The organism is Nonomuraea sp. GTA35 (assembly GCF_041950525.1).
Taxonomy (GTDB): domain Bacteria; phylum Actinomycetota; class Actinomycetes; order Streptosporangiales; family Streptosporangiaceae; genus Nonomuraea.
The window spans coordinates 499,711-612,236 of the sequence record NZ_JBGNUV010000006.1; the positions used below are offsets into that span (position 1 = coordinate 499,711).

The window sequence follows — 112,526 nt, forward strand, 5'->3', positions numbered from 1 at the left end:
CCCAGGCTCACCCGGCCGCGCACCTCGACGGTGAGCCGGTCGCCCTCGCCGGCGACGACCGTGCCGCTGAAGGTCAGGCGGTCACCGGCGTACGCGGGGACGCCCAGCTTGACGTCGATGCTCCTGATGACGGCCCTGGGGCCCGCCCAGTCGGTGACGTAGCGCTCGACCAGGCCCATGGTGGTCAGGATGTTCAGGAAGATGTCCGAGGAGCCCTGGGCGCGGGCGAGTGCCGTGTCGTGGTGCACCGGCGTGTAGTCCATGGTGGCCAGGGCCGTGGAGACGACCATGGTGGGCGTGAGGTCGATCGACAGCTCCGGCAGCGCGACCCCGATCATGGCTGCTCCGGCGCCCACATGGGCAGGACGAGCCGGTCGTCCATCCGGCGGTACGTCACGCGCAGCGGCATGCCTATCCTCACTTCCTCGACGGGGCAGTCCACGACGTTGCCCACGACCCGCACCCCTTCCGGCAGCTCCACCACCCCCACCACGAACGGCGTCCGCCTGCCGGGCACGGGCGGATGGTGGTGCACGACGTAGCTGAACAGGGTGCCCGTGCCGCTCGCGAGCCGGTACGCGCGTTCGGCCGAGCGGCAGCGGGGGCACAGCGGGCCGGGCGGGTGGCGCAGCTCGCCGCAGTCGGCGCAGGACTGGATGCGCAGCTCGCCCCGGTTCACGCCCTCCCAGAAGAACGCGGTGTCCTGGTTGACGGCGGGCTGGAGCGGGTACGGCTCGGCGGCGGCCTTCGCCGCCGGTGGACGAAATTTCAGGACCCGGAACATCATGTCGGCGACCGGCTCGTCGTCCTCGGTGTACCAGGTGATGTTCCAGGTGGCGAAGTAGCCGACGCCGAGCGCCGTCCGCTTCGGGCCCGCCAGGCCGGAGAACCTGGTCGCGGGCGTGAGACGCTCGCCGACGCGGACGTAACGGCGGTAGGTCTGCTCGCAGTTGGTCGCCACCACGCCCGTGTAGCCGCTGTCGTTGAGCGCGCTCATCATGTCGTCCACCGGCGAGCGTTCCTTCGGCCCTCTGGACAGGCCGGGCATGGTCCACACCTGGGCCATCGCGGGCGGGGCCAGGCCCTGCTCCAGGTAGCGCGGGTTCTCGTCGCCCATGGCGGCCAGCCAGTGCCTGATCATGGGGACGTTCACCGGGTCGGCGGCCGGGGCGCCGCGCACCTCGCCCAGCGCCGCCTGCTTGCCCGCGAGCTCGTGCAGCTCCTCGTCCGTCATCACCCTGCGGTCGGTGCTCTCCGTGCGCTCGGTGCCGTCGGTGCGCTCGGTGCCGGCGGTGCTTTCCGTACGGTCGGTTCGGTCGGTGCTGTCGGTGCTGTCGGTGCGGTCGGTCATCGGGGCGGCCTCGGCAGGCTCAGGCCGAGCATGGCGATCAGCTCGCGCTGCACCTCGTTCACCCCGCCGCCGAACGTCAGCACCACCGCCCCCTTCACCCCGTGGTCGAGGCGTTCGAGCAGCTCGGCCGTCTCCGGGTCCGACGGGTCGCCGTACCTGGCCAGGATGTCCCCGACGATCCTGCCGATCTCCTGCATGCGCTCGGAGCCGTAGATCTTGGTGGCCGACGCGTCGGGGGCGCCCAGCCAGCCGAGGTCCATGTTCGCCGCCACCTGCCAGTTGAGCAGCTCGTTCGTGCGGAAGGCGGCCCACACCCGCGCCAGCGCCCGCCGCACGTCGGGCTCGGCGTCCAGGCCGGTGCGGCGGGCCCAGGCGCGGAAGCGGTCGTAGGTCTGGCCGAGGTTGCCCGCGGGGCCGAGCGTGACGCGCTCGTGGTTGAGCTGGTTGACGATCAGGCCCCAGCCCCGGTCCACCTCGCCGACCACCATGTCCACCGGTACGCGCACGTCGGAGTAGTAGGTGGCGTTGGTGTGGTGGCGGCCGTCCATGGTGACGATCGGGGTCCACGAGAAGCCGGGGTCGTCCGTGGAGGCGATCATCATGGTGATGCCCTTGTGCTTCTTGGCCGTGGGGTTGGTGCGGGCGGCCAGCCAGATGTACTGGGCGTAGTGGGCGCCGCTGGTGAAGATCTTCTGGCCGTTGACGACGTAGTGGTCGCCGTCGAGCACCGCCGTCGTCCGCAGCGAGGCCAGGTCGGTGCCCGCCTCCGGCTCGCTGTAGCCGATCGCGAAGTGGCACTCGCCGGCCAGGATGCGCGGCAGGAAGTGCTCCTTCTGCTTCTCCGTCCCGTACTGCATGAGCGTCGGCCCCACGGTCTGCACCGTGATGATGGGGTACGGCACCCCGGCGCGGGCGATCTCGTTGGCGAAGATCTGCTGTTCCAGAGGGCCGTAGCCGCTGCCGCCGTACTCCTTGGGCCAGCCGAGGCCCAGCTTGCCGTCCCGGCCGAGCCGGCGGCAGTGCTCCATGTACGCGCCGCCGAACGGGTCCTCGGCGATCTTGGCGCGATCCTCGGCGGTGAGGCAGCCCTGGAAGTACTCGCGCAGCTCGTCGCGGAGCCTGCGCTGCTCGGGGGTGAGGTCGATGAGCATCAGACGAGCGCTCCGATCAGGTCGAGCTGGGCGTCGGCCCCGCCGAGCAGCTGGGACAGGTGCCTGGCCTGGGCGAAGTAGCGGTGCAGCGGGTAGGTGACGTCGAGGCCGAGGCCGCCGTGCAGGTGCTGGCAGGTGTAGAGGGCCTTGGACGCCTCGCTGACGTGGTACGCGGCCAGCGCCAGGTCCTCCTCGGCCGGCAGCCCCTCGCCCAGCCGCCAGACGGCCGACCACATGGCCACGTCCAGCGCCCTGGCGGCGATGTAGACGTCGGCGATCTGCATCGTCACGGCCTGGAACTCGGCCAGCGCCCGCCCGAACTGCTTGCGCTGCCTGATGTAGGCGGTCGTCAGCTCCAGCGCGCCGGCCAGCACCCCGCTCGCCTGCGCGGTGACGGCCGCCATGAAGATCCGCCGCGCGTCCGCGACGGCCTCCTGGCCCGCCACCCGCTCCGCCGGGGTGCCGTCGAGCACGAGCGTGGCGGAGGGCTCACCGGTGGAGGTGAACTCGGCCGCCGTCGCGGGCTCCGTCACCAGGAACAGCCCCTCGCCGGCGGTGACCAGCACCTCGGCTGCGGGGTAGGGCACCGACACCTTCCGCCCCGTCAACGCCCACCCGCCTTCCGACGCCGACGCCGACGCCGACGCCGACGTGGCGGTGGCGGTGGCGGTGGCGGTTGCGGTGGCGGTGGTCGTGGGCGGGTCGGCGAGGGCGCGGGCGGGCTCGCGGAGCGCGAGGGTGAGGCGGCCGGTGCGGCGGCGTAGCCGGTCCGGGCCGCCGTGGCGGGCCAGGAGCAGCGTGGCGGCCAGGGTCGGCAGGGCGGGCACCATGGCCGCCCGGGCACCGACCTCGCGCAGCACCACGGCCATCTCCACCGGTCCGAGCCCGGCCCCGCCCGCCTCCTCCGGCACGCACACGTCCATCAGCCCGGCCTGCCGCAGCCGATCCTCGTCCCCTTCCCTGGCGAGGACCTCGGCGGCCAGCTTCTTCAGATCCTGCTGGGTTTCGTCCAGGTTGAAATCCACTACGTCTCCAAGAGGTGTTGCCTGCCGTGCCGTACGAACTCCTCCTCGATCCCCTTCACGTCCGCCTCCGTGAGCAGCCGCAGCCCGTCGGGGCCGCGCATCCAGACCGGGTCGGTGGTGCGCCAGGCGTCCCTGGCGAGGTGCCGCTTGATGACCTTGTGCGAGGCCGTCTGGGGTAACTCCCGGCACAGCCGGACGAAGCGGGGCAGGGACTTGGCGCCCAGGTCGCGGCGCGAGGCCAGGAACGCGGCGAACGCCACCGGATCGAACACCGCCGGACCAGACGCCGCCGGATCCAACACCGCCGGACCGGATGCCGCCGGATCGGGCGCGCCCGAGGCGGAGGCTCCCGGGTCCGGGGTGCCTGCCAGCACGAGCGCCGCCATGACCTGGTCGCCGGCCGCCGGGTCGGGCACCGGATACACCGCCGCCTCCACCACCCCGCCGAACTCCCGCAGCGCCGCCTCGATGGGCGCGACCGCCAGGTTCTCGCCGTCCACGCGCAGCCGCTCGGTGCCCCGGCCGGCGAAGAACACGTAGCCGTCGGCGTCCTGGTAGGCCAGGTCGCCGGACCAGAACGCGCCGTCCCTGATCCGCTCGGCGTCGGCGTCCGGGTCGTTGTAGTACCCCTCGAACAAGCCGAGCCCGGCCGTGTTGACCAGCTCGCCGATGGCCTCGTCCGGGTTGAGCAGGCGGCCGTCCTCGATCCGCGCGGGCGGGCAGGGCCGGGTGGTGAACGGGTTGAGTATCCGCACGCCCTCGGGCAGGCGGCCGAGGCAGCCCGGCGGCCCGGCGGGGTCGGGGATGAGCGAGATGGCGGTCTCGGTGGAGCCGAAGGCGTCGATGACCCGGCATCCGAACCGCTCCCCGAACCTCCTGACGGCCACCGCGCTGCCCTCGTTCCCGAACGCGATCCTGAGCGGGTTGGCGGCGTCGTCCGGCTGTTCCGGGGTGGCCAGGACGTAGGAGAGCGCCTTGCCGACGTAGTGGAGGTACGTACAGCCGTATCGTCTGATGTCGGGCAGCAGGCCCGAGGCCGAGAAGCGCCGCCGCAGCACCAGCGCCGCCCCTGACGCGACGGCAGGGGCGTAGGCGGCCATCAGCGCGCCGGAGTGGAACAGCGGCATCGAGCAGTAGACGGCGTCCTCGGGGGTGAGCAGCGCCGCCAGGCTCGCCCCGGGCAGGGCCAGCTTGCGCTGCGTGATCCGCACGGCCCGAGGGCGCCCGGACGTGCCGGAGGTGAAGATCAGCATCACGAGGTCGCCCGGAGCCGGGACGACATCCTCGAGTGCGGCATCCTCGGGTGCGGCATCCTCGGACGCGGCGGTTTCCGGCGCGGCGGCCTCGGGCGCGGTGCTGTTCGCCTCCGCGGCGAGCGGGAGCGCCGTCACGCCCAGCGCCTCCGACACCGCCCGCCCGATCCCGCCGCAGGACTCGTCCGTCAGGACCAGGTCCACGTCGGTGGCGCGGGCGTCGCGGATCAGCTCGTCCACCGACCGCGTCGGGTTCAGCGCCACGACCACGTGCCCGGCCAGCGCCGCGCCGCCGATCAGGACGACCAGCTCGGGAACGTTCTCGCTGAGCACCCCGACGTGCGTCCCGGTCCCTCGCGCGGACAGCCTCGCCCCGGCGGCCAGGCAGGCCGCGACGTGCTCACGCCACGACCACACCCTTCCCTCGTGCACCAGCCCCGGCCGGTCGTCCTCGGCCCGGGCGAGCAGCAGGGAGGCGAGCGTGTCCGCGATCATCGCTCCTCCAGCAAGCGCTAGGTAAGCCAAATCGCAAACTAGAACAGATTCTAATAGCTGTCCAGCATCCACCTCCGAGGACAAACCCCGATATCCGTGTAACGCCGGAGACATGGGCCGATACGGCTCGTTTGTGACTCGCGAGTAACAAGCCGCGTAATCGAGAAATCAGATAACGTGTTCTTATGCGTACCACGCAGCCCGCAATCACCGCGCCCCCGAGCGAGACCGAGGGACCCTTGGAAAGCCACCCCGCGCCGGGCGGGCACAGCGTCCGTACGCGCAGCCAGCACCAACGCCGCAAGCGCATCGTCCAGGCCGCCGCCGCGCTGGCCTCGCGGGGCGGCGTGGAGGCCATGCAGATGCGCACGGTGGCCGAGCGCGCGGGCGTGGCGCTTGGCACGCTCTATCGCTACTTCCCCTCCAAGATGGACCTCGTCGTGGCCGTCGTCGGCGAGGAGATCGACCTGCTGGAGAGCAGCATCGAACGCCGCCCGCCGGGGGCCGCCACCCCGTCCAGCCGCGCGGTCGACGTGCTCATGCGGGCCACGCGGGGGCTCATGCGCGAGCCGGAGCTGGCCGACGCGCTGATCCGGTCGCTGATCCTGGCGGAGGTGCAGACCCCGTTCGGCGACCGCATGACAGGGCTGCTGCTGCGCGTCTCGGCCGACGGGCTGACGCTGGAGGAGGCCAGCGAGGAGCAGCTCGACCTCGCGGGGTCGCTGTCCAGCGTGTGGGTGCAGGAGCTGCTGGAGATGCTGCGCGGCCGCCGTACCTATGACCAGATCCAGCGCCGCATCGAGGCCGCCGCCGCCCGCCTCCTCGCCGACATCTGAGCCCCGCGGCCTTCCAGGAACACGGCCGCCGGACCCGTCAGAGGCGGGCCACCGTCACGGCGCGCGCAGGAGGCCGGCGGCGTGGCCGAGCATCAGCCCTGACGCTCCACGAAGGCGGCGACACCCTCGTAGTGACCCTGTGACGCCGGGCCCGCCGGCTCGTACTCAAGGAGCAGCAGGCCGTTCGGCGTCGCCTCGTGGTGGACCAGGCGCAGGCCGGACGTGGCGCCCTGGCCGGCCAGGAGGCGCCGGCCGGTCCGCAGCACGGTGGGGGCGACCACGAGGCGGAGGGTGTCGATCAGTCCCGCCGCCAGGAGCGCGTCAGCGAGGCGGGCGCTGCCGTGGATCTGCAGCTCCCGTCCCGGCCGGGCCTTGAGTGCGGCGACCGACCGGGCCGGGTCGCCGTCGAACACGGTCGTGGGGTGCCAGGCGCCCCCGGCGAGAGTGTTCGACACGACGTACTTCGGCAGGGAGTTCATCCGCGCGGCGTACGGGTCGGCCGGGTCGGTGATCTTCGGCCAGTCGCGCGCGAACGCCTCGTAGGTGCGCCGTCCGAACAGCAGGCCGTCGGCGCGGTCGAGCCACTCGGAGGTTCGCTGGACGAACGTCTCGTCGAGGTGCGGCACGAGCCAGCCGCCTCGGGTGAAACCGCCGGTGGTGTCCTCGTCCGGCGAGCCGGGGCCCTGGCTGACGCCGTCGAGCGTGACGAACTCGGTGAGCGTGATCTTCATGCGGTGGCCGTGCCCTCGGCGAGGGCGGCGAGCTGGGCGGTGACGGTGCCCCAGCCGTCGGCGAAGCCGAGCTTCTCGTGCAGGGCGCGGGATTCCGGGTCGCCGTGCCGGACGAGGATCCGGTAGCCGGTGCCGTCGGGGTGGTCGTCCAGCGTGATGGTGGCGGTCATGGTGACCGGGGAGGGGGTCGCCGGGCGCCAGGTGCTGGTGATCGCGTTGGTGAAGACGAGGCGTTCGAGCTCGTCCACGGCGAGGAAGCACGCGTCCAGGTGCGGGGCGAACGCGGCGCCGCCGTCGCTCAGCCGGGTCACGAACGCCCCTCCCGGCCGCAGGTCCAGGCGGTCCACCCGGCAGCGGAACGGAGCCGGGACCCACCACTGTTCGAGTCTGGACGGGTCGGTCCAGGCGCGCCACACGGTCGCGCGCGGGGCGCGGATGATCCGTTCCAGAACGAGGTCGAGATCTGGATTCACTGGCTGCTCTCCTCCGGGCCTGTGACGAACTGTTCGAGGCGGTCGGTGCGCTCCTCCCAGATCCGGCGCTGCTCGGCGAGCCAGTCGTCGACGAGGGCGAGGCGCTCGCGGTTGAGCACGCAGGTGCGTACCCGGCCGGACTTGACCGTGCGGATGAGACCGTTCGACTCGAGCGTCCGCACGTGCTTCACGAACGAGGGGAGCGTCATCGGGAACTCGCGGGCGAGGTCGCCGACGCTAGCGGGCCCGTGGCCGAGGCGCCGGACCACGGCGCGCCGGGTCGGGTCGGCGAGGGCGACGAACACGCCGTCCAGGTGCGCCGAATACTGTGCCATGTGGCTAAGTATCAGGAGAGGCGACAGTAAGCGCAAGGGCTAAGTTTCGAGCCGGCTTGTCCAAGGATTCGGTTTTCTGTCGGTGGCGGGAGCTATACAGGGTGGTATGACCGACAAGCCGACGAACGAGGACTTCCTCCGGCTGGCTGATCCGATGCGGCGCGAACTGCTGGCGCACTGCTACCGCATGATGGGCTCCGTGCACGATGCCGAGGACCTCGTGCAGGAGACGTATCTACGCGCATGGCGCGGCTACGAGAACTTCGAGGGGCGCTCCTCGCTGCGCACCTGGCTCTACCGCATAGCCACCACCACCTGCCTGACCGCGCTCGACAACCGCTCCAGGCGCCCGCTGCCGACCGGGCTCGGCGCGCCGAGCCTCGACGCGAGCGCGCCCCTGGTGCAGGACGGCGAGGTGCCGTGGCTGGAGCCGGTGCCCGACACCCTGGCGGGCGTGGCCGGCGACGACCCGGCCTCGATCGTGACCTCTCGCGAGAGCATCCGGCTCGCGCTGATCGCCGCGCTGCAGCACCTGCCGCCCCGGCAGCGGGCCGTGCTGATCCTGCGCGACGTGCTCAAGTGGAAGGCCGCCGAGGTGGCCGAGGCCGTCGGCACCTCCACGGCGGCGGTCAACAGCATCCTGCAGCGCGCCAGGGCCCAGCTCAACGAGGTGTCGCCGACCCTCGACGACCCGGTGGAGCCGCTGACGCAGGAGCAGCAGGCCCTGCTCGACCGGTACGTGGCGGCGTTCGAGAACTATGACGTCGCAGGCCTGGTGGACCTGTTCACCAAGGACGCGGTGTGGGAGATGCCGCCGTTCGTGGGCTGGTACCAGGGGCCGGAGAACATCGCCGAGCTCGTCGCGACGCGGTGCCCGGCGGAGCGGCCCGGAGATCTCAAGCTGGTGCCCGTCGGGGCCAACGGCCAGCCGGCCTTCGCCGTCTACCACCGCCGTGACGACGGCGTCCACGAGCAGTTCGCGATCATGGTGCTGACGTTCTCCGGCGAGCGGGTCGGCCATGTCGGCATGTTCTTCGAGGAGTCGCTGTTCGAGACGTTCGGCATGCCGGCGAAGTGGGAGGGTTCCGAAACAAAGTAGAACGCGTTACAGTCGCGCCAGAGCGTCGTTCTGGAGGCGGCCATGGGCACACCGGTAATAGTCGAGGCCGTTCGCACGCCCATCGGCAAGCGGGCGGGATGGTTGTCGGAGCTCAAACCGCAACAGGTTCTGGCCGCGGCGCTGAACGGGCTCGTCGAGCGCTCCGGCGTCGATCCCGGCGCCGTGGAGCAGGTCTTCGCGGGGTGCGTGACCCAGGCCGGCGAGCAGGGCGGTCACGTCGGCCGTCACTCGTGGCTGTATGCCGGGCTGCCGTACCAGACGGGGGTCACCACCGTGGACGCCCAGTGCGGCTCCTCCCAGCAGGCGGTGCACCTGGCGGCGGCGATGATCGGCGCGGGCGTGATCGAGGTCGGCGTCGGGTGCGGGGTCGAGGTGATGAGCCGGGCGCCGCTGGGCAGCAACGTGCGCCCCGCCCAGCCCAGGCCGGACGACTGGAGCATCGACCTGCCCGACCAGTTCACCGCCGTCGAGCGGATCGCGCGGCGGCGCGGGCTCACGCGCGAGCGGCTCGACTGGTTCGGGGCGCGGTCGCAGCAACGGGCCGGCAAGGCGTGGGCCGACGGGCGGTTCGAGCGGGAGATCGTGCCCATCGGCGACGTCCGCAGGGACCAGGGCCTGCGCGAGACCACCGAGGCGGGGCTGGCCGCGCTGAGGCCGGTGGTCGAGGGCGGGCTGCACACGGCCGGCACCTCGTCGCAGATCTCCGACGGAGCGGCGGCCGTGCTGGTGATGAGCGAGCAGGCGGCGCGGCGGCACGGGCTGCGGCCCAGGGCCAGGATCCTGGCGCAGGCGCTGGTCGGGGCGGAGCCGTACTACCACCTGGACGGGCCCGTGGAGGCCACGGCGCGCGTGCTGGCGGCGGCCGGCATGACAATCGGCGACATCGACAGGTTCGAGGTGAACGAGGCGTTCGCCTCGGTCGTGCTGTCCTGGGCGAGCGTGCACGAGCCCGACCTCGACCGGGTGAACGTCAACGGCGGCGCCATCGCGCTCGGCCACCCCGTGGGCGCCACGGGCGCGCGCCTGATCACCACGGCGCTGCACGAGCTGGAGCGGTCGGACTCGGCGACCGCGCTGGTCACGATGTGCGCGGGCGGCGCGCTGGCCACGGCCACCATTCTGGAACGCCTCGGCTGATCAGGTATCTGATCGCCGCCTTCGGCGCTCAGGGCACGTACGCACTCATCTCTCGGGGGGCACATGAAGTCCAGGCGCAGGCCGTACGCGGAGCAGCGGCCGCAGGACCTCGGCGGCGGGGTGTGGAGCGTGCCGGTGCCGATCCCGGGCAATCCGCTCGGCTACACGCTCGTCTACGCCATCGAGTCACCCCGCGGCCCAGTACTGGTCGACGCCGGATGGAACCATCCCGACGCCTGGGAGGCGCTCAGCGGCGGCCTGGCCGCGGCCGGGCTGGACGTGAGCGCGGTGAGCGGGGTGGTCGTCACCCATTTCCACCCCGACCACGCCGGGCTGGCCGGGCAGGTCAGGGAGGCGTCCGGCGCCTGGATCGCCATGCACGAGAGCGACGCGGCGCTGGTCAGGCTCATGATCGAGTACGCCGACAGCAAGCACGAGGCGTTCCAGACCGACATGCTCAGGCGGGCGGGGGCCGACCCCGGCGAGGCCAGGCAGGTCGCGGGCGAGCGCCCGGCCCCGCCCGCGCTGCCCGACCGGGAGCTGCGCGACGGCGACCTGGTGGACCTGCCGGGCCGCAAGCTGCGCGCGGTGCACACCCCCGGTCACACGCCGGGGCACATCTGCCTGCACCTGGAGGACGCCGACCGGCTGTTCACCGGCGACCACGTCCTCCCCGACATCACCCCGCACGTCGGGATTTATCCCTATGATCGGGACGATGTCGATCCCCTGGGCGACTTCCTGGAGTCCCTGGATCGCGTGAGCGATCTCGGGCCGCTCGACGCTCTTCCCGCGCATGAGTGGATATTTCCTGATGTGGCCGCACGCGCCGCTCAGATCCGCCACCATCACGAGGAGAAACTCGAACGGCTGCGCGCCCTCCTGGTCCAGCGGCCGCAACCGCTGACCATCTGGGAGGTCGCCGCGATGATGACGTGGAACAGGCCGTGGGAGGAGCTGCCACCTCCGCTGAGGGGCATGGCGGCCGGCGAGGCCGCGGCCCACCTGCGGACCCTGGAGGCCAGGGGCCGGGTACGCCGCCTCCCAGGTGTCGATGCCGTGCGCTTCCACGCTCTAGACTCCTAGACATCCGATGTCTAGGGAGAAAAGCGTGGCGGTCACCGATGCGGCCATCGACAAGATCAAGCAGATGATCCTCTCCGGCGAGCTGGCGCCGGGCGACCGGCTGCCGAAGGAGGCCGACCTCGCCGAACGGCTCGGCCTGTCACGCAACTCGTTGCGCGAGGCCGTGCGCGCGCTGTCGCTGATCAACGTACTGGACGTGCGGCAGGGCGACGGCACGTACGTCACCAGCCTGGAGCCGCGGCTGCTGCTCGACACCATGTCGTTCGTGCTGGACCTGCACCGGGACGACACGGTGCTGCAGTTCTTCGAGGTGCGCCGGATCCTGGAGCCGGCCGCCACGGCGATGGCCACGAAGCAGATGACCGACGCCGACATCGCCGAGCTGCGGGTGATCCTGGAGTCGCTGCCCGAGCGGCCCACGGTGGAGGAGCTGGTGGCCAACGACCTGCAGTTCCACCTGCGGATCGCGCAGGGGTCGGGAAACAGCGTGCTGTGCTCGTTCATCGAGAGCCTGTCGGGGCCGACCACCAGGGCGCGGATCTGGCGCGGCCTCACGCAGGAGGGGGCGATGGACAAGACGCGGGAGCAGCACACCGCGATCTACGAGGCCATCGCCGCGCGCCAGGCCGACGTCGCCCGTTCCTGGGCGACCGTGCACGTGGCGGGCGTGGAGTCGTGGCTGCGCCGGGCGCTGGAGCTCGACTGAGCATCATGCCTGGTCAAGGGCGGCGGCAGGCCGTGAGCACACATCGGAGGACTGGCGGCGAGACCTTCTCCGACATGGTCCACGGCTACATGCACGTCACCAGGCACGCCGTGGACCTGCCGGCCCGGCGCATGGCCTCGTCGGCGGGCGAGCCCAGGGAGGTGCGGGTGCCGTACCGGCTGGTGATCAGGGAGAGCACGAGCGGGTAGTACCGGTGCTGTGTCCGACAAACTCTCGAAATACCGGAGCAAACGCGACCCGAAACGTACCCCAGAGCCCGTCCCCGACGCCCCCTCCCCGTCCCCCGAAGGAAACGCCTTCGTCATCCAGGAGCACCACGCCCGCTCCCTGCACTGGGACCTGCGCCTGGAACGCGACGGCGTGCTCGTCTCCTGGGCCGTCCCCAAGGGCCTGCCCGCCGACCCGGGCACCAACCACCTGGCCGTGCACACCGAGGACCACCCGATGGAGTACCTCACCTTCCACGGCGAGATCCCCAGGGGCGAGTACGGCGGCGGCACCATGACCATCTGGGACACCGGCACCTACGAGACGGAGAAGTGGTCGGAGCGCGAGGTCAAGTTCGTGCTGAACGGCGAGCGGGCCTCCGGCCGGTTCGTGCTGTTCCGGACGCGGGGCAAGAACTGGATGATCCACCGCATGGGCTCCGCGGTCCGCGACCCGTTCCCGTCCGTCTCCCCCATGCTCCCGACCGAGCGCGCCAAGCTCCCGAAGGACGTCGCGGCGTACGCCTTCGAGTTCGCCTGGGGCGGGCGGCGGCTCCTGGTGCCCATCGACGGCGGCCGCACGGACGCCGCCCGCGAGCACCCGTGGCTGCGCGGGCTGGCGGAGTCGTTCGGCAGCCGTACGGCGGTGCTGGACGGGGAGGTGGCCACGCTCGGCGGCGCGGAGATCCTCCTCTTCTACGACCTGCTGTACGACGACGGGCGGTCGTTGCTGGACGAGCCCTACACGGCGCGGCGGGCCGCCCTGGAAGCGCTGGAGCTGACCGGAGCCCGCTGGCAGACCGCGCCGTCCTGGCCCGGCGAGGCGGGCGCGGTGCGGCAGGCGGCACGCGAGCAGGGGTTGCCCGGGGTGGTCGCCAAGCGGCTGGACTCGCCGTACGAGCCGGGGCCGTCGAAGTCGTGGTTGTTCATCGGGTCCTGACCAGCAGCCCCTCCCCCTCCAGGTCCGCCCACAGTTCCTCGGGCACCGGCCGCGACCACAGCTCGGCGTTCCGCCGGACCTCCTCGGGCGTGCGGGCGCCCAGCACGATCGTGGCGATCGCCGGGTGGCGCAGCGGGAACGCCATGGCGGCGTGCGGCAGGGTGACGTCGTGGCGCTCGCAGACCCGCGCGATCCTCGTGGCACGGTCGAGCAGCTCCGGCGGGGCCGGCGCGTAGTTGTAGGTGCCCGACGGCTCGTGGGTGGCCAGGATGCCGCTGTTGAACACCCCGGCCGCCAGCACCTGGACGCCCCGCTCGGCGCACGCGTCCAGCAGGGGCAGGCCCGACTGGTCGAGGAGCGTGTAGCGGCCGGCGAGCATGACGACGTCGATGTCGGTCTCCTGGACGAAGCGCAGCGGCGCCTCCCACTGGTTCATGCCGACGCCGATCGCCCGGACCCGGCCCTCGGCGCGCAGCTCCGCCAGCGCCGGAGCCGCCTCGGTGATCGCCTGGTCCACGTGGTCGTCCGGGTCGTGGATGAGGGCGATGTCCACGGCCGGGAGCCCCAGGCGTACCAGGGAGTCGTCCAGGGACGCGCGGACGCCGGCCGGCGAGAAGTCCCACACCCTCTCCAGGTCGCCGGCGACGTCGAAGACGTCGTCGTCGCGGCCGTCGCCGGACGCCTTGGGCCGCAGCAGGCGGCCCACCTTGGTGGACAGCAGGTAGCCCGACCGGCCGGCGAGCGCGGCGCCCAGGCGGCGCTCCGACAGGCCGAGGCCGTAGTGGGGCGCGGTGTCGTACAGGCGTACCCCGCTCTCCCAGGCCGCGTCCACCGTGGCGCGGGCCTGCTCCTCGGCGACCTCGTCGTAGAGGTTGCCGATGGGGGCGCCGCCGAAGCCGTGACGGGGCAGGTCGATGGCCATCAGTCCTGTGCCTTTCCGCCCGCGATCCGACTGATCATGAGGGCGATGAGGATGATCGAGCCGTAGATGACCGGCTGCCAGAAGCCGGAGACGCCGATGAGGGTCAGGATGTTCTGGACGAGGCCGATCACCAGCACGCCGGTGAGCGCGCCGAGGATCGTGCCCTTGCCGCCGTCCATGCTGACGCCGCCGATGACGGCCGCGGCGAACACCATGAAGATCCAGCCGACGCCCTGGTTGTTGCCGATCGCCCCGAGACGCCCGGTCTCCAGGATGCCGGCCAGTGCCGCGAGCGTTCCGCCCAGGATGAAGACGCCGTACAGGACCCGGTCCACCCGGATGCCGGCGGCGCGGGCCGCGTCGATGTTGCCGCCGATCGCGTACAGCGCGCGGCCGAGCCTGAGGTAGCCGAGGCCGAAGATGCCGGCGGCGAACAGCAGGCCGGCGATCCAGATGGCGGCCGGGAGGCCGAGCCACATGGCGCTGCCCAGGTAGAGGATCGATTCGGGGAGCTGGAACAGCGTCTTGCCCTCGGTCGGGCCCTGCAGGAACCCGTGCACGATGATCAGCATGGCCAGCGTGACGATGAACGCCGAGAGCTGGAACCTGATGATCAGGAAGCCGTTGAACGCCCCGATCGCCGCCCCGATGAGCAGCGCCAGCGGGATCACCAGCGCCCCGGGCAGCCCGATGCCGAACCCGCCCGCCGCCACCGGGACCACCAGCATCACCGCGATGGCCGGCGCGGTGCCGACCGTGGACTCCAGCGAGAGGTCGAACTTGCCGGCGATCAGGATCATCGCCTCGGCCAGCACGAGCAGCGAGATCGCCGCCTGCTGCTGGAGCACGTTCGTCAGGTTGCCCGCCGTCAGGAAGGTCGGGTCCAGGAACGCGCCCACGACCAGCAGGAGCACGATCACCGGCACGAGCGTCAGGTCGCGGAACCTGGCCAGCTTCAGCCGGGGGGCCGGCGCAGTCAAAGTCGTCACTCTTCCATGCCTTCCATCACGGCCACGAGCTCGTGGTCGGTCCAGCCACGTGGCACGTCCTTCACCACCCTGCCGTGGAACATCACCAGCACCCTGTCGCAGATCCGCAGGTCGTCCAGTTCGTCGGAGACCACCACGGCGCCCGCCCCGCGCTCGACCGCGTCCTCGACGGCGCCGAGCAGGGCCTGCTTGGCCTTGACGTCCACGCCGGCGGTCGGGTTGATCACCACCAGCACGGTCGGGTCGTCCACGAGCGCCCGGGCGAACACGACCTTCTGCGCGTTCCCTCCGGACAGGTCGCCGACCGGCTGGTCGGGGCCTTCGGTCTTGATGTCCAGCGCGCCGATCATCTGCTCGGCCCTGGCGCGGCGCCTGGCCGGGGAGACCAGGCCGTAGCGGCCCAGCTTGCGGGCGATCGGGAACGTGGCGTTCTCCCCCACCGAGAGCAGCGGGACGAAGCCCTCGTGGTGGCGGTCCTCGGGCACGAACCCGAGCCCGGCCTTCATGGCGGCCGGCACGTCGCCGGGCCTGACCCGGGTGCCGTTCACCGTGACCGTGCCGGTGTCGGGCCGGCGCAGCCCGACCAGGGTCTCGGCGAGGCCGACCTTGCCGCTGCTCGCGGAGCCGGCCAGGCCGACGACCTCGCCCTCCTTGACGGAGAGGTCGATGTCCGAGTAGCGCCCCGCCAGGCTGAGGCTCTCGCCCTGCAGCACCACCCGCTCGCCGGGCGTGTGCTCGCGCGCCTCGTAGGCCGCCGTGGCCTCCCCCGTCATCGCGGCCACCAGCTCGTCGTGCGGCAGGTCGGCGACCGGCCTGGTGGTGACGTGCCGGGCGTCGCGGAAGACGGTGACGCTCTGGCAGATCTCGTAGACCTCGTCGAGGTGGTGCGAGATGTACATCATCGTGACGCCCTGCTCGCGCAGCGACCGCATGCGCGTGAACAGCCGCTCGATGGCCGGGCCGTCCAGCCGCGCCGTCGGCTCGTCCAGGATGATGAACCTGGCGCCGAACGACAGCGCGCGGGCGATCTCCACGAGCTGGCGCTGCTCCACGCTCAGGTCGCCGGCCAGCGCCTGCGCGTCCACGTCCACCTCGTAGGTGTCCAGCAGCTCGCGCGCCCTGGCCCGCAGCCTTCTCCAGTTGATCCTCGCGTGCCCGTCGGACTGCCGGTTGAGGAACAGGTTCTCGGCGACTGTGAGCGCCGGGATGATCGTGGACTTCTGGTAGACGCAGGCCACGCGCTGCCGCCAGGCGTCACGGTCGGCCAGGGCGGGCGCGGCCTGCCCCGAGAACCGCACCTCGCCCTCGTCCGGCCGCTGCAGCCCGGTCAGGATCGACACGAGCGTGGACTTGCCCGCGCCGTTCCTGCCGACCAGCGCGTGCGTCTCGCCCTCGGCGATCGCGATCTCCGCGCCGTTGAGCGCGGTCGTCGGGCCGAAGCGCTTGACCACGTTCCGGGCTTCAACGTGAAGGTTCATCTACTTGACCTGGTTGCCCCAGAGGGCCTTGTCGTCCACGTTCTCCTTCGTCACCAGCGGCGCGGGGAGCTGGTCCTCCAGGCCGTTCGGGAGCTGGATGATCGTGCTGTCGTGGTCCGTCGGGCCCGGCTTGAACGTCTTGCCCTCCGCCGCGGCCTTGGCGTAGAAGAGGGCGTACTTGGCGTACAGGTCGGCTGGCTGCGACACCGTCGCGTCGATCTCGCCCTTGCGGATGGCCTCGAACTCCTGCGGGATCCCGTCATTGGAGATCACGAAGACGTGCTTGGGGTCCTCCGGCGCGACGAGCAGGCCCTTCTGCTTGAGCACCTGCAGCGTCGGCGCCAGATGCACGCCACCCGCATGCATGTAGATGCCCTTGATATCCGGGTTCTGCTCCAGGCGGGTCTGCAGCATGGACGCCGCCTTGCTGCCCTCCCACTCCGTCGGCTCGCTGAACACGGTGATGCCGGGGAACTTCGCCTTCATGCACTCCAGGAACGCCTCCGACCTGTCACGGCCGTTGATCGAGCTGAGCGCGCCCTGGAGCTGCACCACCTTGCCCTTGCCGCCGAGCTTCTCGCCGAGGAACTCGCACGCCTTGGTGCCGTACGCGCGGTTGTCGGCGCGGACGACCATGTAGACCTTGCCCTTGTCCGGACGGGTGTCCACGGTGACGACCGGGATCTTCTTGTTCTCCAGCTGCTGGAGCGTGTTGGCGATGGCGCCGGTGTCCTGCGGGGCCATGACGATGACCTTGGCGCCTTGGCCGGTCAGCGCCTGCACGTTGTTGACCAGCTTGGCCACGTCGTTCTGCGAGTTCGTGGCGGGCATGAGGTCCACCTTGAGCTCGCCGGCCATCTGCGGGACGTACTTGATGTAGGAGTTCCAGAAGTCGGAGTCGGCCCGCGGGTGGTCGATGCCGACCTTCCCGCCGCCGCTTCCTCCTCCTGCCGTGGTACCCGAGCCACACGCGGTCACGACCGCCAAGAGGGCCGCTGCCGCGACCGCCCGTCCGAACTTCATTGGGGGGTTACCTTCCTTGAGTAGCTTGGCCCTAGTTGGCGGGCCGGAGCCGCAGCCCCTGCATGCCGCCGTCCACCGCGAGCGCGGTGCCGGTGGTCGAGGCGGACTCGGGGCTCGCGAGGTACGCGATCGCCGCGGCCACCTCCTCCGCCGTGACCAGGCGGCCCATCGGCTGCCTGGCGTTGAGCGCCGCCCGCTCCGCCTCCGGGTCGTCGGCCGCGTCCAGCAGCCTGCCCACCCACGGCGTGTCGGCGGTGCCCGGATTGACGCAGTTGACCCGGATGCCCTCGCGGATGTGGTCCGCCGCCATCGCCAGCGTCAGCGACAGCACCGCGCCCTTGGTGGCGCTGTAGAGCGCCCGCTGCGGCAGCCCCGCGGTGGCGGCGATCGAGCACGTGTTCACGATCGCGGCGTGCCCGGACCTCCTCAGGTACGGCAGCGCCGCCCGCGCCACCCGGACCATGCCGAGCACGTTGACGTCGAACACCTTGTGCCACTCGCTGTCCGGGTTGTCCTCGATGGTGCCCTGTGCTCCGATGCCCGCGTTGTTCACGAGCACGTCGATGCCGCCCATCCGCTCGGCCGCCTCGGCCACCGCCGCCCGTACCTGCGCGTCGTCCGTCACGTCGGCCTTGATGCCGATGAACGGCTCACCGGGCGGGTTCAGGTCGAGGCAGGCGACCGTCATGCCGCGCCCGGCCAGCGCCTGCGCCGCCGCCAGCCCGATGCCGGAACCGCCGCCGGTCACGACCGCCTTCAGACTCACGCCGCTCTCCTTCGTGCCCTGTCCCCCGCTCATGGTGTGCCGCCGTCCCGCCAGACCTCGCCGCCGGGGAACGTGTGGGCGGCGATCGACTCGGCGTGCATCTCCGCGCTGAACCCCGGCCTGGACGGCGCCACGTACCGGCCGTCGCGGATCACCACCGGGTCCACGAAGTGCTCGTGCAGGTGGTCGACGTACTCGATCACGCGGCCCTCCATCGTCCCGGTGACCGCCACGTAGTCGAACATCGACAGGTGCTGCACCAGCTCGCACAGCCCGACCCCGCCCGCGTGCGGGCACACCGGCACCCCGAACTTGGCCGCCAGCAGCAGGATCGCCAGGTTCTCGTTGACGCCGCCGACGCGGGCGGAGTCGATCTGCACGTACGAGATGGCCTCGGCCTGCAGGAGCTGCTTGAACACGATGCGGTTCTGGACGTGCTCGCCCGTGGCCACCCGGATGGGGGCGATGCCCCTGGCGATGGCGGCGTGCCCGAGCACGTCGTCAGGGCTGGTCGGCTCCTCCACCCAGTGCGGCCTGAACTCGCGCAGCGCGTTGACCCACTCGATGCCCGAGCCGACGTCCCAGCGCTGGTTGGCGTCGATCGCGATGGGGAAGTCCGGCCCGCACACCTCGCGCGCCACCCTGAACCGCCGCCGGTCGTCCTCCAGATCCGCGCCGACCTTGAGTTTGATCTGCCCGAACCCCTGCTCCAGCGCCTCCTTGCAGAGCCGCCGCAACTTCTCGTCGTCGTACCCGAGCCAGCCGGGGGACGTGGTGTAGGCCGGGTACCCCTCCTGGATCAGCCGCTCGATCCGCTCGGCCTTGCCCGCCTCGTTCCCCTTCAGGATCTCGAGGGCCTCGTCCTTCGTCAGCGCGTCGCTCAGATACCGGAAGTCGATCAGCTCGACGATCTCCTCCGGCGACATCTCGGCCAGCAACCGCCACAGCGGCCTGCCCGCCCGCTTCGCCTTGAGGTCCCACAGGGCGTTGACCACGGCGGAGATCGCCATGTGCATGACGCCCTTCTCCGGGCCCAGCCAGCGCAGCTGCGAGTCGCCCACCATGTCGCGGTAGAGCGCGCCGAGGTTCTCGACGTCCTTGCCGATCACGTACGGCTCCAGGGCGCTGATGGCCGTGGTCTGGACGTCGTTGCCGCGGCCGATCGTGAACGCGAACCCGTGACCCTCGTAGCCGTCGTCGGTCTTGAGGACCACGTAGGCGGCGGAGTAGTCGGGGTCGGGGTTCATCGCGTCGGAGCCGTCGAGCTGGCGGGAGGTCGGGAACCGCACGTCGTGCGTCTCCATCTCCACGATCCTGTACGCCCCCGTCCCCTCACCCTTACCGGGACCCGCGCCCCCGCCCGCGCTGGGAGCCGCACCCGCACCCGGACCCGCACCGTCGCCGGGTCCCGTGCCCTCGTGAACCCCCGCGACGTGCTTGGGAGAGTCCGTCGCTCCGGTCATGCCTGCCCCACCGTCTGGCGCTGCCGCCCGAGCCCCTCGATCTCCAGCTCCATCACGTCGCCGGCCCGCAGGTACGGCTGCCCGGGCATCCCCATCGCCACGCCGGCCGGCGTACCGGTGTTGATCACATCACCGGGCTCCAGCACCATGAACTGGCTCAGATACCGCACGACCTCGGCCACATCGAAGATCATGTTCTTGGTGTCGCCGTCCTGCCGCAGCTCCCCGTTCACCCAGAGCCGCATCGCCAGGTTCTGCGGGTCGCCCACCTCGTCGGCCGTCACCAGCCACGGGCCCAGCGGGTTGAAGGTCTCACACGACTTCCCCTTGTCCCACTGTCCACCCCGCTCCAGCTGGAACTCCCGCTCGGAGACATCGTTGGAGATCGCGTACCCGGCGATCACACCGAGCGCCTCCTCCCGGCTGCCGAGGTAACGGGCCTGCTGTCCGATGACGACGGCCAGCTCCACCTCCCAGTCGGTCTTCACGCTGCCCCGCGGCACGAGCACTTCGTCGTACGGGCCGACCATGGTGTTGCTCGCCTTCATGAACACCACAGGCTCGGCCGGCACCGCGGCACCGGACTCGGCGGCGTGATCGCTGTAGTTCAGACCGATGCAGACGATCTTCCCGGGCCGCGCGATCGGCGCTCCGATCCGCACCCCTTCGGCCTCGACAACGGGCAGATCCCCACGCTCCAGCGCCTCGCGGACACGCGCCACTCCCCCGGAAGCGAGGAAAGCCCCGTCGATCTCGGGCTCTCCGATGTCGCGCAGGTTACCGGCGTCATCCATGACCACCGGCCGTTCCTGGCCGACGGGTCCAACTCGCAGCAGCTTCACACCGCACCCTTCTCGTCGATACATCGGATGTCTCGTTTCAAGATGCTCGTGCTGGTGAACGGAGTGTGTCAAGTGCCACATGACGGATACATCCGATCCGTAACCACGAAACACCCCCATAACGCTCCCCTCCCACCTGTGAACCCACTTAACCACCCGACCACCCCCCGTCCACACAGCCGAAATCCCGTCCCCCCATACATCGGACGACAAAACCCTCCTCCCGAGCACACACCGGGACAGGGCACGAAAGTCCACGCGACGCACAACGAGACAACTCGGCGCGAGACGACGCGAGCTTCGCTCCATCCACCCACGACGCGCCGCACGGGCGGCAATCACTCCTCGGCCAGACGCCCAGCCGCCCGCAACGGCCCGCCGGGGTGGACGCGACCCGCACGGACGGCAAGAACGTCCCAAGCAACGACTCGCTACGTGGACGAGGAACACCTGGCAGGGCATGGCGAGTGACACAAAGAGCCGGCGACATGCGATACGACAAGAAAGGAGCAGGTCAGAGGCGGTTTGCGGCAGGACGTATCAGGAAGGATCCATGCCCGTCCTTGACGACCGTACAGCTCCGTAATAGAACACGTTTCAGATAGCTCTAACCAAGCGCTTGATCAAGAGGTGACCCGCGTGCACATCGACCTTGTCGACAGGGACATTTACGCGAACGCCGGCCCACCCCACGACCAGCTCGCCTGGCTACGCGCGAACTCCCCCGTCCACTGGCACGAGGGCGAGCCCGGCTTCTGGGCCGTGACGCGCTACGAGGACGTCGTGCACGTGTCGCGGCACTCCGACCTCTTCTCCTCCCACCGTAAACTCGCCCTCTTCGAGGACCTCCCCGAGGACCAGATCGCGCTCCAGCGCCTCATGATGCTCAACCAGGACCCCCCGGAGCACACGAGGCGGCGTTCCTTGGTCAACCGCGGCTTCACCCCGCGCACGATCGGAGCACTCGAACAGCACATCCGCGACATCTGCGACGACCTCCTCGACAAGCTGACCGGCGAGATCGACTTCGTCACCGAAGTCGCCGCGCCCCTGCCTCTCTACGTGATCTGCGAGCTGCTCGGAGCCCCGGCAACCGACCGCGACAAGCTGTTCAACTGGTCCAACCGCATGATCGGCTCCCAGGACCCCGACTACGCCGCCAGCCCCGAGGAGGGCTCGGGTGCGGCCATGGAGGTCTACGCCTACGCCAACCAGCTCGCCGCCCAGCGCAGGGCCAACCCCAGGAACGACATCGTCACCAAGCTCCTCCAGTCGGACGAGCACGGCGAGACCCTCGGCGAGGACGAGTTCGACCTCTTCGTCCTCCTTCTCGTGGTCGCAGGCAACGAGACCACCCGCAACGCGGCCTCCGGCGGCATGCTCGCGCTCTTCGACCATCCCGACCAGTGGGACCGTCTGGTCGCCGACCCGGCACTGGCGAGGACGGCAGCGGACGAGATCGTCCGCTGGGTCTCCCCCGTCAACCTCTTCCGGCGCACCTCGACCACCGACCAGGTGCTGGGCGGGCAGGAGATCAAGGAGAACGACAAGGTCGTGGTCTTCTACTCCTCCGCCAACCGCGACACCTCCGTCTTCCCCGACGCCGAGATCTTCGACATCGCCCGCGACCCGAACCCCCACATCGGCTTCGGCGGCGGCGGAGCACACTTCTGCCTGGGCAACCACCTGGCCAAGCTGGAGCTCCGCGTCCTCTTCGAGCAACTGGCCCGCCGCCACCCCCGCCTGCGCCAGACGGGCGAGGTCCGGCGCCTGCGCTCCAACTTCATCAACGGCATCAAGGAACTGCCCGTGACCATCGGCTGACCCGACCGCTTCCACGCTCCGGTCTCCGCCGCGGGCCCCTCCCTCCTTCCGCTGTCTCCCCTCTCTTCCGCTCCCCGCTTTTCGTCTCCCCCTCCTTCCTGCGGCGGAACGCGGGTGGGTGCGTCGTGGGTGGCGGGGGTGAGGGCGGGGGTAACCGGTAGCGGCGGGCGCGGCGGGCTGCTCGGATGCGGCTCAAGATGCGGATCGTGCCTTGCGGGCCCGGGCGCCAGCCGCGTTCGATCAAGGCGTTGGCCACGTGGTGGAGGAGGTCGGCGATCTGGCCGGGGATGACGTCTCGGCGGACGGCGATCACGCGCCAGCCACGCCGGCGCAACTCCTCGCGGCGGTCCGCGTCGTGCTGCTGGTCGGCGGGTGAGGTGTGGTGCTCCTGGCCGTCGTACTCCACCGCGACCTTGAACTCCTCCCAGCCCAGGTCGAGGTAGGCGGATCGGTCTTCGCCCAGCTCCACCCTGATCTGGGTGGTGGGCCTGGGCAGGCCGCCGTCGACCAGGATGACCCTCAGCCAGCTCTCTCGGGGAGAGGCTGCGCCGCGGTCGGCGAGGCTGAGGGTTTCGCGGAGGCTCCACGTGTTCAGGGGTCGGTACCACAGGGCTTCCAGGTCCACGCCTCTGCGGGCGAACTGGTCGAGGACGGCCACGGCTTCCATACGCGGCAGCCAGCGGGCGCAGTCGAGCGCCGTGCGGGCCATGGTGGTGAGATGGATGCCTCTGTGCTCCGTGATGTCCTCGTCAGGCAGAGGCATCACATAGGTGACGCAGCCGGGGATCGCGAGGTGGCTGTGAGCGGCCAGCTCCACCGGCCAGACCTCCTCCGGCGCGGAGAGGGTTTCGATGCCCCAGATGTGTGCTGCTGTCTGACGGCAGACGGTGGTCTGCGGGGCTGCCCGGGTCACGCGGCGGGCGCGTTCCGCCAGGGAGGGCGAGGACGAGGATGAGGACGATGTTGCCGGTGACGGCGCGGGCGGGATGGATTTGCCCGGCGGCGGAGGTGGGAGCAGCGGTGAGTTCATGGGCGCAGGATGCCGCGGCCGGGCCGAGCGGGGATGAGCAGAACGGGGTTCTGTGGACAGGGGACGGTTGTCCAGGGTGTGGCGGGCGAGGACGCCGAATGCCTACGCCATGATGACCGGCTTCCAGTCCGGCACCTCCAGGTAGCGTCGCAGCTCGGCGAGCCCCGACAGGAAGCCGCCCCACGCCGCGTACGGAGGGTGCGCCTGGTCGAAGCCGCTCTGCACCAGCGTCAGCCGCGTCTTCCCGCCGGACCCCTCCAGCTCCCACGTTCCGACCCCGCCGTCGCCCCAGTCCACGGAGAACTTGCGGTCGGGCACGACCTCCAGCACCTTGGAGGGGTCCGGGTTGTTGTCGAAGCCGCCCATGGCCAGGCGCCCGCCCTCGTACGGCTCGATCTCGATCGTGTAGCCGAACCACCGCGACACCGCCTCCGAGTCGGTGATCGCATGGAACACCTTCGACGCCGGCGCGTCGACCGAGACCTCGACCCGCATGTCCGTCGAGGTGTAGTCCTGCATGGGCGTCAGCGCGCGCCCCTCCAGGTGCTCGGCCAGGTTGGTCAGCACCTGGCACCAGTACGTCTGCAGCACGCCCCGGATGCTCTTGCCCGTGATGACGTCCTGGAAGTCGAAGTGCGTCTGCGACAGGGTCAGGGTCGTCCGGTCGTCACCGTCGGCCTCGATCGACAGCTCGGTGGTCGTCTCCTCGCCGTCGAGCAGCCACGCGAAGCGCACCGTGCGCTCGTCCGCGTGCAGCAGCCGCTGGTGCGGCGCGTCGCCCTCCGGCGTCGTACGCCCCCAGAACGCGAACCGTTCCGGCAGCTCCACCTCGACGTGCTCGGCCAGCCAGACGCGCAGGTCGGCCGGATCGGTCAGCGCGCGGCTCACCCGCTCGACCGGCGCCGGGATGCCGGCGCGGACAATCATGGGCTCAGTCATGGTCTTGTTCTCCTCTGGGCTCTTGAGCGGTCTGCGGATAGCAGGCGAGGGCCAGCTTGAAGGCGTCGCCCTCCGCCCCGCCGTAGCGGGTGAACAGGTTCTGCAGCAGGCCCTGCAACTCGGTCAGGAACTCCTGGCGGTGCTCCGGACGCACGCGGATCTCTCCGGAGAGACCGATCGACGGAAGCTCGGAGGCGGTCCGGTCGAGCGCCGCTATGTCGGCCTGGACCTCCTCCATGAGATCGAGCAGGTAGCCGAGGCTGAGCTGGTCGCGGACCTTGCGCAGCCCGAGGCGGCCCACGAGCCGGGGCGACAGCCAGTACGAGCGCGCTCCGGCCTGGTAGATGCCCTCGTGGACGCCGCGCACCTTCCGTTCGGACACCTGGTCGACCAGCCCCGCTTCGACCAGCCTCTTGACGTGGTAGTAGACCCGCTGCGGCGTCTGGCCGAGGCGTTCGGCGACCTCCGAGCAGGTGCGCGGCTCGGCGAGTTGCCGCAGCACCTCCACGCGCTGCGGCTTGAGCAGGGCTTCGGCTTGCTCGATCTGTTCGAGATACAGGACGTCTCTCATGGCAAAATCAATTTTTTACGTAAAAATTCGTTTTGTCAATGGTCCGGACATGAGGCGGGGTTGAAGACGCGAGCGTGCACGGCGTACGGCGCGCACGGACGCAGGCTTGGCGACCAAGGCGCAGGGGCCCACGGGGACAAGCGCACCGGGGCAGAGGGAAGAACCCAGCAGGCAGTCAGCGGGCCGGAGTCAGCGGGCGGCGATCAGGGCCAGGAACTGTCGTCGTGCGGGTCGCCGCCGTCCGTGAGCAGCCGCAGATCCGCCTCGACCATCATCGCCACCAGCTCGTCGAACGACACCCGAGGCTCCCACCCCAACTGCACCCGCGCCTTCTTCGGGTCCGCGCACAGCAGATCCACCTCCGCCGGCCGATGCAGCGTCTGGTCGGTGACGACGTACTGCTCCCACTCCAGCCCCGCCGCGCTGAAGGCCGCCTCCACCAGCTCCCTGACCGACTTCATCCGCCCGGTCCCGATCACGTAGTCCTCGGGCCTGCCGGCCTGCAGCATCAGGTGCATGGCCTTGACGTAGTCGCCGGCGTACCCCCAGTCGCGCCGCGCCTCCAGGTTCCCCAGCCGCAGCTCCGTCGCCAGCCCCAGCTTGATCCGGGCCACCCCGAGCGACACCTTCCTGGTGACGAACTCGGCGCCGCGCCGCGGCGACTCGTGGTTGAACAGGATCCCCGACACGGCGAACATGCCGTACGACTCGCGGTAGTTCTGCGTCAGGAAGTGCCCGTACGCCTTGGCCACCCCGTACGGCGACCGCGGGTGGAAGGCGGTGCGCTCGTTCTGCGGGGTCTCGCTGACCTGGCCGAACATCTCGGAGGACGAAGCCTGATAAAAGCGGATCTGCCCGCTCGAACCAGGAGAAACGCCCCGCGACACGCCCGAGCACACCCGGATCGCCTCCAGCATGCGCAGCACGCCCATCCCGGTCACCTCGGCCGTGAGCTCGGCCTGCTCCCACGACATCGGCACGAACGAGATCGCTCCCAGGTTGTACACCTCGTCCGGCTGAACCCGCTCCACGGCCGAGATCAACGACCCCTGGTCCAGCAGGTCCCCCCGCACCACCCGGACGTCGGCCAGCAGCTTCCGCATCTGCGACACGCGCGGGTTCGCCTGCCCGCGGGCCAGCCCCCAGACCTCGTACCCCTGCTCGAGCAGATGCTCCGCCAGATAGGAACCGTCCTGGCCGGTGATACCGGTGATCAGAGCGCGCCTGGCCAAGGGGTCCTCCAACTATCGCCTGCCCTGTCCCTTTGAGACGGGAATGTACAGCTAAGCACCTCGCAAGGACATCAGGCCACATAGAACACGTTCCACCGAACCACGCTCGGTTACGGCAATGTCGCAGTTCGCACGCCCTGCAACGGCCATTGTGAACAATTCCACCCGACCTACCGAATGGTAGCCTTCTCGGACTAAGGTCATCTTTCACGGTACACGCCCGACTCCGGGCCCTACCGGCGGAGAAAGGGGTGTCCGTGCGGGAGCGAAGGCTGCGGATCGCGCTTCTGTCCTACCGCAGCAAGCCCACCTGTGGCGGTCAGGGGGTCTACCTCCGCCACGTGAGCCGGGAGCTGGTCGCGCTCGGGCACCACGTCGAGGTGTTCTCCGGCCAGCCCTACCCCGAGCTGGACGAGGGCGTCATCCTCCGGAAGGTGCCCAGTCTCGACCTCTACCGCGACGAGGACCCCTTCAGAACGCCCAAGCTGCACGAGTACCGCGACTGGATCGACTGGCTGGAAGTCGGCACCATGTGGACCGCCGGGTTCCCCGAGCCGCTGACGTTCACGCTGCGGGCCTACCGCGAGCTGAAGAAGCGCGTCGGCGACTTCGACGTCGTGCAGGACAACCAGACCCTCGGATACGGCCTGCTCGGCATCCAGAAGCTGTTCCCCGTGGTCGGCACCATCCACCACCCGATCAGCGTGGACCGCCGCATCGAGCTGGAGGCCGCCCAGGGCGCCAAGAAGCTCACCATGCGCCGCTGGTACGGCTTCGTGAAGATGCAGTCGCGCGTCGCGCCGAAGCTCAGCCCGATCCTGACCGTCAGCGAGTCGTCGCTGGCCGACATCCACCGCGACTTCAACGTCCCCCAGGCCAACATGCGCCTGATCCCGCTCGGCGTGGACACCCGCTACTTCCACCCGCGCCCGGACAAGCCCAGGCGCAGGGGCTCGATCGTGGCCGTGGCCAGCGCCGACTCCCCCATGAAGGGCGTCGCCACGCTGCTGCGCGCGGTGGCGAAGCTGGCCACCGAGCGCGACGTGAACCTCACCGTCGTCAGCAAGCCCACCCCCGGCGGCCCGACGGAGCAGCTCGTGCAGGAGCTGTCGCTGCAGGACCGGGTGCGGTTCGTGCACGGCATCTCCGACGACGAACTGGGCGAGCTGATCGCCACCTCGGAGATCTCCGTCGTCCCCTCCCTGTACGAGGGCTTCTCGCTGCCCGCCGTCGAGCACATGGCCTGCGCCACGCCGCTGGTCGCCAGCCGTACGGGCGCGCTGCCCGAGGTCGTCGGCGACGCGGCCGTGCAGGTGCCGCCGGGCGACTCCGAGGAGCTGGCCGCGGTGCTGCGCCGCCTGCACGACTCGCCGGAGGAGCGCGAGCGGGTGGGCAAGGCCGGATACGACCGCGTCATGGAGCGCTACACCTGGCACGTCGTGGCCAAGCGGACCGTCGAGGCGTACCACGAGGCCATCGAGAACCACAAGAGGAGAGGCTGACCAGTGCTGACCGTGGACTTCGCCCGCCTGCCCGTGGGTCCGGGCGTGCGCGTGCTCGACCTGGGCTGCGGCGGCGGCAGGCACGCCTTCGAGGTGCTGCGCCGCGGGGCGGACGTGATCGCGTTCGACATGGACCAGTCCGAGCTGGACGGCGTGGCGAGCATGTTCGTCGCGATGGACAAGGCGGGCGAGGTGCCCGACGGCGCCACCGGCGAGACCGTCCAGGGCACCGCGCTGGACATGCCGTTCGAGGACGGCAGCTTCGACCGGGTCATCGCGGCCGAGGTGCTGGAGCACATCCCGGACGACATGGCGGCCATGCGCGAGATCTTCCGCGTGCTCAAGCCGGGCGGCACGGCGGCCGTGACCGTGCCGAGCTTCCTGCCCGAGCGGATCTGCTGGGCGCTGGACGAGGACTACCACACCGCTCCTGGCGGCCACGTGCGCATCTACACGCTCGCCGAGCTGTCGGCCAAGCTGAAGGCCACCGGCTTCGAGATCGGCCCCCACCACCACGCGCACGGCCTGCACGCGCCGTACTGGTGGATCAAGTGCGCGGTCGGCGTCAACAACGACGAGCACCCGCTCGCCAAGGCGTACCACGAGCTGCTGGTCTGGGACATCATGAAGCGCCCTGCCGCCACCAGGATCGCCGAGTCCCTGCTCAACCCGATCATCGGCAAGAGCGTGGTCCTCTACGTCAGGAAGCCATGATCTCCCGCGAGGAGGTCGTACGGACGGCCGAGAGCATCGCGGCGATCCAGCAGGACGACGGCGGCGTGCCCTGGCCCGAGGGCCACGTGGACGCGTGGAACCACGTCGAGTGCCTGATGGCGATGTCCGCGGCGGGCCTGGCCGAGCCGGTGCGCCGCGGCTACGCCTGGCTGGCCCGCCACCAGCGCGCCGACGGCTCCTGGCCGATGAAGCTGGTCGACGGCGTGCCGACGGAGCCGGGCGGCGAGACCAACCACGCCGCCTACGTCGCCGTCGGCGTCTGGCACCACCACCTCGTCACCGGCGACCGGCGCGTCACCGAGGAGAGCTGGCCGATGGTCAAGGCCGCGCTCGACTACGTGGCGGGGCTGCAGACCGAGCGCGGCGAGATCGTCTGGGAGCGCGACGCGCGGGGCCAGGCCGCGACGTACGCGCTGCTCACCGGCTGCTCCTCCATCCACCAGGGGCTGCGCTGCGGCGTGCTGCTCGCCGACCACCTGGGCGATCCGCAGCCGCACTGGGAGCTGGCCGCCGACCGGCTGGCCCACGTGCTGTCGGCGCACCCCGAGTCGTTCGCGGACAAGAGCCGCTTCTCCATGGACTGGTACTACCCGGTGCTGGGCGGCGCGGTGCGCGGACAGCAGGCGTTCGAGCTGCTGGAGCGCGAGTGGTCGACGTTCGTGGTGCCGGGGCTGGGCATCCGGTGCGTGTCGGACCAGCCGTGGGTGACGGGGGCCGAGACGTGCGAGCTGGTGCTGGCGCTCGACGCGCTGGGTGACCGGGAGCGGGCGCTGGCGCTCTTCGCCGACATGCAGCACCTGCGGCACGAGGACGGCTCGTACTGGACCGGCTGGCAGTTCGCCAACCGCAAGCACTTCCCGCACGAGCGCTCCGGCTACACCGCCGCCGCCGTCGTGCTGGCAGCCGACGCGCTGCTCGGGCTCTCGCCCGGGAGCGGGCTGTTCCGCGACATCGACGGGACCGCCGTGTTCGACCCGGAGGTCTGCGGCTGCGCCGCGGTGCACACCGAGGGCCCCGAAGCCCACACAACCGCCGAAGGGCGCTGAGGGGGCCGTACAACCGCTTTTGCGGGTTCTTTGCCCGTACGGGCCGGTGCGCCGCCGATGGGTCGCTCAGCGGGCTTACTAGCTTCTGAGTGACGTACGAGGCGTCTTCGGGGGAAGCGTGGGCGACACGGGCACACCATCGTTCTTGGACCAGGCGAGGACCGAGCCGACACTCTCCGCGGCCAGCGGCCTGCGGCGGTTGCTGGCCAAGGATCCGCTGGAGTCCGATCTGAGCCGGCGCAGGTTCCGGCACAGGGGCGGAGCTTCGCGGACGGTCTTCACCAAGTCCGAGCGTTCGTACGTGTTCGGCTACAACGCGGTGATGTCACGAGAAGTCGAGAAGGTCGAGGAGATCCCGCAGGCCCAGCGGCCCTTCGCCTACGAGGGGGCCGCCGCCGCCTGCACGATGCTCGACCTGCTCACCCTGACCCGGGGCCGGCGCCTTCACGAGCTACTGGCCGGCCCCGCCCAGCATCACCGCCACGCCGCCTACCTCGGCGCCGGCCGCGCGTACGCGCTGCTGCGGCTGCGCCCGGTGTGGGGCGCGCGGCGGGCCCACCCGCTGCTGCGGTGGCTGGCCGTGGACGGGTTCGGCTTCCAGTGGAGCCTGTCCAGGGCCGACCGCATGGTGGGCGAGCGCACGATGCCCGACCTGCTCACCAGGGCGCACTGCGCGGTGTTCGACCAGGGGCTGGGGCGGCTGCTCTGGTACCACGAGTGCGGCGCGCCCGACGACGTCTCCGCCAGGATCGGCGGGTACGCGATCCCGCGGCGGGCCGACCTGTGGAGCGGGGTCGGGTTCGCGGCGGCGTACACGGGCGGTGCCGAGGCCGACGAGCTGTGGTGGCTGACCGAGCGGGCCGGGGCGGACGGTTTCCGGGCGTACCTGGCACAGGGGTGCGCCTTCGCGGTGGCGGCGCGGCTGCGCTCGGGAGAACTGCCCGAGCACGCGGCGCAGGCGGCGCCGATCCTGGCGGGCGCCGATCCGGAGGAGGCGGCCTCGTGGACCGACCGGGCGCTGATCGCGCTCGGCCATGAGGCGCACACGCACGAGGACTTCCAGCGCTGGCAGTCGCAGACCCGCGGCTCCTGGACCCGCCGCCACCGCTACTGACGCCCTGGCGGACGGGCAGTGACAGCCTGACGGCCGCCGAGCGCGTCGCGTACCGCAACCTCCTGCGCCATCGCGGGCGACCCGGCGCGCTTGGTCACCATCGCGCCCGACCCCGCCGCGGCTGCCCACGGCGTGCACATGTCACACGGCGTGGCGGGAGACGACGCCGCGGCGGCCGTCGGGTCCGCCGCCGACCCGCTGGCGCCGCACGGTCTCGGCATCGCGGTCGAGCTGGCCGCGCAGGGCCGGTTGCGGGTGCCGGTCGCGGCGGCGTTCCCGCTCACCGAGGCCGCCGCCGCGCACGAGCTCAGCGAGAGCCGCCACGCCCGCGGCAAGATCGTCCTGGTGAACTGATCAGATACCGGGCCCGACGCGCTCCAGGACGCGCATCGACCCCGTGACCGCCACCTCTTCGAACGCGCCGGAGTCCAGCGCCCGCCGGTACACCCGGTACGGCGCCTGCCCCCCGTCGGCCGGGTCGGGGAAGACGTCGTGGAAGACCAGCGCCCCGCCCGCCATCACGTGCGGCGCCCAGCCCTCGTAGTCGCGGGTCACGGGCTCCTCGGAGTGACCGCCGTCGATGAACAGCATGCCCAGCGGCGTGTTCCAGAGCCCGGCGACCCGCTCCGACCTCCCGACGACCGCGATCACCTCCTCCTCCAGGCCCGCGGAGGCGATCGTGGCCCGGAACGTCGGCAGCGAGTCCATCTTCCCGAACCGGGGATCCACCAGGGTCGGGTCGTGGTGCGCCCAGCCCGGCTGGATCTCCTCCGAGCCCCGGTGGTGGTCCACCGTGACGACCACGGACCCGCTCTGCCGGGCCGCCGCGCCGAGGTAGACGGCCGACTTGCCGCAGTAGGTGCCGATCTCGCAGATGGGTCCGAGCTTGCCGTACCGGCAGGCTGTCTCGAACAGGGCCAGCCCCTCGTCGGGCGGCATGAATCCCTTGGCGTGCTTCGCCGCGTAAAGCAGCTCTGACGGCATCGTCATAGGCATGCACCCTAGCCGAACCGAATAACATTCCAAACGGCCCTTGCAGGGCCGATCTGCAACCTGTTCTACTTGGCAGCGTGAATCAGCGCGCTCGCATCGCCATGTCGGACGACGAGGTCACCGCCTTCCTGGAGGGCTCGCGCAAGCTGCAGCTCGCGACCATCAACCCGGACGGCACCCCCCACCTCGTCACCATGTTCTACGGCCTGGACGAGGGCCGGATCTCCTTCTGGACCTACGCCAAGGCGCAGAAGACCCGCAACCTGACCCGCGACCCGCGGGTGAGCTGCCTCGTCGAAGCCGGCGACGACTACGACGAGCTGCGCGGCGTCCTCGTGTACGGCAAGGCCGTGCAGGTGGACGACCGCGACCGGGTCATGGCCATCGGCCTGGCGATCGCCCGCCGGATGACTCCGGGCGTACCCGACGAGCTGCTGCTCCCGTACGTGGAGAAAACCGGCGCCAAGCGGGTTGCGTACGTCGTCGAGCGCACGAAAGTGGTCTCATGGGACCACAGGAGGCTCTGATGAAGGTCAAGGTGGACGAGCTGGTCTGCGAGGCCAACGCCGTGTGCATGGGGCTCGCGCCGGAAGTGTTCGAGGTGGACGACGACGACCAGCTGCACATCCTGCTGCCAGAACCACCCCCCGAGATGCAGGACCGTGTCCGCCACGCGGTCAGGTCCTGCCCGAAAGCCGCTCTGTCCCTCGAGGAATAGCCCGCAGGCAACGAGGAGGAACCCCCATGCGCGCCGCGATCCTGCACGCCGTAGGCAACGACAAGCTCGACATCCGTGACGACGTCACCCTGGCCCCCGTCGGGCCGGCCGACGTGCGCGTCCGGATCAGGGCGACGGGCGTCTGCCACTCCGACCTGTCGGCCATGACCGGCGTGCTGCCCCAGCCCGTGCCGCTCATCCTCGGCCACGAGGGCGCGGGTGAGGTGGTCGAGGTGGGCGAGCACGTCACGTCGGTCAGGCCGGGCGACCACGTCGTGATCAGCTGGCGCCCGGCCTGCCAGGAGTGCGAGCTGTGCGTGGGCGGCCAGCCGTTCCTGTGCATGAAGTACGTCATCGAGTCCTTCAGCAAGGGCAACTTCCGGCTCGGCGACGGCTCGACGGTGTTCGGGATGGCCGGGTGCGGCACCTGGGCCGAGGAGATCGTCGTGCCCTGGCAGGGCGCGATCAAGATCGACGACGACGTGTCGTGGGAGGCGGCGGCCCTGATCGGCTGCGGCATCACGACCGGCGTAGGGGCCGCGCTCAACACCGCGAAGGTACGCCCCGGCTCCACGGTCGCGGTGGTCGGCTGCGGCGGTGTCGGCCTGGCCGTCATCCAGGGCGCGCGGGTCTCCGGCGCCAGGACGATCCTCGCGGTGGACCCGCTGGCGTCCAAGCACGAGCTGGCCAGGAAGGTCGGCGCCACTCACGCGGTGACGCCCGAGCAGGTCCCCGACGCGCTGAACGAGCTCACCGGCGGCGGCGGCTTCGACTACGCCTTCGAGGTGGTCGGCAAGTCCGCCACGATCCAGAGCACCTGGCAGCTCGCCAGGCAGGGCGGCGACGTCATCGTCGTCGGGGCGGGCGCGATGGACGACATGGTCTCGATCTCCGCCTTCAGCCTGCTGTTCGAGGGCAAGAACCTGCTGTCCAGCCTGTACGGCGAGGCCGACGTGCGGCACGACTTCCCCTACTTCGCCAAGCTGCACAAGGCCGGCCTGCTGGACCTGGAGTCGATGATCAGCTCCCGCATCCGCCTGACCGACCTGAACGACGCGGTCGCGGCGCTGAAGGGCGGCGAGGTGCTGCGCCAGATCGTCCTGATGGACTGACGGCGCCGCCGGCGCATCCTCCCCCATGCTTTGGAGGAGGATGCGCCTGCATCCCCCGGCTTACAGGCCGGTCCTTCTACGCCCGCCGTAGTACGCGCGGAGGCCCCCCCGGGAAGGACGACCGCGCCGGGCCCGGGGAGGGACGATCACGGCCATGGAGAAGACCATCCCCCGGGCCGGACACGTGCGAGGTTTCGCGACGCTGGTCACCGGCCTGCTCGCGGGCGCGTTCGGCTACGGCGCGGCCAACGTCGTGCCGACCTTCGATGCCGTGCCCCTGCAGGTGCGCCTGACCTTCCACACGGCGATGATGAGCGTCAACGAGCCCGTCATGCAGACGGGGATGGCGCTGGCGATCCTGAGCACGATCGCCCTGGCGGTCGTCTCCCGCGGCCCGGCCAGAGGGCTGGCCGGCGGCGCCGCCGCGCTGGCGGTGACCACGCTGCTGATCACGGTCCTCGGCAACATCCCGCTGCACGCGCACATCAGGCGGTGGGCCGCCGGCACGCCCGAGGCCGGGTACGCGGACGTCCTCACCCGGTGGGAGACGTTCCACAACCTCCGCACGCTCACGGCCGTGACCGCTTTCGCCCTGGTCACCGCCATCACCGTGGCGGCCGCGCGGCGCCCTTAGCCGGGGCGGGGCGCCGCGCGGCGCGAGTCAGGTCGTGGAGAAGGCGGCGTCGAAGGCCGTCGTCGGCGGGGTGATGGAGTTCAGCTTGCGGATGTAGGCCAGCGCCTCCTTCGCCCCGTCGAGCCGGTCCATCCCGGCGTCCTCCCACTCGATCGAGATGGGGCCTTCGTACCCGATCGAGTTGAGGGCGCGGAAGCAGTCCTCCCACGGCACGTCGCCGCGTCCCGTCGAGACGAAGTCCCAGCCCCTGCGCATGTCGGCCCACGGCAGGTGCGACGACAGGCGGCCCCTGCGGCCGTCGCCGACCCGCATCCGCGTGTCCTTGCAGTCCACGTGATAGATGCGGTCCTTGAAGTCGAGGATGAACCCGACCGGGTCGAGGTCCTGCCACACCATGTGGGACGGGTCCCAGTTCAGCCCGAACGCCGGCCGGTGGCCGATGGCCTCCAGCGTGCGCACGGTGGTGTGGTAGTCGTAGGCGATCTCGCTCGGGTGCACCTCGTGGGCGAAGCGCACGCCCACCTCGTCGAAGACGTCGAGGATGGGGTTCCAGCGGTCGGCGAAGTCCTGGTAGCCGGCGTCGACCATGGACGCCGGCACCGGCGGGAACATCGCCACCGTGTGCCAGATCGACGAGCCCGTGAAGCCGACCACGGTGTCCACGCCGAGCAGCGCCGCGGCGCGGGCGGTGTTCTTCATGTCCTCGGCCGCGGCCTGGCGCACCGACTCGGGGTCGCCGTTGCCCCAGATGCGGGCCGGGAGGATGGCCTTGTGGCGCTCGTCGATGGGGTGGTCGCAGATGGCCTGGCCGACGAGGTGGTTGGAGATCGTCCACACCTTCAGGCCGTGCTTGTCGAGCTGGGCCCGCTTCTGCTCCACGTACGAGGGGTCCGCCACGGCCTGGGCCACGTCGAAGTGGTCGCCCGAGCAGGCGATCTCCAGGCCGTCGTAACCCCATTCGGCCGCCAGCCTGCACACCTCCTCGAACGGCAGATCGGCCCACTGTCCGGTGAACAGCGTGACTGGTCGCATCAGTCCTCCACGTTCGTGTAGCGGCTGCCGTCAGCCGCGCTGCGCTCGACCGCCTCCAGCACCCGCTGCACCCGCAGGCCGTCGGCGAACGACGGCGAGGGGTCGGCGCCGGTGGCGACCGCCTCCAGGAAGTCCTTGATCTCGTGGGTGAAGGTGTGCTCGTAGCCGAGGCCGTGGCCGGGCGGCCACCAGGCGCCGACGTACGGGTGGTCGGGCTCGGTGACCAGGATGCGCTCGAACCCGCCGCCTCCGGCGCTGAACCACAGCTCGTTCATGGCCTCGAAGTCGAAGGCCAGGCTGCCGAGCGAGCCGTTGAGCTCGATGCGCATCGCGTTCTTGCGCCCGTTGGCGAAGCGGGTCGCCTCGAACGAGGCCACCGCGCCGCCCGACATCCGGCCGATGAACAGGGCCGCGTCGTCCACGGTCACCTCGCCCCTGGCGGCGGACCCGGTGGCCCCGAGGCCGGCCGACTCGCTCGCCAGGGGGCGCTCCTTGATGAACGTCTCGGTCAGCGCCGACACGCCCACCACGTTCTGGCCGGTGATGAACTGGGCGGCGTCCACGATGTGCGCGCCGATGTCGCCGAGCGCGCCCGATCCGGCCTTGTCCTTCTGCAGCCGCCAGACCAGCGGGAACTCGGGGTCGACGATCCAGTCCTGCAGGTACTGCGCCCGCACGTGCCTGATCTCGCCGATCCGGCCCTCCTCGACGTACCGGCGGGCGAGCGCGATCGCGGGCACCCGCCGGTAGTTGAAGGCCACCATGCTCTTGCCCTGCGCGGCGGCTGCCGCCGCCACCATGGCCTCGGCCTCGGCGACGGTGTTGGCCAGCGGTTTCTCGCAGATCACGTGCTTGCCGGCCTGCAACGCGGCGATGGCGATCTCCGCGTGGGAGTCACCGGGCGTGCAGATGTCGACGATCTGCACGTCGTCGCGCTTGACCAGCTCTCTCCAGTCCGTCTCGATGTCGGCCCAGCCGAGTTGTGCCGCGGCCGCCTCGGTACGTTCCTTCGACCGGCCCGCGAGCACCGCCATGCGGGGCGCGAGCGGCAGGTCGAAGAACGCCCCGACGCTGCGCCAGGCCTGGGAGTGGACGCGGCCCATGAAGGCGTAGCCGACCATGCCCACGCCGATGGTGGTTCTGTCTGACATGCAACCCCCGATCAGGATCAGGATTCGAAGCCGAGTGCCAGGTACTTCTCGACGTTCTCCTTGGTAATGGTCTCGGACGCGAGCGTGATGGACTGGGGAACCTGGTTCTCCACCAGATCACTCATGCCCTTCCCCTGTGCTATCAGACGCGCCAGCTTGATCGCCGAGGAGGCCATGGTCGGCGAGTAGGTGACCGTGGCCTGCAGCACGGAGCTGCCCGACTGGATCTCGCGCATCGCGTTCAGCGAGCCGGCGCCGCCGACCATGATGAACTCGTTGCGGCTGGCCTCCTTGATCGCGGCCAGCACGCCGACGCCCTGGTCGTCGTCGTGGTTCCAGAGCGCGTCGATCTTCTTGTGCGCCTGCAGCAGCGACGTGGCCACCTCGTTGCCGGTCTCGACGGTGAACTGCGCGTCCTGCTTGGCCGTGACGCTGAACCCGTACGACTTCAGCGCGTCGGCGAAGCCCTTGCTGCGGTCCTGCGTCAGCGGCAGCGTGGCGATGCCCTGGATCTCGACGATCACCGGGTTCGACACGCCCTTGTCCTTGAGCTGCTTGCCGATGTAGTGCCCGGCGGCCACGCCCATGCCGTAGTTGTCGCCGCCGATCCACGAGCGGTAGGCCAGCTTGTCGGGGAAGATCCGGTCGAGGTTGACGACCGGGATGCCGGCCGCGGTGGCCTGCAGCGCGACCTGGTTGAGCTGCTGGCCGTCGTTGGGCAGGATGACCAGCGCGCTCACCTTGGCCGCGATCAGCGACTCGACCGCGGAGATCTGCTGGTTGATGTCGTTGGTCGGCTCGACCGGCTTGAAGTCGATGTCGGTGTACTGCTTCGCGGTGGCCTCGGCGTTCTTGGCGATGGCCGCGATCCAGCCGTGGTCGGCCGCGGGCGCGGAGAAGCCGATCGTCACCTTGGTGCCCGGCTGGTCGTTGCCGCTGGCCGCCGGGGCGGGCGCCGGGGCGGCGCTGGTGGGGCTCGCGGCGGGCTCGTTGCTGGTGCAACCCGCCGCTAACAGCGCAGCTCCGCCGAGTCCGCCGATGAGGAATCCCCGGCGCGCGACGTTGTCACTCATGGTGCTCTCTCCTTCAGATTCCGCCGCTGGAGAAGGACGGCGACGACAATGATCAGGCCCTTGGCGATCAGCTGGTCGCTGGTGTTGAGCCCGTTGAGGATGAACAGGTTGGTGATGAGGGTGAAGATCAGCAGGCCCAGGATCGAGCCCACGATCGTGCCGCGGCCGCCGGTGAGCAGCGTGCCGCCGATGATCACGGCGGCGATGGCGTCGAGCTCGTACAGGTCGCCGTGGGTGGACGAACCCGTGGTGGTGCGGGCCATGATCAGGATGGCCGCGATGCCGCAGCACAGGCCCGACAGCGCGTACAGCAGCATGGTGTGCCTGCGTACGTCGATGCCGGCCAGGCGGGCCGCCTCGGGGTTGCCGCCGACCGCGTACGTGCGCCGCCCGAACGTCGTGCGGTTGAGCACGATCCAGCCGAGCACCACGACCAGCGCGAAGATGTAGACCAGCAGCGGGATGCCGAGCAGCCGCGTGGTCGACAGGTCCACGAGGGCCGTGTTGTCCGCCCCGATGAGCTGCGTCTTGCGGTCCGACATGCGCTGCGCGAGCCCTCGGGCGGCCACCAGCATGGCCAGCGTGGCGATGAACGGCACCAGCCGCCCGTAGGCGATCAGTAAGCCGTTGACCAGCCCCGCTCCGGTGCCGACGAGGATCGCGCAGATCACCATGACGACCGGCCCGTACGACTGCGTGGCCAGGGTCGTGGCCCACACGCTGGCCAGCGCCATGACCGCGCCCACCGACAGGTCGATGCCCCCGCCGATGATCACGAACGTGGCGCCGACCGTGATCACGCCGATCGTGGCGGCCAGCGACAGGATGCTGACCAGGTTGGAGGTGGTCAGGAAGTTCTCGGGGCGGGTGATCAGGCCGACGACGACCAGCAGCGCCAGCGCGCCGAGCAGGCCGAGATGGCGCATCTCGCTGACCCCGCGGATCGACGGCAGAGCCGGCGCCGCCTTCGTCGTGGGCTCGCCCATCAGGCCGCCCTCCCATTCATGATCATGTCCAGTACGCGGTGCTCGTCCAGCTCGGTCGCCTCTCCCTCGTGGATCACGGTCCCTTCACGCAGCACCAGCACGCGATCGGCCAGGCCCAGCACCTCGGGCACCTCGCTGGAAACCAGCAGCACGCCGATGCCCTGCTTGGCCAGGTCGTGGATGACCGCGTACAGCTCGGCCCTGGCTCCCACGTCCACGCCGCGGGTGGGCTCGTCGAGCAGCAGCAGCTTGCGCCCGCCGAGCAGCCAGCGGGCGAGCACGGCCTTCTGCTGGTTGCCGCCCGAGAGGGTCCTGATCGGGCGTTCGGGGTCGGGTGGGCGGATGCTCAGCATCTCCGACAGCCGCCTGGCCTCGCTCCGCTCCCGCTTGCGGTCGATCCAGCCGAACCTGGCGAAGCCCGGCAGGGTGCCCAGCGTGATGTTGGCCGTGACGCTCTGGTCGAGGAGCAGGGCCTGGGCCTTGCGTTCCTCGGGGGCCAGGCCCATGCCGCCCCTGACCGTGCCGACCACGCCGCGGCGTACCGGGCGGCCGTCGAGCAGGACGCGGCCCGTGGCGGGGCGGGCGCCGTACACGGCCTCCAGGATCTCCGAGCGGCCCGAGCCGACGAGCCCGGCCAGGCCGACGATCTCGCCCGCGCGCACGGCGAACGAGACGTCCTTGAACAGGCCCGGCGAGGACAGGCCCTCGACGCGGAGCACCTCATCGCCGAGCTCGCGCCCGCCCCTGGGCGGGAAGACGTACTCGACGTTCCTGCCCGTCATGAGCGAAACGATTTGCGTGGTGGGTGTGTCGCGGGCGGGCAGGCCGACCGCGACCGTGCGGCCGTCCTTCAGCACCGTGACGCGGTCGCCGATCTCGCGGATCTCCTCCAGGCGGTGCGAGATGTAGACCACGGCCACGCCCTGGGCGGTGAGCTCGCGGATGATGCGGAAGAGGTTGGCCACCTCGTCGTGGGCGAGCGCGGCCGACGGCTCGTCCATGATGATCAGGCGGGCCTCGTGGGAGAGCGCGCGGGCCATCGAGACGACCTGCTTGGCCGCCGGGGACAGCCGCCCCACCTCCGCCGCAGGCCGGATCTCCGGGTGCCCCAGGCGCTCCAGCACCTCGCGGGCGGCCCGCCGGCCGGCGGCCCTGTTCACGAAGCCGAGGCGGGCGTGCTCGTGGCCGAGGAAGATGTTCTCGGCCACGCTGAGGCCGTCGACCAGGTCGAGCTCCTGGTAGATGGTGGCGAAGCCGAGCTTGATGGCGTCGATGGGGCTGCCGGGGCGCACCTCGGTCCCGTTGAACGAGATCGTGCCCTCGTCCGGCTGGTGGACTCCGGCCAGTACCTTGATCAAAGTGGATTTGCCGGCGCCGTTCTGGCCGAGCAGGCAGTGCACCTCGCCCGCCCGTACGTCCAGATCGACCCCGTCCAGCGCGCGCACGCCGGGGAACTGCTTGACGATGCCCTTCATGACCAGCATCAGGCGTCCTATCAGGCGTTGACTATGCGGTTGATGTTGTCCGGTGACAGGTAGTGCTCGATGGCGAGGATCCCGGCGCCGAGCGCGGCGGCGTTGATCCCCGTACGGCTCGGCGTGATCGACAGGTGGTGCGTGGCCAGCGGGAGCGACCTGCGGTAGACCGTCTCCCTGATCCCTGCCAGCAGGTGCTCGTGCACCCGCGACAGCGCGCCGCCGATCACGATGACCTCGGGGTTGAAGAAGTTGACCAGGCTGGCCAGCACCTCGCCGATGAGCCGGCCGGCCTCCCTGACCAGGCGCAGCGCCTGGGTGTTGCCCGACTGGACGAGCGCCACCACGTCGGCGCCCGTCTCGGCCGCCAGGCCCAGCTCGGTCAGCCGCCGCGCGATGGCCGCCCCGCCGGCCACGGCCTCCAGGCAGGCGCTGTTGCCGCACCGGCAGCCGGCGTCCTCGTGACCGCTGACCCGGATGTGGCCGATGTCGCCCGCCGAGCCCTGCGCGCCCCTGTGCAGCTTGCCCTCGGCCATGATGCCGCAGCCGATGCCGGTGCCGACCTTGACGAACAGCAGGTGCCTGGTGTCGGCGAAGGCCTCCCGGTGCTCGCCCAGTGCCATCACGTTGACGTCGTTGTCCACCAGGACCTCGACGCCCTCGAAGTAGTCGGGGACGGGGTAGTCGTTCCAGCCGGGCATGATCGGCGGGTTGTTCGGCCGGCCGGTGGCGAACTCCACCGGCCCCGGCACCCCGATCCCGACCGCCCGCAGGGCGCTCCTGGGCCGGCCCACCCGGTCGAGCAGCTGGTCGAGCCGCTGGTCCACGTGGGCGAGCACCTTCTCGGGGCCCTCGCCGATCAGCAGGGCGTCCTCGCACTCGGCCAGCACGTTGCCCGAGATGTCCATGAGCGCGACCCGGCAGTGCGTGGCGCCCAGGTCCACGCCGGCGAAGGCGTGGTCCTCGGTGTGCAGGCGGAGCTGGCGCGGAGGGCGGCCGCCGGTGGACTCGCCGCTCTCGGTCTCCTCGACCAGGCCACGCTCGATCAGCGCGTCCACGCGCTGGGAGATCGTGGACCTGGCCAGGCCGGTCAGCCTCGCCAGATCGGAACGGGTCGTCGCGGAGCCCGCGCTGATCAACGTCAGCACGTCGCCGGCGGAGCCCGGCTGGGGGGTCATGCCGCGACAATAAGATCACCGATGGGGCAAATCAAGAGCGGGGATCGACCAAACTCCCCCAACTTCCGCCGGAGATCGAACAAAGCCCGCTTATCGCCCCATTTGTCCTAGAACGCGAAAGCGCCGGCCCCCCTCTGCCCGGGGACCGGCGCTTCACCTTTCGTCGGTCAGAGCATGGCCTTCATGGAGTCGGCCGCCGTCAGCACGTACGGCTGCTCGGCCATCACCGCCTCCCAGTTGCCCGCGATCGCCTCGGGCGTCAGGTCGTCGGCCTTCCATCCCGGCCCCTCGGCCACGAACACCCGCGCCACCTTGCCGCCCCCGACCGTGAACACCTCGCCGCTGGCCTCGCACGACTCGTGCACGAGGTAGGCCACCAGCGCGCTGACCCGCTCCGGCGTGAACTTGGCCTCGAACTCGGCCGGCAGCAGCGCCTCGGTCATCCGCGTCCACGCGACGGGCGCGATCGCGTTGGCCTTGATGCCGTTGCGGGCACCCTCGATGCCGAGCGTCTTGGTCAGGCCGACCAGGCCCATCTTCGCGGTGGAGTAGTTGGCCTGGCCGAAGTTGCCGAACAGGCCGGCGGGGCTGGAGGTGTTCACGACGCGGCCGTAGCCGGCCGCCTTCATCAGCGGGTACGCGGCCTGGCTGACGAGGTAGGAGCCGCGTACGTGCACGGCCAGCACCGCGTCGAACTCCTCGACCGTCATCTTCCCGAACGACTTGTCGCGCAGGATGCCCGCGTTGTTGACGACGATGTCGACCGTGCCGAACGCGTCCACCGCCGCCTGGACGAGGGCCTTGGCGCCCTCGGGGGTGGCGACGTTGTCGGCGTTGGCCACGGCCTGGCCGCCGTTCTTCGTGATGAGGTCGGCCACCTCGGCCGCGGGACCCGCCGAGGCGCCCGTGCCGTCGAGCGCGCCGCCGAGGTCGTTGACGACGACCTTGGCCCCCCGCTCGGCCAGCAGGAGCGCGTGCGACCTGCCCAGGCCGTGCCCGGCCCCCGTGATGATCGCGACCCTGTCATCGAACCGAAGCATCGAACCTCCCAGGCGAGGAGAACAACATTCTAGTACGGCTACGATAACCGCCCCGCCCGCTCCAGCCCTACCCCTGGGGCCCGAGGTCGAAGACCGCCTTCCCCCGCACGCGCCGGCCGCGCAGCGCGTCGGCCGCCTCGGCGAAGCGCTCCCAGGAGTCCCGCCAGCCGATCTCGGGCACCAGGACGCCCTCGGCCGCGAGCCGGACCAGCTCGGCCAGGTCGCTGGCGGCGCCGAACTCGTTGACGTACGACATGAGCGTCTTGCGCGGCCCGACCGTCGCGTACGGCGGGAAGACGGCCGGCTTGCCCGAGGTCCAGCCGACGGACTGGAGGCTGCCGCCGGGCGCGAGCAGCTCCCACGCCCTGACCAGATGGGGCCCGCCGACCGCCTCCACGACGATGTCCACGGGCTCCTTGACGTCGTCCAGGCCCACGACCACCTCGTGGGCGCCTGCGCCGGCCAGCCCCTCCCCCCGCTCCGGCGCGCCGACCGAGGCGATGACGTGCGCCCCCGCGCGGGCGCCGAATTGCACGGCGTACCGTCCGACGCCGCCCGAGGCGCCGGTCACCAGCACCCGCTTGCCGGGGGCGACCCCGGCGGCCCGCAGCGAGCGAAGGGCGGCCAGCCCGGCGGTGGGCAGCGCCGCCGCCTCGGCCAGCCCGACACCGTCGGGCACCTCGGCCACCGCCGACACGTCGACGGCCACCCGCTCGGCGAAGACGCCCTGCGCGAAGAGCACGACCCGCGTCCCGGCGGCGGGGCCGGAGCCGTCCGCCGCCTCCCGCAGCACGACCCCGGCCGCGTCCAGGCCCAGCGGCGCTCCGACCGGGACGCGCCCGGAGGTGGCGTCGTTGATGTCGGCGTAGTTGAGCGAGGCGTGCAGCACGTCGACCAGCAGTTGCCCGGGGGCGGCGACGGGGTCTGCGAGGTTGCCGAAGCCGATGCCGCCAGGTGCGGACGGGTCGACGATGAGGGCGCGCGTGGACATGTGACCTCTCCTGAGGTGTGGGGCGTTGGAACAGGTAGGACACTAGCAGATAGTTCCGTTGCAGACTATCCATGGCTCGGGTTGGGTTCGGAACCGACAACCCCCGTCATTACGGTTGATCACGTGGCAAACAGCTCAAGCCCGGCATACGCCCCTCTTGACACCTCCCGCCGGGTCCCGGCCCCCGACCTGGCCCGCGGGTTCATGCTGCTGGCCATCGCCTTCGCGCACGCGCCGCTGTTCGCGCTCGCCCTCGACCGCGGAAACCCCGTGGTCAACGGCGCGATCAACGTCTTCCAACATGGCGGTGTTCGCGCCCATCGACATCCTGGCCGCGTACGGGCTCAGCGCCGTGCTGCTCGTCGGCATGCTGCGCGCCAAGGACGCCACCCTGCTGTGGACGGCGGGCGTCTTCCTGGTCCCGGCGACGGCCATGAGCGGCGTCGCCCTGTGGTACCCGCTGGCGAACGACGGCACGCCCTACGGCGCGGACAGCATCTCGGCCGGGGCCGGCGGCTTCTGGGAGCTGCTCGCCGAACGGCTCCAGGTGTGGCCAGCCGCCCTGGTCACCGGGGTCATCATGGTCGTGCCCGGCGTGCTCGCCGGCGTGTGGGCGGCACGGCGGCGGCTGCTGGACGACCCGGCGGGCAGCCGCGCGTTCCTGCGCAGGGCCGCGATCGTCACCCTGACGCTGTCCGTGCTCGGAGCGCTTCCCGCCATCCTGATCCAGCTCGGGGCCTGGGCCGCGCCGCCGGCGGGCGCGCTGTGGGGCGCGGCGCTCGCGCAGCCGCTCACCGGGTACGCGGGCGGGATCGGCATGGCCGCGGTCATCGGCCTGGTCGCGATCCCGGCGGGCCGGCGGCCGAACGCCTTCACGACCGCCGTGCAGGCGCTCGGCCAGCGCTCGATGAGCCTGTATCTGTTCCAGTCCGTGGTGTTCGTGCTGGTCTTCTACCCGTACGGGCTCGCGCTCCAGGACGACCTGGGGCTCACCGGCGCCACGGCGGTGGCCGCGGGCACCTGAGTGGTGTCCCTCGGCCTGGCCGAGCTCATGCGCAGGGCGGGCCACCGGGGGCCCGCCGAGGTCCTGCTGCGCCGCCTGGCCTACCGGTAGGTCAGGGCAGGCGCCACAGCTCGGGCTCGCCCGTCTCCCTGACCAGGCGGCCCTTCGCCTCCAGCCACGCCAGGTGCGCCAGCGTCTCGTTGTTGGCCGAGCGCCGCATGAACGGCGGGATCGTCTCCCACGGCCGCGACCACGTCAGCCGGGTGGCCACGTCCCAGCAGGCGGCGCCGCCGGCCGCGCCCACCACCTGCTCGATCTCGGCCAGGCGGGCGTCGTGGTGCGCCATCACGGTGTCCACCCGCTCGGCCAGCTCCAGGAACCGGTACTCGTGCGCGGGCAGCACCTCCTCCACCTCCAGCTTGCGCACGGCGTCCAGCGAGTCGAGGTAGTCGGCCAGCGGGTTCGGTCCCGACTGGGGGTGCACGGCCACGATGGGCGTGATCTTCGCCAGGACGTGGTCACCGGAGAACAGCACCTTGCGCTCCGGAGAGACGAAGCACAGGTGACCGGGCGAGTGGCCGGGCGTCCAGACGGCCCGCAGGTCCCATCCGGGCAGGTCGAGGTCGTCGCCGTCCTCGACCAGCCGGTCCGGCCTGGCCATGGAGACCATGTGCCTGATCATCATGGAGGCGCCGGCCAGCTCGTCCAGGGTCAGGTCGGGCACGCCGCAGCGGCGCAGCAGCGCCCGCTCGCGCTGGACGAGGGAGTCGATGGCCTCGTCGTCGTAACGCTCGCGGACCAGGCGGGCGTCCGCGGGATGGAGCGCGATCCAGGCGCCGGAGCTCTCCCTGACGCGGCCCGCCAGGCCGTAGTGGTCGGGGTGGATGTGGGTGACCAGCACGCCCTTGACGTCGGTGATCGCGTAGCCGGCCACGCCCAGGCCCGCCACGAGCGCGTCGTAGGCCTCGTCGGTGTTCCACCCGGCGTCGATGATCGCCACGCCGTCGGGCAGTTCCAGGGCGTAGACCAGCACGTACCGGAGAGGGTTGATCGGGATCGGGACCGGGATGGACCACAGGCCGGGACGCACCCGCTCGACGTCGGGGATCGTCCCGCCGACCCACGCCTCCCGCTGTGCCGGGTTGGCCGGGGTCACCACAAATTTAGCCACAGACCCGAATATAGTTCTGCGTCCGAATCATGTTCTACTTGGGGCATGAAGCTGAGCCGCGAGATCTCAGATGATGGCCGCTTCGTCCGGCAGCCGAACCGTTTCACGGATCGGCTCGGCCCTCCCGAGCCCGGCCGCTACCGGGTCTACGCGTCCTACGCCTGCCCGTGGGCACAGCGCGTGCTGATCGTACGCAAGCTCCTGGGCCTGGAGGACCTGCTGGACGTCACGATCGTCGATCCCATCCGCGACGAGAAGGGCTGGCGCGTCCCCGGCGGCGACCCGGAGTACCTGTCCGATCTCTACCACGCCACCGAGCCGGGCTACACGGGCCGCTACACCGTCCCGTGCGTCTGGGACACCAGGGACGAGCGCATCGTCACCAACGACTTCCCGCAGATCACCCTCGATCTGGAGACGTCGTGGGGCACCTCGCCCAACCTCTATCCGGAACGCCTGCGTCCCGACATCGACATCATGAACGACCGCCTCTACCACGGGCTCAACAACGCGGTCTACGAGGCGGGCTTCTCCCGTGACCAGCAGGTCTACGAGGAGGCGGTGGCGCGGGTGTTCACCACCCTCGACTTCCTGGAGGTGCGCCTGGCCGAGTCGGAGTTCCTCTTCGACACGCTCACCGACAGCGACGTTCGCCTCTACACCACTCTGGCCAGGTTCGACTCCGTGTACTACGCGCACTTCAAGTGCTCGGTGCGGCGGCTGACGGACTATCCGGCGCTGTGGGCGTACGCGCGCCGCCTCCACTCGATCCCGGCCTTCCACGAGACCACCGACTTCGACCAGATCAAGCGCCACTACTACGTCACCCAGACCAACATCAACCCGAGCCGGATCGTGCCGGTAGGACCCGAGCTGGACTGGAGCCTGTAGGCGCCGGCATCCGCACGAACAGCAGCGCGGAGGCCAGCATCAGCACGGCTCCGACACTCCAGGCGGCGGCGAGGCCCGCCTGGGCGGCCAGGGAGCCGAGCGTGAGGTTGGCCACGATGCCGCCGGACTGCAGGGACAGCGAGCTCGTCGAGGTGACCGTGGTGCGCTCGGCGGCGGTGACCGCCCGGTGCGTGATCTCCAGGCACAACACGGCCGTCACCGCGCCGCCGACGAAGAGCGTGACGTAGGCGAGCCCGGCGCTCAGCATCCCGGGCAGGCCGTCCACGTCCGCCGTCGCGGCCAGCGCCCCGACGGAGAGCGCGGTCAGCGCCGTGCCCGCGATCGCGCCCCTGGCCGACCCGCCCGCCAGGCGCGCGGCCCCGGGCGCCAGCGCGCTGCCCATCGCGCTGCCCGCGAACCCGAGCGCCGCCACCACGGCGTAGGCCAGGCTGCCCTCCTCCGCCGCGCCGGCCAGCTCGGCCAGCCGGCCGGGCGTGAGCAGCTCGATGCTCATCAGCACCATGCCCGACGCGGCGGCGGCGAGCATGAGCCTGCGCAGCACGGCGCCGCCCAGCGCCAGCCGGACACCGCCGATCACGGTGGCGGGCACCTCGCGCAGCACGCCCCGCAGCGAGCGGCGCTCGTGGGCCGGCTCCGGCAGCGCGAACAGCACCACGACCAGCAGGACCAGCGCCGCCACCGCACCCACCAGGGGCGGCGCGGCCAGCGGGAACATCAGCGAGGCAGGCACCAGGAGCGGCAGGGCGCCACCCGCCAGCACGCCCGCGCACAGCGCCACGGACTCCATCGCGCCGCCCCTGGCCAGGCCGGGCTTGAGGTCGGCCGCCTGCCCCTCGACGCCGTGCAGCGTGTCGACGTACCAGGAGGTGGCGGGGCCGCTGGACAGCGCCCGCGCGACACCCTTGAACACCCCGCTCAGCACGAACATCCAGAACGTGGTGGACACGCTCATCAGCACCAGCCCCGCCACGGTGAACGCGGCCGAGGCCGCCAGCACCACGCGCCGGCCGACGACGTCGGCCAGGCCGCCCGTCGGCAGTTCCAGGCCGACGGTCACGACCGAGTACACGGTCACCACCAGCCCGATCTGGGCCAGGCCGAGGCCCCGCCCGGTCATCAGCAGGACCATGGTCGCCATCATGATCCCGGGTGGCAGCCAGGTCAGGAAGCTGACGAGCATGTAACGCCGTAACGCCGATCGCGCGGTCACGGCTCCTCCCTCCGCTTGCGGGGGAATCCCCCCACCCAGATCCGGACCTGTTCGGCGTCGGACGCGCCCGCGTGGCGCGCCTCCAGCTCGCGCAGCACCTCCTCGGTACGGGCCATGAACTCGGCCAGCGCGGCAGGCGGCAGCTCGGCCAGGTGGTCGCTCATGCCGGCGGTCTCCACCCACTCCGCGGACCATTCGGACTCGTCGAACTCCTGCACGACCTGCCCGAGGATCTCGGCCTGCCACAGCCGCATGACCTTGACCGCCTCGCGCCCCTCGGCCGTGCCGGACAGCTCCCGGCTGTTCCACGAGGTGTAGCGGTGCCGGGCCCGCCAGCGGCGTTCGCGGCCGTCACGCTGCTCGGGGTCCTCCTCGATGAAGCCGTACTTGAACAGCTCGCGCAGGTGGTAGCTGGTCGAGCCGGAGCTCTCGCCGAGCTTGCGCCCCAGCTCGCTCGCGGTGGCCGGGCCGTCGGCACGGAGCAGGCCGAGCATGCGGGCCCGCAGCGGATGCGTGACCGCCTTGAGCACCTGCGGATCACTGATCTTGTACTGCTCCTCCATGCACTCGACGATAAACCGCAAAGATAATTTTGCAAAGTGAATTTTGCGGTTTTCGTCTTCCTTAGACTGTGGGGATGCTCGACGACATCTGGGTGGACGACTCCGTCCTCGCACTGCGCCCCGACTTCGCGGTGCTCATCGTGACCGCGCACGGCCTGCGCAACGGCCCCACCGACGACCGCTCCCGGGCCTGGCTGGAGGCCGCCGCCACGGTGGAGGTGCAGACGGACAAGATCGACGCGTGGAAGGACGCCTACCGCGCGTTCGGCGCCAAGCCGCAGCGGACCCGCCCGTCGGTCGACGCCCTGACGCGGCGCATGCCGCTGCCGGAGATCAACCAGGTCGTGGACGCGTACAACTCGATCAGCGTCAAGCACGCGCTGCCGATCGGCGGCGAGGACCTCGACAAGTACGTGGGCCCGGCCCGCCTGGTGCGCGCGACCGGCGACGAGGCGTCGGAGGAGGCGCTCGGGCAGCCGGAGCCCGGCGAGGTGATCTGGCGCGACGACATCGGTGTCACCTGCAGGAGATGGAACTGGCGCCAGGTGGTGCGGACCCGCCTCACCGAGGAGACCACCAACGCGATCTTCCTCCTGGAGCGCCTGGAGCCCATGTCCCTGGAGGAGCTCAAGCAGGCCGGCGAGGAGCTCTCAGACCTTCTGTCCGAGTTGTCCCCCGAGGTGCGCATCGCAAGCCGGTTGGTGTCCGGAGGGAAATAAACCTCTTGCCGCGGCGTTGATACCAAAGAGTAATAATCGCTACACCACCCGGATTGACGAGGCGGGCGTGACCTCTTTGCGCGGTCCTGAGAGGATCGTTCGAGGCGGCACGGGTCCTTCGGCGCGCGCTGCCAGTCCGGGCGAGTAGCCTTGGACAGGTTCTCTAACATCAACGCCGATCTGCGGAAGAGGGCGATTTCCGCCGTGTCGTCTGAGTCGTCGCGGACAAACCCGCTGGCAAGCTTTGGTCAGAACGAGTGGCTTGTCGACGAGCTGTATCAGAAGTACCTCCAAGATCCCGAGTCTGTCGACAAGGCCTGGTGGAACTTCTTCGCTGACTACAACCCTGATTACGGACCGGGCCGAACCCCGGTCAGGGAGGCGGCGAACGGCACGGTGACCGCGCCCGCCCCTCCCCAGACCCCCAAGGCGCCTCCCAAGGCCCCTGCCAAGACACCGCCGGCGGCTGAGAAGCCGAAGCAGCCGGCCACCCCGGTGCCCAAGGGCGCCGAGGAGGTCAAGCTGCGCGGCGCCGCCGCTCGCACGGCCGCCAACATGGACCTGTCGCTGACGGTCCCGACGGCGACCAGCGTCCGGGCCATCCCGGCCAAGCTGCTCATCGACAACCGCATCGTGATCAACAATCACCTCAAGCGGGGCCGCGGCGGCAAGGTCTCCTTCACGCACCTGATCGGTTTCGCGATCGTCAAGGCGCTGAAGGCCATGCCGGAGATGAACTACTCCTACGCGGAGATCGACGGCAAGCCGACGCTCGTCAAGCCCGAGCACGTCGGCTTCGGCCTGGCGATCGACGTCCAGAAGAGCAACGGCGAGCGCCAGCTCCTCGTGCCCTCGATCAAGGGCGCGGAGGAGATGGACTTCCGGCAGTTCTGGATGGCCTACGAGGAGGTCGTGCGCAAGGCTCGCGCGGGCAAGCTCGGCGTCGACGACTTCTCCGGCACCACGATCTCCCTGACCAACCCCGGCACGATCGGCACCGTGCACTCCGTGCCGCGCCTGATGCCCGGCCAGGGCACGATCATCGGCGTCGGCGCGATGGAGTACCCGGCCGAGTACCAGGGGGCCTCCCCCGACACGCTCTCGCGCCTGGCCGTCTCCAAGGTCATGACGCTGACCAGCACCTACGACCACCGGATCATCCAGGGTGCCCAGTCGGGCGACTTCCTGCGCCAGATCCACCGGCTGCTGCTCGGCGAGGACGGCTTCTACGACGAGATCTTCGAGGCGCTGCGGATCCCGTACGAGCCGGTCCGCTGGATCCAGGACATCTCGGCCACCCACGACGACGACGTGGCCAAGTCCGCGCGCGTGATCGAGCTGATCCACGCCTACCGCGTACGCGGTCACCTGATGGCCGAGACCGACCCGCTGGAGTACAAGCAGCGCAAGCACCCCGACCTCGACATCCAGTCGCACGGCCTGACGCTGTGGGACCTGGAGCGCGAGTTCGCGACCGGCGGCTTCGGCGGCAAGCCGCTGATGAAGCTGCGCGACATCCTGGGCGTGCTGCGCGACTCCTACTGCCGCACGGTCGGCATCGAGTACATGCACATCCAGAACCCCGAGGAGCGGGCCTGGATCCAGGCGCGGGTGGAGAAGCCGCACAAGTCGCCCGAGCGCGACGAGCAGCTCAACATCCTGTCCCGGCTCAACACCGCCGAGGCGTTCGAGACGTTCCTGCAGACCAAGTTCGTCGGGCAGAAGCGCTTCTCGCTGGAGGGCGGCGAGTCCCTGATCCCGCTGCTCGACTCGGTGATCAGCGACGCCGCCGACGAGGACCTCGACGAGGTCGTCATCGGCATGGCCCACCGCGGCCGGCTCAACGTGCTGGCCAACATCGTGGGCAAGTCCTACGCGCAGATCTTCGGCGAGTTCGAGGGCAACATCGACCCGCGCACGGCGCACGGCTCGGGCGACGTGAAGTACCACCTCGGCGCCACCGGCACGTTCACCGCGCCGAGCGGCAAGACGATCACCGCCTCCGTCGTGGCCAACCCCTCCCACCTGGAGGCGGTCGACCCGGTCCTGGAGGGCGTGGTCCGCGCCAAGCAGGACCTCCTGGAGCGCGGCGAGGAGGGCTTCACCGTCCTGCCCGTGCTCGTCCACGGTGACGCGGCCTTCGCCGGCCAGGGCGTCGTGGCCGAGACGCTCAACCTGTCGCAGCTGCGCGGCTACCGCACCGGCGGCACCGTGCACGTGGTGGTCAACAACCAGGTCGGCTTCACGACCTCGCCCGCCTCGTCCCGCTCCTCGGTCTACGCGACCGACGTGGCGCGGATGATCCAGGCGCCGATCTTCCACGTCAACGGCGACGACCCCGAGGCCGTGGTGCGCGTGGGCGAGCTGGCCTACGAGTACCGCCAGGCGTTCCGCAAGGACGTCGTCATCGACCTCATCTGCTACCGCCGCCGCGGCCACAACGAGGGCGACAACCCCGCCTTCACCCAGCCGCTGATGTACGACCTGATCGACGCCAAGCGCTCGACCCGCAAGCTCTACACCGAGGCGCTGATCGGCCGGGGCGACATCACGGTCGAGGAGGCCGAGCAGGCGCTGCGCGACTACCAGGCCAAGCTGGAGCAGGCGTTCACCGAGACCCGCGAGGCGGCCAAGAAGCCGGCCGAGGCGGCCGCGATGCGGGTGCCCCCGACCGAGGTCGTCAAGTGGTCGCACGACGACACGCCGACCGGCATCACCCACGAGACGCTCAAGCGCATCGTCGACACCCAGCTCAACCTCCCCGAGGGCTTCACGCCGCACCCGCGCCTGGCGCCGGTGCTGCAGCGCCGCGGCCAGATGGTCGAGCAGGACGCGATCGACTGGGCGATGGGCGAGACGCTGGCGTTCGGGTCGCTGCTGATGGACGGCCACCCGGTGCGCCTGGTCGGCCAGGACTCCCGGCGCGGCACGTTCACCCAGCGCCACGCCGTCCTGGTGGACCGGATGACCGGCGCCGACCACACGCCGCTCAAGACCTTCAACCAGGGCACCACGAAGTTCTACGTCTACGACTCGCTGCTCAGCGAGTTCGCGGCGCTCGGCTTCGAGTACGGCTACAGCGTCGTACGCCCTGACGCGCTGGTCCTGTGGGAGGCGCAGTTCGGCGACTTCGTCAACGGCGCCCAGACGATCATCGACGAGTTCATCTCGTCGGGCGAGCAGAAGTGGGGTCAGAAGTCCTCGGTCGTGCTGCTGCTGCCGCACGGCTACGAGGGCCAGGGCCCCGACCACTCCTCCGCCCGCATCGAGCGGTTCCTGCAGGTCTGCGCGCTCGACAACATGACGGTCGCGCAGCCCACCACCCCGGCCAACTACTTCCACCTGCTGCGCTGGCAGGTGGAGTCGGAGCGGCACAAGCCGCTGGTGGTCTTCACGCCCAAGTCGCTGCTGCGCCACAAGGCGGCCACGTCGAAGGCGTCCGACTTCACCTCGGGCTCCTTCCAGCCGGTCCTGGGCGACTCGACGGCCGACCCGGCCAAGGTCACCAAGGTGGTGCTCACCTCCGGCAGGCTCTACTACGACCTGGCGGCGCACCGCGACAAGACCGGCCGCGACGACGTCGCGATCGTCCGGCTGGAGCGGCTCTACCCGTTCCCGTCCGAGGAGCTCGCCACCGAGCTGTCCCGGTACGGCGGCCAGGTGGAGCTGATCTGGGCGCAGGACGAGCCGGCCAACATGGGCCCGTGGCCGTACCTCACCCTCAAGCTGGCCGAGGACCCGCAGACCCTGAACGGCCGCGCCATCCGGCGCGTGTCGCGCACGCCGAACAGCTCGCCGGCGACCGGGTCGCACAACTCGCACGACACCGAGCTCGAGGAGATCCTGCACCAGATCTTCGGCTGAGTCACCGGCTTTCGAGCCCCCGGCCCGCCCACCGCGGCGGCCGGGGGCTCACTGCTGCTCAGGCAGGCTAAAGTGCAGGCCGGGTGCCTGCTGGAACTGTGAATGGAGAGCGATGTACTTCACCGATCGGGGGATCGAGGAGCTGGTCGAGCGGCGCGGCGAGGAGGAGGTCAGCCTGTTGTGGCTGGGCGAGCGGCTGCGCGAGTTCGTCGACCTCAACCCCGAGTTCGAGACGCCGATCGAGCGGCTGGCCACGTGGCTGGCGCGCCTCGACGACGACGAGGACGACTGACCGCCGCCGCGGCTTCCTCACGGAAGCCGTAGTCTCGAATAACGCGATACATCTTGAGTTTCCGCGAGACGCGACATATCGTGATTTGTGGAGGATCGGTGTCGCCTGGAGAGAGGCCGGGGAGCATGCAGCAATGGACCATCGACGAGCCGGGACAACTGACGTTCGGTGAGGTCGAGTCGCTGGACGTCCGCATCGTGGCCGGCCGCCTGGACGTGCTGGCCAGCGACGGCCCGCCGACACTGGAGATCGCCGACATCGAGCCGGCCTCACCACTCACCGTGACCTACGACGAGGCCACCGGGTCGCTCACCATCGCCGACCGCGACCTCACCTGGGACGGCGTGCTCGGCTGGCTGCGCCGCGACAGGCACAGGTCGGTGCTGTCCATCGCCGTGCCCAAGACCTGCAAGGTCAGGGCGGGCGTGGTGTCCGCCCCCGCCGTGCTGGCCGGGTTCGAGAGGGTGACGCACGTCAAGAGCGTCTCCGGGGACGTCGTGCTGGACGGGGTCAGCGGCGACGTCGCCGCCAACACCGTCTCGGGCGCCGTCGAGACCCGGGCCATGGACGGCGACCTGTCGTTCATCAGCATCTCGGGCGACCTGACCGTGGCCGACGGCACCCCGCGCCGGCTGAAGGCCAACACCGTCTCGGGCCGCATCACGGCCGATCTCGCGCTGCGGCCGACGGGCCACGTCACGTTCAACAGCGTTTCCGGTGACATCCTGGTCAGGCTGCCTGAGAACGTGGAGGCGGACGTCAGCATCAGGTCCACCTCCGGCAGGCTGGTCAGCACGTTCGAGGAACTGTCCAACACGAGCGGCCCCGGCGCGAAGTCGCTGTCGGGGCGGCTGGGTGGCGGCATGGCCTCGCTGTCGGCCATCACGGTCTCCGGCGAGGTCACGCTGCTCAAGGGGGAGAAGGAATGAGCCCTGTCTTCGGTCACGGCCGGCTCCGGCTGTACCTGCTCAAGCTGCTGGAAGAGAGCCCGCGCCATGGCTACGAGGTCATCCGGCTGCTCCAGGACCGCTTCCTCGGCGTCTATTCGCCCTCTCCCGGCACCATCTACCCGCGCCTGGCCCGCCTGGAGGAGGAGGGCCTGGTGACGCACGAGGTGATCGAGGGCAAGAAGGTGTTCTCCATCACCGACAAGGGGCGCGAGGAGCTGAACGCCCGGCTCGACGAGCTCGACGACCTGGAACAGGAGATCTCGGCCTCCGTCCGCGACATCGCCCGCGAGGTCAAGGAGGACGTGCGCGACACGGTCAAGTCGCTGCGCGACGAGCTGACCCGGATGGCCAAGGACGTCCGCACGGGAGCGGCCGACGACACCAGGCGGCTGCGCGACAAGCAGAAAGAGGATCTCAAGCGGCTGCGTGATCAGCAGAAGCGGCAGTGGATGGAGCATGCCTACCACTGGCAGGACGAGGGCGAGCGGATCAGCAAGGAGTGGCGCAGGATCTGGTCGGAGGTCTGGGCCACGCTCGGCGGCCCCCCGCCCGGCGGCGCCTCGCCCAACCGGGCCGCGCTCGACGCCGAGCTGGGCGAGCTCCTCGCCGACTTCGTCGCCAGGGCCCGCGAGGAGGCCTCGGACGCGCGCCTGACCGCGGAGAAGCTGGAGGAGCTGCGGACGACGCTCGACGAGGCCGCCCGCCGCGTCCACGACATCCTCGACCGGTGACCCCCGGGGAGCGCGTCCCGCCTCCCCGGGGAATCGGGCGCTCTAGGCCGACATGCGTTCCAGCCGGCGGCGGCGCGAGCTCCGCGCGGCCCGCCTGGCGTGATACGCGATCGGCATGTACCGCAGACGCTCGGGCAGCCGCGGCGTCACCATCGCCACCGCATGCCCGAGATGCCGCAACCGCCGCTCCTCCCTGGCGGTCCACCGCAACCCCAGCTTCTCCCGCACGGCAGGCGGCAGGGTGCCGACGGTGACGAAGTAGTTGAACTCGCCCGCCCCCGCCCCCACCGGCGTCCACAACCGCCGCAGCGGAGCGGGCAGCCGGGGCGGCGCCGGCGTGCCGCGCATCACCGTCAGCACGTCGAGCGCGGTGGCATGCGCCTCCAGCCGGCGGCTCACCATCTCGTCGAAGTACCGCCAGAACGCCTCCAGGTCCGCGGGCATCTCCCGCTCGGGCACCTGGAGGATGGCGCCGAGCTGCCGCGACTCCGCGTACAGCCGCCGCTCCTGCGCCGTGGTGAACGGGGTGCCGAAGTACCGGTTGAGCGCGATGAACCGCTCGAACAGCGACAGGTGCACCCATGCCCAGGCCTCGCCGTTCAGCGCGTGGTAGTGCCTGCCCTGCTCGTCCACCCCGCTGATCGGCTTGTGCAGCTCCCTGAGCCGCCGCCCCTCGGCGGGACCGTCCGCACCGCCGTAGACCCACTTCTGCACGGAGGCGAGCGTGCGCTCCAGCCTCCCCCACGGGTCGTGCTTGTACGTGGAATGCTCCGCGACCGCGGCTCCGACGGCCGGGTGCATCGTCTGGAGGACCAGCGCGCTGCCGGCCACGAGCAGGTTGCGGTATTCGCCGGCGGTGTCCCAGTGCATCGAACCTGGGCCGAAGGGCTCAACGTCCATGGTGACTGCCTCCTGGGTGGTACAACCCCATTCCTCTTGTATCACCCAGGAGGGTCAGAAGTAACCCTTCACTTATTCAGCCCGTAAAGACGATCTTTCCGAAGATCTCCCCGGCGTCCATGGCGGCGAACCCGTCCCGCGCCTCGGCCATCGGCAACACCCGATCGACCACGGGCCGCAGCCCGGTCTGCTCCAGGAACACCGCCAGCCGCCCCAGCTGCTCCCGCGTCCCCATCGTCGTGCCGATCACGGACAGCTGCAGGAAGAAGACCCGGTTCAGATCGGCCGGCGGAACCGCGCCGCTGGTGGCGCCGGAGACGACGATGCGACCACCGGGCCTGAGCGACTTGAGCGAATGCTCCCAGGTGGCCTGCCCGACCGTCTCCATGACCGCGTCCACCCGCTCGGGCAGCCGCGCACCGGGCTCGAACACCTGGTCGGCGCCGAGCTCCCTGGCCCGCTCCCGCTTCTCCCCTGAACGGCTGGTGGCCCACACCCGGTACCCGGCGGCCCGGCCGAGCGCGATCAGCGCGGTCGCGACGCCCCCGCCCGCCCCCTGCACGAGCACGGTGGAGCCCGGCTGCAGCCCCGCCTTGTCGAACAACATGCGGTACGCCGTCAGCCAGGCCGTCGGCAGGCAGGCGGCGTGCTCGAAGCTCAGCCCGGCGGGCTTGGGCACCAGGTTGCGGCGCGGCACGGCCACACGCTCGGCGAACGTGCCGTCGTACACCTCGGACAGCAGCGTGCGCTTGGGATCGAGCGTCTCGTCGGCCCCGGTGCCGATCACGGCGTGCACGATGACCTCGTTACCGTCCTCGTCCACGCCGGCGGCGTCGCAGCCGAGCACGATCGGCAGCCGGTCCTGCCTGATGCCCACGCCCTTGAGCGTCCACAGGTCGTGGTGGTTGAGCGCGGCCGCCCGTACGGAGACGGTCGTCCACCCGTCCGGCAGCTTCGGCTCCGGGTGCTCGCCCAGCGTCAGGCCGGCGAGCGGGTTGTCGGGATCGGTCTGTGTGGCGGTTACGGCGAACATGGCCGCACCTTACTTCAGCCCGCTCCCCTGGCCCCGGCCCCCCGCCACGCTCCCAGGCCTCACTACTTCATCGTGACCCGGATGCCGGAGATCGCCTTCGTCCGGAACGGCGCCGGCCCGGTGGCGGCGACCAGCACGTCACCCCGGCACACCATCTCGGCCCGCCGCCCCGGCCTTTCGATCGCCCCAGGCGTCCTGACCTGCTGCTCGCAGTCAGGCGTAGGCACGAGCGCGACCATCTGTCCCGCCCCGCCCCCGAACCACAGCTGCGGCCCGACCGGCTCCCCCTGCACGTGCTCGCCCGGCTCCGCCAGCCGCACCCCGCCCCTGGCGGTCAACACCAGGTACCCGTCCTTGGTCACCCGCCCCTTCAGGCTCTCGGCCACGGTCATCCGCTGCTCGAACGTCAGCCCCTGCCCCCGGTCGTACATCGCCAGCCGCCACGGCCCGAACGCGAACAGCAGCACCTGCCCGTACTGGCCGCTGCCGGCCTGGCGCGGCCAGAGGGTCACGTTGGAGGCGTAGTTCCTGAGCGGCCGGCCACCCCGTGTGATCTCGACCTCGCCACCGTAGGGCGCGACGAACTGCCGGAACGTCCCGTCGATCCAGCCCGCCCGGAACGGCCGCGACCCCATCGCGGCGAGCCCCAGCTCACCCGGATAACGCACCTCGGCCCGCGCACCGTGCGGGAACACCACCTGGATGACCTCGTCGTCGCCCTTTTTCCTGGCCGGCACGTTGAGAATGTTGGGCGCGTTGTCGAGCGTGGTCAGGGACCTGATGGGCCCGGGCGTCCGGCTCGCCGGAGCGGCCTCGGGCTCGGGCTCGGGGTCCCGGCTGGCGAGCAGGCCGACAACGGGGATCAGCAGGAGCGCCAGAACCACCACCAGCCCGATCCACCGGCGACGGCCGCGCTCGCCTGCCTCGATGACGTCGAACTGGTCAGCCACGACGTTCCTAGCCGAGTAGTGCCGGCTTGCGCCCTTACCAACCAGTTCAATTGAGCGGGGACCGCCAGCGCAAGCCCTGGAACCTGGCGAAATCCTTGTCGCAGGTCACGAATTCACAACCGTGCTCGATGGCGAGTGCGGCGAGGTAGGCGTCGGGGATGAGCTTTCTTCGCGCGTTCGTCTCCCTGCACAACCTTGTGAAGATCTCCCAGTGGCGCTCGCCAGGGGCGACGACGATGGCGTGCGGCTGGTTGCGCACCTGGTCGGCGAAGGCGAGGATCTGCTCCATGGAAGGCGGGTTCTCGTGGATGGCCTCGACGCTGAGAACCCTGATGAGACCGTTGACGACGTGGTCGGAGACCGCATAGGCGGCGTCACCGTTGACCATCTCATCGACCAGCTTGTAGCACGCGATGTGATGGGGCGCCTGCGAGCGAAAGGCATTGACCAGGACGTTGATGTCATTGAGCAGCATCGGCCTGCACCTTGGAGAAGGTCTCGATGTCTTCCTGCTCCATGAGGGCGTAGATGAACTCCGGTGTGAGCTCGATGCCCGGCTTGAGCCGCGCGTCGGTGGTGACCAGCTCCACGCGGGGCCGTTCGGCCGCCTCCGTGGATCGGTTGAGCAGTTGTCGCAAGGCGTCCTCCATGACCGAGTTGAGACTGCGTCCGTTCTTCGCCGCGTACGCCTTCGCCTCGTTGAGGAGCACCTCGTCGATGCGCACCGTAGTCCTCCGCATGACTCCAGCGTCCGCGCGTGACATAAAAATGTCAACTCCAGATCGTAGTCATCCGATCACGAACTTTGCTCTTGCTTTGCGTCACCACACGGCCACATTGAGCTTCCCATCGCTGGACACCCGCACCTCCTCCCCCACCAGCTCCCGCCCCTCCGCCTCCCCCAGCAGCCCCCTCTCCGCCACCACCGCATAGGCCCTGCCCCCAGGCACGTCCACGACCAGGAACCCCTTCTCGGCCTCACCGTCACGCCCGTGCGCCACCGTGTACCCCGCCACCACCCCCACCCCTTCGTACGAGCCCACCAGCGGAACCTCCTTGGCGACATGCACCGGCGCGACATCCCCCAGCCGCCCGCCCGGCTCGCTCGACCACACCGCGTACGTGTGTTTCGTCAGATGCATCCCCACCCCGCTCACCAGCCCGTGCCCCGACTGCGCCCGCAGCAGCCCCGCCATCGTCGCCGTCGAGTGCAGCACGTAGTCGCTGGCCGGCCCGCCCGCGTACGGCAGCCCGCCCGTCACGGTGAGCCCGCGCGGGTCCAGCGGGTCCAGCCCGATGGCGTCGCACGCCTGCCGCAGCGCGATCGCGAAGCAGCTGTACAGGTCCAGCGCGTTCATGTCGTCCAGGCCGAGCCCGGCCCGCTCGAAGGCGGCCTCGGCGGCGTGGGCGACGGCGGGAGAGGAGCCGAGCGCGGGCCGCGTCGCCACTTCCCAGGTGTCCTCCGCGTACGCCCATCCCCGCAGGTAGACCCGCCGATCCTGCGGCACCCCCAGCCGGTCGGCCAGCCCCGAGCCGGCCAGGATGACGGCCGCCGCCTGGTCGACCTCCAGCACGGCCACCGTGTCGGTGGTGTAGGGCCAGCCGACGAAGCGGCCGCCGGCGAGCTCGTCGGGGGTGCGGGCGGCCCTGCGCCAGGCGTACGGGTTCGCGGCGGCGACCTCGGTCATCGGCGCCATGATGCGGGCCCGCTCGCGCATCTCCTCCTCGATCGTGAGCCCGGCCGCCGCCCGCCGCGCGGTCTCCATGATCGGATAGGTGTGCACCGGCAGGAACAGCCCGTGCGCGAGCGCCGACGGGTGCGGCGGCCGCTCCCAGCCGTACGGGGGCTTGGGGTCGGCGGGGTGGCTCCACGGCACGTGCTCGCCCGCCTTCCTGTACGCCCTGCGCGTGGCGAGCGCCTCGGCACCGGCCACCAGGGCCGAGTCCAGCTCGCCCGCGGCGATCGCGGCCGCCGCGGCACCGATGAGCAGCTGCGGGGCCGTACCGCCGACCTTGGAGTAGACCTGGTGGCGCGGCGCGGCCCCGAGGCGCTCGGCGAGGCGGCCGACGGGCGAGTCGTAGTGCCAGGAGTCGGTCCAGACGATCTGGATCGAGTCGAGCCGCTCGACGGGCAGCCGCGCGTCGCCGGCGGCCTCGCGCGCCACGGCCTCCCAGAGATCGAGCGGCTCAGGGCCGGGCTGCTCGCGAATCGTGCGCTGGGCGATGCCAATGAGACAGGGGGTGCGAGGGTCCATGACCCCAGCTAACCAGAACATCGCTCGGTTGATAAGGAGTGGCGTTTGATAATGGACGTTACCGATGTGACCAGAGAAATTAAAACCACGTCTCGACCTGCGGAAATGCCAATTCCGAATACATGCGCACTCGCTATTTCTATAACGGAACGGAACCGGCCCATGCTTTTTCGCGTCGTTTACTGGCCGCCGGATCGAGCCGTTCATTAACGTTCCGATCGTTTTCCTGGCCCATCCGGGGCGCAGTACCCCGCTCTGGGCCGCCGAAAGCTGAGAGGAGCTCCATGTATTCCCGAGCAAGGCGCATCGCGATCCCCCTCGCCGGCCTCGTGGCCATCGGGCTGGCGGCGGGAATGGTCAGCGGCGGCGCGGCCAACGCGACGACCGCACCCTCGGACGTCGTCTCCAAGAACTCGGCGACCCCCGCGGAGCAGGCGATCCAGTTCTGGACGCCGGACCGCGTCAAGCTGGCCACCGACCACGACGACGGCCTCGACCTGTCCTCCAAGGGCGTCAAGGGCAGCAACGACGCCCCCGACGGCCCGGCCGGCTCCGTTCCGCCGATCGGCGCCGAGAAGGCGAGGTCCACGAAGAGCAAGCACGTCAACCTGCCGAACACGGTCGGCCGCGTCTTCTTCACGCTGCCCAAGGCCGACCCCCGCAACCCGAAGAACTGGCGCTACTGCTCGGCCAGTTCGGTGCAGGGCAAGTACCGCAACCTCGTGGCGACCTCCGCCCACTGCGTGTACGACACCAAGAAGAACACCTTCTACGACAACTGGATCTTCATCCCGTCGTACTGGGACGGCGACAAGGTCTGGAACGGGAAGGCTCCCTACGGCATCTACGCCGCCAAGACGTTCAACGCGCACGACGACTTCGTCGTGAAGGAGGACTACGACTTCGACTACGCGTTCGTCAACGTCTTCAACGGCATCAAGGTCAACTGGGAGAAGGTCAACGGTCAGTGGAAGTGGACCGTGAAGAACGTCGGCCGCCTCGGCGACAACGTCGGCGGCCAGGGCTTCACCTGGAACCGGAGCACCAAGCTGAACGTGTTCTCGTTCGGCTACCCCGCCGGTGAGCACCCCGACGGCGACAAGCCGTTCACCGGCCGCACGATGAAGTACTGCTACGGCAAGACCAAGGCGATGCCCGAGGCCAAGAAGTACAACCTGCAGGAGCACACCGGCTTCAAGTGCTCCTTCACCGCCGGCGCGAGCGGCGGGCCGTTCATCTACAACTACAAGAGCGCGTCGCGGACCGGCTACCTGGTCGGCGTCAACAGCGTCGCGTGGGACACCGACGGCAACGACCGCTACGACCACATCTCGTCGCCGTACTTCAACACCGACACCTACAAGGTCTACAAGGCCGCCGCCAACCGCTGGACCGGCAACTGGCGCTGATCGACGGCACCCCGGGCCCCGGTTCCCCCTGGGAGCCGGGGCCATCCCTTCGCCGGAATGGGACCACTTGCCGACGTGGCGTACGCCACTTGGAGCGTGCGAATGCGACCGCGAATGGGCGCCAATTACGTACGCGCGGATGGTCGACGAACCGGCCTCCGACCTGCGGAGACATGACCGGCCTAATGATCATTTACACGTATCGGGGGCGTTCGGTTGACGGTGTCCTTATGGTTCACGATGCACTCTTGATCAGGTAACGAATCTCTATCCGAGCTGCAATACCGTCTGTACATCTGGAAAAATCCACCCTTACGACCCCAAGAAAGGCATTTCATGATCCCCCGAGCCAGGCACTTCGTGGCCGCTGCCCTCAGCAGCGCGCTGCTGATCGTGCCTGCCTTCACGGGGATCGCCGCCCACGCCGCGTCCGCCGCTGTGACCGCCGCTGTGACCACCACTGCGGCCACCTCCGTGGCCCCCAGCAAGGTGTACGCCGTCCCGCTGGCCAAGACGCTCGCGGACGTGAAGCGGGTCGCCGACTACTGGAGGCCCGACCGCCTGCAGAAGACCGACCTGTCCACCCCTGCCACGCCCGGCTCCGGCTCCGCCGCCTCGGCGGCCTCGTCGGGCGCCGCCGCGGCCGCCACCGTGAAGCGGACGACCGCCGCGGCCGCCGTCGCGCCGGCGCTGCCGCGCACGGGCACGGCCGCCAACACCATCGGCAAGGTCTTCTTCCGGTTCGGGGACAAGGAGTACTGGTGCTCCGCCGCCGCGGTCGCGGCCAAGAACCGCAGCGTGGTGGCCACCGCCGGGCACTGCGCGTACGACTCGCGCACGGCCAAGCCCGCCGACTACTGGATCTTCGTCCCGAACCCCGAGCCGAACGGCAACGCGCCCGACGGCATCTACGTGGGCGCCTCGATCAGCCTGCACGAGGACTGGTCGGGCAAGGGCGACTACGACTACGACTACGCGTTCGTGACCGTGCACCGCGGCTTCGCCTGGGTCCCCAAGGACGGCGCGTACATCATGCGGGACATCGGCCGGCTCCAGGACAACGTGGGCGGGCTAGGGCTGGAGCTGAACAAGAAGCCCGGCACGTACGCCGTGACCGCGTTCGGCTACCCGGCGGGCCAGCAGCCCGACGGGTCGCACCCGTACGACGGCAAGACGCTGCAGAAGTGCCTGCCCGGCAGCACCCGCTTCACCGTCGCCCCCGGCCGCGACCTGCAGAAGGGCGTCGAGCTGATGCCGTGCGACTTCAGCCCGGGCGCCAGCGGCGGCCCCTGGTTGCTCGCCTACGACGACAACCGCAGGCTCGGCAGCCTGGCCGGCGTCAACAGCCTGACCTGGAACAGGGACGCCAAGGGCCGCTACGACTCGGTGTCGGCTCCGTACTTCGACACCACCACCGGAGAGGTCTACCGACGCGCCGCTGGGCTCACCACGCTCTCAAATGTGACCTAAGTCATAGCAACCACATGATCACGGCGGGTGATCAGCGGCTTCTTTGTCTCGGTACGGTCACGGCGCGCCTTTGGAACGCTGACAGGATCTACCTGCAATTCACACGGACCAAGTCAAACCGATAGGTTCCGGGCTGTCCGTTTGCTGAGTAATGGAGGTGCATGAGGCGCCTCATGTCAGCGCAACCTGGAGTTACCTTGAAGCGAATCCTTCTCCCCGCCGGCGGTGCCATCCTGGCCACCGGTCTGCTGGCCGCCGGCCTGTCCGGTACGGCGCAGGCCGACGGCGACGTCGCCAACGACCCGATGGCCCGCAACAACTCCGCCGCCGTCTCCGTCGCCTCCTTCTGGCTGGCCTCGAACGGCGCCGCGCTCCGGTCCGCGACCCAGTACACGTGGGACTCGAACGAGGTTCGGAAGGTCGTCTCCAAGGGCGGTTACAGCCCTGACGGCAGCCCCGGCACCACGGCGCCGACCGGCGAGTCGAAGTCGACCGGCAGGGCCCAGAACGTCAACCTCCCCAAGACCGTCGGCAAGGTCTTCTTCGTCGACGGCCAGGGCAAGTTCCGCTGGTGCTCGGGCACCTCCATCCAGTCGAACTACCGCAACCTGGTCGCCACGGCCGGCCACTGCGTCTACGACACCGACAGCAACAGCTCCACGATGGACAAGTGGGTCTTCGTCCCCGGCTACTACCAGGGCAAGGCTCCTTGGGGCATCTACGTGGGCAAGCAGGCCTTCACCCACTACGACTTCGACACCTACGAGGACTACGACCGCGACTACGCGTTCGTCACCGTCTACAACGGCATCACCTCGAACGGCGTCAAGCAGGTGGACCGCAAGGACTTCGAGCGCTTCACCGGCCCGAAGCGGGCCTGGGGCGGCCGCTACTACATCCTGCTGTCCAAGGACGCGGGCCGCCTCGGCGACAACGTCGGCGGCCAGGGCTTCGCCTGGAACCAGCCCACCGGCAAGCCCGTGCGCGCCTTCGGCTACCCGGCAGCCCCGCACCCCGACGGCAACAAGCCGTACAGCGGCGTGACGCCGAAGCACTGCTACGGCAACACCACCGCCAAGACGGTCGGGGCCTCCTGGCTCAAGATCGAGGAGCACATCGGCCTCAAGTGCGCCGTGACCCCCGGCTACGACGGCGGTCCGTGGCTGCTGAACTACAGCAACGCCAAGCGTCTCGGCTACGTCAACGGCGTCACCAGCACGTTCGCCGACCAGGACGGCAACGACCGGATCGACTACATCACCTCGCCGTACTTCGACGGTGAGACTGCCTCGGTGTACAACGCGGCCAAGAACGTGTGGTCCGGCAAGATCGTGGGCCCGAACGGCGAGCTGTACAAGTAAGCCCTACCAGGGGAAAGCGAGGGCCTCGGGCATCCGAGGCCCTCGCTTGCTGTTTCCGGGGGTTCGTACGGGGACCACGCACGGCCTTCCGCCGGAGGGCGCTTCGCGCCGGCACAGCTCCAGACAGCGCCTCCCAGAGGCTCCGCCCTCCTTCGATCCCCACCACGCCGCGGCGCCGAGAGCCCCTCAGCCGCTCCCGGCCCGACACACGGCTCGCGTCTCACGCTGGGACGGTCATCGGATGGGGCGTGACCGAAACAAGGCGCCGCACACATCCCCCACCCCGAAGTGACGCACACACAGCCGTCACACCTGTCGGCATGAAGATCTTTCTTTGTTCAACTGACAGACCGTATTTGCCTTGTCACGATGGGCGCATGCGTCGCGATGATCTGACAGACGCCGAATGGGACCGGGTCGCCACCCTCCTGCCCCAGATCGGCGTCCACGGCGGCCGGACGACCGACGACCGCACCGTGATCAACGGCCTCCTCTACCAGGCCCGCACCGGCGTCCGATGGCGCTACCTGCCCGAGCGGTACGGCTGCTGGGTCACCCTCTACAAGCGCCACCGCCGCTGGCTGGCGGACGGCACCTGGCAGCGCCTGACCCTGGCGCTGCACACCGACGACCCAGGCGATCCCGCCGACCCCGGCGACCTCGGCGACCACGTACCGGCCCGCGTGGGCAGGATCGGCCCGGCGGAGCTCGACCTCATCCGCAGCCATCCGCCAGGCTCCCCCCGCACCACCCACCTCCCGTCCCCCCTCAAGGACACAGCGGTGCTCACCAGCATCCAAGCCCTCCTGGGCGAAACGGTCAGACCCAAGGGAGCCTGATCCGACCCCTGCCTCACGGCCCGTCGACGATGCGTCGGCGGGCCGTTCTGATGCGCCGGCAACACCGCCAGAACCCCGGCGAGCACGGCTCTCGGACCCGATTCTGAAGATCTCCTGTGAGAAACGGGGCAATTTAGACGGAGCCGGTTCCCATCTGGTTCCTGTGATCTGAGTCACATTCAACCAACTACAGTCAGTCGCATCCCCCTAACGGCACTTTCGTACCAGCAGCAACAACCCCTCCATACCCTGCGAAAACGTGACTTGACGATCACAACGCGCAAATGTCTCTGACAGGTCACGGAAAGGTCACGCCGCACGGGGGCCATACCGAATCCCCCAAAGCGGGTTTCACCTGCGGAGATCACCACGCTATGTTCCTTGCTATCCCTTTACTGACGCATGGGACGCAAGTTGCGACCCACGACAGAGCAAGGAGCAGTTCCCTTGAAGCGCATCCTCATCCCCGCCGGTGGCGCCCTCCTGGCCACCGGTCTCCTGGCCGCCGGCCTCGCCGGCACCGCCCAGGCCGACGACACCGTCGCCAAGGACGCGATGGCGACGAGCGCGGCCAACGCCAAGGCCATCGCCCAGTTCTGGGCGGAGAACAACGGTGCCGCCCTCAAGGCCGCTACCGAGTCGAACGTCTGGGACAAGGCCGACGTCGCCAAGCTGCAGAGCAAGGGCGGCTACAGCTCGGACACCAAGCCGGGCTCGACCGCGCCGATCGGTCAGGAGAAGAAGGCCTCCACGAAGGTCCAGAACGTCAACATGCCGAAGACCATCGGCAAGGTCTTCTTCGTCAACAGCAAGGGCGAGAAGAAGTGGTGCTCCGCCACTTCGATCCAGTCGCAGTACCGCAACCTGGTCGCCACGGCCGGTCACTGCGTGTACGACACGGCCGCCAACACGGACGTCATGTCCAAGTGGGTCTTCGTCCCCGGTTACTACCAGGGCAAGTCCCCCTGGGGCATCTACGTGGGTAAGCAGGCCTTCACCCACTACGACTTCGACGTCTACGAGGACTACGACCGCGACTACGCGTTCGTGACCGTGTACAACGGCGTTCACGTCTCCGGCAAGACCACCAAGGTCACGCCGAGCGAGTACAAGTCGCACGTGGCCAAGGGCGGCGTCGGCTTCGTCAAGGAAACGCCGATCACGAAGGAAGAGTTCGAGGCCGGCTACGACAAGTACGGCGAGGACGGCCCCTTCAAGTCGAAGGCCGCCGACCCGAAGGTCGAGACGGTTGCGAAGCCTTCCGACGTGACCGCCGGCAACGTCGACGCCTACATCAAGGGCGAGGGCCCCACCAAGGGTGTCCAGCTCGTCGGTGCCGAGGTCTACAAGTCGCAGTACACCGCGGCTCCCACGGGCTTCGACAACGGCGCCAAGTTCGAGCGCCTGAGCACCGAGGTGCCCATCAGCAAGGAGAAGTACGACGAGCTGAAGGCCGCCAAGGGCGACGGCAAGTTCATGGGCGAGGTTCGCGCCCAGCTTGACGCCAACAAGAACGAGATCGCCTGGTTCAAGACGCAGTACTACATCAAGAAGTGGATCAAGTCCACCGCTCAGATCAAGTACTGGGTCGAGGACTACTACGTGGTCGACATCGCCGGCAAGGACGCGGGCCGTCTCGGCGACAACGTCGGTGGCCAGGGCTTCGCCTGGAACCAGCCGACCGGCAAGCCCGTGCGCGTGTTCGGCTACCCGGCCGCTCCTCACCCCGACGGCAACAAGAACTACACCGGCGTGACTCCGAAGTGGTGCTACGGCACCACCACGAAGAAGCTGGTGGGTTCGGCTGCCAAGAAGATCGAGGAGCACGTCGCCCTCAAGTGCGCCATGACCGAGGGTGCCGACGGTGGCCCGTGGCTGTACAAGTACAGCAACAGCAAGCGTCTCGGCTACGTGAACGGTGTCACCAGCACCTTCAACGACCAGGACGGCAACGGCCGCGTGGACTACATCTCGTCGCCGTACTTTGACGGCGAGACGAACACCGTCTACAAGGCCGCCGCGGCCTCGTGGTCCGGCAAGATCGTCTGAAGTAACGGATAGCGACCGGGCTTGAACCGTTCGTGTAACCGTTGCCAGTGAAGGGCCCGGCATCCTGCCGGGCCCTTCCGCTTTTCCGCCGAACGTGAAGGCGTTTGGACGCATGGGACGTCCAGACGGTGCCATCAAGTCGATGTGATCTGTGTCACATCGCCTGATCGACCGGAACCGGGAGGGCGCCTCAGCCCCGCGAGCCCCACTGACAACTTCCTTATGTTGATCTGGGCAAACGGTAAAGAGGCTGGCTTTCCTCAGCTCCTGCGCATCAGCCACTTAAACATCACAGAACGATCACGGCCGCCTTGTCCCATCTTTTCCGACCAAAGCGGCTACCGGATCTCAAGATCGACACTGTATGTTCCTGGCTATCCCTTTACTGACGCATGGGACGCAAGAGGCGTTCCACGACAGCGCAAGGAGTTACCTTGAAGCGCATCCTCCTCCCGGCCGGTGGCGCCATTCTGGCCACTGGTCTGCTGGCCGCCGGCCTCGCCGGCACCGCCCAGGCTGACGACACCGTCGCCAAGGACGACCTGGCCAAGACCGCGGCGCAGGCTGCCGAGGTCATTGACTTCTGGACCAAGTCGGACAACGCGGCGCTGAAGAAGGCCGTGGCGTTCAACCCCGACGCTCTCGAGGTTGAGAAGATCTCCTCCGGTGGCGGCTACAGCGCGGACACCAAGCCGGGCTCCACCGCTCCCATCGGCGAGGAGAAGAAGAGCACCGCCAAGGTTCAGAACGTGAACCTGCCGAAGACCATCGGTAAGGTTTTCTTCGAGTACCGTGACGGCTCGCTCTACTGGTGCTCGGGCACCTCGATCCAGTCGCAGTACCGCAACCTGGTCGCCACGGCCGGTCACTGCGTCTACGACATCGCCGCCAACGACGAGGTCGTTTCCCGCTGGGTCTTCGTGCCGGGCTACTACCAGGGCAAGGCTCCTTGGGGCATCTACGTGGGTAAGCAGGCCTTCACCCACTACGACTTCGACGTCTACGAGGACTTCGACCGCGACTACGCCTTCGTGACCGTCTACGACGGCATCGGCGGCGTCGCCAACAAGTCCACGAAGGTCACCCCGAGCGAGTACGCGGCGCACATCGCCAAGGGCGGCAAGGGGTACGTCAAGGAGACCCCGATCACCGCTGAGGAGTTCGCGGCGGGTTACGAGAAGTACGGCGAGGCTGGTCCGTACAAGTCGGCCGCTGCTGACCCCAAGGTCGAGTCGGTTGCCAAGCCGTCCGACGCTGCGGCGAAGATCGAGGACTACATCTCCAAGGGCGTCAACGGCGTGAAGCTGGTTGGCGTCGAGGTGACGGAGTCGGTCTACAAGAACGCCCCCGCCGGCCTGGACAACGGCAACAAGTTCGAGCGCCTCTCCAAGGAGATCTCGATCTCCCAGGAGGAGTACAAGAAGCTCGTTGCCGAGAAGGGCGACGGCAAGTTCCTCGGCTCCCTCCGCGTCACCAAGGACGCGAACGGCACCGAGACCGCTTGGTTCAAGACGCAGTACTACGTGAAGAAGTGGATCAAGTCCACCTCGCAGATCGAGTACTGGGTCGAGGACTACTACGTCGTCGAGCACGCCGTCAAGAGCGTCGGCCGCCTCGGTGACAACGTCGGTGGCCAGGGCTTCGCCTGGAACCAGCCCACCGGCAAGTACGTCCGCACCTTCGGCTACCCCTTCGGCCCGCACCTGGACGGCAACAAGCCGTTCACCGGTGTCACGCCGAAGTGGTGCTACGGCAAGACGGCCAAGAACGTTCTGCGCATCCCGTCCAAGAAGGTCGAGGAGCAGATGTCGTTCAAGTGCACCGTGACCGCCGGTTACGACGGTGCGCCGTGGCTGTACAAGTACAGCAACAGCAAGCGTCTCGGCTACGTCAACGGTGTCACCAGCCTCATCGCCGACACCGACAGCAACAAGCGCTACGACACGATCACCTCGCCGTACTTCGACGGTGAGACCGCCGCGATCTACAAGGCCGCTTCGGCCTCGTGGTCCGGCAAGCTGATCCCGTAGTTCTCGCTGCTGGACAGAACGACGACCTAGTCATCGTTCACATGCTTCACCCAAAGGGCTCGGCTTCTGCCGGGCCCTTTGGCCTTTCTACGACAAATTTGAGCATTCCCCTTACCAGAGTGACTGGTGGGTCGATAGGGTCTTTACACCCTTTTTGACAACTGTGGAGCCTCCCGTGAAGCGCCTGCTCATCCCCCTCGCCGCCGCCGGCCTGAGCGCCGCCGTACTCGCCTCGCCCGCCAACGCCGCACCGTCCTGGGCATCCGAAGACCTCCTGCCCAAGCCGGCCGACGCGTACGGTGCCGCCTTTTTCTGGCTCGACTCGAACGGAGCCGCCCTGCGGAAGGCCACGCAGTACAACCTGGACGCCAAGGACGTGCCGAAGGTCGTCAGCTCGGGCAGCAAGGGCGTCCCCGACGGCAAGCCCGGCATGACGGGCCCGACCACCACCCCCAAGGCTGGTACGAGCAAGAACGTGAACCTGCCGAAGACCATCGGCAAGGTCTTCTTCCTCGACAAGTCGGGCCACTACCGCTGGTGCTCGGCCACCTCCATCCAGTCGAGGAACCGCAACCTGGTCGCCACCGCCGGCCACTGCGTGTTCGAGAACGGCAAGGACGAGGTCTACCGCAAGTGGATCTTCGTGCCGGGCTACTACCAGGGCAAGGCCCCCTGGGGCGTCTACGTCGGCGCCTACGCCTTCACCGCTTACGACCTCGACACCTACGACGACTACGACGGCGACTACGCCTTCGTCGCGGTGCACAACGGCTTCGCGCTGACGGGCTCCAAGGAGGTCGTCAAGAGCGAGTTCCACGCCTGGGGCGGCGACAAGTGGGTCAAGCACGAAGAGATCAAGAAGGAAGAGTACGACGCCGGGTTCGAGAAGTACGGACCCGCGGGGCCGTACTGGTCGAAGGACTTCGACGTCACGCCGGAGAAGGTCGCGCACAACTACTCGGGCGAGAAGATCCTGACCAAGGTCGAGGTCACCGAGTCCGAGTACAACAAGGCGCCGAAGGACACCGCGAGCGACGTCAACGGCGAGCAGTACGAGCAGGCCGGCCCGACCCCCATCAGCCAGGAGGAGTTCAAGAAGCTCACGGCTGAGAAGGGCGACGGCAAGTACCTCGGCAAGCTCACCGTCACCAAGGACGCCAACGGTACCGAGACCGCGTGGTTCGAGACCCGCTACTACGTCAAGCAGTGGGTCAAGGCCGGCAAGACGGTCCGCTACTTCCGCGACCACTACCACATCGGCCTGGCCAAGGACCTCGGCCGCCTCGGCGACGTCGTCGGCGGCCAGGGCTTCGCCTGGAACCAGCCGCTCGGCCAGCAGGTAACGGTCTTCGGCTACCCGAGCGCCCCGCACCCCGACGGCGACAGGCCGTTCACCGGCGTCACCCCCAAGTGGTGCACCGGCAAGACCGGCACGAAGAGCGTCCAGGTCAACACGTTCAAGGTCGAGACCCACCAGGTGCTCAAGTGCTCCATGACGTGGGGCGCCGACGGCGGCCCGTGGCTCATGAAGTACAACAACAGCAAGCGCACCGGCTACGTCAACGGCGTGACCAGCGTCTTCGCCGACAACGACGGCAACGACCGGATCGACACCATCAGCTCGGCCATCTTCGACGGCGAGACCGCCGACGTCTACAACAAGGCGAACTTCGCCGAGACGAAGAAGATCGTCGGCCCCAACGGCGAGCTCCTGAAGTAACCCAGCGGTGGGCCCGGGCACATGCCGCCCCGGGCCCACCCAGGCGACAACGAGTTACCGGCCAGCATCCTCCTGGACCGTGACCTCGTGGCCGGCCTCAGCGGGCTCGAAGTGGGTGTCACCCCACTGAACGGTGTACCGGTAACGGCCGGCCTCCGCCGGCGTGTCGGTGAAGCCGAACGAGCCGTCATCGGCGGTGGCCACGCCCGGCAAATCCGTGGTGACGGTTTCCCCGTCCTTGGTGAGGATGCGCTGCACGCTCACCGGAGTCCCCGCGGGCGGAGCCTGGCCGTCGGTGGTCAGTGTGCCGGTGAGCCGCAGTGGGCTGCCGACAAGCCCTTCCGCAGGGCCGGTCAGGGTGAGCGAGGCGGGAAGGCGGGTCCAGATGTTCACCGACACCGTGCTCGCCCGGTGGAGGGAGTCCCCGTTCCAGCGCACCTCCCAGGTGGTGCCCCCGGCCACCGTCGGCGTGTCGGTGAAGGTGAACGTACCGTCTGCCTCGGTGGTCACGCCAGGGAGCGTGGAAGCACTCCCGTAGTCCGGGCGACGGGTCACGACCAGTTGCTGCGGACCGGGAGCCGACTCGTGGGACAGCGTGAGCCGGCCGGTCATGGTGAGCGGTTTCGACACGATCGACCAGTCAGGGGGCGTCAGCGTCAGCGTGGATCCGCTGAGAGTCACGTCCTCCGCGCGCCACAGATGAAGTCTGCCGTCGCGTGAGGCCCTCAGCACGCTGAAGACGTCGTCGCCGGAGAAAGCCAGGCTTCCCTGCATCACGTCACCGGCCGGATTGGCGGTCGTGTACGTCGTCGCCGCCGTTGCGGTGTCGAACAGGGTCAGATCCACGCTGCCCCGCTTGCTGCCTCCCGCGACATGCTCACCGTCCGGGCTGATGGCGACGGCCTGCCAGGAGCCATGGGAGGTGGAATCCTCCCCGTAAGTACGCGTCCTGGTCAGGCTGGTGGTGTCCCAGACGTCGAAGCGGTAGGGGTGACCGAACGACGAGATGACCTCGGAGCCGTCCGCCGTGATGGCCAGGTCCAGCAGGTTGGACAGGCCGCCGTTCGCCCCGCCCGAGATCACACCGCGTGAGGTGGGCGAGGCGCCGCTCACGTCGTACACCAACAGGTCCGTCGGCAAGACGCCGGGATCTCCGAAGACCAGTGTGTCACCGGCGGCGGCGAGGATCGGCGCGTAGCTCGTGTTCGGGCCGAACTCGACCGGCTGCGGCACCCCCGCTGACAGGTCGAGGCCGAGAACGCCTCCGTTGTACATGTGTTGGCAGCCATACCCGACCCAGAGCCGATCTCCGGACAGCGCCAGGTACGACGGGCACGGGTTGGAGGCCAGGCCGATCCGCCGCGTGATGGCGAGAGTGGCCGTGTCGATCTCGACGACCTCGTTGGAACCGCGCAGCGCCGCGTACAGACGCGTGCCGTCGGGCCGCATCGCGAGGCCCTGCGCACCGGAGAGGCCGGTGATGGCGCCGCTGAGTTCGCCCGCGGTGTCGGCGACGACGATCTGGTTCTCGGCGGAGACGAAGACCTTGCCGCCGCCCACGACCACATCACCGCTCTTGGAGGTGACGCCCAGGGAGACACCGAGGTCGGTCGTGGAATCGGCGGCCGCCGCCGGGGCCAGCGTAGTGATCAATCCCGCCGTCATGGCCACGACACCGCTTAAGGCGGCCAAACGGCGCGTGAGTTCGAGGCGTAAAGGGCGCACAGGATCTCCGATCTGGAGGAAGGGAAGATGTCGGCGCCCTGATCAAGTCAGAGAAAACTCGGGCCGTCAAGATCCAAGATCGGCCGGCACGGTTGTCGACGGGCCCGGGCACAAGCCGGCCCGGGCCCATCAGGTCACACGGCGGTGAGCTCGCGCGTGCGCTCGCGCAGCGCGGCCACCGGCCGCTCGTTCTTGTACGGCTCCAGCCGCCGCCGCAGATCAGCCGCGTACGACCGCGACCGCGCCGACTGGAGCTCGGCCGCCAGCGTCAGCGCGCCGGCCGCGGCCGAGCACGCCTCCTCCAGCTCCCCGCACTGCAGCAGCCCGGCGGCCAGCAGCGACAGGTTGAACATGCGCCCCCGCACGTACCGGGAGTCCATGTCGAGCGAGCGCCGCGCCTGGCGCACGACCCGCTCCCCCTCCCCGAGGTCGCGGAAGCAGTGGGCGAACTTGGCGGACAGGTAGGCCTCGTCGAAGTAGCTGAGCCACTTGGGCTCGTCGGCGGGCTTGCGGGCATCGAAGGCGCACTCGGCCTCGTGGAGGGCGTGGCCGCAGGAGCGGGCGTCGCCCAGGCCGGCGTGCGCGTGGGCCTCCAGGACGTGCGCGGAGGCCAGGAGAGTCTTCACCCCGGCCGCGCGGGCCGCCATCTGGGCGGCTCTGGCCAGGTCGAGGGCGTGGGCCGGCTGGCCCATGTAGATGGCCTGGTGCGCCATGCCGGCCAGGATCTCGCCGCCCAGCGTCTGGTCGTCGGCGCCCCTGGCCAGGCGCAGGGCCTGGATCAGGTACCGCTGGGCGAGGCCGTGCTGCTCCATGTCGTAGGCCATCCACCCCGCCAGGCGGGTCAGCTCCGAGGCCGCGGCGGCCAGCTGCTTGCCGGTGGACTCGCCGTACGAGCCGTCCTTGAGCAAGGGGGAGACGGCGGTGTCGAGGTACTTGACCACGGACGAGCGGACGCGTCCGCTGCCGAAGCGGTTGTCGAGCTCACCGAAGGAGCGGGTGACCTCGTGGATGGCGGCGATGTCGGCGCGGCCTACCCGCCGCGTGCCCGTGCCGCTCGGGCGCCCCTCAGAGGGCGATGTCAGCCAGCGTACGGCTCCAACAGAGCCTGCTCCAATCGCGAACGTCGAGTCGATCAGGAACCTCCGTCTCTCCACATCGGCCCGCCACAGCGCCGTCACGGTCGCGACCCCCTCCTGCCAGGTGTGCGTGAACTCCTGTCCGAGATCGAGGGGTGTGATGACGGCCGGCATGCCCAGGTCCTCCGACGAGACCGGCCTGCCTAGCCGGAGCGCGAAGATCTCGGTGAGCAGGCACGGGACCGGATCGCGCGGCCTCTGACCTCCGATCCATCGCAGGACGGAGCTGTGGTCGTACTTGAGGCCCGGAGTGCCACGTGCGGCTCCCAGATCGTTGAGGCGCCTGGCCAGTCCCTTGTGGGAAAAACCCGCCTCTGCGATGAGCTGCTGCAGCAGTCGATTCGGCTCGCGTTCCATCGCTCTCCTCGTCACAGGAGTCGGCGCCCACATCATTACAGAGAGCTACTGTTATAGCACCTTGCGTAAAGGGTTTATGGCAGTTCCCAAAGGTCACCCAAACTCCATCCCACACCCCGGGCCGTCCTGCACATGATCAGGCGGACCCTGGCTCCTGGACGGGGATCTCAACTACCCACGAAACGGCCACGTAACCCGAAAAGCAGAAAGACCTGGTGAGAGGCGGTAAAAAAGGGGCGAGCGAGGGCCGGAAAGGGCTCTCTCGCTCGCCAGGACGGCCTGTGGGGGCTCAGACGCGCGCGACCCCGTCCGCCCGGGCCTGGGCGGCCACCGCGGCCGTCACGGCGGGCGCGACGCGCTCGTCGAACGGGCTCGGGATGATGTACGTCGCCGAGAGGTCGTCACCGACCACCCCCGCCAGCGCGTTGGCCGCGGCCACCTTCATGTTCTCGGTGATCGCGGTGGCCCGCACGTCGAGAGCGCCCCGGAACACGCCGGGGAAGGCCAGCACGTTGTTGATCTGGTTGGGGAAGTCTGAGCGGCCGGTGGCCACCACCTTGACGTACCTGGCGGCCACCTCGGGGTGCACCTCCGGCGTCGGGTTGGACAGGGCGAACACGATGGCGTCGGGCGCCATGGACGCGATCGCCCGCTCCGGCACCGTGGACCCGGACAGCCCCAGGAACAGGTCGGCGCCCTCCAGCGCCTCCTCCGTGGAGCCGGTGTGGCCCGCCCGGTTGGTGTCGCGGGCCAGCGCCTGCTTGACCGGGTTGAGGCCCTCCCTGCCCTCGTAGATCATGCCCTTGGAGTCGGAGACCGCGATGTCGCCGATGCCCGCCTCCAGCAGGATGCGGGTGACGGCGACGCCGGACGCGCCCGCGCCGGCCACGACGGCCCGCAGGTCGCCCAGCGTGCGGCCGGTCAGCCGGGCGGCGTTCCGCAGGGCCGCCAGCGCCACGATGGCGGTGCCGTGCTGGTCGTCGTGGAAGACCGGGATGTCGAGCAGGCCGCGCAGCCGGTCCTCGATCTCGAAGCAGCGGGGGGCGCTGATGTCCTCGAGGTTGATGCCGCCGAACGAGGGCGCCAGGCGCACCACGGTCTCGACGAGCCCGTCGACGTCGGTGCAGTCGAGGCAGATGGGCACGGCGTCGACGCCCGCGAACTCCTTGAACAGCAGCGCCTTGCCCTCCATGACGGGCATGGCGGCCGCGGGGCCGATGTCGCCGAGGCCGAGCACCGCGGTGCCGTCGGAGACGACGGCGACCACGTTGGAGACCCAGGTGTAGTCGCCGGCCAGCGCGGGCTGTTCGGCGATGGCGGTGCAGACCCGGGCGACGCCGGGCGTGTACGCGAGCGACAGGTCGTCGGCGTCGCGGACCGGGACGGTGGAGCGAATCTCGATCTTGCCTCCCCTGTGCAGGGCGAAGGCCGGATCGAGGTCGGGTGTTTCGACGGAAGCAGAAGCGGGCGTGGCAGCCACAGCGACCCCTGTAGTCATCGGTAGCGGAAGTAACCTTCGGCGGACGAGCGCGAGCGGGCTGGCTTCGGTAGCTGCCAGGATCCCCTCGCCGGTCGTCTGGTGAGGGGGTTCGGGGGTCACCCGTCTTCCCATACTGCCACAGGCTGAGATGCTGTTCGGTGTCGGCGCCGACGCCGTTCTGTTGACGCATCGTTAAATCCCGGGTGACAGACCGCAGCTAAACCCCATCTAAACTGCACAAAACGCAAGTTTCATGGCTTTTCACTACGAGGAGGCCGTACATGGCCCTCAGACCCCTGGGCCGCCGTGGCTACGCCGCCGGCGCGCTCGCCTTGGCCACTGCGCTCATGCTCACCGCGTGCGGCAGTGAGACCGGCTCGGGCACCGGCACGACCAGCGCCAGCGCCTCCGCCGCCGGCGGTGCCAAGCTGGTGCAGCCCGGCAAGCTCACGGTCTGCACGAACATCCCGTACGAGCCGTTCCAGTTCAAGGACGCGAGCGGCAAGATCGTCGGGTTCGACGTGGACATCGTCGACCTCGCCGCGAAGAAGCTGGGCGTGACCCAGAACATCGTGGACATCGACTTCGCCGTGATCAAGAGTGGTGCCGCCATGGCCGCGAACAAGTGCGACGTCGCGGCCGCCGGCATGACGATCACCGACGAGCGCAAGCAGAACATCGACTTCTCCGACCCCTACTTCGACGCCACGCAGGCCCTGCTGGCCAAGAAGGGCACCGGCGCCGCCTCGCTGGAGGACGTCAAGGCCAAGGGGCTCAAGCTGGGCGCCCAGGCCAGCACCACCGGCCTCGACTACGTCAAGAAGCAGGGCTTCGACCCGACCGAGTACGCCGACTCGGCCAAGGAGCTGCTGGCCCTGCAGGCCGGCCAGGCCGACGTGATCGTCCAGGACCTGCCCGTCGTCCTCACCTGGCTGAAGAAGCCCGACATCGCCGCCAAGTTCGAGATGATCGGCAGCCTGGACACCGGCGAGCAGTACGGCATCGGCCTGAAGAAGGGCGCCGACCCGCTCCTGCTCAAGACGATCAACGAGGAGATCGCCAAGGCCAAGCAGGACGGCACCTACGAGAAGATCTACGTGAAGTGGTTCGGCAAGAAGCCCGGCGAGCTGGGCTGATCCATGGCCGACCAGCCGAAGACGGCTGAGCCTGGGCGTACCAGGCTCAGCCCTCGGAAAAAGCAGCAGGTCAGCCGAGGTATCCAATACGTCGTACTGGCCGCCGCGCTCGTCGCCGTCGTACTGTACGCCGACTGGGCCAGCCTCGCCCAGAACTTCGCCAAGGCCGACGTGGCGAGTGCCGCGCTGCCCGAGCTCTTCACCATCGCGCTGCGCAACACGATCATCTACACGGTGGGCGGGTTCGTCTGCGCGTTCGTGCTGGGCCTGGTGCTGGCGCTCATGCGGCTCTCGCAGGTCCGGCCGTACCGGTGGATCTCGCTCATCTACATCGAGATCTTCCGCGGGCTGCCCGCGCTGCTGATCTTCCTGCTGATCGTGTTCCTGCCGCTGGCGCTGCCGGGCTTCGAGGTGCCCGGCGGCACGTACGGACAGGGCATCCTCGGGCTCGGCCTGGTCGGCGCGGCCTATCAGGCGGAGATCTTCAGGGCCGGCCTCCAGGCCGTGCCCAAGGGTCAGACGGAGGCCGCCAGGTCGCTCGGCATGTCGGCCACCCGTGCCCAGGTCACCGTGGTGATCCCGCAGGCGATCCGGATGGTCATCCCGCCGACCACCAACCAGTTCGTGGCCCTGCTGAAGGACTCGTCGCTGGTGCTGTTCCTCGGCGTGTCCGGCGAGTACGTCGAGCTGGCCAAGTTCGGCAACGACCTGGCCTCCCAGTACGCCAACGCCACGCCCATCATGGTCGCCGGCATCACGTACCTGATCGTCACCATCCCGCTGGGGTACCTCGCGTCCCGGCTGGAGGGGCGTAAGGGGAGGAATCGATGACAACCCACGCCATCGAGCTGCGCGACCTGCACAAGTACTTCGGCAAGAACGAGGTGCTCAAGGGCATCGACATGACCGTCGACCCGGGCCAGGTGGTCTGCGTCATCGGCCCGTCGGGCTCGGGCAAGTCCACCCTGCTGCGCTGCGTGAACCTGCTGGAGACGCCGACCAGGGGCAAGGTGTTCGTGGAGGGCGTCGAGGTCACCGACCCCGACGTGGACCTCGACGCCGTACGCCGCCGCATCGGCATGGTCTTCCAGCAGTTCAACCTGTTCCCGCACATGACCGCGCTGCAGAACGTCATGATCGCCCAGCAGCGGGTGCTGAAGCGCGGCAAGCGCGAGGCCGAGATCATCGCCCGGGACAACCTGGACAAGGTCGGCGTCGGCGCCAAGTGCGACTCCCTGCCCGGCCAGCTCTCGGGCGGCCAGCAGCAGCGCGTCGCGATCGCCAGGGCCCTGGCCATGAATCCCAGCCTGATGCTCTTCGACGAGCCCACCTCGGCGCTCGACCCCGAACTGGTCGGCGACGTGCTCACCGTCATGCGCAAGCTGGCGGAGGAGGGGATGACCATGCTGGTGGTCACCCACGAGATGGGCTTCGCGCGGCAGGTGGCCGACCGGGTGGTGTTCATGGACGGCGGCGTGATCGTCGAGGACGGCGCCCCCGCTCAGGTCATCGGCGACCCCCAGCAGGAGCGCACCCGTACGTTCCTGCACCGCGTCCTGCACCCGGAGGAGTAGCCGGCCAGGGGCGGGGCACACCGGGAAGCTCGCCACCCGGGTGCCCCGCCTTCTGCTGTAATGGACCGGCATGGACCTCACCTCTTACGCCGAGTGGGCGGTCCGGCTGGCCAACGATCCTGACCCGCCGCCCGAGCTCAGGCGGCTGCGCGACGAGCTGGCCGCCGTGTTCGACGCGGCCGGCGACGCGCGCGCCGTGGCCGAGCGGCTGAACGCCCTGCTGGTGCGCTACCCCGTGCGCCCCCAGCTCTCCGACCACGACGGCCACGACTGGCACCTGCACCTGGCCGAGGACCCCGCCGCGACCGCCGTCATGGGCCTCGCCTCGGTCGTCGCCGAGCTGGGCGTGGACCGCCTCGGGCGGTGCCGCGAGCCGCACTGCGGCCTGGCCTTCCTCGACACCTCGTCCAACCGCTCCCGCCGCTACTGCTCGGCCCGCTGCGCCAGCCGCGCCAACGTCGCCGCCTTCCGCGCCCGCCGCAGGAACGGCTCCTAGCCCTTGCGAGGCGACCTGCGCAGGAGCGGCCAGTAGCGCAGCACCACGCGCCCCACGATGTCGTCCACCGGCCCGAAGTCCCAGCTGTCGCGCCGCCCGCCGGCCCGCTGGTTGTCGCTCTCCAGCCACCAGCCGCCGGCCCCGTGCCACTGCGCCCGCTTGACGATGAGCCGATCGGGATCGCCGGGCAGCCTCGCCACCACGAGGTCGCCGGGGCGCACGGTGGCCCCCCGGCGTACGAGGAGCCAGTCGCCGGGCAGCAGCGCGGGCCGCATCGAATCCCCTTCGACACGCACTCTCATCGTCTAGACCCCCCACTCCGCAGGCGTTGGGACACGAGTAAGGTCGTTGATGGACCAAGCTGATTCAGCATCCAGGAAGGATTTTCTGATGCTCGCACGACTGCTACGACCCAAGCATGTCGCTTCCGCTCACTGCGACCTGCCCTGTGGGGTCTACGACCCCGCTCAGGCCCGCATCGAGGCCGAGTCGGTCAAGGCGATCATGGAGAAGTACGCGGCCAACGAGGACCCGGTCTTCCGCGCCCGCGCCATCAAGATCAAGGAGGAGCGGGCCGAGCTGGTCAAGCACCACCTCTGGGTGCTGTGGACCGACTACTTCAAGCCGCCGCACCTCGAGCAGTACCCTCAGCTGCACCAGCTCTTCTGGGACGCCACGAAGCTCGCCGGCGCCGCGGGCGCCAAGGGCACCGTGGAGGTCGCCAAGGCCGAGGACCTGCTGGGCAAGATCGACGAAATCTCCAAGATCTTCTGGGAGACCAAGGCCGCCTAAAACGGCACATAAGGCTCTGTGCGGTTACCAACCGCACAGAGCCTTTTCCGTAGATGGCGAGTCTGATTCATCCAAGCACCTCTGAAGGGCGGTAAGTTGCAGTCAGCGTCGGATTCGCGAGGAGGAACGTGACCGAGGAAACCGAGACGCGCGCGGAGGGCGTGGCGGGCATCCGAGACGTGGTGAGCATCAGGCTCCCCGCGGCGAGTGCCTACCTGTCTGTGCTGCGTACGGCTACCGCCGGCCTGGCGGCGCGGCTTGACTTCACCCTGGACGAGATCGAGGACCTGCGGATCGCGGTCGACGAGGCCTGCGCCATGCTCCTGAACGAGGCGGTGCCCGGCACCGACCTCACCGCGGAGTTCGAGCTCACCGGGCAGGAGATGCAGGTCAGGGTCGAGGTGGCGACTGTCGGCAGCTCCGCGCCCAAGCGCGACGACTTCGCCTGGATGGTGCTGACCGCCCTGGCCGACGACGTCGACGCGGTGACCGACTCCCCTGATCGCATGGCGATCGTCCTGCGTAAGCGCCGAGGCGCGGCGAGGCCGGCGTGACGGAAAGGACTGGAGCCATGGCCACCAGCGAACACGCCGTGCCCGACAGGGTGCGTGCCCGCATGCTCTTCGCCGAGCTGGCCGAGCTGGGCCCCGAGGAGCCGCGCCGCCAGCGCATCAGGGATGAGCTGGTCGAGCTTCACCTTCCTCTGGTCGAATACCTGGCTCGCCGCTTCCGCAACAGGGGCGAGTGGCTCGACGACCTCACCCAGGTCGCCACCATCGGGCTGATCAAGTCCATCGACCGGTTCGATCTCAACCGGGGCGTGGAGTTCTCCACCTACGCCACGCCCACCATCGTCGGCGAGATCAAGCGGCACTTCCGCGACAAGGGCTGGGCGGTCCGCGTGCCGCGCAGGCTGCAAGAGCTGAAGCTCTCGCTGACCAAGGCGATCAGCGACCTGTCCCAGCGCGAGGGCCGCGCCCCGACCGTGGCGGAGCTGGCCTCCTACCTCAAGATGACCGAGGAGGAGGTGCTCGAGGGGCTCGAGTCGGCCAACGCGTACTCCACCGTCTCGCTGGACGCGCCCGACTCGGGCGACGACGACGCCCCCGCGGTGTCCGACTCGCTCGGCATCGTGGACGAGTCGCTGGAGGGCGTCGAGTACCGCGAGTCGCTCAAGCCGCTGCTCGAACGGCTGCCGCCGCGCGAGAAGCGCATCCTGCTGCTGCGCTTCTTCGGCAACATGACGCAGTCGCAGATCGCCACCGAGCTGGGCATCTCGCAGATGCACGTCTCGCGCCTGCTCGCCCGCACGCTGGCGCAGCTGCGCGAGGGCCTGACCGCCGACGACTGAGCCCCGGCTTTCCGCGCGTCGCCGCTCCGCGGCCCGATGTGCGGAAACGGGCCCACCGCCGACGCCGAAACGCGCCGATGCGTGGAAGCGGCCTGACGGCGCGGGGTAACCGGCCTAACGGCGCGAGGGATCCGCGTCCGACGCCTGGCCGTCGCCGTAGAGCGCCTGCGTGGTCGGGGGGGCCAGCAGCGTCACGAGCCCCGCCAGGCTCACGACGATCATCAGGATCCCGAGCTGCGGCTGGCCCGACGTGATGAGGGTGCCGCCGACGGGCAGCATGAAGATCTGCGTCAGCACGCCCGGCGACCTCCCCCACCGCTCCGTCCTGAACAGCCCGCCCCAGGCCACCCAGAGCAGGCCTGCCCCGACGAGCAGCCCGAACCCCGCCACGGCCAGGGCCGTGGAGATGTCGTCCGGTGCCCCGGTCAGGGTCTGCACCGCGACGTAGCCGCCGAGCCCGAGCGCGACCAGCCCTTCCAGGGCGACGATCGAGGCGGCGATGAGCAGGGTAAGCGGGCGACCGTTCACGTCCGTACCCTACCTCCCGGGCCGGACGGGCCGGAAAATAGGACGTTCGGCCGATAAGTCGGACAAGGTCACCGGCTACGCTGGCGATATGCGCGCAATGCTGCTGGTCAACCCCAAGGCCACGACCACGAACGCCCGTACCCGGGACGTGCTGATCCGCGCGCTCGGCGCGGCGGTCGAGCTCACGGTCGAGGAGACCCGCTACCGCGGGCACGCCGCCTCGCTGGCGGCCACCGCGCGGGCCAAGGGGTACGACGTGGTCGCGGTGCTCGGCGGCGACGGAACGATCAACGAGACGGTCAACGGCCTGCTGAACCCGGTGAACGGCGGCGACGACCCGCCGAGGGACGACCCCAGCACCGGCCGCCCCGGCCTGATCGTCATCCCCGGCGGCAGCGCGAACGTCTTCGCCCGCGCGCTGGGCCTGCCGAACGACCCCGTGGAGTCGACCGGCCAGGTGCTGGAGGCGCTCAGGGAGGGCCGGCGCAGGACCGTGGGTTTGGGCCAAGCCCTTTGGGAGGGGCAGAGCCGCTACTTCACCTTCTGCTCGGGGATGGGCTACGACGCAGAGGTTGTACGGGCCGTGGAGGGCCTCAGGGGCACCGGGCGTAAGGCTACCCCTGCACGGTATGTGAACACGGCTCTGAGGCACTATCTGGCCACGGACAAGCGGCATCCCGCGATGACCGTGACCGGCCCCGGCATCCCGGCCGCCGGCGGGGTGTTCATGGCGATCGTCTCCAACACCTCGCCGTGGACGTACGTGGGCAGCAGGCCCGTCCGGCCCACCCCGTGGGCGAGCTTCGAGACCGGGCTCGACCTCCTCGGCATGCGGCGCATGGGGCCGATGACGCTGGCGAACGTGATCCGTCACATTCTCACGGAGAGTGACATCCTTCCGTCCGGCCGGCACCTCGTCCAGATGCACGACGAGGCCGAGATCACGCTCACCGCGGACCGTCCCGTGGCCTTCCAGCTGGACGGCGACTACCTGGGAGAACGGGAAACCGTAACATTCCGGTCTACACCGAACGCATTACAAGTTCTGGTCTAGTCGGTTACATTCGGTCATTGTGTGACGCATCCGACATCCATAACCGCCAAAACTTCCCGCCAACCCCCTTGCGTGCACTCTCCGTGGCTGACAGGCTCGTTCATGACGTCGGAACGTAGGACCTTTAAACACCCCAGGGTCCTCCGATCGTCAGCGGGCAACCCCGGTCCACACAAGGATGCGGGTAATTGTTCGCGCGAGTTAGTGAAACTCTTCACAAAGTAGTAGCCGCACGGAGCCGACCAGAGGCTCCATCTACTAAGGAGTGGACGCATGGACTGGCGCCACCGAGCTGCCTGCCGTGACGTGGACCCCGAGCTGTTCTTCCCGATCGGCAACACCGGCCCGGCACTCATGCAGATCGAGGAGGCCAAGCAGGTCTGCCGTTCCTGCTCGGCCGTCGAGGCCTGCCTGAAGTGGGCGCTGGAGTCCGGCCAGGACGCCGGCGTCTGGGGCGGCATGAGCGAGGACGAGCGCCGCGCGCTCAAGCGCCGCTCCGCCCGCGCCCGCGCCCGCGCCACCGCCTGACCCACCACACCCCCAGAACAGACGCGACGCCGGCCCGCGCGCAGCAGCGGCCCCGTCGTCAAGCCGGCGCGTTCAGCCCGGCGGGAGCGGGATCGACAGGACGACCTCCGTGCCGCCCTCCAGGCGCGGCTCAATGGTGAGCCGCCCGGACAACTCCCCCTCGACCAGCGTGCGCACGATCTGCAGCCCCAGACTGGTGGAGCTGTCGAGGTCGAAGCCGCCGGGCAGGCCGCGGCCGTCGTCCCAGACGGTCACGTTCAGCCGCTCGTGCGCGGGCTCGACCACCACCTCCAGCCGCTTGGGCCGGCCATGCTGCAACGCGTTCTGCAACAGCTCGGTCAGCGCCATGGCCAGCGGTGTGGCGATGAGCGAGGGCAACACCCCGAACGCCCCCACCCGGCGCGGCGTGACACCCGCCTCCGGCGACGACACCTCTCCCGCCATCGCGATCACCCGATCGGCGATCTCGTCGAAGTCGACGAACTCCTCGGGTGCGTGCGACAGCGTCTCGTGCACGATCGCGATCGACCCGACCCGGCGCACCGCCTCCTCCAGCGCCTCCCGCCCCTCGGGCACCTGGAGCCGCCTGGCCTGGAGCCGGAGCAGCGCGGCCACGGTCTGCAGGTTGTTCTTGACCCGGTGGTGGATCTCGCGGATGGTGGCGTCCTTGGTCATCAGCTCGCGCTCGCGCCGCCGCAGCTCGGTCACGTCCCTGATGAGCACCAGCGCGCCGATGCGGCCGCCGCCGACGATCAGCGGGATGGCCCGCAACTGCACGATCGTGCCGCCCGACTCGACCTCGGTCTCCTTGGCCGCGCGCCCGCTGGCCACGATCATGAGGTCCTCGTTGATCGGCTCGTCCGAATAGCACAGCGTGGCGGTGACCCGCCCCAGCTCGGCGCCGACCAGGTCGGCGTGCAGGCCGAGCCGCCGGTAGGCGGACAGCGCGTTCGGGGAGGCGTACGTGACGCGCCCGGCCCTGTCCAGCCTGAGCAGACCGTCGCCGACGCGCGGCGAGCGCACCAGGATCGGCTCCTCGCCGGAGAACGGGAAGCGCCCCTCGGCCACCATCTGCGCCAGGTCGGAGGCGCTCTGGAGGTAGGTCAGCTCCAGGCGGGACGGCGTGCGGGCCGAGGAGAGGTTCGTGGAGCGCTGGATGACCCCCAGGAAGCGGCCCTCGCCGCCCTCGACCGCCCGGCGCACGGGGATGGTCTCCTCACGGACGGGCACGCCGGTGGACCAGTCGGGATCGCCCTCGCGGCAGATGCGGCGCTCGTTCCAGGCCGTGTCGATGAGGTTGCGCTCGCCCTTGGCGGCCACGGTGCCGACGATGTCGTCGTGGTAGACGGTCGGGCCGGTCGTCGGGCGCATCTGGGCGATCGCGATCCAGCCGCTCTCCCCCAGCAGCGGCGCCCACAGGATGAGGTCGGCGAAGGACAGGTCGGCCAGCAACTGCCAGTCGGAGACCAGCGAGTGCAGCCAGTCGAGGTCCGCCTCGTCGAGCGCTGTGTGGCGGGCTACGAGGTCGCTGAGAGTCGGCACGAGTGCATCATGCGTGCTTTCCCCCGCAACAACCAAACCGACTCCCGGTGAGAGGCGGCAGGGTGAAGCCGATAGCGGACGAGCAGGCAGGGTTCACGCCAGCGGGGGCATAACACCATATGGCGGGGGGTTCAATCTCATATTGTGAGAACCATCACAGGGTCGAAGTCGCCGGAGCCCAGGACGGGCCGGTGCGCGGCGAGCCGGAGGTGATCCACACGGGCAGGTGGTTCTTCCGCGACACGGCGCGCGGACCGGCCTCGGTTTCGATCGTGCGCGCTGCTGTGGATATCCTTCACAATCAACCTGAGCTGCCCGGATCCGCGTGTGCTCACACCCGTACGCGCCCGGAGCCTGCGGGCCGCTCCAGCCCGCGGTTGACCGCTCGGGCCGAAGTGAGTTCCGATGATCTCGCGGTGATCAGACACGCCCTCACCGCCGTGGCAGAAGTGAAGGTGAGAGCGTGACAGACGACAGCCCCCGCGTTCCGAAGTACTACGACGTGAAACGGGCCCTGCTCGAGCTCACCAAGACCCTGCCCCCCGGCACGGCCCTGCCGCCCGAGCGCACGCTGGCCGTACGGTTCGAGACCTCGCGCACCACCGTCAGGCAGGCGCTGACCGAGCTGGTCGTCGAGGGGCGGCTGCTGCGCATCCAGGGCAAGGGCACGTTCGTGGCCCAGCCCAAGGTGGCCCAGGTGCTGCAGCTCACCTCCTACATCGGAGATCTGCGCACGGCCGGCCTGGAGCCGGACACCAAGATCCTGGAGATCGGCTACATCACCGCCGACGAGGCGCTCGCGCGGCGCCTGGCCATCAACCCGGGCGGCCGCGTGCTGCGCATCCACCGGCTCAGGCTCGCCAACGGCGAGCCGGTCTCGATAGACACCACCCACCTGTCCGCGCGCCGCTTCCCCCGCCTGCGGCGCGAGCTGGAGGTGCACGCCTCCCTGTACGAGACGCTGCACAACGCCTACAACGTGCGGCTGACCGACGCCGAGGAGATCATCGAGACGGTCCTGGCCACCCCCTACGACGCCAAGGCGCTCGGCGTGGACGTCGGCCTGCCGATGCTGCTGCTCACCCGGCACGCCTTCGACGCCGACGGCAACCCCGTCGAGTGGGCGCAGTCGCTCTACCGCGGCGACCGGTACAAGTTCGTCACCCGCCTGCGCCGCCCATGAGCGTCCTGGTCGTCACGGGCACCGGCACCGGCGTCGGCAAGACGGTCGTGACGGCGGCGCTGAGCGCGCTGGCGCTGGCCCGCGGGTCCGCGGCGGCGGTGGTCAAGCCCGCGCAGACCGGGCTGGCGGCCGGCGAGCCGGGCGACGTGGACGAGGTCATCCGGCTGTCCGGCGTCACCACCACGTTCGAGCTCGGCCGCTTCCCCGGCCCGCTGCCGCCCGCGGCGGGCGCCAGGGCTGCGGGAGTTCCGCCCGTGTCGCTGTCCGCGGCCGCCGGGCTGGTGCGGGAGCTGGCCGAGAGCAACCGCCTGGTCGTCGTGGACGGCGCCGGCGGGCTGCTCGACCGCTACGACGAGGAGGGCGCCACCCTGGCCGACCTGGCCCGCGCCCTGCGCGCGCAGGTCCTCGTCGTGGTGCGGCCCTGCCGCGACACCGTCAACCACACCGCGCTCACCCTGGAGTCGCTGGCCCACCACGGGCTGGACCTGGCCGGGATCGTCATCGGGCGGTGGCCGGCCGCGCCCGATGCCGCCGCGCGCGGCAGCGTGACGGATCTGGAGATGCTGGCGGCCAGGCCGCTGGCAGGCGCGCTGCCCGAAGGCCTGGGCGGCCTGCGGGGGCGCCAGGAGTTCGCCGAGGCGGCCCGCGAGGGGCTGGGCGCCACGTTGGGCGGCGCCTTCGACCCGCTGGCCTTCAGGCAGCGCCACAGCCTCTAGCCGAACCACGGGATGCCACGCCGGACGCATCGGTTCGCGGGGGTGGGGCTAGCCCTACCATGCACCGGCACACCAGACCCATTTCGCGTCCTCGCTCCAGGTCAATACCGTTGAGGCATGAAAGTCCCCCGTCCCTGGTCGGCGCGGGCCTGGCTGGACACGGCCCATGTGATGATCGGCTTTCCGGTCGCCGTGCTGCTCGGCGGGCTCACGCTGCTGCTGGCCGTGGCGCCGCCGCTGCTGCGGCGGGCCCTGCCGTGGTTCACCAGGGTGCAGCGCTCGCGGCTGCGCGCCTTCCAGGGCGTGCGCATCCCGCCGGTGCCCGCCCCGGCGAGCTGGCGCGATCCGCTGACGTGGCGGCAGATCGGCTACCACCTGCTGTCGCCGGTGGTGGGCCTGGCCGGTGCCGTCCTGGTGGCGTTCGCATGGGGCGGGGCGGTGGTCGGGCTGCTGGCGTTCCTGCCGCCGAAGCTGGAGGAGCCGCCGCTGGAGTTCGCGCTCGACCTCAGGGACAACCGGGTCCAGCTCGGCTTCATCCTGGTGGGCCTGGCGCTGCTGGTGCTCGCGCCGTTCCTGGCCCGCGGCATGGCCGCGCTGGACCTGTCGGTGGCCCGTACGCTGCTCGGGCCCAGCCGTACGGAGCTGGGGCAGCGCATCGAGACGCTGACCGAGAGCCGGGCCGGCGTGATCGACGCGGCCGACGCCGAGCGCCGCAGGATCGAGCGCGACCTGCACGACGGCGCCCAGCAGCGGCTCGTCTCCCTGGCCATGAACCTGGGCCTGGCCAGGGCCACCCTGACCGACCTGCCCGATCCGGCCCGCGAGGCCATCGAGCAGGCGCACGAGGAGGCCAAGCAGGCGCTCAAGGAGCTGCGCGACTTCGTCCGCGGCCTGCACCCCGCCGTGCTCAACGACCAGGGCCTGGACGCGGCGCTGTCCGGTGTCGCGGCCCGCGCGCCCTTCCCCGTCAAGCTGCGCGTCGACATCGAGCGGCGTACCACGCCCACCATCGAGGCGGTGGCGTTCTTCACCGTGTCGGAGGCGCTCACCAACATCGCCAAGCACTCGGCGGCCACCAGGGCCGAGGTGAGCGTGCGGCGCGAGCGCGACCGCCTGCACGTGCTCGTCTACGACGACGGGTGCGGCGGTGCCAGGATGGACGGCGGAACCGGGCTGCGCGGCCTGGCCCAGCGGATCGACGCCGTGGACGGGACGCTACGGCTGTCCAGCCCGCTGGGCGGACCGACGACGATCGAGGTGGAGCTGCCGTGCGAGTAGTGCTCGCAGAGGATTCCGTGCTGCTGAGGGAGGGCCTGATCCGGCTCCTGGCAGCCGCGGGCATGGAGGTGGTGGCGGCCGTGGACGAGGCGGAGGGCCTGCTGCGGGCGGCCGAGGAGCACCGCCCCGAACTGGTCGTCACCGACGTCAGGATGCCGCCCACGCACACCGACGAGGGGCTGCGGGCCGCGCTCGTGCTGCGCCGCCAGCAGCCGGGCCTGGCCGTCCTGGTGCTCTCGCAGTACGTCGAGGAGCGCTACGCCGCCCAGCTCCTCGCCTCCGCCTCGGCAGGCGGCGTCGGCTACCTGCTCAAGGACCGGGTGGCGGACGTGGCGGAGTTCATCGACGCGCTGCGCAGGGTGGCCTCCGGCGGCACCGCGCTCGACCCGGAGGTCGTGGCCCAGCTCCTGCTGCGCGGCAACAGCGACCCGCTGGAGCGGCTCACGCCGCGCGAGCACGAGGTGCTCAGGCTGATGGCGGAGGGCCGCTCCAACGCCGGCATCGGGCAGGCCCTGGTGCTCAGCGAGGGGGCCGTGGGCAAGCACATCGGCAACATCTTCACCAAGCTCGACCTGCCGCCCGCCGAGGGCGACCACCGGCGGGTGCTCGCCGTGCTGCAGTTCCTCAAGATCCGGAGCCTGCCGTGAGAGCGGTGTGGCTGACTGCCGGCGCCGCGGCCACCGTGTTCGCCCTGGTGCTGTCCACGGCGCTGCTCTGGCACGGCTTCGCCAGTGCCAGGACACCGACGGACGTCACCATGCGGTCCATCCCGTTCGACGGCCAGGAGCTGCGCGTCAAGGCCGGCAAGGGCCGGGTGAACGTGTGGGTCCTGTCGGGGAAGGCGGGCGAGCTGCTCATCCAGAGGTCGCTGAGCTGGTCGCGCGAACGGCCCACCGTCACCGAGGACTGGGACGCCGAGTCCGCCACGCTGCGGCTCGACGCCGTGTGCCCCGGCTCCGACCAGCCGCGGGGGCCGATCTGCGAGGCCGACTACGTGGTGGCCGTGCCGCCGGAGACCACGCTCGAGGCCGCCACGTCCGTCGGCGCGCTCGTGGTCTCCGAGCTCTTCGGCGACCTGCGGTTGACGACCGTGTCCGGCAACGTGCGCGTCAACGCCCTCGCCGGCGACCTCTGGGTGCGGACCGGCACGGGCCGCGTGGACGGGGATCGCCTGCGCAGCGAGCGGGCCGACGTGGAGGTCGGCTCGGGGGACGTCGCGCTGACCTTCCGCAGCGCCCCGTCCCAGGTCAAGGCGGTCGTGCGCACGACGGGCGACGTCCACATGCACGTGCCGCCGAGCCTGTACGCCGTCTCGGCCGAAGGCGCCAACACCACCGTCGACGTCAGGAGGTCCCCCGACGCGCCGAGGAAGATCACCGTGAGGGCGCCCGAGGGCCTCGTGAGCGTGTGCTGCCGATGAAAGTCTGTTTACCTGTGTGACTGGTTGGTAAGTTCCCGGCATGGAGTCTGCGAAGCACGCCGGTGACGCCGCCGTCGCCGTGTCCAAGGCCTACGGTGTCGAGACCATGTTCACCCTGTCGGGAGGGCACGTCTTCCCGCTCTACGACGGCGCCGTGCACGAGGGCATGCGCATCCTCGACGTACGCCACGAGCAGAGCGCGGTCTTCGCCGCCGAGGCGACCGCCAGGCTGACCAGGAAACCCGGCCTGGCCGTGCTGACCGCGGGCCCCGGCATCACCAACGGCGTCAGCGGCGTCGCGACCGCCCACTTCAACGGCTCCCCCGTGGTCGTCCTGGGCGGCAGGGCGCCCCAGTCCCGCTGGGGCAGCGGCGCCCTGCAGGAGATGGACCACCCGCCGCTGCTCGACCCGATCACCAAGCTGTCGTTCACCGCGTCCGGCGCCGACTCCGTCGGCCAGGACGTCGAGGTCGCCTTCCGCACGGCGGTCGCGCCGCACCGCGGCCCCGTCTTCCTCGACTTCTACATGGACCACCTGTTCTCCCCCTCGCCGGTCCACGAGGTGCACACGCAGTCGCCGTCACCGCTGGAGCCCGACCCCGACGACCTGGCGGGCATCGCGCGGCTGCTGTCCGAGGCCGAGCGGCCTGTGCTGGTGTACGGCTCCGACGTGTGGATGGACCGCGCCGAGGAGGCCGCCCGCGACTTCGCCGAGACGTGGCGGCTGCCGGTCATCCCCAACGGCCAGGGGCGCGGCATCCTGCCGTCCGGCCACGAGCTGCTCGTCACCCGGGCCCGCGGCCTGGCCTTCGCCCAGGCCGACCTGGTCATCGTGATCGGCACGCCGCTCGACTTCCGGCTCGGCTACGGCTGGTTCGGCGGCAAGGACGGCGCGCCGCTGGCCAGGGTGGTGCACATCGCCGACGCGCCCTCGCAGCTCGCCACGCACATGCAGCCGGCCGCGTCCGCCGCCGGCGACCTGTCGGTGGTGTTCTGGAGCCTCGGCACGGCCTGCGGCGAGGCCGGGGTCAAGCCCGACGCGTACGCCTCGTGGGTCACGAGGCTGTCCGAGGCGGCCGGGGCGGCCATCGCCGGCGACGCCGAGCTGCTGGCCTCCGGCTCCGACCCGATCCACCCGATGCGCGTCTACGGCGAGCTGAACAGGGTCCTCGACGACGACGCCGTGGTGATCGGCGACGGCGGCGACTTCGTCTCCTACGCCGGCAAGTACGTCGAGCCGAAGCAGCCGGGCAACTGGCTCGACCCGGGCCCGTACGGCTGCCTGGGCACCGGCCTGGGCTACTCCATCGCCGCCCGCCTGGCCAGGCCGTCCTCGCAGGTGGTGCTGCTGCTCGGCGACGGCGCCGCCGGGTTCTCGCTGATGGACGTCGACACCCTCGTCCGCCACAACCTCCCGGTCGTGATGGTCTGCGGCAACAACGGCATGTGGGGGCTGGAGAAGCACCCCATGCAGATGTTGTACGGCTACGACGTGGCGGCCGAGCTGCAGCCGCAGTGCCGCTACGACCAGGTCGTGACCGCGCTCGGCGGGGGCGGCGAGCTGGTGACGAAGCCGTCGGAGATCGGGCCCGCGCTGCGCAGGGCGTTCGACTCCGGCGTGCCGTACCTGGTCAACATCGCCACCGACCCGCAGATCGCCTACCCCCGCAACACGACGGGGGTGTGAGCGACCCCCTACGACTTCTTCGCCGTGGGGGTGGGGGTCGTCGGGGTGGGCGTGGGCGAGGCGTCCTCGGGGCAGACGCTGTCGACGACGACCAGGGTGACCGTGGTGCCCTTGGTCACCGCCTTGCCCGCGCCCGGCATGGACGCCTTGACCCGGCCGCAGCGCATGCCGTCGGTCGTGGTGGTCTGGTCGTCGGGGTTGGACAGCAGGCCGGCCGCCTCCACCATGTCCACCGCCTCGAGGTAGCGCTTGCCGATCACGTTCGGCATCAGCACCTTGTTGCTGGACGTGGTCGGGGTGGGCGTCTTCGACGTCGACGGGGTGGACGAGGGCGTGCTGGTCGGCGTCTTCGTCGGCTCCTCGGTGTCCTCCGGCGTCTGCGTGGGCTTGCCCTCCCTGGTGGCGGGAGGCCTGATCGGCTCCTTCGTCGTTGGATCGGTCTCGGGCCTCGTCGTCTTGGTCACGGGCTTGGACGGCGGCTTGGTGGTCTTCGTGTCGTTGCCGAGGGGGGTCTCGGTGACCGTCTGCTCCGGGGCACCGAGGGGCATGCCCGTCAGCGCGACCGCGGTGGCGCCCGCGCCGAGCACGACCGCCGCGGCGATGCCCGCGATCAGGCCGGTCCTGCGCGGCGCCTTGGCCGCGCGGCGGCTCCCGCGCCGGTCGGAGATCGCCGTGTCCTCGTGCGCCATCCTGGCGCCCGTCTGGTAAGGGTTGGCGTCGCGCTGGCCGGGCTGCTGGAACTGGCCGGTCTGCTGGTACTGCTGGCCGCTCTGGGCGTACTGCTGGCCCGTCTGCGGGTACTGCTGCTCGCCTGGGCCCTGCGGGTACTGCTGGCTCGGCTGCTGCTGCGAGGGCTGGGCCATGGTGGAGCCGGTGGCCAGCTCGGGCACGGCTGGCGCCTGCCCGCTGGCGATCGCCCTGGCGGCCTCGCTCATCGCGCGGGCGCTCGGGTAACGCCTGGCCGGGTCCTTCGACAGGGCGATCTCCACCAGCGTGCGCACCGACTGGGGGATGTCCTGGGGCAGCGGCGGCGGAGCCTCGCGGATGTGCTTGAGCGCGATCGTGACCGCGCTGTCGCCGTCGAACGGCCGCTGGCCGACCAGGCACTCGTACGCGACCACGCCGAGCGCGTAGATGTCCACGGCGGGCGTCACAGGGGCGCCCTCGGCCTGCTCGGGCGCGCAGTAGGCGGCGGTGCCGAGCACCATGCCGGCGTCGGTGAGCCGGCTGGCGATGTCGGAGCGGGCGATGCCGAAGTCGGTGAGGACGAGGGTGCCGTCGCGCTGCACGAGCAGGTTGCCCGGCTTGACGTCGCGGTGGACGATCCCCTGGTCGTGCACGGCCTGCAGCGCGGACGCGGCCTGCGCGATGAGCTCCATGGCCGCCTGCGGCGGGATGCGCCCCAGCCTGCCGAGCAGGCGGTCGAGCGGCTCGCCGTCGACGAACTTCATCACCAGGTAGACGGTGTCGCCGCTGACGCCGTAGTCGTAGACGTCGACCACGCCGGAGTGGTTGATCGTGGCCATCGCCCGCGCCTCCCCCTGGAAGCGAGCGACGAACCCGGGGTCCTCCATACGGCCGGGGAGCAGCACTTTGACGGCGACGGTGCGTGCGAGCACGACGTCCTCGCCTCGCCACACCTCGCCCATGCCACCGGCGCCGATGCGGGTATCCAGCCGATACCGCCCCGCCAGCGTCGTCCCTTGGGCCACCATGATTCCCCCGCTACCCCCCTACGTCCCGGAACCCATTTACCTCGCCCACCCCGCGGATCTCCAACAAAGCGAAGTTTTGTCGCGGTGAGGTAACACAGTGGTCACGGAACTCAGAGAGTGTACGACTCACCTGACCCACATGCCACTCAAATGCCTCAAGCCGTACAAAGCCTATCCTGGGGCCTTCCTGCCTGACTTGTCCGCGTTTCCGGGAAGTCAGCGGCCTCATGAGAGGCTCGTCCCATGACGCTCACGCCTGGTCTCCGTGCCCAACTGCTCATCATGGTCGAGATGGAGGACACCGCGAAGCGGATCGGCAGCGGAGACGTTCCCGTGCTGGCCACGCCCCGGTTGCTCGCGCTGGCCGAGGCGGCGACCGTACGCGCCGTCGAGCGGCACCTCGCGCCCGGCGAGACGTCCGTCGGCACCCGGGTCGAGCTCGAACACCTGGCCGCCAGCCCCCTCGGCGCGCACGTCCAGATCGGCGTGGAGCTGACCGAGGTGGACGGCCGGCGGCTGGTCTTCGCGTTCGAGGCGCACGACAAGCACACCGTGGTCGGCAAGGGCACGATCGAGCGGATCGTGGTCGACCGCGCCAAGTTCCTCGCCCGCGCTACCCGATGACGGCGATCAGGTCGCCTTCCTGGATCACGTCGCCCTCGGCCAGCGGGGCTCCCCTCGTCTCACACCCGCCCGCGGTCGATCACCCGGGCGAGCGCCTCGACCGCATGAGGATCGTACGCGCTCCCCGACGACAGCCGGATCCGCTCCAGCGCCGCCCCGCCTCGGTCGCGATCGGTGGAGGGCCCGACCAGGTCGTCGTAGGCGTTGGCGACCTTGATGATGCGGCTCGACAGCGGCGGGTCGTCGGTGATCGGCTCGCACTGCCTGCTGACCACCTCGGCCACCCGGTCCAGCACGCCCGTCTGCCTGATCACCTCCGCGCCCAGCTCGGCGATGCGGCGGGCCTGCTCGGGCTCGGTCAGCACGGTCGCGCCGCCGGGGATCGGGTCGCGCAGCGAGAGCTGGCCGATGTCGTGCATCAGCGCGGCGTACTCCAGCTCCAGCAGCTCGGGCTCGGCCATGCCCAGCTCCCTGCCGATGGCCACGGCCAGGCGGCTGACCCGGCGTGAGTGCCCCGGCTCGACGTACCCGCCCACCTCGGTGACCCGCGACAGCGCGCGGACGGTCTGCAGGTAGGTCGCCCTGATGCCGGCGTACTTGCGGAAGGCCACCTGGGTGACCAGCAGCGGCGCGGCGAACACCAGCAGCGCCACCAGGTCCATGCTGTGCGTGGCCAGGGCGAGCAGCACGCCGGACGAGGCCACGGCGGCGCCGAGCGGGAAGGCCATGTTGATCTCGTCGCGCACGGCCACTCTGAACGCCGTACGCACCTGCTCGGCGCGCAGCAGCGCGGCGATCAGCACGTCGATGAGCAGGGTGATCGCGATGAGCGTGACCATGACCACCAGCGCCGGCCACCACGTCCGGGTCGGCGGCTTGGTCATCTCGTAGAGCGGGGCCGCCAGCGGCCGGAACGCGAAGGCCAGCAGCGCGCCGGTGAGCAGCCGCCTGGCCATCGCGTCGAGCCGCGGCGGGCGGCCGACGGCCAGGTGCGGGAGCGCCCCCGCCGTCATGCCCACCGCGATCACGGCCACGACCTGCAGCGCGGAGTGCTCCAGCGGGACCTGGCTGAGGTCGAGCAGCAGCGTGTAACCCAGCGCGGCGGCGGCGCCGATCGGCGCGACCTCCCTGTTGCCCGGCATGGTGAGCCTGGCCAGCTCGCCGACCGCGATCAGCGCGCCGAACCCGACCGCGATCTCCGGCCGCTCCAGCCCGACCGCCGCCGTGTGGGCCACGCCCGCCAGCGCGACCAGCCCGGCCGCGCAGATGAGCAGGAGCTGGCCGGAGTCGAGACGGCGCAGGACCGTGTTCAGCGATCGTCCGGTGGTGCGCCTGACACGCTCTGTCGCGATCATGAGCCGGTCACGACCTGGATGGGCATCGTCGGGTCGTCGTGGTCCTTGATCGTCGCCTCCGCGGCGTCGGGCGGCGGCTGGTCGACGCGGCGCGGCGGCTGCCACGGCTCGTGCTCCAGCGCGCGGATGAAGGCCGCCACCATCACCGGGTCGAAGTGCGTGCCCGCGCTCTTGCGCAGCTCCTCGACGGCCTCGGGGACGGGCCTGGCGCCGCGGTAGGAACGGTCGGAGGTCATCGAGTCGAACGCGTCGGCCACCGCGATCACCTTGGCGAACTCGGGGATCTCGTCACCGGCCAGCCCCATCGGGTAGCCGGTGCCGTCGTGCTTCTCGTGGTGGTGCATGATCCCGGCGTACGCCTCGTCGAGGAAGCCGATGCCCCTGACGATCTCCAGCCCGCGCATCGGATGGAGCTGGATCGCGGCGAACTCCTCCTCGGTGAGCGGCCCGTCCTTCTGCAGGACCTTGGTGGGCACGCCGAGCTTGCCCACGTCGTGCAGCATGCCGGCGTAGCGGATGGCGCGCACGCGCTCCAGCCCCATGCCGATCTCCTGGGCGATCATCGAGGAGGCGTGGGAGACGCGCGTGCAGTGGCCCCTGGTGTAGTAGTCCTTGGTCTCCACGGCCTGGCAGAGCGCGGCGATCGTGGCGTCGTACGAGCGCTGCTGCGCGTGGTACTGGCCGAACGCCCAGCGCGCCACGAACAGCGGCAGCAGCACCAGCACCGCCGAGATCGACGCCACCGTGGCCCACAGGCCGGCCACCAGCAGCCCGAACGTCCCGTACCCCAGGTAGGACAGCAGGAACTGGGCCATGCCCCGCATCGGCACCTCGGTGGCCCGCACCTGGGTGGCCAGCCCGATCATGGTGAGCGTGAGCGCGATGTTGAGCGGCACGAAGACGGCCGTGGCGGCGGCGTACGGGCCGATGAGGTCGTCGAAGGCGTTGACCTCCGGCACGCCCACGCGGCCGTCCAGCGCCTCGTACACGCGCCCCGCGACGAAGCCGCAGATGGCGAACTGCGCGCCGTTGAACAGCCGTTTGATCAGCGGCAGCCCCGGCCGCACGCTGAGCACGGCGGTCAGCCCCACCAGCGCCGCGCCCTCGGGGCCGAGCAGCACCACGGCGGCGAGCGAGGCGGAGAAGCTCACCGACACGGCGAACTGCTCCACGTTGAGCAGCGTCGGCATCGACTCGCACACCAGGAACAGCAGGGCGAGCACCAGGAGGATGTCGAGGTCCTCCGTGGCCACCGGCGCGCCCGAGACGATCACGCCGCGTACGACGAGTGCGGCCGCCGCACAGATCACGGCGACCAGATAGACCCTTGCGGGCCACGGCAGATCACGCATTGCGGCCCCCCACGGCGATCAGGTCCAGGACACCCCAGGAGGAACCGCTCCGCCGATCAGCATGATCACCGGGGTGACCAGCACGACGACCGTGAGCAGCCGGGCGACCGTAACCTTGAACATCCACATGCCTCCACGTCGACTTGTGGGGTTCACGCTACAGAACCCGACGTGGCCGCATGGGCGGAGTCGGAAATCGCAAGCAAAGCGTAATCAAGCCACTACTTCGCGCAACGGCTCGCCGCCCACTCGACGGTCTTCTTCACCCCGGTCGACAGGTCCGTACGCGGCTGCCAGCCGAGCCCCTCGTGGGCGGGCACCGGATCGACCGCCATCGCCGGCAGGTCGCCCACGCGCGGCGGCGCGAAACCGGGCTTGTCCTGGGCACCGGCGGCGTCGGCGATCAGCGAGTGCAGCCGCCGGTCGGTGGTCTGGATGCCGGTGCCGAGGTTGAAGCGGCGGCCGTTGCCGTCGGCCCCGCACGCCCTGACGAAGCCGTCGACCACGTCGCCGACGTAGACGTAGTCGCGGGTCTGGGTGCCGTCGCCGTAGAGGACGGTGGGCGTGCCGTTGATCAGGGCGTCGGTGAAGATGGCCACCACGCCCGCCTCGCCGTCGGGCGACTGGCGCGGGCCGTAGACGTTGGAGAGCACCAGCGTCGTGTACTCGATGCCGTACAGCGCGCGGAACGTGGCGAGGTAGATCTCGCCGCTGAGCTTGGAGGCGGCGTACGGCGAGCGCGGGTCCGTGGCCGCGTCGCCGGGCACGGGGATCGTGGCGGGGCGGCCGTAGACGGCCACCGACGAGGCGAACACCACCTTGCGCGTGCGCCCCTCGTGGGCGGCGTTCAGCACGGCCGCCGTGCCCTCGACGTTGAGCCTGGCGTCGTGGGCCGGGTCGGTCACGCTCTTGCGCACGCTGATCTGCGCGGCCAGGTGGCAGACGACCTCGGGCTGCAGCTCGGCCATCAGCCCGATCAGCGCCGGGTCCCTGATGTCCATCTCGTGCAGCCGGAACCGGTCGCTGCCCGCGGCCTCCACCAGGTTGTCGCGCGTGCCGGACGACAGGTCGTCCACGACGTGCACCTCGTGCCCGTCGGCCAGGAGGCGATCGACGAGATTCGAACCGATGAAGCCGGCACCCCCGGTGACCAGAACACGCATGCAGGAGATCCTAGTCGTCCGGCCCTTCCCGTCGGACAGCCCCTCCGGCCGGCCGGCCCGCCGTCAGCCGGCGAGCCTTCTGGTCGGCGAGCCTTCAGTCGGCGAGCTCGGACCTCACCTGGGCGATGCGGGCCAGCACCTTCGAGCGCAGGTCCGCCGGGACCGGGTCACAGCCGCAGTGCTTGTGCACGAGCGCCTTGATGGCCTTGTCGAGGTCGTACTCCTTCAGGCACGGGCTGCACTCGTCGAGGTGCACGCGGATCTCCGCGACGTCCCCCTCGGTCAGCTCACCGTCGAGGTAGGAGTACACCTTGTCGAGGACCTCGCGACAGTCGGTGTCATGCGGGTTTCCACAGCTCATTTCGATCCCTCCGCCGGGACCAGGCCACGCTCGCGAGCATAGTCCTCTAGGAGGCCCCGGAGCTGCCTGCGCCCTCTGTGCAGCCTCGACATCACGGTGCCGATCGGAGTGCCCATGATGTCGGCGATCTCCTTATAAGGGAAGCCTTCGACGTCGGCCAGGTAGACGGCGATCCTGAACTCTTCGGGAAGGGCCGCGAGCGCCTGCTTGATGTCACCGTCGGGCAGGTGCTCCAGCGCCTCCACCTCGGCCGACTTCAGCCCGCTCGAGGTGTGGGACTCGGCGCGCGCCAGCTGCCAGTCCTCGATCTCCTCCGTGCCCGACTGCTTCGGCTCCCGCTGCTTCTTGCGATAGCTGTTGATGAAGGTGTTGGTGAGGATCCGGTAGAGCCACGCCTTGAGATTCGTGCCCTGCTGGAACTGGTGGAACGACGCGAACGCCTTGGCGAAGGTCTCCTGCAGCAGGTCCTCCGCGTCCGCGGGATTTCGGGTCATCCGGAGCGCGGCGGAGTAGAGCTGCTCGAGATACGGCATGACGTCGCGCTCGAATCGCTCGCTTCGCTGCTCCAGCGTCTCCGCGCCTGTCGCGGGCACCGGACCCACCCCCCTAAGATCACCGGTGGCCGGCTGTGGCGGAACACCGTACTCAGGGGAGGATACCCGCTGGCCCGTGACCAGTCGGTCAGCGGGCTGGGGTTCTACCAATGTGAGCATGCTCGTCGCAACACGCCCGCGCCCTTGTCTGTTCCCGCAAGATAGAAGGTACGAAGGACCCGGTGCGGGGAACGTCATACGTACCGGCTGGTAGCCCTTTTTCCGGAACCCAGGAGTCGCGTGTGCTGCCCATTCCGGCCGAGGAACTGAACGGCTCAGGGACGCTCGGGCCGTACTGGACCTTCTACCGCGCCGTTGCCGCCGAACAACTCAACCGATGGCTCCCCGGCGAACCCTCAGTGATCCTCGATCTCTCCGGCGGTCGTGGCAAGTGGTCCGGTCAGGCCGCCAGGCTGGGGCACAGGGTGATCGAGGTGCTCGACTTCCGGCGGACCCCCGACGGGCAGTCCCGGCTCCGCGACGCCGACCGCGTCCGCCACGTACGCGCCGACGACCTGGCCTTCCTGCCCGACGCGAGCGTCGACGCGGTGCTCGCCGAGGAGCGGGTGATGTCGATCGAGCTGATGGCCGAGTCGGCGATGAGCGACGTGGCCAGGGTCCTGCGGCCCGGCGGCCGGGCGCTGGTGTGCGTCGACTCGCTGGTGCTGGGCATGGCGATCCTGGCCGAGCAGGAGCAGTGGCAGCATCTGCGGCAGACCGGCGAGGTCATGCTCGTGCCCTGGCCCGACGGCAGCATCACGCGCTGCTTCAGCAGCGGGCAGCTGCGCGAGCTGCTGGTCGGGGCCGGGCTGGAGGTGGAGTGGATGCGCCCGCGCACCGTGCTGTCGCCGTCCACGGTCGACCACGTGCTGAGCTCCGACGCGCGGGCGCTCAACTACCTGGTGCGCACCGAGCTCGAAGCCCAGCCCAACGACGACGACACGGTGGGCATCCACCTGGTGGCCAGCGCCCGCCGTCCCCACTAGGGACCCGCCGGAGGCCCGCCCCGCTTGGGGCGACCCGTCTGAGTTGCCGTGCCGCCGTTCTTCGTGTCCGGCGGCGAGCGTACGTCCTCAGCGGCGGCGTTCCCGCTTGCCCTGGCACTGCACGCAGCGCGCGGCCTCCGGACGGGCCTCCAACCGGCCCTCCGGCACCGGGCTGCCGCAGTCGACGCACCTGCCGTACACGCCTTCGTCGATGCGCTTGAGCGCCTCCATGATCGCCTGGCGCTGCGTCGTGGCCACGGTCAGCATGGCCTGGGCGCGGTCGGCGTCGGTCAGGTCGGAGCCGGCGTCCGCCGCGGAGTGCTCACGCACGGCGACGGGGTCGCCCTGGAGAACTCCGATCGAACGGTCCAGTTCCGCGAGCATTTCTTCCAGCCGCTCACGAGCGGTCGTGACGTCCACGAATCCGCACCTCCGGGAGAATGAGGGCAACCCGCGGCTAGGACTTCCCCGGATGTCCCGCCCGGTGCAATTAGGGGGCATTTGCTGGCGGTGACACCGAGTAAACGGATGCATCGCTTTCCTCACCGGATGCCCACTAACCGCGCTTCTTACACCTTTAGAAAAGCGCGGTTTCCTCCCCCTCAGGGAGCGGTTTGATGAGGTCCGGGCCATTGTTCCGGACGTTGTTCACGTCCGTTGACACCGCGTACGCGGTCAGCCGCCCCGGCTCGGCCGGCACCAGCAGCGCCCCCGCCTGCTCGGTGTCGGTGAGCTTGGGGTCGAGCCACTCCGCCCAGCGCTCCCGCTCGATCATCATGGGCATCCTGTCGTGGATGCGGCCGAGCTTGTCCTCGGCGTTCGTGGTGATGACGGTGCAGGTGACCAGCCACTTGAGCGGGTCATCGTCGTCCCGCGACGGGTCCTTCCAGAATTCGTACAGGCCCGCCATGGCCAGCACCCCGCCGTCGGAGGGGTGGATGAAATACGGCTGTTTCTTCTTCTTCTCGCCCTCGACGGGCATCCACTCGAAGTAACCGTCGGCCGGCAGCAGGCACCTGCGCTTGGCGAACGCCTGCCGGAACGACGGCTTCTCGGCCAGCGTCTCGGCCCTCGCGTTGATCATCCGCGATCCGATCGACGGGTCCTTGGCCCACGCCGGCACCAGGCCCCACTTCACGATCCTGAGCTGCCGCACCGCCCGCTCGGCCTCCTTGGGCACGCGGCTCAGCACGGCGTAGACGTTCTTGGTGGGCGCGACGTTGTAGTCGGCGTTGAGCTCCTTGTCGGGCTCGCCGTCCTGCTCGACCTGGAACTCCTCGAGCAGCTCGTGCTTCTTGCGCGCCGAGGCGTATCTACCGCACATGACCCCACACTGCCACGTCCGGCTTTCGCCCGCATGTCTGCCGCGTGCGGTTCGTCCGCCCGGGAGGCCGGGGGCCGCGCAGCCGTACGAGCTGTCTTCCAGCGTCCATCCACAGGTCGCGACAGCGCGGCAGTCGTCATCCACAGGCTGTGACCCCCGCCCCGCCACGGCCAGTACTCTTTGACCATGCCCGCTCCGCACTGGCCCGCGCCGACGGCGACCACCCCGGTCTCCGCCACCGTCCCGCTGCCCGGCTCCAAGTCGGTGACCAACCGCGCGCTCCTCCTCGCCGCGCTCGCCGACGGCCCGGGAGTCGTGCGCCAGGCGCTGCGCAGCCGCGACGCCGATCTGATGGTGGCGGCGCTGCGGGCCCTGGGCACCACGCTGGTGGCCGTGCGGGAGACCTCGGCGGGCGTCGACTGGCAGGTGACGCCCGGCCCGGTCCGCGGCGGCGCCCACATCGACGTCGGCCTGGCGGGCACGGTCATGCGGTTCGTGCCCCCGGTGGCCGCCCTGGCCGACGGCCCCGTCTCCTTCGACGGCGACCCGCACGCCCGCAAGCGCCCGATGGGCCCCATCCTCGACGCCCTGCGCTCGCTGGGGGCGAGGATCGACAACGACGCGCTGCCGTTCACGATCAGCGGGCCGCCGGCGGGCGGCGAGGTCACGCTCGACGCGTCGGGCTCGTCGCAGTTCGTCTCGGGCCTGCTGCTGGCGGCCGCGCGCTTCGGGAAGGGCATCACGATCCGCCACGTAGGCCCGCCGGTGCCCTCGCTGCCGCACATCGAGATGACGGTGGAGATGCTCAGGGCGGTGGGCGTCAGGGTCGACGACGGCGAGCGCGACGTGTGGCGGGTGGAGCCCGGCCCGATCGCGGCCAGAGACATGACGGTGGAGCCCGACCTGTCCAACGCGGCGCCGTTCCTGGCGGCTGCCCTGGTGACGGGCGGCACGGTCACGATCCCCGCCTGGCCGCTGCGCACCACGCAAGCAGGCGACGCCCTGCGCGACCTGCTCACCGCCATGGGCGCCACGGTGACCCGCGCACCGGCCGGCCCCGACTCGGCGGGCGCCCCGGGCACACACGCACCGGCAGACTCCGACTCGGCGGATGCCACGGGCATCGACGTCCCCGCCGGTTCCGACGGCTCCACGGGGCCGGGCACCGCCGACCTGGTGGTCACGGGCACGGGTCGGATCACCGGCATCGACACCGACCTGCACGACGTGGGCGAGCTGACCCCGACGATCGCCGCCCTGGCGGCGCTGGCCTCGACCCCGAGCCGCATCCGGGGAGTGTCCCACCTGCGCGGCCACGAGACCGACCGCCTCGCCGCCCTCGCCACCGAGATCAACCGCCTCGGAGGCGACGCCGAGGAGACGGAGGACGGCCTGATCATCCGCCCCCGCCCCCTGCACGGCGGCACCTTCCACAGCTACGACGACCACCGCATGGCCACGGCGGGAGCCGTGATCGGCCTGGCGGTGCCGGACGTCGAGGTGGAGAACGTCGCGACGACCGCCAAGACCCTGCCAGAGTTCGTCCAGATGTGGACGGCGATGCTGGAAGCCCGATGACCTCCGCGATCAGGGCCGGCCGACACCGTCACCTGACGGCTGGTTTCGCCAGGAGCACGCCGGGCACTTCGGGGAGGGGCGGCACGTGACCGCGCGCTGCCAGCATGGCGAAGAAGAGATGATCCACCAGCAAGACACCGCCGTCCGCCCAGCGCAGGATGGCGTCCGCAGCATCGATATCGGCTACACCCGCACGCACACGTTCGACACCGCCCGCACGGGCCGTCCCCTCACGAGCCCCGGCCACGCACGCCGGCGCTCAGCAGGGCACGGCCACGCCGGCCGGCGCCCCACCAGCACGGGCCGCGCACGATGGAGCACCACGGGGGCCTTCCTCCCACCGGAGAGCTCCACGGCGACAGCCATCGGTGGTGCGGGCCGGCCCTTCGCCGGCGGCACAGGTGAGGCACGCCGGCGCGACGGCCTGGCCACGCGGCCCGGCCATCACCACCGCACGCACACAGCACAAGCACAGAGGGGAAGCGAGCGCATGGGAGCGGACCGCTGAGCAAGCGGCAGTACGACGAGGACGACGTACGGGTCAGGCCGGGCAAGGGTTCCCGGCCCAGGACCCGGATCCGTCCTGCGCACGAGGACGCCGTTGAAGGGTTCGTGGTGGCCGTCGACCGGGGCCGCTACACGACGCTGGTCGAGCCGGAGCGCCCCAAGGGCTCGGCCCAGAAACGCAAGCCGCCGCAGCGCCGGCTCGTGATCGCCATGAAGGCCCGCGAGCTGGGCCGCAAGGGCATCGTCGTGGGCGACAGGGTGGCCCTGGTGGGAGACGTCTCGGGCCGCCCGGACACGCTGGCCAGAGTCGTACGCGTGGAGCCGCGCACGTCGATGCTGCGCCGCTCGGCCGACGACACGGAAGACACCGACGGCATCGAGCGGCCGGTCGTGGCCAACGCCGACCAGCTCGTCATCGTGACCGCCCTGGCCGACCCGCCGCCGCGCCCCCGCATGATCGACAGGATCCTCGTGGCGGCCTTCGACGCCGAGATCGACACCCTGCTCTGCCTCACCAAGTCCGACCTCGCGCCGCCCGACGAGCTGGTGGCGCTCTACGAGCCGTTGGGCGTGTCGCACGTCGTGGTCCACAAGGGCGGCTCCCTGGACGAGCTGCGCGATCACCTGGCCGGCCGCATCAGCGTCCTGGTGGGCCATTCGGGCGTCGGCAAGTCGACGCTGGTCAACGCCCTGGTCCCCGACGCCAACCGCGCCGTCTCCCAGGTCAACGCCGTCACCGGCCGCGGCCGCCACACCTCCACCTCGGCCGTGGCCCTGGAGCTGCCCGAGGGCGGCTGGATCATCGACACGCCGGGCGTGCGCAGCTTCGGCCTGGCGCACGTGTCGGTGGAGACGGTGCTGGCAGCCTTCCCCGACCTGGTGGAGGGCACGGTCACCTGCCCGAAGGGCTGCACCCACCTGGACGAGGACTGCGCGCTGGACGCCTGGGTCGCGGCCGGCAACGCCGACCCCGCCCGCCTGGAGTCCCTGCGCCGCCTCCTGTCCAGCCGCGAGGGCACCCCGGACGACCCGTCCACCCCCCGCCGCGAGCCCGTCCCGAACGACGCCTCCTGACCCACCTCTGTCCCGAACGACGCCCCCACCCTGAGCCCCACCGAGCGGCGCCCCTGACCCGCGCCCCTGCCCAACGACGCCTCCTGACGATGCGCCTCGCCGCCGTCACCGCGGCTCATCCGACGGTCGGCACCAGCTCACACTCGCCAGCCCATCCGCGGGCCGCAGGAGCACGGTCCGTGAGGAACGCGGGGGCAACACGGCGCTTCGCAGGCGGGAACGCGGCGACCGTAGGCGGCAGCCGGGACGAATGCGGGCGGGAAGCGCCGCCGGCTCAGCGGGGCCGGTTCGGGCGGAGGGTCCAGGTGACGGTCAGGGCCGACACCACGGTGCCGCCCGCGTCGGTGATCTCCACCGCCACGTCGAACACCGGCCGCTCCCCCGCGTCCAGTCTCGCCACGACCTCCTCGCGCGAGGCGAGCAGCCGGGCCTCGGCCCGCACCTCCCCCAGCGCCACCTTCCGGTACTCGATGGTGGCCGTGGTGGGCAGCGGCACCGCCCGGCTGAGCTGGTCGCCCAGCGACGACAGCACGGCGGCCCCCGACGCGGACTCCGCGAGCGTGAAGAGCACCCCGGCGTGCGGCCCTGACACGTGGTTGCGCTGCTCCGGACGGTCCGGCACGCGGCAGACCGCCCGCCCGTCCTCGACCGTCTCGAAGACGATCCCCAAAGTCCGGGCAAACGGAACTGTATCCAGCAGGAGGCCACCGACATCTACCGACATACCGACCATGCTACCGGCGAGTAACTGGAACGCGAGTTACCAGAAAAGGGGCTTTAGCGACTGATGCTCTCTATACCCGACACGGTAGCGTGGGCCACCGTGCAGGGTTATAACGATGATCTTCGCCTCGCTCATGTCATGGCGGACGCCGCCGATGACCTGACCATGCGGCGGTTCAAGGCGGTCGACCTGAAGGTCGAGACCAAGCCCGATCTGACGCCGGTCAGCGACGCCGACCGTGCCGTGGAGGAGGCCATCCGTGGCACGCTGCGCCGCGCCAGGCCGCGCGACGCCGTGGTGGGCGAGGAGTTCGGCAAGACCGGGTGGGGCGCCCGGTCGTGGATCATCGACCCCATCGACGGCACCAAGAACTACGTACGCGGCGTGCCGGTCTGGGCCACGCTGATCGCGCTCATGGAGTACGGCAAGGTCGTCGTCGGCCTGGTGTCGGCCCCCGCCCTCGGCCGGCGCTGGTGGGCGGCGACCGAGGGCGGGGCGTGGACGGGCAAGAGCCTGACCAAGGCGTCCCGCATGCAGGTGTCCTCCGTGTCCGCCCTGGAGGACGCCTCGTTCTCCTATTCGAGCTTCGGCGGCTGGGAGAAGCGGGGCAAGCTCGACAACTTCCTCGACCTCAGCCGCGCCTGCTGGCGCACGCGGGCGTACGGCGACTTCTGGTCGCACATGATGGTCGCCGAAGGCTCGGTGGACCTGTCGGCCGAGCCGGAGCTGTCCCCGTGGGACATGGCCGCGCTCACCGTGATCGTCGAGGAGGCCGGCGGCGTCTGGACCGACACCGCCGGGGTGAAGGGCCTGGAGGGCGGCAGCCTGGTGTGCACGAACGGCATCCTGCACAACGAGGTGATCAACCGCCTCAACGGCACCACGATCAGAAGCTCTTAGCTCCTGGGCCGCAGCAGACCCGCCCGCGACCGGAGGTCCTCGGTCGCGGCGTTCAGCTCGCGTTCATCTTTGATGGTCACGTTCCCCTCGTACGTGACCCCGCTCGGCGGATCGTCGTGCCCGAGCGGGTCGGCGTCCCAGAAGTTGCCCCGGAAGACGACGTTCTCCAGCGGGGGCCCCACGTGCAGGACGGACGTGTTGTCGGCGCGCATGACGACGTTCTCCTCGACGGTCACCCCGCTGGCGCCGTAGTCGAGGTAGAGCCCGAAGTTGTACGGCGTGCGCGTGTCCCTGATCACGTTCCCCCGCACCTCGGCCCCCTCCCCCTGGGGCCCGCTCATGTACACCCCGCCTCCGTCGGCGAGCACCTGCATGGTGTCCACGGTCAGGTTGCGCAGGATCCTGGTGCCCTCGCCCGCGCCGGCGACGATGCCGCAGTGAGGCACCTGGCTGACTTCGTTGTTCGCGACGACGCAACCGTGCGTGCCGGTCACGGCGATCCCCGGCGACCCGCTGAACTCCAGCCCGACCTGCCGCACCCGGTTGTCCTCGACGGTGGTGCCCCGGCTGCCGGACACCACGATGCCCCCGGCGGACAGCGTGTCGAAGTCGCAGCCGCGTACCGTGAGCCCTTCGCCCCCGGAGACGCCCAGCCCGGAGGCCCCGAGCCGGGTGAACCGGCACCCCTCGACCCGCGCCCCCGTCGTCTCCTCGAACCGCACGCAGGCCGGGATCGTGACGGAATCCGTTGGATACGTCACGGAGGCGCCCTCCCCCAGAACGGCGGTCTCGACCCCGCCACCCTCGTAGTAGCCGCTCCCGTGGTAGTGCACGAACCCTTTGGGACGGCCGGGCCGCAACCACGTGGCGTCGGCGAACACCAGCCCCTTGAACGCCACGTCCCGCGCCCCCGCGACCCGCACCAGCGTCTCCAGGACCGGCGCGACCACCGTCGTGCGCGCGGGGTCCTCACCGGGAAGCGGCAGGTACATCAGCACGTGACCCCCCGGCCGCGACCGGTCGAGCACGAACGTGCCCGGCTCGCGCAGGAACCCCGGGTCGTTCTCGATCGCCGTCGGCAGGCCGGGACCGCGGGAGGTGTTGCCCTCCCAAACGGAGTTGTACAGCTCCATGGCCCACCCGAACCCGGGCTGGGCCATGGTGATCACCGTCCGCTCCCCGTCGGCCGCGACCCGGTCCATCCGCAGCCGCGCCTCCGTCCACGGGTAGACGCCCCGGTGGACGAACTCGGCGCTCCGCCACCCGAGCGGCTCGGCGCTGTCCGTGACGTATCCCGTCCCGGTCGCCTCCGCCGCCCCCGGCAGGCCGGGGATGGCGGCGCGGGCGGCCCGGCGGCCGTCCACGTAGAGCTGGCGGATCTCCAGGTCGCCGACCTCGGCCAGCCAGACGCCGTCGCGCTCCCGCCACCCCGTGATCTGCCGGCCGCCGCTCACCACCGCCTCCTCCCGCCCGGCGGTCCCGTGGCCGTACGCCTCGTAGACCGTCCCCGAGTCGGCCTCCGTGAGCTCGAACGGCCGGGTCAGCACGTGCGTGCCGCCCCTCAGCCGCACGACGACCCCGCCGGGAACCTCGCGAGCCGCGGACCGGGCCCGCTCCAGGGTCCGGAACGGGTGCTCGAAGGAGCCCTGCCAGGAGTCGTCCCCTGCAGGGGACACGTAGAACATCTCAGCTACCTCCACCGTGTTTATGCCGTACACGAAGTAGTACACCATAAACTAGGGGCATGCCAATGAGCCAGGATCCCGTCGAGCTGTTGTGGCGGCAGGAGGGGCCCGAGCCGCGCCCCGGCCTGAGCGTGGGCAGGATCGTGCGGGCCGCCATCGAGCTGGCCGACGCCGAGGGCCTGGAGGGCCTGTCCATGCGCAAGGTCGCCGACCGGCTGGGCTTCACGACCATGTCGCTCTACCGCCACGTGCCCGGCCGCGACCAGCTCGTCGATCTCATGAGCGACGAGGTCATGAGCGAGCACCCGAAGGCCCTGCCCCAGGAGGAGGGCTGGCGCGCCCGGTTGGAGGCGATCGCCAGGCAGGCGTGGGAGATCCGCCGGCGGCACCCGTGGCTGGCCGAGGTGCGCGGCAGCCGCCACCTCCCGGGCCCGCACGGGGTCGCCCACTACGACGACATGCTCGCCACGCTGACCGGCACCGCGCTCAGGCCGTCCGAGGTGATCGCGGTCATCGGCCTGCTCGGCCGCTTCGTGGACGCCGAGGCCCTGGTCCTGGTCGAGACGCAGCGCGAGGAGCGCCGCAGCGGCGTGTCCGAGCAGGAGTGGTGGGGATCCCGCGACTCCCTGTACGAGCGCCTCGACCGCTACCCGGCGATCACCCACCTGTGGGAGTCGGGCGGCTGGGACCACCCGGAGGACTCCTTCGAGTTCGGCCTGCGCCGCCTCCTGGACGGCGTCGAGACCCTCATCCGCGAGCGTGACGAAAACCGTGACGAAACGTGCCGGGAGTGCGGCAAGGCGCTGGAGCCGGCCGCCTCGGGCCGTCCGCGCGTCTACTGCTCGCGCGCATGCCAGCAGCGCGCCTACCGCAAGCGAAAGGACGGCTGAGGGCCTACCGCAAGCGAGAGGACGGCCGAGCGCCGGCACAGGTCACCCGCCACGCCGCCGCAGCCGTGAAGACAAGTCAGAGCGCCAGCACCCGCCGCACCGCCCTCATCAAGCTCTCCCGATAACTCCCCCCGTACAGCACCACGTGCACGAGCAGCGGATGCAGCTGGTGCAACGGCACCCGCTCCCGCCACCCCTCCGCGAGCGGCCACTCCTCCCGGTACGCCCCCAGCGCCCGATCCAGGTACGGCAGCCCGAACAGCTCCAGCATGGCCAGATCCGTCTCCCGATGCCCACCATGGGCAGCCGGATCGATCAGCACCCCTTCCCCGCCCGACCAGAGCACGTTCCCGCTCCACAGATCCCCGTGGATCCGCGCGGGCGGCTCCGCGGGCCCCGCGACGTCGGCGAAGCGCCCCACCGCCCGCTCCACCAGCGCGACGTCGGCAGCAGGCAGCCGCGCGAGCCGCAGGAACGGCAGCACCCGCCGTTCACCGTAGAACGCCGGCCAGTCGGCGCAGGGCGAGTTGTCCATCGGCAACTCGGCGATGAACCCGGCCCACGGCGCGCCGAAGCCCGGTGCCCCGGCCCTGTGCAGCCGGGCCAGCGAACGCCCGAACCGCTCGGCGGCGGCCGCGTCGGGCCGCTCCTGGCGTACCCAGGACAGCACGAGCCGCTCGGGGCCCACCTCGATCACCTCGGGCACCGCGGCGGCCTCGCCCAGCCAGCGCAGCCCGGCCGCCTCCGAGGCGAACACCTCGGAGGCGGCTCCGGTCTTGGCGAACACCTCGCGCCCGTCGTCCAGCACGCCCCGCCGCAGCCGCCAGCCGTGCGACGAGCCGAGGTCCTCAGTGACTCTCATCGAGCGAGTCGGCGATGTGCTTGGCGATCCCCTCGGAGGCGGCCTCGACCAGCCCCAGCACCTCCTCGAACCCCTCCCGGCCCCCGTAGTACGGATCCGGCACCTCGGCCCCTTCCGGCGCCACCGGGTCGAAGGAGCGGAACAGCTGCACCTCCACCCCGGCGGAGGCCAGCCGGCGGAGGTTGGACAGGTTGTCCCGGTCCATGGCGAGCACGAGGTCGTAGCGGTCGAACCAGTCCTTGGTGAACTGCCGGGCCCGGTGCGTGGAGCCGTCGTAGCCGTGCGCGGCGAGGATCTCCAGCGCCCGCTCGTCCATGGGATCCCCGACGTGCCACCCGCCGGTCCCGGCGCTCTCGACGATGACGCGGTCGCCGAGGCCGCGGTCGGCGAGCGTCTGACGGAGGACGACCTCGGCCATCGGCGATCGGCAGATGTTCCCCATGCACACCAGGCATACGCGATAAGTCATAGCACCCATCATGAGGGTGACCTGGCGCGTTCACCGAACGTTCACCCTTGATAGGGGGTCTGAGTCACCTTCGCTGCATACCTTCATGGCGACTAAGGACCAAGTGGGAGGAACCCAACCGTGAAGTATGCAGGCCGGCTCGCCGCCGTCGCCGTCGTCGGCGCGCTCTCGCTCGCTGCGTGCGGCACAGACAACAACGCCGGCGCTGGCAGCACCAGCTCCGCCAGCGCCGGCGCACCCGCCGCGGGCAACGACAACGGTGGCCTGAGTGGCACGATCAACGCCGCGGGCTCCTCGGCCCAGGCCAACGCGATCACCGAGTGGACGAAGAACTTCACGGCCACGAACCCTGGCGTCACCCTGAACTACCAGCCCAGCGGCTCGGGCGCGGGTGTGCAGGCGTTCATCCAGGGCACGGTGGCCTTCGCCGGCTCCGACTCGGCCCTGAAGGAGGACGAGCCCGCCCAGGCCAACGCCCGGTGCAAGACCGGCAACGCCATCAACATCCCGATGGTGACCGGCCCGGTCGCGGTCGTCTACAACCTGCCCGGCGTCGAGGGCCTGCAGCTCTCCCCCAAGACGCTCGCCGGGATCTTCAACAGCAAGATCACCAAGTGGGACGACGCCGCCATCAAGGCCGACAACCCCAGCGCCACGCTGCCCTCCACCCCGATCCAGGCGTTCCACCGCTCGGACGAGTCGGGCACCAGCGACAACTTCACGAAGTTCCTCAAGGCCACGGCCGAGGCCGAGTGGCCGCACGAGCCCGCCAAGGCCTGGCCGGCCGAGGCCAAGGGCCAGGGCTCCAAGGGCTCCGACGGCATCGCCTCCTCCGTCAAGGACACCGAGGGCGCCATCAGCTACGTCGAGCTCTCCTACGCCGAGAACTCCTCGCTGCAGAAGGCCAAGGTCGCCAACGGCGCCGGCGAGTTCGTCGAGCTGACCCCCGAGAACGCGGCCAAGACGGTCGAGACGGCCGAGATCAAGGGCACCGGCAACGACCTGGCCCTGTCGATCGACTACGCCACCAAGACCGCGGGCGCCTACCCGATCGTCCTGGTGACCTACGAGATCACCTGCGAGAAGGGCCTGCCGGCCGAGGAGGCCAAGGTCGTCAAGGAGTTCCTCAAGTACACCTCCAGCGACGAGGGCCAGGCGGCGCTCAAGGAGCTGGGCTACGCCCCGCTCTCGGGCACTCTGCTCACCAAGGTCCGGACCGCGGTCGAGGCGATCTCCTAATCCCCTATGGCGACCAACGTACGTACCCGTGACGGCGGGCCGGCCACGAGCCGGTCCGCCTCGCGGCGCAGCCGCGGTGAAGCGCCCTTCCGCTACCTGTCCACCGCGGCCGGCGTCGCCCTTCTGGCGATCATGGCGGCCATCGCCGTGTTCCTCATCAGCGAGGCGATCCCGGCCTTGCGGGCGAACGAGGCGAACTTCTTCTCGGAGCTGACCTGGGAGCCCAACAGCAGCCGCGAGTTCGGCATCGCGGCACTGGCGTTCGGCACCGTGCTCAGCTCCCTGCTCGCGCTCGTCATCGCGACCCCGATCGCGGTCGGCGTGGCGCTGTTCATCTCGCACTACGCGCCGCGCAGGATGGCCGCCCCGCTCGGCTACCTGATCGACCTGCTCGCCGCCGTGCCCAGCGTGGTGTACGGCCTCTGGGGCGTGGCGTTCCTGGTGCCGCTGCTCAGGACACCCTCGCAGTGGCTCAACGAGAACCTCGGCTGGTTCCCGCTGTTCGGCGGTGACGGCATCATCGGCGGAAAGACCATGCTCGCCGGCTCGGTCGTGCTGGCCATCATGATCCTGCCGATCATCGCCGCCATCTCCCGCGAGGTGTTCCTCCAGGCCCCCAAGATGAACGAGGAGGCGGCGCTCGCGCTCGGCGCGACCCGCTGGGAAATGATCAGGATGGCCGTGCTGCCGTTCGGCCGCCCCGGCGTCATCAGCGCCGCCATGCTCGGCCTCGGCCGCGCCATGGGCGAGACCATCGCGGTCGCGCTGATCTTCCCCGCCACCTTCGACATCACCTTCCAGATCCTCACCCCGCACGCCAACAGCATCGCGGCGAACATCGCCAACGGCTTCGGCGAGGCCAACGACATCGGCCGGGGCGCCCTGATCGCGTCCGGCCTGGTGCTGTTCGTGATCACGCTGCTGGTCAACATGGCGGCGCGGTTCGTCATCAACCGCCGCAAGGAGTACGCGAGGGCCGGCGCATGACCACGATCCAACACATCTCCACCGGCCGCCGGATCAAGGACCGGGTCGTCCAGGGCCTGGTCTATCTGGCGTTCGCGCTGGCCGTGGTGCCGCTCGTCTCCGTGCTCTGGCTGGTCATCTCCAACGGCCTGGCCCGCTTCGACCTGGAGTTCCTCACCCACTCCATGAACGGCATCGGAGCCAGGGACGCCAACGGCGGCGCGTACCACGCCATCATCGGCACGCTCGAACAGGTCCTGCTGGCCTCGCTCATCTCGGTGCCGATCGGCCTGCTCACCGCCATCTACCTGGTCGAGTACGGCAACGGCGGGCGGCTGAGCCGCTCCATCAGCTTCTTCGTGGACGTCATGACCGGCGTCCCTTCCGTCGTTGCGGGCCTGTTCGTCTTCGCGTTCTGGATCCTCTTCCTCGGCTTCGAGTTCTCCGGCTGGGCGGGCGCGCTGGCGCTGTCCATCCTGATGATGCCGACGGTCGTGCGGTCCGCGGAGGAGATGCTCAGGCTGGTGCCGAACGACCTGCGCGAGGCCTCGTACGCGCTGGGCGTGCCCAAGTGGCGCACCATCGTCAAGGTCGTGCTGCCCACCGCGTTCACCGGCATCGTCACCGGTGTCATGCTGGCCGTGGCCCGCGTCGCCGGCGAGACGGCGCCGCTGCTGATGACGGTGTTCTTCACCAACTCCATCAACAACGACCCGTTCAACGGGCCGCAGATGGGCCTTCCGCTCTTCGTCTTCGACCAGGCGGCCCGTCCGAACGACACCGCCATCGACCGGGCGTGGACCGGAGCCCTCACGCTCATCCTGATCGTCATGCTGCTCAACCTGGTGGCGCGCCTGATCGCCTGGTGGCGCTCGCCTGCCAAGGGCCGATAGGGGGAAACGACCACAATGTCCAAGCAGATCCAGGTCTCGGGCCTGGACGCGTACTACGGATCGCACAAGGCGATCGAGGACGTGTCCATGACCATCGAGCCCCGCTCGATCACCGCCTTCATCGGCCCGTCGGGATGCGGCAAGTCGACGTTCCTGCGCACGCTCAACCGCATGCACGAGGTCATCCCCGGCGCGCGGGTGGAGGGCAAGGTGCTGCTCGACGGCGACGACCTGTACGCCCCCACGATCGAGCCGGTCTCGGTCCGCCGCCTGATCGGCATGGTGTTCCAGCGCCCCAACCCGTTCCCCACGATGTCGATCTACGAGAACGTGGCCGCCGGCCTCCGCCTCAACCGGGGTCGCATCTCCAGGTCCGAGATGGACGGCATCGTCGAGGACTCCCTCAAGGGCGCCAACCTCTGGAACGAGGTCAAGGACCGCCTCAACAAGCCCGGCGCCGGCCTGTCCGGCGGTCAGCAGCAGCGCCTCTGCATCGCCCGCGCCATCGCGGTCCAGCCCGAGGTCCTGCTGATGGACGAGCCGTGCTCGGCCCTCGACCCGATCTCCACGCTGGCCATCGAGGACCTGATGGCCAAGCTGAAGGACAAGTACACCATCGTCATCGTCACGCACAACATGCAGCAGGCCGCCCGGGTCAGCGACAGGACCGCCTTCTTCAACCTCGCCGCTCAGGGCCAGCCCGGCAAGGTCATCGAGATGGACGAGACGTCCCGCATGTTCACCAACCCGACGCAGAAGGCGACCGAGGACTACATCACGGGGCGCTTCGGCTGATGACCCAACAGCAGGCGGCATCCACGATGAACGGGGACACGAGGACCAAGCCCGTACTGCTCATCGCCGACCCCGACGACTCCGTCGTGGACGACGTGGCCACGGCCCTCGAACGCGAGGGCGTGGCCGTGACCGGCGCCCCGGACGGCGCTCAGGGGCTGCTGCAGGCGGGCGCCCTCCAGCCGGACGTGGTGCTCGTCTCGGCCACGCTGCCGGTCATCGACGCGGTCGAGTTCGTCCGCGCCGTACGGCGGGCCCGCGCCGTGCCCGTGCTGCTCGGCGTCGGCGAGGGACACGCCGAGCAGGCGGTACGCGCGCTCGCGGCCGGCGCC

111 protein-coding genes and 1 pseudogene (2 of these 112 only partly in view) are annotated in these 112,526 nt (G+C 70.1%); 57 read left to right on the top strand and 55 right to left on the bottom strand.

Annotated elements, in window-relative coordinates; genetic code table 11:
- The 5 genes in view from ACBJ32_RS28905 to ACBJ32_RS28925 are tightly spaced (each overlapping or abutting the next) and all read right to left on the bottom strand, a layout consistent with a single transcriptional unit that may run on beyond the window.
- A protein-coding gene (locus ACBJ32_RS28905) for a MaoC/PaaZ C-terminal domain-containing protein (protein ID WP_375129359.1) crosses the window boundary here: on the bottom strand, positions 1-338 show its 5' portion. It extends 40 nt beyond the left edge of the window; the window shows 338 of its 378 coding nt (coding positions 1-338); the start codon lies at positions 336-338; the stop codon falls past the left edge of the window.
- A complete protein-coding gene (locus ACBJ32_RS28910; protein WP_375129360.1) occupies positions 335-1,351 on the bottom strand; it encodes a bifunctional MaoC family dehydratase N-terminal/OB-fold nucleic acid binding domain-containing protein in 1,017 nt (338 codons plus the stop codon). The genes ACBJ32_RS28905 and ACBJ32_RS28910 overlap by 4 nt, the downstream gene beginning before the upstream one ends.
- A complete protein-coding gene (locus ACBJ32_RS28915) occupies positions 1,348-2,502 on the bottom strand; it encodes an acyl-CoA dehydrogenase family protein (protein ID WP_375129361.1) in 1,155 nt (384 codons plus the stop codon). Before ACBJ32_RS28915 ends, ACBJ32_RS28910 begins: the two co-directional genes overlap by 4 nt.
- On the bottom strand, positions 2,502-3,527 hold the full coding sequence (locus ACBJ32_RS28920; RefSeq protein ID WP_375129362.1) for an acyl-CoA dehydrogenase family protein: 1,026 nt from the start codon (positions 3,525-3,527) through the stop codon (positions 2,502-2,504). The genes ACBJ32_RS28915 and ACBJ32_RS28920 overlap by 1 nt, the downstream gene beginning before the upstream one ends.
- Positions 3,527-5,275 (bottom strand): AMP-binding protein, encoded by a 1,749-nt coding sequence (locus tag ACBJ32_RS28925; RefSeq protein ID WP_375129363.1) that lies wholly within the window; start codon positions 5,273-5,275, stop codon positions 3,527-3,529. Before ACBJ32_RS28925 ends, ACBJ32_RS28920 begins: the two co-directional genes overlap by 1 nt.
- Before the next feature lie 185 nt (positions 5,276-5,460).
- Between ACBJ32_RS28925 and ACBJ32_RS28930 the strand changes: the two genes are divergently transcribed.
- Positions 5,461-6,111, top strand: coding sequence for a TetR family transcriptional regulator (locus tag ACBJ32_RS28930; RefSeq protein ID WP_357871927.1), 651 nt, complete (start codon positions 5,461-5,463; stop codon positions 6,109-6,111).
- A gap of 92 nt (positions 6,112-6,203) precedes the next feature.
- Here the strand turns inward: ACBJ32_RS28930 and ACBJ32_RS28935 are convergent, their stop codons facing one another.
- From ACBJ32_RS28935 to ACBJ32_RS28945, 3 genes are read right to left on the bottom strand one after another with little or no spacing between them, the layout of a single operon-like run.
- Complete coding sequence (locus ACBJ32_RS28935; protein ID WP_375129364.1) at positions 6,204-6,842, bottom strand: dihydrofolate reductase family protein; 639 nt, start codon at positions 6,840-6,842, stop codon at positions 6,204-6,206.
- Positions 6,839-7,315: an SRPBCC domain-containing protein gene (locus ACBJ32_RS28940; RefSeq protein WP_375129366.1), complete on the bottom strand. Its 477-nt coding sequence runs from the start codon at positions 7,313-7,315 to the stop codon at positions 6,839-6,841. Before ACBJ32_RS28940 ends, ACBJ32_RS28935 begins: the two co-directional genes overlap by 4 nt.
- The gene (locus tag ACBJ32_RS28945) at positions 7,312-7,650 is read right to left on the bottom strand and encodes an ArsR/SmtB family transcription factor (RefSeq protein ID WP_375129367.1); all 339 of its coding nucleotides are present in this window, start codon (positions 7,648-7,650) and stop codon (positions 7,312-7,314) included. The genes ACBJ32_RS28940 and ACBJ32_RS28945 overlap by 4 nt, the downstream gene beginning before the upstream one ends.
- Positions 7,651-7,756: 106 nt before the next feature.
- Between ACBJ32_RS28945 and ACBJ32_RS28950 the strand changes: the two genes are divergently transcribed.
- From ACBJ32_RS28950 to ACBJ32_RS28975, 6 genes are all read left to right on the top strand, one after another.
- Entirely contained in the window at positions 7,757-8,749 is a 993-nt protein-coding gene (locus ACBJ32_RS28950; RefSeq protein ID WP_375129368.1) for a sigma-70 family RNA polymerase sigma factor, read from the top strand.
- Between the two features lie 42 nt (positions 8,750-8,791).
- Complete coding sequence (locus ACBJ32_RS28955) at positions 8,792-9,907, top strand: steroid 3-ketoacyl-CoA thiolase (protein ID WP_375129369.1); 1,116 nt, start codon at positions 8,792-8,794, stop codon at positions 9,905-9,907.
- A gap of 63 nt (positions 9,908-9,970) precedes the next feature.
- Positions 9,971-10,993, top strand: coding sequence for an MBL fold metallo-hydrolase (locus ACBJ32_RS28960; protein ID WP_375129370.1), 1,023 nt, complete (start codon positions 9,971-9,973; stop codon positions 10,991-10,993).
- A 25-nt stretch (positions 10,994-11,018) separates the two neighbouring features.
- Entirely contained in the window at positions 11,019-11,699 is a 681-nt protein-coding gene (locus tag ACBJ32_RS28965; RefSeq protein WP_375129371.1) for a FadR/GntR family transcriptional regulator, read from the top strand.
- A gap of 32 nt (positions 11,700-11,731) precedes the next feature.
- Positions 11,732-11,908, top strand: coding sequence for a hypothetical protein (locus ACBJ32_RS28970; protein ID WP_375129372.1), 177 nt, complete (start codon positions 11,732-11,734; stop codon positions 11,906-11,908).
- Positions 11,909-11,918: 10 nt separating this feature from the next.
- Positions 11,919-12,866: a DNA polymerase ligase N-terminal domain-containing protein gene (locus ACBJ32_RS28975; protein ID WP_375129373.1), complete on the top strand. Its 948-nt coding sequence runs from the start codon at positions 11,919-11,921 to the stop codon at positions 12,864-12,866.
- Here ACBJ32_RS28975 and ACBJ32_RS28980 read toward each other — a convergent pair.
- The 7 genes from ACBJ32_RS28980 to ACBJ32_RS29010 all read right to left on the bottom strand — a co-directional run bounded on the left by ACBJ32_RS28980 (position 12,853) and on the right by ACBJ32_RS29010 (position 20,301).
- Positions 12,853-13,788, bottom strand: a complete 936-nt coding sequence (locus ACBJ32_RS28980) for an aldo/keto reductase (RefSeq protein ID WP_375129374.1) — start codon at positions 13,786-13,788, stop codon at positions 12,853-12,855. The two genes, ACBJ32_RS28975 and ACBJ32_RS28980, sit on opposite strands and share 14 nt — an antisense overlap.
- Positions 13,788-14,777 carry an ABC transporter permease gene (locus ACBJ32_RS28985; protein ID WP_357871898.1) on the bottom strand — a complete coding sequence of 330 codons (990 nt, stop codon included), beginning with the start codon at positions 14,775-14,777 and terminating at the stop codon, positions 13,788-13,790. The genes ACBJ32_RS28980 and ACBJ32_RS28985 overlap by 1 nt, the downstream gene beginning before the upstream one ends.
- A complete protein-coding gene (locus tag ACBJ32_RS28990; protein ID WP_375129375.1) occupies positions 14,774-16,255 on the bottom strand; it encodes a sugar ABC transporter ATP-binding protein in 1,482 nt (493 codons plus the stop codon). The genes ACBJ32_RS28985 and ACBJ32_RS28990 overlap by 4 nt, the downstream gene beginning before the upstream one ends.
- Entirely contained in the window at positions 16,256-17,278 is a 1,023-nt protein-coding gene (locus tag ACBJ32_RS28995; protein ID WP_375129376.1) for a sugar ABC transporter substrate-binding protein, read from the bottom strand.
- A 31-nt stretch (positions 17,279-17,309) separates the two neighbouring features.
- Positions 17,310-18,044, bottom strand: a complete 735-nt coding sequence (locus tag ACBJ32_RS29000) for an SDR family oxidoreductase (protein ID WP_357871890.1) — start codon at positions 18,042-18,044, stop codon at positions 17,310-17,312.
- A 29-nt stretch (positions 18,045-18,073) separates the two neighbouring features.
- Positions 18,074-19,348 (bottom strand): L-fuconate dehydratase, encoded by a 1,275-nt coding sequence (locus tag ACBJ32_RS29005; protein ID WP_375129377.1) that lies wholly within the window; start codon positions 19,346-19,348, stop codon positions 18,074-18,076.
- A 155-nt stretch (positions 19,349-19,503) separates the two neighbouring features.
- Positions 19,504-20,301 carry a fumarylacetoacetate hydrolase family protein gene (locus ACBJ32_RS29010; RefSeq protein ID WP_357871885.1) on the bottom strand — a complete coding sequence of 266 codons (798 nt, stop codon included), beginning with the start codon at positions 20,299-20,301 and terminating at the stop codon, positions 19,504-19,506.
- Positions 20,302-20,988: 687 nt separating this feature from the next.
- Here ACBJ32_RS29010 and ACBJ32_RS29015 point away from each other — a divergent pair.
- Complete coding sequence (locus ACBJ32_RS29015) at positions 20,989-22,173, top strand: cytochrome P450 (protein ID WP_357871882.1); 1,185 nt, start codon at positions 20,989-20,991, stop codon at positions 22,171-22,173.
- On the opposite strand, the gene ACBJ32_RS29020 is transcribed toward ACBJ32_RS29015, so the two are convergent.
- The 4 genes from ACBJ32_RS29020 to ACBJ32_RS29035 all read right to left on the bottom strand — a co-directional run bounded on the left by ACBJ32_RS29020 (position 22,145) and on the right by ACBJ32_RS29035 (position 25,945).
- On the bottom strand, positions 22,145-22,990 hold the full coding sequence (locus ACBJ32_RS29020; RefSeq protein WP_375129378.1) for a DUF559 domain-containing protein: 846 nt from the start codon (positions 22,988-22,990) through the stop codon (positions 22,145-22,147). The genes ACBJ32_RS29015 and ACBJ32_RS29020 overlap by 29 nt on opposite strands.
- Positions 22,991-23,305: 315 nt before the next feature.
- The gene (locus ACBJ32_RS29025) at positions 23,306-24,142 is read right to left on the bottom strand and encodes an SRPBCC domain-containing protein (RefSeq protein ID WP_375129379.1); all 837 of its coding nucleotides are present in this window, start codon (positions 24,140-24,142) and stop codon (positions 23,306-23,308) included.
- On the bottom strand, positions 24,135-24,713 hold the full coding sequence (locus ACBJ32_RS29030; protein WP_375129380.1) for a helix-turn-helix domain-containing protein: 579 nt from the start codon (positions 24,711-24,713) through the stop codon (positions 24,135-24,137). Before ACBJ32_RS29030 ends, ACBJ32_RS29025 begins: the two co-directional genes overlap by 8 nt.
- A 203-nt stretch (positions 24,714-24,916) precedes the next feature.
- Positions 24,917-25,945: a GDP-mannose 4,6-dehydratase gene (locus ACBJ32_RS29035; protein ID WP_357871874.1), complete on the bottom strand. Its 1,029-nt coding sequence runs from the start codon at positions 25,943-25,945 to the stop codon at positions 24,917-24,919.
- Positions 25,946-26,196: 251 nt separating this feature from the next.
- Between ACBJ32_RS29035 and ACBJ32_RS29040 the strand changes: the two genes are divergently transcribed.
- The 5 genes and pseudogenes from ACBJ32_RS29040 to ACBJ32_RS29060 form a co-directional block, all read left to right on the top strand.
- Positions 26,197-27,447 (top strand): glycosyltransferase family 4 protein, encoded by a 1,251-nt coding sequence (locus ACBJ32_RS29040; RefSeq protein ID WP_357871871.1) that lies wholly within the window; start codon positions 26,197-26,199, stop codon positions 27,445-27,447.
- A gap of 3 nt (positions 27,448-27,450) precedes the next feature.
- A complete protein-coding gene (locus tag ACBJ32_RS29045) occupies positions 27,451-28,161 on the top strand; it encodes a class I SAM-dependent methyltransferase (protein ID WP_375129381.1) in 711 nt (236 codons plus the stop codon).
- Positions 28,158-29,228: a prenyltransferase gene (locus ACBJ32_RS29050; protein WP_375129382.1), complete on the top strand. Its 1,071-nt coding sequence runs from the start codon at positions 28,158-28,160 to the stop codon at positions 29,226-29,228. The genes ACBJ32_RS29045 and ACBJ32_RS29050 overlap by 4 nt, the downstream gene beginning before the upstream one ends.
- A 145-nt stretch (positions 29,229-29,373) precedes the next feature.
- Positions 29,374-30,342 (top strand): DUF1702 family protein, encoded by a 969-nt coding sequence (locus ACBJ32_RS29055; RefSeq protein WP_375129384.1) that lies wholly within the window; start codon positions 29,374-29,376, stop codon positions 30,340-30,342.
- 66 nt (positions 30,343-30,408) lie between these two features.
- Positions 30,409-30,696, top strand: a pseudogene (locus ACBJ32_RS29060) (zinc-binding dehydrogenase); the annotation flags it as partial.
- On the opposite strand, the gene ACBJ32_RS29065 reads toward ACBJ32_RS29060, so the two are convergent.
- Entirely contained in the window at positions 30,697-31,338 is a 642-nt protein-coding gene (locus tag ACBJ32_RS29065) for a class I SAM-dependent methyltransferase (protein ID WP_357871854.1), read from the bottom strand.
- 74 nt (positions 31,339-31,412) lie between these two features.
- On the opposite strand from ACBJ32_RS29065, the gene ACBJ32_RS29070 reads away from it, so the two are divergent.
- The 4 genes from ACBJ32_RS29070 to ACBJ32_RS29085 all read left to right on the top strand — a co-directional run bounded on the left by ACBJ32_RS29070 (position 31,413) and on the right by ACBJ32_RS29085 (position 33,799).
- On the top strand, positions 31,413-31,862 hold the full coding sequence (locus tag ACBJ32_RS29070) for a pyridoxamine 5'-phosphate oxidase family protein (protein WP_357871851.1): 450 nt from the start codon (positions 31,413-31,415) through the stop codon (positions 31,860-31,862).
- Positions 31,862-32,053, top strand: a complete 192-nt coding sequence (locus tag ACBJ32_RS29075; RefSeq protein ID WP_225269183.1) for a ferredoxin — start codon at positions 31,862-31,864, stop codon at positions 32,051-32,053. Before ACBJ32_RS29070 ends, ACBJ32_RS29075 begins: the two co-directional genes overlap by 1 nt.
- Before the next feature lie 26 nt (positions 32,054-32,079).
- Complete coding sequence (locus ACBJ32_RS29080; protein WP_375129385.1) at positions 32,080-33,165, top strand: zinc-binding dehydrogenase; 1,086 nt, start codon at positions 32,080-32,082, stop codon at positions 33,163-33,165.
- Between the two features lie 154 nt (positions 33,166-33,319).
- Entirely contained in the window at positions 33,320-33,799 is a 480-nt protein-coding gene (locus ACBJ32_RS29085) for an anthrone oxygenase family protein (protein WP_375129386.1), read from the top strand.
- Between the two features lie 27 nt (positions 33,800-33,826).
- On the opposite strand, the gene ACBJ32_RS29090 is transcribed toward ACBJ32_RS29085, so the two are convergent.
- From ACBJ32_RS29090 to ACBJ32_RS29125, 8 genes are all read right to left on the bottom strand, one after another.
- Positions 33,827-34,834, bottom strand: a complete 1,008-nt coding sequence (locus tag ACBJ32_RS29090) for a sugar phosphate isomerase/epimerase family protein (RefSeq protein WP_357873047.1) — start codon at positions 34,832-34,834, stop codon at positions 33,827-33,829.
- Positions 34,831-35,982, bottom strand: a complete 1,152-nt coding sequence (locus ACBJ32_RS29095) for a Gfo/Idh/MocA family oxidoreductase (protein WP_357871847.1) — start codon at positions 35,980-35,982, stop codon at positions 34,831-34,833. Before ACBJ32_RS29095 ends, ACBJ32_RS29090 begins: the two co-directional genes overlap by 4 nt.
- Before the next feature lie 17 nt (positions 35,983-35,999).
- The gene (locus ACBJ32_RS29100) at positions 36,000-37,055 is read right to left on the bottom strand and encodes an ABC transporter substrate-binding protein (RefSeq protein WP_357871844.1); all 1,056 of its coding nucleotides are present in this window, start codon (positions 37,053-37,055) and stop codon (positions 36,000-36,002) included.
- A complete protein-coding gene (locus ACBJ32_RS29105) occupies positions 37,052-38,041 on the bottom strand; it encodes an ABC transporter permease (RefSeq protein WP_357871842.1) in 990 nt (329 codons plus the stop codon). The genes ACBJ32_RS29100 and ACBJ32_RS29105 overlap by 4 nt, the downstream gene beginning before the upstream one ends.
- Positions 38,041-39,525: a sugar ABC transporter ATP-binding protein gene (locus tag ACBJ32_RS29110; RefSeq protein WP_375129387.1), complete on the bottom strand. Its 1,485-nt coding sequence runs from the start codon at positions 39,523-39,525 to the stop codon at positions 38,041-38,043. Before ACBJ32_RS29110 ends, ACBJ32_RS29105 begins: the two co-directional genes overlap by 1 nt.
- Positions 39,526-39,536: 11 nt before the next feature.
- Positions 39,537-40,694, bottom strand: coding sequence for an ROK family transcriptional regulator (locus ACBJ32_RS29115; protein WP_375129388.1), 1,158 nt, complete (start codon positions 40,692-40,694; stop codon positions 39,537-39,539).
- Between the two features lie 167 nt (positions 40,695-40,861).
- The gene (locus tag ACBJ32_RS29120; protein WP_357871833.1) at positions 40,862-41,734 is read right to left on the bottom strand and encodes an SDR family NAD(P)-dependent oxidoreductase; all 873 of its coding nucleotides are present in this window, start codon (positions 41,732-41,734) and stop codon (positions 40,862-40,864) included.
- A gap of 67 nt (positions 41,735-41,801) precedes the next feature.
- Positions 41,802-42,725 (bottom strand): zinc-binding dehydrogenase, encoded by a 924-nt coding sequence (locus tag ACBJ32_RS29125; RefSeq protein ID WP_375129389.1) that lies wholly within the window; start codon positions 42,723-42,725, stop codon positions 41,802-41,804.
- 301 nt (positions 42,726-43,026) lie between these two features.
- Between ACBJ32_RS29125 and ACBJ32_RS29130 the strand changes: the two genes are divergently transcribed.
- Entirely contained in the window at positions 43,027-43,749 is a 723-nt protein-coding gene (locus ACBJ32_RS29130; RefSeq protein ID WP_375129390.1) for a DUF418 domain-containing protein, read from the top strand.
- 91 nt (positions 43,750-43,840) lie between these two features.
- Here the strand turns inward: ACBJ32_RS29130 and ACBJ32_RS29135 are convergent, their stop codons facing one another.
- The gene (locus tag ACBJ32_RS29135; protein WP_375129391.1) at positions 43,841-44,899 is read right to left on the bottom strand and encodes an MBL fold metallo-hydrolase; all 1,059 of its coding nucleotides are present in this window, start codon (positions 44,897-44,899) and stop codon (positions 43,841-43,843) included.
- Between the two features lie 45 nt (positions 44,900-44,944).
- Here ACBJ32_RS29135 and ACBJ32_RS29140 point away from each other — a divergent pair, with 45 nt between their 5' ends.
- Positions 44,945-45,790, top strand: coding sequence for a glutathione S-transferase family protein (locus tag ACBJ32_RS29140; protein ID WP_375129392.1), 846 nt, complete (start codon positions 44,945-44,947; stop codon positions 45,788-45,790).
- Here ACBJ32_RS29140 and ACBJ32_RS29145 read toward each other — a convergent pair.
- Entirely contained in the window at positions 45,738-47,021 is a 1,284-nt protein-coding gene (locus ACBJ32_RS29145; RefSeq protein WP_375129393.1) for an MFS transporter, read from the bottom strand. The two genes, ACBJ32_RS29140 and ACBJ32_RS29145, sit on opposite strands and share 53 nt — an antisense overlap.
- Positions 47,018-47,584 carry a helix-turn-helix domain-containing protein gene (locus tag ACBJ32_RS29150; RefSeq protein WP_357871819.1) on the bottom strand — a complete coding sequence of 189 codons (567 nt, stop codon included), beginning with the start codon at positions 47,582-47,584 and terminating at the stop codon, positions 47,018-47,020. Before ACBJ32_RS29150 ends, ACBJ32_RS29145 begins: the two co-directional genes overlap by 4 nt.
- 74 nt (positions 47,585-47,658) lie before the next feature.
- On the opposite strand from ACBJ32_RS29150, the gene ACBJ32_RS29155 reads away from it, so the two are divergent.
- From ACBJ32_RS29155 to ACBJ32_RS29175, 5 genes are all read left to right on the top strand, one after another.
- Positions 47,659-48,303 carry a B3/4 domain-containing protein gene (locus ACBJ32_RS29155; RefSeq protein WP_375129394.1) on the top strand — a complete coding sequence of 215 codons (645 nt, stop codon included), beginning with the start codon at positions 47,659-47,661 and terminating at the stop codon, positions 48,301-48,303.
- A gap of 204 nt (positions 48,304-48,507) precedes the next feature.
- Positions 48,508-52,167, top strand: a complete 3,660-nt coding sequence (locus ACBJ32_RS29160) for a multifunctional oxoglutarate decarboxylase/oxoglutarate dehydrogenase thiamine pyrophosphate-binding subunit/dihydrolipoyllysine-residue succinyltransferase subunit (RefSeq protein ID WP_357871814.1) — start codon at positions 48,508-48,510, stop codon at positions 52,165-52,167.
- A 112-nt stretch (positions 52,168-52,279) separates the two neighbouring features.
- Positions 52,280-52,459 carry a DUF6104 family protein gene (locus ACBJ32_RS29165; RefSeq protein ID WP_080045373.1) on the top strand — a complete coding sequence of 60 codons (180 nt, stop codon included), beginning with the start codon at positions 52,280-52,282 and terminating at the stop codon, positions 52,457-52,459.
- Positions 52,460-52,584: 125 nt separating this feature from the next.
- A complete protein-coding gene (locus tag ACBJ32_RS29170; protein WP_375129395.1) occupies positions 52,585-53,388 on the top strand; it encodes a DUF4097 domain-containing protein in 804 nt (267 codons plus the stop codon).
- Positions 53,385-54,140, top strand: coding sequence for a PadR family transcriptional regulator (locus tag ACBJ32_RS29175; RefSeq protein WP_357871809.1), 756 nt, complete (start codon positions 53,385-53,387; stop codon positions 54,138-54,140). The genes ACBJ32_RS29170 and ACBJ32_RS29175 overlap by 4 nt, the downstream gene beginning before the upstream one ends.
- A gap of 42 nt (positions 54,141-54,182) precedes the next feature.
- Here ACBJ32_RS29175 and ACBJ32_RS29180 read toward each other — a convergent pair whose 3' ends face one another.
- From ACBJ32_RS29180 to ACBJ32_RS29205, 6 genes are all read right to left on the bottom strand, one after another.
- Positions 54,183-55,040: an oxygenase MpaB family protein gene (locus ACBJ32_RS29180; RefSeq protein ID WP_357871806.1), complete on the bottom strand. Its 858-nt coding sequence runs from the start codon at positions 55,038-55,040 to the stop codon at positions 54,183-54,185.
- A 76-nt stretch (positions 55,041-55,116) separates the two neighbouring features.
- Positions 55,117-56,073, bottom strand: coding sequence for a zinc-binding dehydrogenase (locus tag ACBJ32_RS29185; RefSeq protein WP_375129396.1), 957 nt, complete (start codon positions 56,071-56,073; stop codon positions 55,117-55,119).
- A 62-nt stretch (positions 56,074-56,135) separates the two neighbouring features.
- Positions 56,136-57,023 (bottom strand): hypothetical protein, encoded by an 888-nt coding sequence (locus ACBJ32_RS29190; protein WP_375129397.1) that lies wholly within the window; start codon positions 57,021-57,023, stop codon positions 56,136-56,138.
- A gap of 46 nt (positions 57,024-57,069) precedes the next feature.
- Positions 57,070-57,498, bottom strand: a complete 429-nt coding sequence (locus ACBJ32_RS29195; protein WP_375129398.1) for a type II toxin-antitoxin system VapC family toxin — start codon at positions 57,496-57,498, stop codon at positions 57,070-57,072.
- Positions 57,485-57,748 (bottom strand): hypothetical protein, encoded by a 264-nt coding sequence (locus ACBJ32_RS29200; protein WP_375129399.1) that lies wholly within the window; start codon positions 57,746-57,748, stop codon positions 57,485-57,487. Before ACBJ32_RS29200 ends, ACBJ32_RS29195 begins: the two co-directional genes overlap by 14 nt.
- A 96-nt stretch (positions 57,749-57,844) precedes the next feature.
- A complete protein-coding gene (locus tag ACBJ32_RS29205) occupies positions 57,845-59,278 on the bottom strand; it encodes an acetyl-CoA synthetase (protein WP_375129400.1) in 1,434 nt (477 codons plus the stop codon).
- 284 nt (positions 59,279-59,562) lie between these two features.
- Here ACBJ32_RS29205 and ACBJ32_RS29210 point away from each other — a divergent pair, with 284 nt between their 5' ends.
- The 7 genes from ACBJ32_RS29210 (at position 59,563) to ACBJ32_RS29240 (ending at position 70,156) form a co-directional block, all read left to right on the top strand.
- Entirely contained in the window at positions 59,563-60,687 is a 1,125-nt protein-coding gene (locus ACBJ32_RS29210; protein WP_375129401.1) for a trypsin-like serine peptidase, read from the top strand.
- A gap of 336 nt (positions 60,688-61,023) precedes the next feature.
- Positions 61,024-62,157 carry a trypsin-like serine peptidase gene (locus ACBJ32_RS29215; RefSeq protein ID WP_375129402.1) on the top strand — a complete coding sequence of 378 codons (1,134 nt, stop codon included), beginning with the start codon at positions 61,024-61,026 and terminating at the stop codon, positions 62,155-62,157.
- 197 nt (positions 62,158-62,354) lie between these two features.
- Positions 62,355-63,518, top strand: coding sequence for a hypothetical protein (locus ACBJ32_RS29220; protein ID WP_357871785.1), 1,164 nt, complete (start codon positions 62,355-62,357; stop codon positions 63,516-63,518).
- Between the two features lie 377 nt (positions 63,519-63,895).
- Entirely contained in the window at positions 63,896-64,357 is a 462-nt protein-coding gene (locus ACBJ32_RS29225) for a transposase (protein ID WP_375129403.1), read from the top strand.
- 447 nt (positions 64,358-64,804) lie between these two features.
- Positions 64,805-66,406, top strand: a complete 1,602-nt coding sequence (locus tag ACBJ32_RS29230) for a trypsin-like serine peptidase (protein WP_375129404.1) — start codon at positions 64,805-64,807, stop codon at positions 66,404-66,406.
- A gap of 434 nt (positions 66,407-66,840) precedes the next feature.
- Entirely contained in the window at positions 66,841-68,436 is a 1,596-nt protein-coding gene (locus ACBJ32_RS29235) for a trypsin-like serine peptidase (protein WP_375129405.1), read from the top strand.
- A gap of 175 nt (positions 68,437-68,611) precedes the next feature.
- Positions 68,612-70,156 carry a trypsin-like serine peptidase gene (locus ACBJ32_RS29240; RefSeq protein WP_375129406.1) on the top strand — a complete coding sequence of 515 codons (1,545 nt, stop codon included), beginning with the start codon at positions 68,612-68,614 and terminating at the stop codon, positions 70,154-70,156.
- A gap of 54 nt (positions 70,157-70,210) precedes the next feature.
- Here the strand turns inward: ACBJ32_RS29240 and ACBJ32_RS29245 are convergent, their stop codons facing one another.
- The 3 genes from ACBJ32_RS29245 to ACBJ32_RS29255 form a co-directional block, all read right to left on the bottom strand.
- Positions 70,211-71,809: a hypothetical protein gene (locus ACBJ32_RS29245; protein ID WP_375129407.1), complete on the bottom strand. Its 1,599-nt coding sequence runs from the start codon at positions 71,807-71,809 to the stop codon at positions 70,211-70,213.
- 206 nt (positions 71,810-72,015) lie between these two features.
- On the bottom strand, positions 72,016-73,374 hold the full coding sequence (locus tag ACBJ32_RS29250) for a hypothetical protein (protein WP_357871774.1): 1,359 nt from the start codon (positions 73,372-73,374) through the stop codon (positions 72,016-72,018).
- 289 nt (positions 73,375-73,663) lie between these two features.
- Positions 73,664-74,872: an NADP-dependent malic enzyme gene (locus tag ACBJ32_RS29255; RefSeq protein ID WP_375129408.1), complete on the bottom strand. Its 1,209-nt coding sequence runs from the start codon at positions 74,870-74,872 to the stop codon at positions 73,664-73,666.
- Positions 74,873-75,135: 263 nt separating this feature from the next.
- Here ACBJ32_RS29255 and ACBJ32_RS29260 point away from each other — a divergent pair, with 263 nt between their 5' ends.
- From ACBJ32_RS29260 to ACBJ32_RS29275, 4 genes are all read left to right on the top strand, one after another.
- On the top strand, positions 75,136-75,990 hold the full coding sequence (locus ACBJ32_RS29260; protein ID WP_375129409.1) for an ABC transporter substrate-binding protein: 855 nt from the start codon (positions 75,136-75,138) through the stop codon (positions 75,988-75,990).
- A 3-nt stretch (positions 75,991-75,993) separates the two neighbouring features.
- Complete coding sequence (locus ACBJ32_RS29265) at positions 75,994-76,821, top strand: amino acid ABC transporter permease (protein ID WP_357871766.1); 828 nt, start codon at positions 75,994-75,996, stop codon at positions 76,819-76,821.
- Complete coding sequence (locus tag ACBJ32_RS29270; protein ID WP_357871763.1) at positions 76,818-77,564, top strand: amino acid ABC transporter ATP-binding protein; 747 nt, start codon at positions 76,818-76,820, stop codon at positions 77,562-77,564. The genes ACBJ32_RS29265 and ACBJ32_RS29270 overlap by 4 nt, the downstream gene beginning before the upstream one ends.
- Positions 77,565-77,634: 70 nt before the next feature.
- Positions 77,635-78,060: a CGNR zinc finger domain-containing protein gene (locus ACBJ32_RS29275; RefSeq protein ID WP_375129410.1), complete on the top strand. Its 426-nt coding sequence runs from the start codon at positions 77,635-77,637 to the stop codon at positions 78,058-78,060.
- On the opposite strand, the gene ACBJ32_RS29280 is transcribed toward ACBJ32_RS29275, so the two are convergent.
- Positions 78,057-78,362, bottom strand: a complete 306-nt coding sequence (locus ACBJ32_RS29280) for a S24 family peptidase (protein ID WP_375129411.1) — start codon at positions 78,360-78,362, stop codon at positions 78,057-78,059. The genes ACBJ32_RS29275 and ACBJ32_RS29280 overlap by 4 nt on opposite strands.
- An 88-nt stretch (positions 78,363-78,450) precedes the next feature.
- Here ACBJ32_RS29280 and sodN point away from each other — a divergent pair, with 88 nt between their 5' ends.
- From sodN to ACBJ32_RS29295, 3 genes are all read left to right on the top strand, one after another.
- Complete coding sequence (gene sodN / locus ACBJ32_RS29285; RefSeq protein ID WP_148442130.1) at positions 78,451-78,852, top strand: superoxide dismutase, Ni; 402 nt, start codon at positions 78,451-78,453, stop codon at positions 78,850-78,852.
- A gap of 128 nt (positions 78,853-78,980) precedes the next feature.
- Positions 78,981-79,406, top strand: a complete 426-nt coding sequence (locus ACBJ32_RS29290; RefSeq protein ID WP_225269218.1) for an anti-sigma factor — start codon at positions 78,981-78,983, stop codon at positions 79,404-79,406.
- A gap of 17 nt (positions 79,407-79,423) precedes the next feature.
- Entirely contained in the window at positions 79,424-80,203 is a 780-nt protein-coding gene (locus ACBJ32_RS29295; protein WP_171074665.1) for an RNA polymerase sigma factor SigF, read from the top strand.
- A gap of 114 nt (positions 80,204-80,317) precedes the next feature.
- Here ACBJ32_RS29295 and ACBJ32_RS29300 read toward each other — a convergent pair whose 3' ends face one another.
- A complete protein-coding gene (locus ACBJ32_RS29300; protein ID WP_357871755.1) occupies positions 80,318-80,731 on the bottom strand; it encodes a hypothetical protein in 414 nt (137 codons plus the stop codon).
- Positions 80,732-80,819: 88 nt separating this feature from the next.
- On the opposite strand from ACBJ32_RS29300, the gene ACBJ32_RS29305 reads away from it, so the two are divergent.
- Positions 80,820-81,785, top strand: a complete 966-nt coding sequence (locus ACBJ32_RS29305) for a diacylglycerol/lipid kinase family protein (protein WP_375129412.1) — start codon at positions 80,820-80,822, stop codon at positions 81,783-81,785.
- A 273-nt stretch (positions 81,786-82,058) separates the two neighbouring features.
- Positions 82,059-82,313, top strand: coding sequence for a WhiB family transcriptional regulator (locus ACBJ32_RS29310; RefSeq protein WP_357871749.1), 255 nt, complete (start codon positions 82,059-82,061; stop codon positions 82,311-82,313).
- A gap of 72 nt (positions 82,314-82,385) precedes the next feature.
- On the opposite strand, the gene ACBJ32_RS29315 is transcribed toward ACBJ32_RS29310, so the two are convergent.
- Positions 82,386-83,855, bottom strand: a complete 1,470-nt coding sequence (locus ACBJ32_RS29315) for a histidine kinase N-terminal domain-containing protein (RefSeq protein ID WP_357871747.1) — start codon at positions 83,853-83,855, stop codon at positions 82,386-82,388.
- 463 nt (positions 83,856-84,318) lie between these two features.
- On the opposite strand from ACBJ32_RS29315, the gene ACBJ32_RS29320 reads away from it, so the two are divergent.
- The 6 genes from ACBJ32_RS29320 (at position 84,319) to ACBJ32_RS29345 (ending at position 90,139) form a co-directional block, all read left to right on the top strand.
- Positions 84,319-85,038, top strand: coding sequence for a GntR family transcriptional regulator (locus ACBJ32_RS29320; RefSeq protein WP_148442136.1), 720 nt, complete (start codon positions 84,319-84,321; stop codon positions 85,036-85,038).
- The gene (gene bioD, locus ACBJ32_RS29325) at positions 85,035-85,754 is read left to right on the top strand and encodes a dethiobiotin synthase (protein WP_375129413.1); all 720 of its coding nucleotides are present in this window, start codon (positions 85,035-85,037) and stop codon (positions 85,752-85,754) included. Before ACBJ32_RS29320 ends, bioD begins: the two co-directional genes overlap by 4 nt.
- Before the next feature lie 117 nt (positions 85,755-85,871).
- Positions 85,872-87,032 carry a histidine kinase gene (locus ACBJ32_RS29330; RefSeq protein WP_375129414.1) on the top strand — a complete coding sequence of 387 codons (1,161 nt, stop codon included), beginning with the start codon at positions 85,872-85,874 and terminating at the stop codon, positions 87,030-87,032.
- Positions 87,023-87,679, top strand: a complete 657-nt coding sequence (locus tag ACBJ32_RS29335; RefSeq protein WP_185101018.1) for a response regulator transcription factor — start codon at positions 87,023-87,025, stop codon at positions 87,677-87,679. Before ACBJ32_RS29330 ends, ACBJ32_RS29335 begins: the two co-directional genes overlap by 10 nt.
- Positions 87,680-87,684: 5 nt before the next feature.
- Positions 87,685-88,452, top strand: a complete 768-nt coding sequence (locus ACBJ32_RS29340; protein ID WP_375129415.1) for a hypothetical protein — start codon at positions 87,685-87,687, stop codon at positions 88,450-88,452.
- A 40-nt stretch (positions 88,453-88,492) separates the two neighbouring features.
- Complete coding sequence (locus ACBJ32_RS29345) at positions 88,493-90,139, top strand: acetolactate synthase (protein WP_375129416.1); 1,647 nt, start codon at positions 88,493-88,495, stop codon at positions 90,137-90,139.
- Positions 90,140-90,147: 8 nt separating this feature from the next.
- On the opposite strand, the gene ACBJ32_RS29350 is transcribed toward ACBJ32_RS29345, so the two are convergent.
- Complete coding sequence (locus ACBJ32_RS29350; RefSeq protein ID WP_375129417.1) at positions 90,148-91,854, bottom strand: serine/threonine-protein kinase; 1,707 nt, start codon at positions 91,852-91,854, stop codon at positions 90,148-90,150.
- 243 nt (positions 91,855-92,097) lie between these two features.
- Here ACBJ32_RS29350 and ACBJ32_RS29355 point away from each other — a divergent pair, with 243 nt between their 5' ends.
- Positions 92,098-92,478 (top strand): thioesterase family protein, encoded by a 381-nt coding sequence (locus ACBJ32_RS29355; RefSeq protein ID WP_357871729.1) that lies wholly within the window; start codon positions 92,098-92,100, stop codon positions 92,476-92,478.
- Between the two features lie 59 nt (positions 92,479-92,537).
- On the opposite strand, the gene ACBJ32_RS29360 is transcribed toward ACBJ32_RS29355, so the two are convergent.
- From ACBJ32_RS29360 to ACBJ32_RS29380, 5 genes are all read right to left on the bottom strand, one after another.
- Positions 92,538-93,833 (bottom strand): HD-GYP domain-containing protein, encoded by a 1,296-nt coding sequence (locus ACBJ32_RS29360; protein WP_375129418.1) that lies wholly within the window; start codon positions 93,831-93,833, stop codon positions 92,538-92,540.
- The gene (locus ACBJ32_RS29365; protein ID WP_357871720.1) at positions 93,830-95,185 is read right to left on the bottom strand and encodes an HD-GYP domain-containing protein; all 1,356 of its coding nucleotides are present in this window, start codon (positions 95,183-95,185) and stop codon (positions 93,830-93,832) included. The genes ACBJ32_RS29360 and ACBJ32_RS29365 overlap by 4 nt, the downstream gene beginning before the upstream one ends.
- A gap of 221 nt (positions 95,186-95,406) precedes the next feature.
- Complete coding sequence (locus ACBJ32_RS29370) at positions 95,407-96,348, bottom strand: NAD-dependent epimerase/dehydratase family protein (protein WP_375129419.1); 942 nt, start codon at positions 96,346-96,348, stop codon at positions 95,407-95,409.
- 94 nt (positions 96,349-96,442) lie between these two features.
- Complete coding sequence (gene rsrA, locus ACBJ32_RS29375; RefSeq protein WP_225269233.1) at positions 96,443-96,709, bottom strand: mycothiol system anti-sigma-R factor; 267 nt, start codon at positions 96,707-96,709, stop codon at positions 96,443-96,445.
- Positions 96,706-97,311 carry a sigma-70 family RNA polymerase sigma factor gene (locus ACBJ32_RS29380; RefSeq protein WP_043624264.1) on the bottom strand — a complete coding sequence of 202 codons (606 nt, stop codon included), beginning with the start codon at positions 97,309-97,311 and terminating at the stop codon, positions 96,706-96,708. The genes rsrA and ACBJ32_RS29380 overlap by 4 nt, the downstream gene beginning before the upstream one ends.
- A 233-nt stretch (positions 97,312-97,544) precedes the next feature.
- Between ACBJ32_RS29380 and ACBJ32_RS29385 the strand changes: the two genes are divergently transcribed.
- Positions 97,545-98,288, top strand: coding sequence for a class I SAM-dependent methyltransferase (locus tag ACBJ32_RS29385; protein WP_375129420.1), 744 nt, complete (start codon positions 97,545-97,547; stop codon positions 98,286-98,288).
- A gap of 87 nt (positions 98,289-98,375) precedes the next feature.
- Here ACBJ32_RS29385 and ACBJ32_RS29390 read toward each other — a convergent pair whose 3' ends face one another.
- Both ACBJ32_RS29390 and ACBJ32_RS29395 read right to left on the bottom strand, forming a co-directional pair.
- On the bottom strand, positions 98,376-98,708 hold the full coding sequence (locus tag ACBJ32_RS29390; protein WP_375129421.1) for a TraR/DksA family transcriptional regulator: 333 nt from the start codon (positions 98,706-98,708) through the stop codon (positions 98,376-98,378).
- 157 nt (positions 98,709-98,865) lie between these two features.
- Positions 98,866-99,612, bottom strand: coding sequence for an SOS response-associated peptidase (locus tag ACBJ32_RS29395; protein ID WP_375129422.1), 747 nt, complete (start codon positions 99,610-99,612; stop codon positions 98,866-98,868).
- A gap of 186 nt (positions 99,613-99,798) precedes the next feature.
- Here ACBJ32_RS29395 and aroA point away from each other — a divergent pair, with 186 nt between their 5' ends.
- Together aroA and rsgA are read left to right on the top strand one after the other, a co-directional pair.
- The gene (gene aroA / locus ACBJ32_RS29400; RefSeq protein ID WP_375129423.1) at positions 99,799-101,190 is read left to right on the top strand and encodes a 3-phosphoshikimate 1-carboxyvinyltransferase; all 1,392 of its coding nucleotides are present in this window, start codon (positions 99,799-99,801) and stop codon (positions 101,188-101,190) included.
- A 504-nt stretch (positions 101,191-101,694) separates the two neighbouring features.
- Positions 101,695-102,771, top strand: a complete 1,077-nt coding sequence (gene rsgA, locus ACBJ32_RS29405) for a ribosome small subunit-dependent GTPase A (protein ID WP_375129444.1) — start codon at positions 101,695-101,697, stop codon at positions 102,769-102,771.
- Positions 102,772-103,045: 274 nt separating this feature from the next.
- On the opposite strand, the gene ACBJ32_RS29410 is transcribed toward rsgA, so the two are convergent.
- A complete protein-coding gene (locus ACBJ32_RS29410) occupies positions 103,046-103,504 on the bottom strand; it encodes a DUF4442 domain-containing protein (RefSeq protein WP_375129424.1) in 459 nt (152 codons plus the stop codon).
- Between the two features lie 54 nt (positions 103,505-103,558).
- Here ACBJ32_RS29410 and hisN point away from each other — a divergent pair, with 54 nt between their 5' ends.
- Entirely contained in the window at positions 103,559-104,395 is an 837-nt protein-coding gene (gene hisN / locus ACBJ32_RS29415) for a histidinol-phosphatase (RefSeq protein ID WP_375129426.1), read from the top strand.
- Here the strand turns inward: hisN and ACBJ32_RS29420 are convergent.
- On the bottom strand, positions 104,392-106,071 hold the full coding sequence (locus tag ACBJ32_RS29420; protein ID WP_375129427.1) for a right-handed parallel beta-helix repeat-containing protein: 1,680 nt from the start codon (positions 106,069-106,071) through the stop codon (positions 104,392-104,394). The genes hisN and ACBJ32_RS29420 overlap by 4 nt on opposite strands.
- A gap of 68 nt (positions 106,072-106,139) precedes the next feature.
- Between ACBJ32_RS29420 and ACBJ32_RS29425 the strand changes: the two genes are divergently transcribed.
- The gene (locus ACBJ32_RS29425) at positions 106,140-106,970 is read left to right on the top strand and encodes a TetR/AcrR family transcriptional regulator (protein ID WP_375129428.1); all 831 of its coding nucleotides are present in this window, start codon (positions 106,140-106,142) and stop codon (positions 106,968-106,970) included.
- A 76-nt stretch (positions 106,971-107,046) separates the two neighbouring features.
- Here ACBJ32_RS29425 and ACBJ32_RS29430 read toward each other — a convergent pair whose 3' ends face one another.
- Entirely contained in the window at positions 107,047-107,832 is a 786-nt protein-coding gene (locus tag ACBJ32_RS29430) for a fructosamine kinase family protein (protein WP_375129429.1), read from the bottom strand.
- Complete coding sequence (locus ACBJ32_RS29435) at positions 107,819-108,301, bottom strand: low molecular weight protein-tyrosine-phosphatase (RefSeq protein WP_375129430.1); 483 nt, start codon at positions 108,299-108,301, stop codon at positions 107,819-107,821. The genes ACBJ32_RS29430 and ACBJ32_RS29435 overlap by 14 nt, the downstream gene beginning before the upstream one ends.
- A gap of 120 nt (positions 108,302-108,421) precedes the next feature.
- Between ACBJ32_RS29435 and pstS the strand changes: the two genes are divergently transcribed.
- The 5 genes in view from pstS to ACBJ32_RS29460 are tightly spaced (at most 15 nt apart) and all read left to right on the top strand, a layout consistent with a single transcriptional unit that may run on beyond the window.
- Positions 108,422-109,540: a phosphate ABC transporter substrate-binding protein PstS gene (pstS, locus tag ACBJ32_RS29440; RefSeq protein WP_357871686.1), complete on the top strand. Its 1,119-nt coding sequence runs from the start codon at positions 108,422-108,424 to the stop codon at positions 109,538-109,540.
- A gap of 6 nt (positions 109,541-109,546) precedes the next feature.
- Positions 109,547-110,527: a phosphate ABC transporter permease subunit PstC gene (gene pstC, locus ACBJ32_RS29445; RefSeq protein WP_375129431.1), complete on the top strand. Its 981-nt coding sequence runs from the start codon at positions 109,547-109,549 to the stop codon at positions 110,525-110,527.
- Positions 110,524-111,399 carry a phosphate ABC transporter permease PstA gene (gene pstA / locus ACBJ32_RS29450; protein ID WP_357871680.1) on the top strand — a complete coding sequence of 292 codons (876 nt, stop codon included), beginning with the start codon at positions 110,524-110,526 and terminating at the stop codon, positions 111,397-111,399. Before pstC ends, pstA begins: the two co-directional genes overlap by 4 nt.
- Before the next feature lie 15 nt (positions 111,400-111,414).
- A complete protein-coding gene (pstB, locus tag ACBJ32_RS29455) occupies positions 111,415-112,194 on the top strand; it encodes a phosphate ABC transporter ATP-binding protein PstB (protein WP_357871678.1) in 780 nt (259 codons plus the stop codon).
- Positions 112,194-112,526, top strand: the start of a protein-coding gene (locus ACBJ32_RS29460; RefSeq protein WP_357871675.1) for a response regulator transcription factor. It continues 393 nt past the right edge of the window; the window shows 333 of its 726 coding nt (coding positions 1-333); the start codon lies at positions 112,194-112,196; the stop codon falls past the right edge of the window. Before pstB ends, ACBJ32_RS29460 begins: the two co-directional genes overlap by 1 nt.

Bases quoted from the DNA above. Each gene is read 5' to 3' on its own strand.
- ACBJ32_RS28910 (WP_375129360.1), bottom strand. From the start codon at position 1,351: ATGACCGACCGCACCGACAGCACCGACAGCACCGACCGAACCGACCGT.
- ACBJ32_RS28915 (WP_375129361.1), bottom strand. From the start codon at position 2,502: ATGCTCATCGACCTCACCCCCGAGCAGCGCAGGCTCCGCGACGAGCTG.
- ACBJ32_RS28925 (WP_375129363.1), bottom strand. From the start codon at position 5,275: ATGATCGCGGACACGCTCGCCTCCCTGCTGCTCGCCCGGGCCGAGGAC.
- ACBJ32_RS28930 (WP_357871927.1), top strand. From the start codon at position 5,461: ATGCGTACCACGCAGCCCGCAATCACCGCGCCCCCGAGCGAGACCGAG.
- ACBJ32_RS28935 (WP_375129364.1), bottom strand. From the start codon at position 6,842: ATGAAGATCACGCTCACCGAGTTCGTCACGCTCGACGGCGTCAGCCAG.
- ACBJ32_RS28945 (WP_375129367.1), bottom strand. From the start codon at position 7,650: ATGGCACAGTATTCGGCGCACCTGGACGGCGTGTTCGTCGCCCTCGCC.
- ACBJ32_RS28950 (WP_375129368.1), top strand. From the start codon at position 7,757: ATGACCGACAAGCCGACGAACGAGGACTTCCTCCGGCTGGCTGATCCG.
- ACBJ32_RS28955 (WP_375129369.1), top strand. From the start codon at position 8,792: ATGGGCACACCGGTAATAGTCGAGGCCGTTCGCACGCCCATCGGCAAG.
- ACBJ32_RS28960 (WP_375129370.1), top strand. From the start codon at position 9,971: ATGAAGTCCAGGCGCAGGCCGTACGCGGAGCAGCGGCCGCAGGACCTC.
- ACBJ32_RS28980 (WP_375129374.1), bottom strand. From the start codon at position 13,788: ATGGCCATCGACCTGCCCCGTCACGGCTTCGGCGGCGCCCCCATCGGC.
- ACBJ32_RS28990 (WP_375129375.1), bottom strand. From the start codon at position 16,255: ATGAACCTTCACGTTGAAGCCCGGAACGTGGTCAAGCGCTTCGGCCCG.
- ACBJ32_RS28995 (WP_375129376.1), bottom strand. From the start codon at position 17,278: ATGAAGTTCGGACGGGCGGTCGCGGCAGCGGCCCTCTTGGCGGTCGTG.
- ACBJ32_RS29005 (WP_375129377.1), bottom strand. From the start codon at position 19,348: ATGGAGACGCACGACGTGCGGTTCCCGACCTCCCGCCAGCTCGACGGC.
- ACBJ32_RS29010 (WP_357871885.1), bottom strand. From the start codon at position 20,301: ATGGATGACGCCGGTAACCTGCGCGACATCGGAGAGCCCGAGATCGAC.
- ACBJ32_RS29025 (WP_375129379.1), bottom strand. From the start codon at position 24,142: ATGACTGAGCCCATGATTGTCCGCGCCGGCATCCCGGCGCCGGTCGAG.
- ACBJ32_RS29030 (WP_375129380.1), bottom strand. From the start codon at position 24,713: ATGAGAGACGTCCTGTATCTCGAACAGATCGAGCAAGCCGAAGCCCTG.
- ACBJ32_RS29050 (WP_375129382.1), top strand. From the start codon at position 28,158: ATGATCTCCCGCGAGGAGGTCGTACGGACGGCCGAGAGCATCGCGGCG.
- ACBJ32_RS29065 (WP_357871854.1), bottom strand. From the start codon at position 31,338: ATGCCTATGACGATGCCGTCAGAGCTGCTTTACGCGGCGAAGCACGCC.
- ACBJ32_RS29075 (WP_225269183.1), top strand. From the start codon at position 31,862: ATGAAGGTCAAGGTGGACGAGCTGGTCTGCGAGGCCAACGCCGTGTGC.
- ACBJ32_RS29080 (WP_375129385.1), top strand. From the start codon at position 32,080: ATGCGCGCCGCGATCCTGCACGCCGTAGGCAACGACAAGCTCGACATC.
- ACBJ32_RS29085 (WP_375129386.1), top strand. From the start codon at position 33,320: ATGGAGAAGACCATCCCCCGGGCCGGACACGTGCGAGGTTTCGCGACG.
- ACBJ32_RS29095 (WP_357871847.1), bottom strand. From the start codon at position 35,982: ATGTCAGACAGAACCACCATCGGCGTGGGCATGGTCGGCTACGCCTTC.
- ACBJ32_RS29100 (WP_357871844.1), bottom strand. From the start codon at position 37,055: ATGAGTGACAACGTCGCGCGCCGGGGATTCCTCATCGGCGGACTCGGC.
- ACBJ32_RS29105 (WP_357871842.1), bottom strand. From the start codon at position 38,041: ATGGGCGAGCCCACGACGAAGGCGGCGCCGGCTCTGCCGTCGATCCGC.
- ACBJ32_RS29110 (WP_375129387.1), bottom strand. From the start codon at position 39,525: ATGCTGGTCATGAAGGGCATCGTCAAGCAGTTCCCCGGCGTGCGCGCG.
- ACBJ32_RS29115 (WP_375129388.1), bottom strand. From the start codon at position 40,694: ATGACCCCCCAGCCGGGCTCCGCCGGCGACGTGCTGACGTTGATCAGC.
- ACBJ32_RS29120 (WP_357871833.1), bottom strand. From the start codon at position 41,734: ATGCTTCGGTTCGATGACAGGGTCGCGATCATCACGGGGGCCGGGCAC.
- ACBJ32_RS29125 (WP_375129389.1), bottom strand. From the start codon at position 42,725: ATGTCCACGCGCGCCCTCATCGTCGACCCGTCCGCACCTGGCGGCATC.
- ACBJ32_RS29130 (WP_375129390.1), top strand. From the start codon at position 43,027: ATGGCGGTGTTCGCGCCCATCGACATCCTGGCCGCGTACGGGCTCAGC.
- ACBJ32_RS29140 (WP_375129392.1), top strand. From the start codon at position 44,945: ATGAAGCTGAGCCGCGAGATCTCAGATGATGGCCGCTTCGTCCGGCAG.
- ACBJ32_RS29150 (WP_357871819.1), bottom strand. From the start codon at position 47,584: ATGGAGGAGCAGTACAAGATCAGTGATCCGCAGGTGCTCAAGGCGGTC.
- ACBJ32_RS29155 (WP_375129394.1), top strand. From the start codon at position 47,659: ATGCTCGACGACATCTGGGTGGACGACTCCGTCCTCGCACTGCGCCCC.
- ACBJ32_RS29165 (WP_080045373.1), top strand. From the start codon at position 52,280: ATGTACTTCACCGATCGGGGGATCGAGGAGCTGGTCGAGCGGCGCGGC.
- ACBJ32_RS29170 (WP_375129395.1), top strand. From the start codon at position 52,585: ATGCAGCAATGGACCATCGACGAGCCGGGACAACTGACGTTCGGTGAG.
- ACBJ32_RS29175 (WP_357871809.1), top strand. From the start codon at position 53,385: ATGAGCCCTGTCTTCGGTCACGGCCGGCTCCGGCTGTACCTGCTCAAG.
- ACBJ32_RS29180 (WP_357871806.1), bottom strand. From the start codon at position 55,040: ATGGACGTTGAGCCCTTCGGCCCAGGTTCGATGCACTGGGACACCGCC.
- ACBJ32_RS29185 (WP_375129396.1), bottom strand. From the start codon at position 56,073: ATGTTCGCCGTAACCGCCACACAGACCGATCCCGACAACCCGCTCGCC.
- ACBJ32_RS29195 (WP_375129398.1), bottom strand. From the start codon at position 57,498: ATGCTGCTCAATGACATCAACGTCCTGGTCAATGCCTTTCGCTCGCAG.
- ACBJ32_RS29205 (WP_375129400.1), bottom strand. From the start codon at position 59,278: ATGGACCCTCGCACCCCCTGTCTCATTGGCATCGCCCAGCGCACGATT.
- ACBJ32_RS29210 (WP_375129401.1), top strand. From the start codon at position 59,563: ATGTATTCCCGAGCAAGGCGCATCGCGATCCCCCTCGCCGGCCTCGTG.
- ACBJ32_RS29215 (WP_375129402.1), top strand. From the start codon at position 61,024: ATGATCCCCCGAGCCAGGCACTTCGTGGCCGCTGCCCTCAGCAGCGCG.
- ACBJ32_RS29225 (WP_375129403.1), top strand. From the start codon at position 63,896: ATGCGTCGCGATGATCTGACAGACGCCGAATGGGACCGGGTCGCCACC.
- ACBJ32_RS29250 (WP_357871774.1), bottom strand. From the start codon at position 73,374: ATGGAACGCGAGCCGAATCGACTGCTGCAGCAGCTCATCGCAGAGGCG.
- ACBJ32_RS29255 (WP_375129408.1), bottom strand. From the start codon at position 74,872: ATGACTACAGGGGTCGCTGTGGCTGCCACGCCCGCTTCTGCTTCCGTC.
- ACBJ32_RS29260 (WP_375129409.1), top strand. From the start codon at position 75,136: ATGGCCCTCAGACCCCTGGGCCGCCGTGGCTACGCCGCCGGCGCGCTC.
- ACBJ32_RS29265 (WP_357871766.1), top strand. From the start codon at position 75,994: ATGGCCGACCAGCCGAAGACGGCTGAGCCTGGGCGTACCAGGCTCAGC.
- ACBJ32_RS29270 (WP_357871763.1), top strand. From the start codon at position 76,818: ATGACAACCCACGCCATCGAGCTGCGCGACCTGCACAAGTACTTCGGC.
- ACBJ32_RS29275 (WP_375129410.1), top strand. From the start codon at position 77,635: ATGGACCTCACCTCTTACGCCGAGTGGGCGGTCCGGCTGGCCAACGAT.
- ACBJ32_RS29280 (WP_375129411.1), bottom strand. From the start codon at position 78,362: ATGAGAGTGCGTGTCGAAGGGGATTCGATGCGGCCCGCGCTGCTGCCC.
- sodN (WP_148442130.1), top strand. From the start codon at position 78,451: ATGCTCGCACGACTGCTACGACCCAAGCATGTCGCTTCCGCTCACTGC.
- ACBJ32_RS29295 (WP_171074665.1), top strand. From the start codon at position 79,424: ATGGCCACCAGCGAACACGCCGTGCCCGACAGGGTGCGTGCCCGCATG.
- ACBJ32_RS29305 (WP_375129412.1), top strand. From the start codon at position 80,820: ATGCGCGCAATGCTGCTGGTCAACCCCAAGGCCACGACCACGAACGCC.
- ACBJ32_RS29310 (WP_357871749.1), top strand. From the start codon at position 82,059: ATGGACTGGCGCCACCGAGCTGCCTGCCGTGACGTGGACCCCGAGCTG.
- bioD (WP_375129413.1), top strand. From the start codon at position 85,035: ATGAGCGTCCTGGTCGTCACGGGCACCGGCACCGGCGTCGGCAAGACG.
- ACBJ32_RS29330 (WP_375129414.1), top strand. From the start codon at position 85,872: ATGAAAGTCCCCCGTCCCTGGTCGGCGCGGGCCTGGCTGGACACGGCC.
- ACBJ32_RS29345 (WP_375129416.1), top strand. From the start codon at position 88,493: ATGGAGTCTGCGAAGCACGCCGGTGACGCCGCCGTCGCCGTGTCCAAG.
- ACBJ32_RS29350 (WP_375129417.1), bottom strand. From the start codon at position 91,854: ATGGTGGCCCAAGGGACGACGCTGGCGGGGCGGTATCGGCTGGATACC.
- ACBJ32_RS29355 (WP_357871729.1), top strand. From the start codon at position 92,098: ATGACGCTCACGCCTGGTCTCCGTGCCCAACTGCTCATCATGGTCGAG.
- ACBJ32_RS29360 (WP_375129418.1), bottom strand. From the start codon at position 93,833: ATGATCGCGACAGAGCGTGTCAGGCGCACCACCGGACGATCGCTGAAC.
- ACBJ32_RS29365 (WP_357871720.1), bottom strand. From the start codon at position 95,185: ATGCGTGATCTGCCGTGGCCCGCAAGGGTCTATCTGGTCGCCGTGATC.
- ACBJ32_RS29370 (WP_375129419.1), bottom strand. From the start codon at position 96,348: ATGCGTGTTCTGGTCACCGGGGGTGCCGGCTTCATCGGTTCGAATCTC.
- rsrA (WP_225269233.1), bottom strand. From the start codon at position 96,709: ATGAGCTGTGGAAACCCGCATGACACCGACTGTCGCGAGGTCCTCGAC.
- ACBJ32_RS29395 (WP_375129422.1), bottom strand. From the start codon at position 99,612: ATGTGCGGTAGATACGCCTCGGCGCGCAAGAAGCACGAGCTGCTCGAG.
- aroA (WP_375129423.1), top strand. From the start codon at position 99,799: ATGCCCGCTCCGCACTGGCCCGCGCCGACGGCGACCACCCCGGTCTCC.
- ACBJ32_RS29410 (WP_375129424.1), bottom strand. From the start codon at position 103,504: ATGGTCGGTATGTCGGTAGATGTCGGTGGCCTCCTGCTGGATACAGTT.
- hisN (WP_375129426.1), top strand. From the start codon at position 103,559: ATGCTCTCTATACCCGACACGGTAGCGTGGGCCACCGTGCAGGGTTAT.
- ACBJ32_RS29425 (WP_375129428.1), top strand. From the start codon at position 106,140: ATGCCAATGAGCCAGGATCCCGTCGAGCTGTTGTGGCGGCAGGAGGGG.
- ACBJ32_RS29430 (WP_375129429.1), bottom strand. From the start codon at position 107,832: ATGAGAGTCACTGAGGACCTCGGCTCGTCGCACGGCTGGCGGCTGCGG.
- ACBJ32_RS29435 (WP_375129430.1), bottom strand. From the start codon at position 108,301: ATGACTTATCGCGTATGCCTGGTGTGCATGGGGAACATCTGCCGATCG.
- pstC (WP_375129431.1), top strand. From the start codon at position 109,547: ATGGCGACCAACGTACGTACCCGTGACGGCGGGCCGGCCACGAGCCGG.
- pstA (WP_357871680.1), top strand. From the start codon at position 110,524: ATGACCACGATCCAACACATCTCCACCGGCCGCCGGATCAAGGACCGG.
- pstB (WP_357871678.1), top strand. From the start codon at position 111,415: ATGTCCAAGCAGATCCAGGTCTCGGGCCTGGACGCGTACTACGGATCG.